Source organism: Sutcliffiella tianshenii, assembly GCF_016908565.1.
Taxonomy (GTDB): domain Bacteria; phylum Bacillota; class Bacilli; order Bacillales; family Bacillaceae_I; genus Sutcliffiella_A; species Sutcliffiella_A tianshenii.
In genome coordinates this window covers 230,687-346,029 of record NZ_JAFBED010000002.1, presented here as the reverse complement: position 1 = coordinate 346,029, position 115,343 = coordinate 230,687, and the positions used below count along the sequence as shown (strand labels likewise).

Annotated in this window: 117 protein-coding genes, 1 tRNA gene, 1 other RNA gene, 2 pseudogenes and 1 other annotated feature (2 of these 122 running past the window's edge); of the genes and pseudogenes, 68 read left to right on the top strand and 53 right to left on the bottom strand. The window is 41.5% G+C overall.

What is annotated here, in order from left to right; all coding sequences use genetic code 11:
- The 7 genes from JOC95_RS05240 to JOC95_RS05210 form a co-directional block, all read left to right on the top strand.
- Positions 1–180 carry the end of a hypothetical protein gene (locus JOC95_RS05240; protein ID WP_204414145.1) on the top strand. Its footprint begins 1,107 nt before the window's first position, so 180 of the gene's 1,287 nt are visible here — the last part of the coding sequence; its start codon lies beyond the left edge, outside the window; it ends in the stop codon at positions 178–180.
- Positions 181–372: 192 nt separating this feature from the next.
- Complete coding sequence (locus JOC95_RS05235; RefSeq protein ID WP_204414143.1) at positions 373–1,605, top strand: aminopeptidase; 1,233 nt, start codon at positions 373–375, stop codon at positions 1,603–1,605.
- A gap of 124 nt (positions 1,606–1,729) precedes the next feature.
- On the top strand, positions 1,730–2,953 hold the full coding sequence (locus JOC95_RS05230) for an NADH:flavin oxidoreductase/NADH oxidase family protein (RefSeq protein WP_204414141.1): 1,224 nt from the start codon (positions 1,730–1,732) through the stop codon (positions 2,951–2,953).
- Between the two features lie 140 nt (positions 2,954–3,093).
- Complete coding sequence (locus JOC95_RS05225) at positions 3,094–4,263, top strand: M20 family metallopeptidase (protein WP_204414139.1); 1,170 nt, start codon at positions 3,094–3,096, stop codon at positions 4,261–4,263.
- Positions 4,264–4,288: 25 nt separating this feature from the next.
- Entirely contained in the window at positions 4,289–5,299 is a 1,011-nt protein-coding gene (locus tag JOC95_RS05220; protein ID WP_204414137.1) for an LLM class flavin-dependent oxidoreductase, read from the top strand.
- 194 nt (positions 5,300–5,493) lie between these two features.
- Positions 5,494–7,188, top strand: coding sequence for a M3 family oligoendopeptidase (locus JOC95_RS05215; RefSeq protein WP_204414135.1), 1,695 nt, complete (start codon positions 5,494–5,496; stop codon positions 7,186–7,188).
- A gap of 188 nt (positions 7,189–7,376) precedes the next feature.
- A complete protein-coding gene (locus JOC95_RS05210) occupies positions 7,377–9,383 on the top strand; it encodes a penicillin-binding transpeptidase domain-containing protein (RefSeq protein ID WP_204414133.1) in 2,007 nt (668 codons plus the stop codon).
- 123 nt (positions 9,384–9,506) lie between these two features.
- Here the strand turns inward: JOC95_RS05210 and JOC95_RS05205 are convergent, their stop codons facing one another.
- A complete protein-coding gene (locus JOC95_RS05205; protein ID WP_204414725.1) occupies positions 9,507–9,695 on the bottom strand; it encodes a hypothetical protein in 189 nt (62 codons plus the stop codon).
- Positions 9,696–10,062: 367 nt separating this feature from the next.
- On the opposite strand from JOC95_RS05205, the gene JOC95_RS05200 reads away from it, so the two are divergent.
- The 4 genes from JOC95_RS05200 (at position 10,063) to JOC95_RS05185 (ending at position 13,010) form a co-directional block, all read left to right on the top strand.
- The gene (locus JOC95_RS05200) at positions 10,063–10,950 is read left to right on the top strand and encodes a carbon-nitrogen hydrolase family protein (RefSeq protein ID WP_204414131.1); all 888 of its coding nucleotides are present in this window, start codon (positions 10,063–10,065) and stop codon (positions 10,948–10,950) included.
- 11 nt (positions 10,951–10,961) lie between these two features.
- The gene (locus tag JOC95_RS05195) at positions 10,962–11,630 is read left to right on the top strand and encodes a GNAT family N-acetyltransferase (RefSeq protein ID WP_204414130.1); all 669 of its coding nucleotides are present in this window, start codon (positions 10,962–10,964) and stop codon (positions 11,628–11,630) included.
- Between the two features lie 20 nt (positions 11,631–11,650).
- Positions 11,651–12,322 carry a GNAT family N-acetyltransferase gene (locus JOC95_RS05190; protein ID WP_204414128.1) on the top strand — a complete coding sequence of 224 codons (672 nt, stop codon included), beginning with the start codon at positions 11,651–11,653 and terminating at the stop codon, positions 12,320–12,322.
- Positions 12,323–12,572: 250 nt separating this feature from the next.
- On the top strand, positions 12,573–13,010 hold the full coding sequence (locus tag JOC95_RS05185) for an SRPBCC family protein (RefSeq protein WP_204414126.1): 438 nt from the start codon (positions 12,573–12,575) through the stop codon (positions 13,008–13,010).
- Positions 13,011–13,072: 62 nt separating this feature from the next.
- Here the strand turns inward: JOC95_RS05185 and JOC95_RS05180 are convergent, their stop codons facing one another.
- On the bottom strand, positions 13,073–13,603 hold the full coding sequence (locus tag JOC95_RS05180; protein ID WP_204414124.1) for a YceI family protein: 531 nt from the start codon (positions 13,601–13,603) through the stop codon (positions 13,073–13,075).
- Between the two features lie 184 nt (positions 13,604–13,787).
- Here JOC95_RS05180 and JOC95_RS05175 point away from each other — a divergent pair, with 184 nt between their 5' ends.
- Positions 13,788–14,585, top strand: coding sequence for a S1C family serine protease (locus JOC95_RS05175; RefSeq protein ID WP_204414122.1), 798 nt, complete (start codon positions 13,788–13,790; stop codon positions 14,583–14,585).
- 42 nt (positions 14,586–14,627) lie between these two features.
- A complete protein-coding gene (locus tag JOC95_RS05170; RefSeq protein WP_204414120.1) occupies positions 14,628–17,216 on the top strand; it encodes a helicase-related protein in 2,589 nt (862 codons plus the stop codon).
- A gap of 59 nt (positions 17,217–17,275) precedes the next feature.
- Here JOC95_RS05170 and lsrB read toward each other — a convergent pair whose 3' ends face one another.
- The 4 genes and pseudogenes from lsrB to JOC95_RS05150 form a co-directional block, all read right to left on the bottom strand.
- The gene (lsrB, locus tag JOC95_RS05165; protein ID WP_204414118.1) at positions 17,276–18,316 is read right to left on the bottom strand and encodes an autoinducer 2 ABC transporter substrate-binding protein LsrB; all 1,041 of its coding nucleotides are present in this window, start codon (positions 18,314–18,316) and stop codon (positions 17,276–17,278) included.
- A gap of 12 nt (positions 18,317–18,328) precedes the next feature.
- Entirely contained in the window at positions 18,329–19,291 is a 963-nt protein-coding gene (locus tag JOC95_RS05160) for an ABC transporter permease (RefSeq protein ID WP_204414116.1), read from the bottom strand.
- A 142-nt stretch (positions 19,292–19,433) separates the two neighbouring features.
- A pseudogene (locus tag JOC95_RS05155) lies at positions 19,434–20,357 on the bottom strand (ABC transporter permease subunit); the annotation flags it as partial.
- On the bottom strand, positions 20,354–21,862 hold the full coding sequence (locus JOC95_RS05150; RefSeq protein ID WP_204414112.1) for a sugar ABC transporter ATP-binding protein: 1,509 nt from the start codon (positions 21,860–21,862) through the stop codon (positions 20,354–20,356). The pseudogene JOC95_RS05155 and the gene JOC95_RS05150, both read right to left, overlap by 4 nt.
- Positions 21,863–22,123: 261 nt before the next feature.
- On the opposite strand from JOC95_RS05150, the gene JOC95_RS05145 reads away from it, so the two are divergent.
- The 4 genes from JOC95_RS05145 to lsrF are packed head-to-tail and all read left to right on the top strand — an operon-like array spanning position 22,124 to position 25,818.
- Positions 22,124–23,068, top strand: a complete 945-nt coding sequence (locus JOC95_RS05145) for a sugar-binding transcriptional regulator (protein ID WP_204414110.1) — start codon at positions 22,124–22,126, stop codon at positions 23,066–23,068.
- Between the two features lies 1 nt (position 23,069).
- Positions 23,070–24,629, top strand: coding sequence for an autoinducer-2 kinase (lsrK, locus tag JOC95_RS05140; protein ID WP_204414108.1), 1,560 nt, complete (start codon positions 23,070–23,072; stop codon positions 24,627–24,629).
- Between the two features lie 24 nt (positions 24,630–24,653).
- Positions 24,654–25,007: a cupin domain-containing protein gene (locus JOC95_RS05135; protein WP_204414106.1), complete on the top strand. Its 354-nt coding sequence runs from the start codon at positions 24,654–24,656 to the stop codon at positions 25,005–25,007.
- A 22-nt stretch (positions 25,008–25,029) separates the two neighbouring features.
- Positions 25,030–25,818, top strand: a complete 789-nt coding sequence (lsrF, locus tag JOC95_RS05130; RefSeq protein ID WP_204414104.1) for a 3-hydroxy-5-phosphonooxypentane-2,4-dione thiolase — start codon at positions 25,030–25,032, stop codon at positions 25,816–25,818.
- Between the two features lie 83 nt (positions 25,819–25,901).
- Here lsrF and JOC95_RS05125 read toward each other — a convergent pair whose 3' ends face one another.
- Entirely contained in the window at positions 25,902–27,248 is a 1,347-nt protein-coding gene (locus tag JOC95_RS05125) for an SGNH/GDSL hydrolase family protein (protein ID WP_204414102.1), read from the bottom strand.
- A 347-nt stretch (positions 27,249–27,595) separates the two neighbouring features.
- On the opposite strand from JOC95_RS05125, the gene JOC95_RS05120 reads away from it, so the two are divergent.
- The 16 genes from JOC95_RS05120 to JOC95_RS05045 all read left to right on the top strand — a co-directional run bounded on the left by JOC95_RS05120 (position 27,596) and on the right by JOC95_RS05045 (position 44,803).
- The gene (locus tag JOC95_RS05120; protein WP_204414100.1) at positions 27,596–28,078 is read left to right on the top strand and encodes a hypothetical protein; all 483 of its coding nucleotides are present in this window, start codon (positions 27,596–27,598) and stop codon (positions 28,076–28,078) included.
- Entirely contained in the window at positions 28,075–28,596 is a 522-nt protein-coding gene (locus JOC95_RS05115; protein WP_204414098.1) for a hypothetical protein, read from the top strand. Before JOC95_RS05120 ends, JOC95_RS05115 begins: the two co-directional genes overlap by 4 nt.
- 76 nt (positions 28,597–28,672) lie before the next feature.
- Positions 28,673–29,587 (top strand): CBASS cGAMP-activated phospholipase, encoded by a 915-nt coding sequence (locus JOC95_RS05110; protein ID WP_204414096.1) that lies wholly within the window; start codon positions 28,673–28,675, stop codon positions 29,585–29,587.
- A gap of 88 nt (positions 29,588–29,675) precedes the next feature.
- A complete protein-coding gene (speD, locus tag JOC95_RS05105; protein WP_204414095.1) occupies positions 29,676–30,506 on the top strand; it encodes an adenosylmethionine decarboxylase in 831 nt (276 codons plus the stop codon).
- Between the two features lie 827 nt (positions 30,507–31,333).
- Positions 31,334–31,636, top strand: coding sequence for an EthD family reductase (locus JOC95_RS05100; protein ID WP_204414094.1), 303 nt, complete (start codon positions 31,334–31,336; stop codon positions 31,634–31,636).
- A 159-nt stretch (positions 31,637–31,795) separates the two neighbouring features.
- Entirely contained in the window at positions 31,796–32,932 is a 1,137-nt protein-coding gene (locus tag JOC95_RS05095) for an NAD(P)/FAD-dependent oxidoreductase (protein ID WP_204414093.1), read from the top strand.
- 59 nt (positions 32,933–32,991) lie between these two features.
- Positions 32,992–33,366 (top strand): nucleotide excision repair endonuclease, encoded by a 375-nt coding sequence (locus tag JOC95_RS05090; protein WP_204414092.1) that lies wholly within the window; start codon positions 32,992–32,994, stop codon positions 33,364–33,366.
- A gap of 107 nt (positions 33,367–33,473) precedes the next feature.
- Positions 33,474–35,561, top strand: coding sequence for a hypothetical protein (locus tag JOC95_RS05085; RefSeq protein ID WP_204414091.1), 2,088 nt, complete (start codon positions 33,474–33,476; stop codon positions 35,559–35,561).
- A 368-nt stretch (positions 35,562–35,929) separates the two neighbouring features.
- Positions 35,930–37,474, top strand: coding sequence for a spore germination protein (locus tag JOC95_RS05080; protein ID WP_419096225.1), 1,545 nt, complete (start codon positions 35,930–35,932; stop codon positions 37,472–37,474).
- 14 nt (positions 37,475–37,488) lie between these two features.
- Positions 37,489–38,583, top strand: a complete 1,095-nt coding sequence (locus JOC95_RS05075; protein WP_204414090.1) for a GerAB/ArcD/ProY family transporter — start codon at positions 37,489–37,491, stop codon at positions 38,581–38,583.
- Positions 38,580–39,659, top strand: a complete 1,080-nt coding sequence (locus JOC95_RS05070; protein WP_204414088.1) for a Ger(x)C family spore germination protein — start codon at positions 38,580–38,582, stop codon at positions 39,657–39,659. Before JOC95_RS05075 ends, JOC95_RS05070 begins: the two co-directional genes overlap by 4 nt.
- A gap of 173 nt (positions 39,660–39,832) precedes the next feature.
- Complete coding sequence (locus JOC95_RS05065) at positions 39,833–40,744, top strand: hypothetical protein (protein WP_204414086.1); 912 nt, start codon at positions 39,833–39,835, stop codon at positions 40,742–40,744.
- Between the two features lie 36 nt (positions 40,745–40,780).
- Positions 40,781–41,407, top strand: coding sequence for a DUF4129 domain-containing protein (locus JOC95_RS05060; protein WP_204414084.1), 627 nt, complete (start codon positions 40,781–40,783; stop codon positions 41,405–41,407).
- 24 nt (positions 41,408–41,431) lie between these two features.
- Positions 41,432–42,568 carry a DUF4350 domain-containing protein gene (locus JOC95_RS05055; RefSeq protein ID WP_204414082.1) on the top strand — a complete coding sequence of 379 codons (1,137 nt, stop codon included), beginning with the start codon at positions 41,432–41,434 and terminating at the stop codon, positions 42,566–42,568.
- Positions 42,565–43,494, top strand: a complete 930-nt coding sequence (locus JOC95_RS05050; protein ID WP_204414080.1) for an AAA family ATPase — start codon at positions 42,565–42,567, stop codon at positions 43,492–43,494. Before JOC95_RS05055 ends, JOC95_RS05050 begins: the two co-directional genes overlap by 4 nt.
- Positions 43,445–44,803 carry a DUF58 domain-containing protein gene (locus tag JOC95_RS05045; RefSeq protein WP_239582710.1) on the top strand — a complete coding sequence of 453 codons (1,359 nt, stop codon included), beginning with the start codon at positions 43,445–43,447 and terminating at the stop codon, positions 44,801–44,803. Before JOC95_RS05050 ends, JOC95_RS05045 begins: the two co-directional genes overlap by 50 nt.
- Here JOC95_RS05045 and JOC95_RS05040 read toward each other — a convergent pair.
- On the bottom strand, positions 44,795–45,763 hold the full coding sequence (locus JOC95_RS05040) for a stage II sporulation protein M (RefSeq protein WP_204414078.1): 969 nt from the start codon (positions 45,761–45,763) through the stop codon (positions 44,795–44,797). The two genes, JOC95_RS05045 and JOC95_RS05040, sit on opposite strands and share 9 nt — an antisense overlap.
- Positions 45,764–45,872: 109 nt before the next feature.
- Between JOC95_RS05040 and JOC95_RS05035 the strand changes: the two genes are divergently transcribed.
- Together JOC95_RS05035 and JOC95_RS05030 are read left to right on the top strand one after the other, a co-directional pair.
- On the top strand, positions 45,873–46,673 hold the full coding sequence (locus JOC95_RS05035; protein ID WP_204414076.1) for an RDD family protein: 801 nt from the start codon (positions 45,873–45,875) through the stop codon (positions 46,671–46,673).
- A gap of 160 nt (positions 46,674–46,833) precedes the next feature.
- Entirely contained in the window at positions 46,834–47,811 is a 978-nt protein-coding gene (locus tag JOC95_RS05030) for a ring-cleaving dioxygenase (RefSeq protein ID WP_204414067.1), read from the top strand.
- 104 nt (positions 47,812–47,915) lie between these two features.
- Here the strand turns inward: JOC95_RS05030 and JOC95_RS05025 are convergent, their stop codons facing one another.
- Both JOC95_RS05025 and JOC95_RS05020 read right to left on the bottom strand, forming a co-directional pair.
- Positions 47,916–48,782: a DUF3307 domain-containing protein gene (locus JOC95_RS05025; RefSeq protein ID WP_204414065.1), complete on the bottom strand. Its 867-nt coding sequence runs from the start codon at positions 48,780–48,782 to the stop codon at positions 47,916–47,918.
- Positions 48,783–48,796: 14 nt separating this feature from the next.
- On the bottom strand, positions 48,797–49,540 hold the full coding sequence (locus tag JOC95_RS05020; protein WP_204414063.1) for a hypothetical protein: 744 nt from the start codon (positions 49,538–49,540) through the stop codon (positions 48,797–48,799).
- A 191-nt stretch (positions 49,541–49,731) separates the two neighbouring features.
- Positions 49,732–49,941 (top strand) — a binding site (T-box leader).
- Positions 49,942–49,987: 46 nt separating this feature from the next.
- Here JOC95_RS05020 and tyrS point away from each other — a divergent pair.
- Positions 49,988–51,244 carry a tyrosine--tRNA ligase gene (tyrS, locus tag JOC95_RS05015; protein ID WP_204414061.1) on the top strand — a complete coding sequence of 419 codons (1,257 nt, stop codon included), beginning with the start codon at positions 49,988–49,990 and terminating at the stop codon, positions 51,242–51,244.
- A 48-nt stretch (positions 51,245–51,292) separates the two neighbouring features.
- Entirely contained in the window at positions 51,293–51,928 is a 636-nt protein-coding gene (locus JOC95_RS05010; RefSeq protein WP_204414058.1) for an NUDIX hydrolase, read from the top strand.
- Positions 51,929–52,035: 107 nt separating this feature from the next.
- Here JOC95_RS05010 and cydS read toward each other — a convergent pair whose 3' ends face one another.
- Genes cydS through JOC95_RS05000 form a run of 3 tightly spaced genes read right to left on the bottom strand, consistent with a single transcriptional unit; the run spans position 52,036 to position 54,514 of the window.
- Complete coding sequence (gene cydS / locus JOC95_RS21680; protein WP_419096224.1) at positions 52,036–52,137, bottom strand: cytochrome bd oxidase small subunit CydS family protein; 102 nt, start codon at positions 52,135–52,137, stop codon at positions 52,036–52,038.
- A 12-nt stretch (positions 52,138–52,149) separates the two neighbouring features.
- The gene (locus JOC95_RS05005) at positions 52,150–53,163 is read right to left on the bottom strand and encodes a cytochrome d ubiquinol oxidase subunit II (RefSeq protein WP_204414056.1); all 1,014 of its coding nucleotides are present in this window, start codon (positions 53,161–53,163) and stop codon (positions 52,150–52,152) included.
- 13 nt (positions 53,164–53,176) lie between these two features.
- A complete protein-coding gene (locus tag JOC95_RS05000; protein WP_204414048.1) occupies positions 53,177–54,514 on the bottom strand; it encodes a cytochrome ubiquinol oxidase subunit I in 1,338 nt (445 codons plus the stop codon).
- 337 nt (positions 54,515–54,851) lie between these two features.
- On the opposite strand from JOC95_RS05000, the gene JOC95_RS04995 reads away from it, so the two are divergent.
- The 8 genes from JOC95_RS04995 (at position 54,852) to ssrS (ending at position 61,106) form a co-directional block, all read left to right on the top strand.
- Positions 54,852–56,018 carry a tetratricopeptide repeat protein gene (locus tag JOC95_RS04995; RefSeq protein WP_204414046.1) on the top strand — a complete coding sequence of 389 codons (1,167 nt, stop codon included), beginning with the start codon at positions 54,852–54,854 and terminating at the stop codon, positions 56,016–56,018.
- 109 nt (positions 56,019–56,127) lie between these two features.
- Positions 56,128–56,613, top strand: coding sequence for a zinc metalloprotease (locus JOC95_RS04990; RefSeq protein WP_204414043.1), 486 nt, complete (start codon positions 56,128–56,130; stop codon positions 56,611–56,613).
- 79 nt (positions 56,614–56,692) lie between these two features.
- Positions 56,693–57,301, top strand: coding sequence for a hypothetical protein (locus JOC95_RS04985; RefSeq protein WP_204414041.1), 609 nt, complete (start codon positions 56,693–56,695; stop codon positions 57,299–57,301).
- Positions 57,302–57,442: 141 nt separating this feature from the next.
- Positions 57,443–58,579 carry a sensor histidine kinase gene (locus JOC95_RS04980; protein ID WP_204414688.1) on the top strand — a complete coding sequence of 379 codons (1,137 nt, stop codon included), beginning with the start codon at positions 57,443–57,445 and terminating at the stop codon, positions 58,577–58,579.
- Entirely contained in the window at positions 58,576–59,175 is a 600-nt protein-coding gene (locus JOC95_RS04975; RefSeq protein WP_204414039.1) for a response regulator transcription factor, read from the top strand. Before JOC95_RS04980 ends, JOC95_RS04975 begins: the two co-directional genes overlap by 4 nt.
- Before the next feature lie 114 nt (positions 59,176–59,289).
- On the top strand, positions 59,290–60,534 hold the full coding sequence (locus JOC95_RS04970) for a DEAD/DEAH box helicase (protein WP_204414037.1): 1,245 nt from the start codon (positions 59,290–59,292) through the stop codon (positions 60,532–60,534).
- Positions 60,535–60,553: 19 nt separating this feature from the next.
- Complete coding sequence (locus JOC95_RS04965; protein ID WP_204414035.1) at positions 60,554–60,847, top strand: DUF6509 family protein; 294 nt, start codon at positions 60,554–60,556, stop codon at positions 60,845–60,847.
- Positions 60,848–60,917: 70 nt separating this feature from the next.
- A non-coding RNA gene (gene ssrS / locus JOC95_RS04960) (6S RNA) lies at positions 60,918–61,106 on the top strand.
- Between the two features lie 59 nt (positions 61,107–61,165).
- Here the strand turns inward: ssrS and JOC95_RS04955 are convergent.
- Positions 61,166–62,578 (bottom strand): amidase, encoded by a 1,413-nt coding sequence (locus JOC95_RS04955; RefSeq protein WP_204414034.1) that lies wholly within the window; start codon positions 62,576–62,578, stop codon positions 61,166–61,168.
- Between the two features lie 160 nt (positions 62,579–62,738).
- Between JOC95_RS04955 and JOC95_RS04950 the strand changes: the two genes are divergently transcribed.
- Positions 62,739–63,008: a DUF1292 domain-containing protein gene (locus tag JOC95_RS04950; RefSeq protein ID WP_204414033.1), complete on the top strand. Its 270-nt coding sequence runs from the start codon at positions 62,739–62,741 to the stop codon at positions 63,006–63,008.
- Positions 63,009–63,153: 145 nt separating this feature from the next.
- On the top strand, positions 63,154–64,548 hold the full coding sequence (locus JOC95_RS04945) for an L-cystine transporter (protein WP_204414032.1): 1,395 nt from the start codon (positions 63,154–63,156) through the stop codon (positions 64,546–64,548).
- A 234-nt stretch (positions 64,549–64,782) separates the two neighbouring features.
- On the opposite strand, the gene JOC95_RS04940 is transcribed toward JOC95_RS04945, so the two are convergent.
- Positions 64,783–66,129, bottom strand: a complete 1,347-nt coding sequence (locus JOC95_RS04940; RefSeq protein ID WP_239582709.1) for a glucoamylase family protein — start codon at positions 66,127–66,129, stop codon at positions 64,783–64,785.
- Between the two features lie 263 nt (positions 66,130–66,392).
- On the opposite strand from JOC95_RS04940, the gene JOC95_RS04935 reads away from it, so the two are divergent.
- The 3 genes from JOC95_RS04935 (at position 66,393) to trhO (ending at position 69,556) form a co-directional block, all read left to right on the top strand.
- Positions 66,393–67,439: an ATP synthase beta subunit C-terminal domain-containing protein gene (locus JOC95_RS04935; RefSeq protein ID WP_204414030.1), complete on the top strand. Its 1,047-nt coding sequence runs from the start codon at positions 66,393–66,395 to the stop codon at positions 67,437–67,439.
- A gap of 248 nt (positions 67,440–67,687) precedes the next feature.
- Positions 67,688–68,434 carry an alpha/beta hydrolase gene (locus tag JOC95_RS04930; RefSeq protein ID WP_204414029.1) on the top strand — a complete coding sequence of 249 codons (747 nt, stop codon included), beginning with the start codon at positions 67,688–67,690 and terminating at the stop codon, positions 68,432–68,434.
- A 159-nt stretch (positions 68,435–68,593) separates the two neighbouring features.
- On the top strand, positions 68,594–69,556 hold the full coding sequence (gene trhO / locus JOC95_RS04925) for an oxygen-dependent tRNA uridine(34) hydroxylase TrhO (protein ID WP_204414019.1): 963 nt from the start codon (positions 68,594–68,596) through the stop codon (positions 69,554–69,556).
- Positions 69,557–69,593: 37 nt separating this feature from the next.
- Here trhO and JOC95_RS04920 read toward each other — a convergent pair whose 3' ends face one another.
- Complete coding sequence (locus JOC95_RS04920) at positions 69,594–69,788, bottom strand: hypothetical protein (RefSeq protein WP_204414017.1); 195 nt, start codon at positions 69,786–69,788, stop codon at positions 69,594–69,596.
- 172 nt (positions 69,789–69,960) lie between these two features.
- Here JOC95_RS04920 and fumC point away from each other — a divergent pair, with 172 nt between their 5' ends.
- Positions 69,961–71,361: a class II fumarate hydratase gene (gene fumC / locus JOC95_RS04915; RefSeq protein ID WP_204414015.1), complete on the top strand. Its 1,401-nt coding sequence runs from the start codon at positions 69,961–69,963 to the stop codon at positions 71,359–71,361.
- A gap of 66 nt (positions 71,362–71,427) precedes the next feature.
- On the opposite strand, the gene JOC95_RS04910 is transcribed toward fumC, so the two are convergent.
- Entirely contained in the window at positions 71,428–71,754 is a 327-nt protein-coding gene (locus tag JOC95_RS04910) for a hypothetical protein (RefSeq protein WP_204414013.1), read from the bottom strand.
- A gap of 175 nt (positions 71,755–71,929) precedes the next feature.
- Between JOC95_RS04910 and JOC95_RS04905 the strand changes: the two genes are divergently transcribed.
- From JOC95_RS04905 to JOC95_RS04890, 4 genes are all read left to right on the top strand, one after another.
- A complete protein-coding gene (locus tag JOC95_RS04905) occupies positions 71,930–72,592 on the top strand; it encodes a sigma-70 family RNA polymerase sigma factor (RefSeq protein WP_204414011.1) in 663 nt (220 codons plus the stop codon).
- Between the two features lie 20 nt (positions 72,593–72,612).
- Complete coding sequence (gene clpP / locus JOC95_RS04900) at positions 72,613–73,188, top strand: ATP-dependent Clp endopeptidase proteolytic subunit ClpP (protein WP_204414009.1); 576 nt, start codon at positions 72,613–72,615, stop codon at positions 73,186–73,188.
- A 124-nt stretch (positions 73,189–73,312) separates the two neighbouring features.
- A complete protein-coding gene (locus tag JOC95_RS04895) occupies positions 73,313–73,789 on the top strand; it encodes a GyrI-like domain-containing protein (RefSeq protein WP_204414007.1) in 477 nt (158 codons plus the stop codon).
- A 27-nt stretch (positions 73,790–73,816) separates the two neighbouring features.
- The gene (locus JOC95_RS04890; protein ID WP_204414005.1) at positions 73,817–74,338 is read left to right on the top strand and encodes a cupin domain-containing protein; all 522 of its coding nucleotides are present in this window, start codon (positions 73,817–73,819) and stop codon (positions 74,336–74,338) included.
- 66 nt (positions 74,339–74,404) lie between these two features.
- Here the strand turns inward: JOC95_RS04890 and JOC95_RS04885 are convergent, their stop codons facing one another.
- Both JOC95_RS04885 and JOC95_RS04880 read right to left on the bottom strand, forming a co-directional pair.
- Positions 74,405–75,040: a cupin domain-containing protein gene (locus tag JOC95_RS04885; protein ID WP_204414003.1), complete on the bottom strand. Its 636-nt coding sequence runs from the start codon at positions 75,038–75,040 to the stop codon at positions 74,405–74,407.
- Between the two features lie 92 nt (positions 75,041–75,132).
- The gene (locus JOC95_RS04880; RefSeq protein ID WP_204414001.1) at positions 75,133–75,603 is read right to left on the bottom strand and encodes a nucleoside deaminase; all 471 of its coding nucleotides are present in this window, start codon (positions 75,601–75,603) and stop codon (positions 75,133–75,135) included.
- A gap of 243 nt (positions 75,604–75,846) precedes the next feature.
- On the opposite strand from JOC95_RS04880, the gene JOC95_RS04875 reads away from it, so the two are divergent.
- Positions 75,847–76,824 carry an LAGLIDADG family homing endonuclease gene (locus JOC95_RS04875; protein ID WP_204414000.1) on the top strand — a complete coding sequence of 326 codons (978 nt, stop codon included), beginning with the start codon at positions 75,847–75,849 and terminating at the stop codon, positions 76,822–76,824.
- A 484-nt stretch (positions 76,825–77,308) separates the two neighbouring features.
- Positions 77,309–77,509 (top strand): hypothetical protein, encoded by a 201-nt coding sequence (locus JOC95_RS04870; protein WP_204413998.1) that lies wholly within the window; start codon positions 77,309–77,311, stop codon positions 77,507–77,509.
- A 118-nt stretch (positions 77,510–77,627) separates the two neighbouring features.
- On the opposite strand, the gene parC is transcribed toward JOC95_RS04870, so the two are convergent.
- The 3 genes from parC to JOC95_RS04855 form a co-directional block, all read right to left on the bottom strand.
- Positions 77,628–80,060 carry a DNA topoisomerase IV subunit A gene (gene parC, locus JOC95_RS04865; protein ID WP_204413996.1) on the bottom strand — a complete coding sequence of 811 codons (2,433 nt, stop codon included), beginning with the start codon at positions 80,058–80,060 and terminating at the stop codon, positions 77,628–77,630.
- A gap of 3 nt (positions 80,061–80,063) precedes the next feature.
- On the bottom strand, positions 80,064–82,028 hold the full coding sequence (gene parE, locus JOC95_RS04860; RefSeq protein ID WP_419096223.1) for a DNA topoisomerase IV subunit B: 1,965 nt from the start codon (positions 82,026–82,028) through the stop codon (positions 80,064–80,066).
- A 249-nt stretch (positions 82,029–82,277) separates the two neighbouring features.
- Positions 82,278–82,691 (bottom strand): CoA-binding protein, encoded by a 414-nt coding sequence (locus JOC95_RS04855; protein WP_204413994.1) that lies wholly within the window; start codon positions 82,689–82,691, stop codon positions 82,278–82,280.
- A 182-nt stretch (positions 82,692–82,873) separates the two neighbouring features.
- On the opposite strand from JOC95_RS04855, the gene plsY reads away from it, so the two are divergent.
- Positions 82,874–83,482: a glycerol-3-phosphate 1-O-acyltransferase PlsY gene (gene plsY, locus JOC95_RS04850; RefSeq protein WP_204413992.1), complete on the top strand. Its 609-nt coding sequence runs from the start codon at positions 82,874–82,876 to the stop codon at positions 83,480–83,482.
- A 42-nt stretch (positions 83,483–83,524) separates the two neighbouring features.
- On the opposite strand, the gene JOC95_RS04845 is transcribed toward plsY, so the two are convergent.
- The 5 genes from JOC95_RS04845 to JOC95_RS04825 form a co-directional block, all read right to left on the bottom strand.
- Positions 83,525–84,001 (bottom strand): 8-oxo-dGTP diphosphatase, encoded by a 477-nt coding sequence (locus tag JOC95_RS04845; RefSeq protein WP_204413984.1) that lies wholly within the window; start codon positions 83,999–84,001, stop codon positions 83,525–83,527.
- Positions 84,002–84,018: 17 nt separating this feature from the next.
- Positions 84,019–84,423: a VOC family protein gene (locus JOC95_RS04840; RefSeq protein WP_204413982.1), complete on the bottom strand. Its 405-nt coding sequence runs from the start codon at positions 84,421–84,423 to the stop codon at positions 84,019–84,021.
- A gap of 14 nt (positions 84,424–84,437) precedes the next feature.
- Complete coding sequence (locus JOC95_RS04835; protein ID WP_204413975.1) at positions 84,438–85,010, bottom strand: nucleotidyltransferase family protein; 573 nt, start codon at positions 85,008–85,010, stop codon at positions 84,438–84,440.
- A 122-nt stretch (positions 85,011–85,132) separates the two neighbouring features.
- Positions 85,133–85,726, bottom strand: a complete 594-nt coding sequence (locus tag JOC95_RS04830) for a histidine phosphatase family protein (protein ID WP_204413973.1) — start codon at positions 85,724–85,726, stop codon at positions 85,133–85,135.
- A 105-nt stretch (positions 85,727–85,831) separates the two neighbouring features.
- Positions 85,832–87,613: a S9 family peptidase gene (locus JOC95_RS04825; RefSeq protein WP_204413971.1), complete on the bottom strand. Its 1,782-nt coding sequence runs from the start codon at positions 87,611–87,613 to the stop codon at positions 85,832–85,834.
- Positions 87,614–87,781: 168 nt separating this feature from the next.
- Between JOC95_RS04825 and JOC95_RS04820 the strand changes: the two genes are divergently transcribed.
- Entirely contained in the window at positions 87,782–88,963 is a 1,182-nt protein-coding gene (locus JOC95_RS04820) for a CapA family protein (protein WP_204413970.1), read from the top strand.
- A gap of 81 nt (positions 88,964–89,044) precedes the next feature.
- On the opposite strand, the gene JOC95_RS04815 is transcribed toward JOC95_RS04820, so the two are convergent.
- The 6 genes from JOC95_RS04815 to JOC95_RS04790 are packed head-to-tail and all read right to left on the bottom strand — an operon-like array spanning position 89,045 to position 91,871.
- Entirely contained in the window at positions 89,045–89,491 is a 447-nt protein-coding gene (locus JOC95_RS04815) for a GNAT family N-acetyltransferase (RefSeq protein WP_204413968.1), read from the bottom strand.
- Positions 89,492–89,520: 29 nt separating this feature from the next.
- Positions 89,521–90,021 (bottom strand): GNAT family N-acetyltransferase, encoded by a 501-nt coding sequence (locus JOC95_RS04810; protein ID WP_204413967.1) that lies wholly within the window; start codon positions 90,019–90,021, stop codon positions 89,521–89,523.
- 3 nt (positions 90,022–90,024) lie between these two features.
- Positions 90,025–90,399 (bottom strand): DUF4440 domain-containing protein, encoded by a 375-nt coding sequence (locus JOC95_RS04805; protein WP_239582740.1) that lies wholly within the window; start codon positions 90,397–90,399, stop codon positions 90,025–90,027.
- Positions 90,400–90,435: 36 nt separating this feature from the next.
- The gene (locus JOC95_RS04800) at positions 90,436–90,873 is read right to left on the bottom strand and encodes a GNAT family N-acetyltransferase (RefSeq protein WP_204413963.1); all 438 of its coding nucleotides are present in this window, start codon (positions 90,871–90,873) and stop codon (positions 90,436–90,438) included.
- Positions 90,874–90,899: 26 nt separating this feature from the next.
- Complete coding sequence (locus tag JOC95_RS04795; RefSeq protein WP_338083057.1) at positions 90,900–91,307, bottom strand: NUDIX hydrolase; 408 nt, start codon at positions 91,305–91,307, stop codon at positions 90,900–90,902.
- Positions 91,308–91,361: 54 nt separating this feature from the next.
- Complete coding sequence (locus JOC95_RS04790) at positions 91,362–91,871, bottom strand: NUDIX hydrolase (protein WP_204413959.1); 510 nt, start codon at positions 91,869–91,871, stop codon at positions 91,362–91,364.
- 147 nt (positions 91,872–92,018) lie between these two features.
- Between JOC95_RS04790 and JOC95_RS04785 the strand changes: the two genes are divergently transcribed.
- Entirely contained in the window at positions 92,019–92,306 is a 288-nt protein-coding gene (locus tag JOC95_RS04785; RefSeq protein ID WP_204413957.1) for a HesB/YadR/YfhF family protein, read from the top strand.
- A gap of 27 nt (positions 92,307–92,333) precedes the next feature.
- Here JOC95_RS04785 and JOC95_RS04780 read toward each other — a convergent pair whose 3' ends face one another.
- From JOC95_RS04780 to JOC95_RS04760, 5 genes are all read right to left on the bottom strand, one after another.
- Positions 92,334–92,645 (bottom strand): hypothetical protein, encoded by a 312-nt coding sequence (locus JOC95_RS04780; protein ID WP_204413955.1) that lies wholly within the window; start codon positions 92,643–92,645, stop codon positions 92,334–92,336.
- 5 nt (positions 92,646–92,650) lie between these two features.
- On the bottom strand, positions 92,651–93,076 hold the full coding sequence (locus JOC95_RS04775) for an acyl-CoA thioesterase (RefSeq protein ID WP_204413953.1): 426 nt from the start codon (positions 93,074–93,076) through the stop codon (positions 92,651–92,653).
- A gap of 110 nt (positions 93,077–93,186) precedes the next feature.
- On the bottom strand, positions 93,187–93,429 hold the full coding sequence (tlp, locus tag JOC95_RS04770; protein WP_204413951.1) for a small acid-soluble spore protein Tlp: 243 nt from the start codon (positions 93,427–93,429) through the stop codon (positions 93,187–93,189).
- Positions 93,430–93,518: 89 nt separating this feature from the next.
- Positions 93,519–93,662 (bottom strand): acid-soluble spore protein N, encoded by a 144-nt coding sequence (locus tag JOC95_RS04765; protein WP_010193544.1) that lies wholly within the window; start codon positions 93,660–93,662, stop codon positions 93,519–93,521.
- A 67-nt stretch (positions 93,663–93,729) separates the two neighbouring features.
- A complete protein-coding gene (locus JOC95_RS04760; RefSeq protein ID WP_204414686.1) occupies positions 93,730–93,861 on the bottom strand; it encodes an FbpB family small basic protein in 132 nt (43 codons plus the stop codon).
- A 287-nt stretch (positions 93,862–94,148) separates the two neighbouring features.
- Between JOC95_RS04760 and JOC95_RS04755 the strand changes: the two genes are divergently transcribed.
- Complete coding sequence (locus JOC95_RS04755) at positions 94,149–94,622, top strand: DinB family protein (protein ID WP_239582708.1); 474 nt, start codon at positions 94,149–94,151, stop codon at positions 94,620–94,622.
- Positions 94,623–94,656: 34 nt separating this feature from the next.
- The gene (locus JOC95_RS04750; protein ID WP_204413949.1) at positions 94,657–95,352 is read left to right on the top strand and encodes a DUF1287 domain-containing protein; all 696 of its coding nucleotides are present in this window, start codon (positions 94,657–94,659) and stop codon (positions 95,350–95,352) included.
- A 39-nt stretch (positions 95,353–95,391) separates the two neighbouring features.
- Here the strand turns inward: JOC95_RS04750 and JOC95_RS04745 are convergent, their stop codons facing one another.
- From JOC95_RS04745 to acnA, 3 genes are all read right to left on the bottom strand, one after another.
- Entirely contained in the window at positions 95,392–95,898 is a 507-nt protein-coding gene (locus tag JOC95_RS04745; RefSeq protein ID WP_419096222.1) for a TlpA disulfide reductase family protein, read from the bottom strand.
- A gap of 14 nt (positions 95,899–95,912) precedes the next feature.
- The gene (locus tag JOC95_RS04740) at positions 95,913–96,317 is read right to left on the bottom strand and encodes a hypothetical protein (protein WP_204413947.1); all 405 of its coding nucleotides are present in this window, start codon (positions 96,315–96,317) and stop codon (positions 95,913–95,915) included.
- Between the two features lie 139 nt (positions 96,318–96,456).
- A complete protein-coding gene (acnA, locus tag JOC95_RS04735; RefSeq protein WP_204413945.1) occupies positions 96,457–99,162 on the bottom strand; it encodes an aconitate hydratase AcnA in 2,706 nt (901 codons plus the stop codon).
- A gap of 296 nt (positions 99,163–99,458) precedes the next feature.
- On the opposite strand from acnA, the gene sspO reads away from it, so the two are divergent.
- Positions 99,459–99,608, top strand: coding sequence for a small acid-soluble spore protein O (sspO, locus tag JOC95_RS04730; RefSeq protein WP_204413943.1), 150 nt, complete (start codon positions 99,459–99,461; stop codon positions 99,606–99,608).
- Between the two features lie 494 nt (positions 99,609–100,102).
- Here the strand turns inward: sspO and JOC95_RS04725 are convergent, their stop codons facing one another.
- Positions 100,103–100,363, bottom strand: a complete 261-nt coding sequence (locus tag JOC95_RS04725) for a hypothetical protein (protein ID WP_204413941.1) — start codon at positions 100,361–100,363, stop codon at positions 100,103–100,105.
- 131 nt (positions 100,364–100,494) lie between these two features.
- Between JOC95_RS04725 and JOC95_RS04720 the strand changes: the two genes are divergently transcribed.
- Positions 100,495–100,641, top strand: a complete 147-nt coding sequence (locus JOC95_RS04720; protein WP_204413939.1) for a small acid-soluble spore protein P — start codon at positions 100,495–100,497, stop codon at positions 100,639–100,641.
- On the opposite strand, the gene selA is transcribed toward JOC95_RS04720, so the two are convergent.
- Together selA and JOC95_RS04710 are read right to left on the bottom strand one after the other, a co-directional pair.
- On the bottom strand, positions 100,625–102,019 hold the full coding sequence (selA, locus tag JOC95_RS04715) for an L-seryl-tRNA(Sec) selenium transferase (RefSeq protein WP_338083056.1): 1,395 nt from the start codon (positions 102,017–102,019) through the stop codon (positions 100,625–100,627). The two genes, JOC95_RS04720 and selA, sit on opposite strands and share 17 nt — an antisense overlap.
- 97 nt (positions 102,020–102,116) lie before the next feature.
- Positions 102,117–102,302: pseudogene (locus tag JOC95_RS04710) on the bottom strand (Rdx family protein); the annotation flags it as partial.
- Positions 102,303–102,518: 216 nt separating this feature from the next.
- On the opposite strand from JOC95_RS04710, the gene selD reads away from it, so the two are divergent.
- Positions 102,519–103,568, top strand: a complete 1,050-nt coding sequence (gene selD, locus JOC95_RS04705) for a selenide, water dikinase SelD (RefSeq protein ID WP_204413936.1) — start codon at positions 102,519–102,521, stop codon at positions 103,566–103,568.
- Between the two features lie 46 nt (positions 103,569–103,614).
- On the opposite strand, the gene selB is transcribed toward selD, so the two are convergent.
- The 6 genes from selB to pepF all read right to left on the bottom strand — a co-directional run bounded on the left by selB (position 103,615) and on the right by pepF (position 110,043).
- On the bottom strand, positions 103,615–105,504 hold the full coding sequence (selB, locus tag JOC95_RS04700) for a selenocysteine-specific translation elongation factor (RefSeq protein WP_338083053.1): 1,890 nt from the start codon (positions 105,502–105,504) through the stop codon (positions 103,615–103,617).
- Entirely contained in the window at positions 105,488–105,715 is a 228-nt protein-coding gene (locus tag JOC95_RS04695) for a spore germination protein (protein WP_204413934.1), read from the bottom strand. Before JOC95_RS04695 ends, selB begins: the two co-directional genes overlap by 17 nt.
- Before the next feature lie 70 nt (positions 105,716–105,785).
- The gene (locus tag JOC95_RS04690) at positions 105,786–106,274 is read right to left on the bottom strand and encodes a hypothetical protein (protein ID WP_204413933.1); all 489 of its coding nucleotides are present in this window, start codon (positions 106,272–106,274) and stop codon (positions 105,786–105,788) included.
- A 101-nt stretch (positions 106,275–106,375) separates the two neighbouring features.
- Complete coding sequence (locus JOC95_RS04685; RefSeq protein WP_204413932.1) at positions 106,376–107,146, bottom strand: sporulation protein; 771 nt, start codon at positions 107,144–107,146, stop codon at positions 106,376–106,378.
- A gap of 163 nt (positions 107,147–107,309) precedes the next feature.
- Positions 107,310–108,041: a UMP kinase gene (gene pyrH, locus JOC95_RS04680; RefSeq protein ID WP_204413931.1), complete on the bottom strand. Its 732-nt coding sequence runs from the start codon at positions 108,039–108,041 to the stop codon at positions 107,310–107,312.
- A 193-nt stretch (positions 108,042–108,234) separates the two neighbouring features.
- On the bottom strand, positions 108,235–110,043 hold the full coding sequence (gene pepF, locus JOC95_RS04675) for an oligoendopeptidase F (protein WP_204413930.1): 1,809 nt from the start codon (positions 110,041–110,043) through the stop codon (positions 108,235–108,237).
- A gap of 299 nt (positions 110,044–110,342) precedes the next feature.
- Here pepF and JOC95_RS04670 point away from each other — a divergent pair, with 299 nt between their 5' ends.
- Positions 110,343–112,181 (top strand): GmrSD restriction endonuclease domain-containing protein, encoded by a 1,839-nt coding sequence (locus tag JOC95_RS04670; protein ID WP_204413928.1) that lies wholly within the window; start codon positions 110,343–110,345, stop codon positions 112,179–112,181.
- Between the two features lie 193 nt (positions 112,182–112,374).
- Positions 112,375–112,471 (top strand) — tRNA-Sec (locus tag JOC95_RS04665).
- A gap of 93 nt (positions 112,472–112,564) precedes the next feature.
- Here the strand turns inward: JOC95_RS04665 and JOC95_RS04660 are convergent.
- Positions 112,565–112,936 (bottom strand): hypothetical protein, encoded by a 372-nt coding sequence (locus JOC95_RS04660; protein ID WP_204413927.1) that lies wholly within the window; start codon positions 112,934–112,936, stop codon positions 112,565–112,567.
- Between the two features lie 214 nt (positions 112,937–113,150).
- Between JOC95_RS04660 and JOC95_RS04655 the strand changes: the two genes are divergently transcribed.
- Positions 113,151–114,041: a DUF4349 domain-containing protein gene (locus tag JOC95_RS04655; RefSeq protein WP_204413926.1), complete on the top strand. Its 891-nt coding sequence runs from the start codon at positions 113,151–113,153 to the stop codon at positions 114,039–114,041.
- 60 nt (positions 114,042–114,101) lie between these two features.
- On the opposite strand, the gene JOC95_RS04650 is transcribed toward JOC95_RS04655, so the two are convergent.
- Positions 114,102–114,593: a hypothetical protein gene (locus JOC95_RS04650; protein WP_204413924.1), complete on the bottom strand. Its 492-nt coding sequence runs from the start codon at positions 114,591–114,593 to the stop codon at positions 114,102–114,104.
- Positions 114,594–115,188: 595 nt separating this feature from the next.
- Positions 115,189–115,343 carry the 3' portion of a glutamate-5-semialdehyde dehydrogenase gene (locus tag JOC95_RS04645; RefSeq protein WP_204413922.1) on the bottom strand. It continues 1,105 nt past the right edge of the window, so the window shows 155 of its 1,260 coding nt (coding positions 1,106–1,260); its start codon lies off the right edge, out of view — the gene reads right to left on this strand; it ends in the stop codon at positions 115,189–115,191.

Sequence of the window (115,343 nt, the reverse complement as noted above, 5' to 3'; positions counted from 1 at the left end):
AAATATGGGTTACACCGCATTTCTTGGTGGCATCTTGAGCAGCCCGACCGCTGGTACCCGACAAAGGTTACATTGATTGATTGGAGCTCAATGTTGTACGGACTTGCAGGCTTCAAACATGGAATGTCATTCTTCAGTGAGCGCTTGCCAAAAGTGAACAGCATGTCAAAAGTAAAATAACTAATTGAAACCGATGAGCAGATCATCGGTTTTTTTTATAAAAATTTATCTGAAATATTGGACAAAACACTTTCGAAATGATACTTTTTGGTCATGGCAACAAAATAGTACACAACCTAAACGCAGGATAATTGCTAATTTATTTTGAATTTACAACACTAATAGATAGAGAACATGTAGGAGGAATACATAATGAACAATTTCGAACAGACTATGGAAAAATATGCAGAATTGGCAGTAAAGGTAGGAGTAAATGTACAGCCGGGCCAGACACTTATTGTAAACGCTGACATCGCTGCAGCCCCATATGTAAGACTAGTGGCGAAGAAAGCCTATGAAGCGGGAGCAAAGCTTGTTCAAGTGGAGTGGAACGATGAAGCAGTGACTAGGATCCGCTATGACTACGCATCCGATGAGTCTTTTGAATATTTCCCGACCTGGAAAGCGGAAATGATGGAAAAAGCTTATGAGGAAGGAGCAGCACTTCTGGCAATCACCTCTCTTAATCCAGACCTTTTGAAAGGTGTCGATTCCCAAAAGATCGCCAACCTTCAAAAGGCTGCCGGGGCTGCAACCAAAAAGTCCCGTAAATACACGATGTCCGATAAAGTTAGCTGGTCGATCGTAGCCGTTCCGTCCAAGGGCTGGGCTGCAAAAGTATTTCCAGGGCTTGATGAAAAAGAACAGGAAGAAAAGTTATGGGAAGCTATTTTCCATGCGACCAGAGCCAATCTCGAGGATCCAGTAAAAGCTTGGAACGATCATAAAACAAAGTTAAGCCAAAAAGTGGATTTCCTTAATGGCCACAAGTTCAAGGCCCTGCACTATCAGGCAGAGGGAACAGACCTTACTATCGAACTGCCGGAAAAACATGAGTGGATCGGGCCTGAAAGCATCAATGAAAAAGGACATACATTTATTGCAAACATGCCAACAGAAGAAGTATTCACTACCCCACTCAAAACAGGTGTGAATGGAACAGTAAGGAGCTCCAAGCCACTAAACTTTGGTGGAAATCTTATTGAAAACTTTACGCTCACATTCGAAAATGGTCGCATTGTGGGAATCGAGGCCGAGGAAGGGTATGAAACACTCCAGAAACTTGTGGAAACGGATGAGGGGTCTCACTATTTGGGTGAGGTTGCACTTGTTCCGCATGATTCACCTATCTCCAATACAAATCTGATTTTCTACAATACGCTTTTCGATGAAAATGCTTCCCATCACCTGGCTATCGGAAATGCCTACGCATTTGCACTTGAGGGTGGTAAGGAAATGTCCGAGGAGGAATTGGAGGCTTGCGGGGCAAATTCAAGTATTACACATGTTGACTTTATGATCGGTACAAAAGAAATGGATATTGACGGGATTACAAAAGACGGCGAACGTATACCGTTATTCAGAAATGGGAATTGGGCGGAATAGTGTCACTGCTTCATCCTAAGATAATAGGTACTACTCTCAGGGTAGTGCCTTTTTTCGTCCAGCCATTTTCTCAGGTTTAATGATGGACATGCTATCTTAAAGAGGAAAAGGGGGACAATTATGTATGACCAATTTCGAAGAAAAACTAGTATTGCCGAATGGCATAATGATAAAAAATAGATTTTTCAAAGCGGCCATGAGTGAAGGATTGGCGGATGAACGTAACAGGCCGACTGAAAAATTGGTTCGGTTGTATGAAACTTGGGCAAAAGGCGGCGCGGGAATTGTGGTTACGGGTAATGTCATGGTCGATCGCCGGGCACTTGGTGAGCCTAGGAATGTTGTAATTGAGGATGAACAGGACCTTGAACTCTTAAAAAAATGGGCCAATTCAGGTACACAAAACAATACACAGCTTTGGATGCAAATCAACCATCCAGGAAAGCAAGTATTCAAAGGGATTGTAAAAGAGGCGGTTGCACCATCAAAAATTGAATTCGAACCTTCTCTCCAAAAGTATTTTCCAATTGCAAGAGAACTGACCGAACGGGAAATTCAGGATATCATCAAACGTTTTGGAACTACTGCAGGCATAGCAAAAAAAGCAGGATTCACTGGTGTGCAGATACATGCAGCGCACGGGTATCTAATCAGTCAATTCCTTTCAAACCGCCATAACGAGAGGGCGGACCAATGGGGTGGCTCCATTGAAAACCGCATGAGATTCCTTATAGAAATTTACAAGAGCATCAGACGTGAAGTGGGGGAGGAGTATCCCATCTCGGTAAAATTGAATTCAGCTGATTTTATGAAAGCTGGCTTCACTGAAGAAGATTCGATGAAAGTCATCAGTCGATTGAATGACCTGGGAATAGATTTGATCGAGGTATCAGGTGGATCGTATGAAAATCCTAGAATGACAGGTAGCGCTATGAAGCAAAGCGCCCAAAAACGTGAAGCTTATTTTTTGGAATTTGCAGCTGAAGCCAACAAGGTTTCGAAGGCACCTATCGTTGTAACCGGTGGATTCCGCACAAGAAAAGGTATGCTTGATGCCTTGCAGTCCGGGGATGCCGACATGATTGGGCTTGCACGTCCGATGGCTGTTTATCCAAGCCTACCTGATGAACTGATGGAAGGATCGAGAGAGCAGGTTCAATTGGCATCAAGAAAGACAGGAATCAAATGGATAGACAGGACCGCCATGCTGGAATTGACATGGTATAGTTTGCAGCTCGAAAGAATTGCAGTTGGGAAAGCACCTAAGGAAACCCTGTCCCCTAAACTCGCATTGCTCCGGTCAATCTTTAAAAATGGGATGGATGTCTTTCAGATGAGGAGAGTTTAATAGGTTATATTTACAAACGGCACTTTAATGATTGAAGTGCTGTTTTTCATTTTCAGGCAGATTATTATCCGAAAAAATAAGTTCATGATAAGATGTTTTTTAATCATTATCTTACATATCACTGGCAAAGGGGACTACATATGAAACAGATTTTAATAGATACTTTAAATGAATTACGGGAACAATTCTATGATATAAGCACAAGTATAGGAGAAAATCCGGAGCTTGGACATGAAGAATTCAAGTCTTCCAAACTGCTTGCAGATACACTGTCTGAACATGGATTTTCGGTGAAAATGGGTATATGTGACCTGCCTACAGCATTTGAGGCAGTATTTGATAGCGGAGAACAAGGCCCAACAATCGGAATTATGAGTGAATATGATGCCCTGCCTGAGATTGGTCATGCATGCGGCCATAATCTGATTGGAACCATGGGTATAGCAGCAGGCATTGCTATCAGCAAAATAATACCGGAAACAGGCGGGAAAGTCGTGGTTTACGGTACACCTGCGGAGGAAACAAAAGGCGGGAAAGTCACGATGGCGGAACAAGGGGTATTCGATCATCTTGATATGGCGATGATGGTCCACCCTTTGCATTCCTATGTGAAGAGCGGATCCTCACTGGCAATGGATGCCGTTCAGTTTGAGTTCTTTGGTAAACCTGCACATGCAGCTGCAAGCCCTGAAAAAGGGATAAATGCCCTGGATGCAGTCATCCACACCTTCAATGGGATCAATGCCTTAAGACAGCATGTCACGTCCGACACGAGAATTCACGGTATTATACCAGAAGGCGGGAAAGCGGCAAATGTTGTCCCTGATTATGCGGTCGCCCAGTTTTATGTGCGTGCCCAAACAAGGAGCTACGTCAACGAATTGGTGCAAAAAGTAAAAGCAATAGCAGAAGGTGCCTCCCTTATGACAGGGGCGACGATGAAAATGTCCAACTATGAACTCTCCTATGACAACATGGTGACAAATGATGCACTCTCCGATGCTTTTACTTCCTCACTCATTGAGTTAGGGGTACCCGCAAGTGACATAACTGAATCCAGGGATGGATCAGGTTCACTGGATATGGGCAATGTCAGTCTTGTTGCGCCTTCCATCCATCCATATATTAAGATCTGTGACGAGCTTTTCAGTTGCCACACAGTAGAATTCCGGGATGCCGCATTAAGTGAGCAAGGTAAAGAGGCGATGATGCTCGGGGCAAAAGCGATGGCTCTGACAGCATTGAAAATATTGACTGACCCGGAACTACTGAACAGAATCAAAGAGGAATTTTCTACGATAAAGAAGTAAAGCAGGAAGGGAGTTTGTTACGACTATGAATGAAAATCTACCACAATCAAATCCGATCCCGTTGTCCGTACTAGACCTGGCACCCATAGTGGAAGGAAGCAATGCAGGTCAATCTTTCCAGAATAGTGTGGAGCTTGCCCGACATGTAGAAAAGCTAGGATATAAAAGATTCTGGCTGGCCGAGCACCACAATATGACCGGTATTGCCAGCTCAGCCACATCGGTCGTCATTGGCCATATTGCCGGGGCAACAACAACGATTCGCGTTGGTTCAGGAGGGATCATGCTGCCTAACCACGCACCTCTCGTTATCGCTGAGCAATTCGGAACTCTGGAGACCCTCTATCCCGGCCGCATTGATCTAGGATTAGGGAGAGCACCAGGAAGCGACCAGCTGACAGCGGCTGCCCTTCGAAGGGACAGAAGCAGCGGTGGAGAGCATTTTCCCCAGCAACTAGCAGAGCTTCGTTCATATTTCCATCCCGACGGCACAACTAAAGTCCGGGCTGTGCCTGGTGAAGGGTTGAATATTCCCATATGGCTGTTAGGCTCGAGTGGATTCAGTGCGAAACTGTCAGCTGAACTCGGCTTGCCATTTGCATTTGCAAGCCATTTTTCACCTGATTATACGTTACCGGCTTTGGAATTGTACCGCAGACAATTCAAGCCAAGTGATGCGCTACACCAACCATACGCCATGATTGGTGTGAATGTGATAGCGGCCGATAGCGATGAGGAAGCAGAATTTCTTGCAACCTCACTCCAGCAGCAATTTTTAAATCTGATCCGTGGAAATCCAGGTAAGATGAAACCTCCAGTGGAAGATATCGATTCATTATGGAGTCCGTATGAAAAGCAAATTGTCCAGCAACAGTTGCGATATACAGTTACAGGCAGCGGGGAGACGGTTAAGGCGAAACTGCAGCAAATCCTTGAAGAAACAAATGCGGATGAGCTGATTGTCAATACAAGTGTCTATAATCATCAGGCTCGTTTAAGATCCTTTGAGATTCTTGCAGAGGTATGGAATAAGTAAAGAGTGAAGAGAAGAGTGGCTGTTCGTGAGCCACTCTTTTTAGATGTTCTCGATTTTTGGCGCCGCGATTTGGTGGGGGCGAGGTTACTTACAATCTATATTTCGTATTTCGAAATTAATTCGGAAAATCTAAAGGGTTACACGCATCTTTTGTCGAAATAAAATGGGACAATGTTAAAAGGGGGAGAGATTACATGCAATTTCATGAATATCAGTATCATAGACCGGACATGGCAATCATCGAGAAAGATTTCAATGAACTTTTGGAGAAGTTCGAGTCGGCTGAATCCTTCGAGGTGCAGGATCGGGCGATGGCGGAAATCAATGAGTTGCGCTCAGAATTCGAATCCATGAGGCAGCTTGTACAAATCCGTCATACGGTTGATACGACTGATGGATTTTATCAAGAGGAGAAATCATTTTTTGATATGGCGGGTCCTTCCTATAAAGGACTGATTACAAAATATTATCATGCACTTACTTCATCCAAGTATCGAAACCAGCTCGAGGAAAAATGGGGAAGTCAGCTATTTGCCCTTGCTGACAGTGAGTTGAAAACTTTCTCACCGGACGTCCTTGAGGATCTTCAGGAAGAAAATAAGCTGGTGAGTGAATACGTAAAATTACTTGCGTCCGCAAAAATTCAAGTCGAAGGCGAAGAGAAAAATCTTTCCCAGCTTGCTCCATATCTTCAATCGAAGGACAGAAATGTCCGCAAAAGGTCAAATGAAGCTAAATACAGTTTTTTTAGCGAGCAAGCCAATTCATTGGATACTTTATATGATAGCCTTGTGAAAGTCAGAACTAGAATAGCAAAAAAACTTGGCTTTGATTCTTTCACCGACCTGGCATACGCTCGACTTAAAAGAACGGACTATAACGCGGAGATGGTACAAAAATTCCGTGACCAGGTAAAGGAATATATCGTACCATTGGCATCAAAACTCATGAAGAGACAACAGGAACGCATCGGTGTGGACTCGCTGAAGTACTATGATAATAATTTCAGTTTCAAATCAGGAAACCCTGATCCAAAAGGTGACGCAGAGTGGATAGTCAAACAGGGCATCCAAATGTACAAGGAGATGTCCCCTGAAACGGATGAGTTCTATAAATATATGCTAGACAACGGACTGATGGACCTGCTCAGTAAAAAAGGGAAGGCAGGAGGTGGATATTGTACTTACATAAGCAAGTTCAAGTCCCCTTATATTTTCGCGAATTTCAATGGGACAAAGGGAGATGTACGCGTCTTGAAGCATGAAGTGGGACATGCCTTCCAAGTGTTTGAAAGCCGTGGATTTGAGGTGCCTGAGTATGGATTCCCGACTTTGGAAGCTTGTGAAATCCACTCCATGAGCATGGAATTTTTCGCATGGCCTTGGATGAATCTTTTCTTCAAAGAGGATACTGATAAGTATAAGTTTTCTCATCTAAGTGAAGCTGTTCTTTTTATCCCATACGGTGTGGCCGTTGATGAGTTCCAGCATTATGTATATGCCAACCCGGAAGCAACGCCTAAGGAACGAAACAAAGCTTGGCGGGAGATCGAGAAAAAATATCTGCCGCATATCGACTATGATGGGAACGAATTCCTTGAAGAAGGTGGATTCTGGCACCAGCAGGGTCATATCTATCGCTCTCCTTTCTACTATATCGACTATACGTTGGCTCAAATTTGCGCATTACAGTTCTGGAAAAAAGCTCAGGAGGACCATGCGGGTGCATGGGAAGATTATTTGCATCTTTGCAAGCAAGGTGGTAGCAAATCCTTTACAGAACTTGTAAAAGAAGCAAAATTAATTTCACCATTTGAAGAGGGTTGCGTCAATTCAGTCATCCAGGAAATTGAGGTTTACTTGGAAGGAATAAAAGATAAAGAATTATAATTTTCTAAAGGGATACCCTACTGCTAAAAATAAACAGGCAGTTGGGTATCCCTTATCAGTAGAAACGAAGTATATTAATCTAGCTTATTCTTATGGCTTTTATTAAAGTGGAAATTCCTGTATCCTTAGAACATAACATATTTTCCTAGATTAGATAATTTTGGGATACAGCTGAGGAGGAAAAGGATTTGAAAAAAGTAATTTTTACCTTGTTCTTTTTGTTAATGCTAAGCGGCTGCCAGGAAGAGAAAAAGGTCAGTCCGTATGAAATACTCGATGAGTATATCGGTAGTTGGAATGACGCAGATTATCAAAAAATGTATGATACATATTTAACTGATTCCACGAAGGAAACCTATGGTTTTGACGTGTTTTCCGAGCGTTATGAAAAGCTGTATGGCGATCTTGAAGTATCGAATTTGAAAGTTGAAGTGCTCGATAAAGACGTTATATGGGAAGAGAAGTCTTCTGTCACCATACCTGGTAGGATATCCTTTGATACCTATGCAGGAAATGTCCAGTATAAAAAGGATTTTGTCATGGAAAGAGTGATAAAGGAAGAAGAACCAGATTCCTGGAACGTCCAATGGGATCCAAGCTATATTTTACCGGAGCTTGAATTGACCGACAAAGTCAGAATTACCACTACCAGTGCTAACCGGGGAGAAATTCTTGATAGTGAAGGCAATCCTATGGCACAAAATGCCGAAGTTTCTGAAATCGGGGTGGTTCCTGGAGAGTTTGATGAGGCAGCATCCCTATCTGTTTTAGCAGGGATCATCAATATGGATGAGGAATACATCAAATCCCGGTATACATTAAGCTGGGCCAAGCCGGATTATGTCATGCCGGTCAAGAAGTTCCTCCTGGATGATGAAGAAACGGTAAATAAAGCTGAAGCAATCCCTGGTGTGAGAGTATCAAGAGTAAAAGATAGAATCTACCCATATGGAGAGGCAGCGGCCCATTTGATCGGGTATATCGGGGAAGTAAGTGCAGAAGACCTTGAAAAGCTTGAAGGGTATGCACCTGGAGATAAAGTAGGGAAGAGGGGGCTCGAACAACTACTCGAAGAGCGATTAAGGGCTCAGAACGGCGAAAAAATCTATTTGGAAAAAGAAGATGGCAGCACCATTGATATCGTCGAGACCCCTGCACAGGACGGCGAGAATGTACAGGTTACGATCAATGCAGCTATGCAGCAAAAGCTCTATGAAACTTTGAAAGAAGAATCAGGCATCGCAGCTGTAGTTGAACCGAATAGCGGCAAGGTGCGAAGTCTTGTAAGCTTACCTTCATTCAATCCGAATGATTATGTATTGGGAATCACTTCACAACAGAGAGAGGCCTTGGAAAACAATCCGGAAAAACCTACAGTAAATCGTTTTTCCTATACGTATTCACCAGGATCCACCATGAAGCTGATAACATCCGTAATCGGGTTGGAGAATGAGTCATTGGATCCAAACAAGACATACGATATCAATACGAAGGAATGGAAAAAGGATGAATCGTGGGGAAATTATACAATTAATAGAGTTTATGGGAACGATACAAAAGTCGATTTGGAAAGTGGCTTAAAATTCTCTGATAACATTTATTTTGCACAAGTTGGGCTTGCAATCGGTGAAGAGAAATTTATAGAAGGCTTGGAGAAATTGGGAGTTGGAGAAGCACTTCCATTCACCTATCCTACAGTAAAATCCCAGATTTCTAACTCTGGAACATTAGATGGTGAAATTCTACTGGCGGATACTGCCTATGGTCAAGGAGAATTTCTATTGAACATTGTCCATCTTGCAAGCATATATGGTGGTGTTATCAATAATGGAAACATGATGCAGCCGCTGTTATTGGAGGAAGAATCCGAAAAGGTCTGGAAAGAGAACATAGTTTCAGAAGAACAAGCGAAAATGCTCCAAATTAGTCTCCGTAAGATCGTTACAGAAGGTAGCTCACAAAAAGCGAATATTCCTGGTAGGGAAATGGCCGGAAAAACCGGTACCGCCGAAATAAAAATGGAACAGGGAACAACCGGCACGGAAAATGGATGGTTTGTCTCCTATGACCAGCAGGATCCTACCATGCTTACAGCCATGATGATAGAAGGTGTCGAAGCGAAGGAACCGAGGGGAAGCACCTATACAGTCGAAATGACAAAACGGTTCTATGAAGCACTTAGAGTTTCACAATAATAATTATTAGTTTCATCAGAAAGCTCTCCCCAAAGTCAAAGCTTGACAATAAGGAGGGCTTTTTTACTTGAAAATATTGAAAAAGAAGAAGCAGCTAGTACATCTCCTTGTTCATCATAATACCTATATATTTAAATATAATGCAATTCCTCCTAAAAGCACCACTGCAAGTCCTACATATATCCATGTTAAGCGGAATATGTTTCCTTTGGTTGATCCACTGTAGTTTTCATCATTCTTCCCTGCCAAAGCAAGTGTGACAAACAGGGATGCAACCCCAATGATTATTACAAGTATTATTGCAATCTTCATTTTTCCACCTCTTTTGATTATCTTTCAAGTTCTTTAAGGATTAGTAACAATCCTTTGGACAAAGTAGATAAGTACAATTTTGTACTTTTACCCAATATATTATATCCTCGCATCAGATTCCTGTCACCGTAAGAGTTTCATAATGAATCGTTTTAGTAACCATAGCAAAAGAAACCATAGTTTTTTTGTCCAGATTCCATTTTTGATATGGCCGACTACCCAATCAGTATACTTTTATACACTATGTATATTTAATGTGCGTACTTGTTAATTTATAAATAATAATTAATAATATCATTTGAAACATCATAACTTACTACAAAAAATGAATTTTATCATATAAATGATGCTAGAGAGGGGATACGATATGAAATTAAGAGTATCAGCGGTTCAATATCAATTGAAGACAATCAGATCTTTTCAGGAATTTGAAGATCAGGTGCGTCATTATGTTAAGACAGCTCAGGAATATAATGCTGATTTTGTCTTATTTCCTGAATTTTTCACCACACAATTAATGTCGATAGGTGATGAAAGCGGAAATGCGTTAACCATTGGGGATCTGCCAGGTTTTACAGAATCCTATCGAAATTTGTTTATTGACTTGGCTACAGAATATGAGCTTCATATCATTGGTGGTACCCATGTGGTCAGAAAAAATGGTAAACTTTACAATGTAGCCCATCTATTTTATCCGGATGGAAGAGTAGTAGAACAAGCAAAGCTCCATATGACACCAACTGAAGTAAAAGAATGGAATATGTCACCTGGCGAAGGGTTGGAGGTGTTCGATACAGACAAAGGGACCATTGCGATGTTAACCTGCTATGATATAGAGTTTCCTGAGATAGTCCGAATGGCTAAGGCTAAAGGTGCAGATATTATATTCTGTCCATCCTGTACGGATGATCAGCATGGATTCCATCGAGTTCGCTATTCCAGCCATGCACGCACCATCGAAAATCAGGTATATGTCGTCACAACTGGTACAGTAGGTTCACTCCCGTCAGTAGATTTCATGAGAGCAAATTATGGCCAAGCTGCAGTCATCACACCGAATGATATTCCATTTCCCCCTAAAGGATTACTAGTCGAAGGAGAAATCAATCAGGATATGATTGTCACTGCAGACCTGGATTTGGAACTACTCTACCAGGTTCGTGAAGAGGGCTCCGTCACCACTTGGAGAGACCGCCGTACCGACCTTTATCCTGATTGGGAAAATAATAAGAAAAATTTAGCCTTATCTTTATAGGAGGGATATTGTTGTATCGAAAAGAGTTTTTTGTCTTTGATCAAGATAAACCAGTAAAGGCCATTATTCGAAACTACGAAGAGAAGGACTTTTCCAATCTGATTCGCGTCCAGCAGGAAAGTTTTCCACCACCCTTCCCATCCGATTTGTGGTGGAACAGGGAACAGCTTCGAAATCATATCACTTTGTTTCCAGAAGGAGCATTATGTGTGGAAATAGATGGTAACATTGCAGGATCAATGACAGGACTACTTGTAGATTATGACCCTGACAGCCCTGATCATACGTGGGAAGAGATAACAGACAATGGCTATATCCGCACTCATAATCCGGATGGAAACACCGTATATGTTGTAGATATCAGTGTCAGTCCAGCCTATCGAAAACTGGGTCTTGGAAAATGGCTCATGCTTTCCATGTATGAAGTCGTGATTCAACTAGGTGTGGATCGCTTACTAGGTGGCGGTAGAATGCCTGGTTATCATAAACACGCTGATGAAATGTCAGCACAACAATATCTAGATGCAGTAATAAAGGGAGAAGTAAAAGATCCTGTCATTACTTTCCTATTGCGTTGTGGCCGCTCACCAGTGAGGGTTGTAGAAAACTACCTTGAAGATGAAGATTCCCACAATTATGGAGCATTAATGGAATGGAAAAACCCTTTTAAAAAATTTTGAGTGTTGGGAGTAGAGAGAACATGGAGTACATTAGAATAACCAGTATTGAAGATCCTTTATTTAAACAGATGCATCAGTTAATGCAGCAGGTGTTTCCTGGTGAAGAGGTATTGGATTTTGATCTATGGAAGGAACCGCTGGAGGACCCTGGAATCCGGGTATTTGTCGCAGTGGAAAATAACCAAGTAATTGGAGCTACAGAATACCGTTATTATGAGGATTTCAACGTAGCTATGACCGATTTTACAATTATCGGAAAAGACGGACTTGGGATCGGGGCATTTTTAGCCCACAATCGTGCGCAGGATTTACATGCATTAGCAAAAAACAATGGAAAGGACCTCCGTGGCATGTTTGCGGAAATATACGACCCATACAAGGTGGACTCCTATGAATTTGGAGGGGTTAAATCCATGAACCCTTATGTACGGAGAGAGGTATTATCTCACCTTGGCTATAGGCGGTTGGACTTCACTTACGTTCATCCTTCATGGAACAATGATGGAGAGGCTGTCGAAGGACTAGATCTGTGTTTCTTGCCTATGGCTGCAAACAAGGAAACATTGGAAGCGGATTTAATTATGGCATTTCTAAAACGTTACTATACTGTATTACCAAATAAGCCAGAGGCATGGTTACAAATGATCGAGAAATTGGAGAATGCAGAAACCATTAAGTTGAAGGCAATCTGATATGAATAATCGAGTAGGAGGGGGGACTTCTCCCCGACCTCTCACACCACCATACGTCCCGTTTGGTAAAAGGCGGTCCAATTAAATATGACATAGAATTGGATATCTTGCATATAGACTTATGAGCCCTTGGGAACTTCAATAGGAGGTCCCAAGGGTTTTGTGTTTCGCCGAACTGAATCATTCGATTAATGACAAGCATTCTATATTATGTCATCATATAGTAAAGAGATATTAGGAGGGTTCATTAATGGTCGATGTAATAACTAATATTGATATTCATGCTCCATTGAATAAAGTTGCAGACTATGCATCCAACCCAGACAATGCTCCAACATGGTATGACAATATTAAGTCTGTGGAGTGGAAATCTCCAAAGCCCTTGACAATAGGATCTTTGGTAGCATTTAGAGCGAAATTTCTAGGTAGGGAGCTTTCATACATATATGAAATAGTAGAGTTTACTAGAGGAGAAAAGCTGGTTATGAGAACATCAGAGGGTCCATTCCCGATGGAGACAACCTATACATGGGAAACAATAGGTGCAGATTTAACCTCAATGACTTTGCGTAATAGAGGAGTACCTTCAGGTTTTTCCAAACTCCTGGCACCTTTTATGGCTACTATGATGAGAAAAGCCAATAATAAAGATTTAAAAAAAATCAAAACACTTTTAGAAAAAGAGTAAAAATATAAAAAAGGGATAGAATAAGCAGCATTTTGCAGCATATACTATCCCTTGTCTTTTAATTAGCCTTTGGCAGCTTGAAGTTGAAGCTCCACTTTAATCTGGTCACCGACAAGCACGCCGCCTGCTTCCAAAGGAGCGTTCCATGTCAGGCCATAATCACTACGTTTGATTTTGCCTGAAACAGCAAATCCTGCTTTTTCATTTCCCCAAGGATCTAATCCAGTTCCTTCAAAAGTAACAGCAAAGGTTTCTGCCTTTGTTGTACCGCGAAGCGTCAAATCACCTGTAATGTTGTATTCATTGTCATCTGTTTTTTCAATGACTGTTGATTTAAAAGTCATCTTCGGGTGATTTTCCACATCAAAGAAGTCTGCTGAACGCAAGTGGGCGTCACGGTCTCCGTTGCGAGTATCAATGCTTGATACGTCAATCGTGAATTCGATATCAGCTGTAGTCAAATCTGTTGGGTCGGCAACAATGGTCGCATCAAAATCCTGAAACCCACCTTTAACTGTCGCGAACATCATATGTTTTACTGAAAAATCCACTGTGCTGTGTGCTTTGTCTACATTCCAATTAGTTTTTGCCATTATTAATTCCTCCTAATTTCCCTCGGTTTAAATTATCTTTAATTCAAGATTTATAACTTCAAGATAAATTATATGCGCTGCTAGAGATATTGTCAACAATGTTTTTCCTTAATTTAACTTCATAAAAAGTGTATAGTTAATATATTGTCCTTGATATAGATTTTAAGTGATAGCAGGTGATCAGATGAAAAGAGAGGAAGAGGAAGGCATAGAGAGAAATCAGGATTCCGAGGAACCGCCCCTGGAAGATTTTTTTGTGAATGAAGATGATAGCCTTAGAAAAGAAGAGGCGGTCAAGAAAAGGAAAAAACGGGTTAAACTTTTAAGCATGGTCATAATCCTTGCTTTGTCCGTGAATGTCTGGGGAATTTTCCCGGAGCTATTCAACCTCCCATCCATACAATTTTTATTAAAATCTAAGGAATTATCAAATGATAAAAAGATAGAAGAATGGAAAAAGGCTGTCGTTACGATAAATGGGAATGGAAGAAAAGGCACAGGTTTCAATATTGATCCATCCGGAAAGATCGTTACAAATTCTCATGTTGTCGATGAGATGGCTTCCATTAGGGTGAGTTTCCCTGATGGTCAAATCTTTTCCGCAAATGTTATCTCGGATAATCCAGATTTTGATTTCGCACTACTGGAAATAGACGGTGAAGCTTTGCCTAGTTTAGATTTAAATCGTGCAACAGATCAGGAAGAGGCCGGAAAACAGATTTATATCATCGGTAACCCACTTTCCCATTCTAATATTGTCATGGAAGGGGAGACTGCAGGGATATACGAAGGCAACCTTCAAATACCGGTCCTGCTCCTGGACGCTCCCATACATTCCGGCAATAGCGGGAGTCCGGTCATAAATGAGAATGGTAAAGTGATCGGAGTCGTATATGCAACCATAGACCAAATAAAGGATAATCAAAGATTCGGACTGGCAATTCCGATTAAGAACATCATCCAAGAACTTGACTTAGACTAACATACAGTCTCTGAATTACTTGGGCAAGAAAGGAGACTTACATTGAATCAATTAAATATTTTGTATCCGATTGCGGTAGATCAGACAAAGTTTAAAATTCAGGAAGACATTCTTCATTTTTTGGAGACGAAAGAAGAAATGCCGACATTCCAGGAGTATCTTGAAGAAAGAGGCAATTATATTCAGCAGATATGGATCAATGTCTGGTTGAATAAAGTGACAAACGATGTAGCGAGAAAAGAAAAGAAAGCATATTTAAGCGAGCGCGGCTATGAGGTGGAAGGGGTAGACAGAAAGCTCATTAATCAGTTGTTTCGCAATGAAATGCGGGAGTATCAGCCATTTGCAGCTCTGGATTGGTTGAAAAATATGGAAAAAGAAAACCCCCTTGCTTGGGAAGAGCAATATAGAAAGGCAAGGATCCTTTTTGAAAAGAGGATAAAAGAAAAGCGCGAACAGGCTGAACGTGAAGAAGTTGTCACCGCTTTGGAACTTCAAGCCCATAAAATAGTGGAAAATAGCCAGCAGGAATACTACCTGATTGTAAGGAATTTTGTAGCCGATAAGCTTGATACAGATTTACATGAAGCGGTTAAGTTTGAAGAGGTTGATACTTTTAGGCTTGAAGAGCTGTTATTGGAGGCAGGATCCTTCAACCCCGAGGATTATTCCACAGTCGCTTCCTTTTTAACGGAACTGACCGGAGCTGTACACAAGACCTACCATTATGGGGAACGCCATTTCGAATATGAAACATATTATTTTAAATATGAAAAGAGAATTACGGATTTCCTGTTCGGGGTAATACCTGAAAAGATCTTGAAAGAAATGGATCCAGCTCTGTTATATAGATACGAAGATGTAGTAGGCGAAAGGGTAAATCCTTCAAAGATCAGAAAATTATTGGCCAATGCCCTTCACTTAATCATTCATAGCTATATGGAAGAGATTCAAGAGGAGTATGTAAGCGACTTGTTGGAACTAGTGCCGATTCCTTACGAAAAGTCAGTTCATCAGAGAATATATGAAGAGGACGTCAAAGAACGCGTGAAAAGAAAGGCCGCGGAACTTGCGGAGATCGAACGGAAGAAGCAAGAGGAAGAAAGGATGCTCGACGATATTTTCGGCAGGGAGTATATCCCATCAGCAGGCAGGGATATACGTTATATCCTACACGTCGGTGAAACAAATACAGGGAAAACATACCAGGCACTACAAAGGATGCAGGAAGCTGAAAGTGGCTTATACCTAGCACCGCTCCGTCTCTTGGCACTTGAAGTTTATGATGTGTTAAATGCAGGTGGTATACCATGTACACTGAAAACAGGCGAAGAGGAAAAAATTGAACCCGGCGCCAAACACATATCCTCGACAGTGGAAATGTTTTATGAAAAGGATTTCTATGAAGTAGTAGTCATTGATGAGGCACAGATGATTGCCGATAAGGACAGAGGCTTCTCCTGGTATAAGGCCATTACCAAAGCAAATGCCAAAGAGGTTCATATCATTGGCAGCTATAACATGCAGGCAATGATTCTTCAGCTTTTAGGAGATGCAGACGTGGAAGTGCATCGTTATAAGCGGGATACACCGCTTCAGGTGGAGTCTAGAATGTTCACGCTATCTGATGCTAAAAAAGGTGATGCACTAGTTTGCTTCTCAAGGAAAAAAGTGCTCGAAACCGCGTCCTCCCTTCAACAAAGAGGCTATTCAGTCAGTATGATTTACGGAAGCATGCCTCCTGAAACAAGGAAAAAGCAGATGCAAGATTTTATAAACGGGAAAACGAGCATCATCATTGCTACCGATGCAATCGGAATGGGACTGAACCTGCCCATCAGAAGAATTGTATTTCTTCAAAACGAAAAATTCGATGGTACAAGAAGAAGGCGCCTTACTTCCCAGGAAGTGAAACAGATAGCAGGAAGGGCAGGACGAAAGGGCATATACAACATCGGGAAAGTGGCCTTTACAGGTGATATTCCCGCAATGGCTCAGCTTCTTGAGAAAAAAGATCAGGAAGTTCATACCTTTGCCATCGCTCCCACCAGTTCCGTTTTAGAAAGATTCCAGAAATATTCAAGAAGGCTTGGGACATTCTTTGAATTATGGGAGAAATTCGAAAGCCCGGAAGGAACGGAAAAAGCATCGCTATCCGAAGAACAATATTTATATGAGACAATTAAAGATACGGTAATTGAAGCACGTCTTTCAGCAGGCGACCTGTATGGGTTTTTGCATCTTCCATTTTCTACGAAAGAACAGGTGCTTGTGGGCCAGTGGCAGGACACCATGTTCGCAATCGTAAATGGAACAGAACTTCCGGAACCTTATATGAGAAAAGGCAGCCTTGAGGACGGGGAACTCTCCTACAAAGCTGTCGGCCTTCATCTTTTGTTTTTGTATCGACTTGACAGAAGGACAGAAGCCACCTACTGGGAGCGCATTCGTGAAAGCTTCAGCGACGAAGTTCATGAAAGGTTAAAAACGGACGTTAAAACAATTACCAAGCAATGCAGGAATTGCGGCGAGAGGCTGGCCCATGACTTTAAATACGGTGTATGTGATCGTTGCCATTTCTCTAAAATGCGCCGAAAACATAAAAACCTCAATAACAATCGCCATAAATAATCAAATTAATAAAGGACGGCTGCGATTACCAATCGCTCACCGTCCTTTTTAGTTATAATTTAGAAATCATAATCATCGATATTTTCCTTCGTGAATACAACACGCTCAGGAAGTAGAATGATTCCGCTATCTTCCGCTTCATAATCATATCCCTGGATGGAGTTCGGTTCAATTTTCACTTTTCCGATATCCGGAACTTCAAACTCGTCTCCAACCTTCAACTCTTTTCCTTCCACTGTCATGAGGTAGGCAACATATGCCGCTAATGCACCTTGCTTTTTCACATCCCATAGACCGAATTGCTTGACCGTGTCACGCTTCACATAATCTCTCATTACATTTGGTGTAGAGAACCCTGTAATCACTACCTCGCCGTCCTTGCCCAAATTCTCTGCCGCCTGAGCCATCGCCGGCAAGGCAGTTGCGTCTGGACAGATGATTGCATCTATATCCTGGTAGGTTTGAAGGATGCTTTCACCAACTGACAATGATTTTTGGGCATCATTTTCTCCAAACTGGGTTGTCACGATTTCCCAACCAGGATAGTCTGCAGCAATGATTTCCTTCGCTTTCGTCACCCATTGATTTTGGTCGGTTACCGTTGGGCTGGAATAGAAGAATGCCACTTTACCCGTATCACCGATCTGGTCAGATGTCATTTTTATCAATAATTCTGCCAGCTGTTCCGGTGTTCCCTGGTTGATGTAGAAGGAGCGATCCTCTGGATTCACATCGGAATCCCATGTCAAGATTTTTACGCCTTTATCCTTTGCACGCTTTAATGCCTGGCTAAGACCGTCAACAGATACGGAGGAAATCATGAGGGCATCATAGCCTTGATTTACGAAGTTGTTGATATATTGAACCTGGCCGGCAACCGTCGCTTCACTTGGACCATCATATTTCAATTCCACTTCCAAGGAATCTGCCATTTCTTTTGCCCCTTGACCACCGGATGTGAAGAATCCCACTCCTGTAAGTTTAGGTATGAACGCAAGCTTGACATCATCTTTGCTTTTTTCCCCACTATTACATGCCATCAGAAAGCTGCCTAAAACTAGGATAAGAATAAATATACCGACTAATTTAACTCTCGACATGTGATATCCCCCTTATTTCTTATCTGGAAGTTGTTTATCTTTACTGAAGTGATCCAAAAGTTGAGACAGAGAATGCCAATTGGAGTACTTTAAAATTACTGCAAGAATCAGGATAGTCCCTATCACGACACTGATGTAAGAACTGGAAAGTCCCAGCATCTGAAGGCCATATTGCATGATCCCGATGAAAATACAGGCAATCGCTGTCCCAAGAATACTCCCTTTCCCACCAAAAATGCTTGTTCCCCCTAAAACTACCGCCGTAATGACCGGAAGCACCGCTTCGGATCCAAGATCGGATCTGGCGGAACTGAAATAGGACGTTAAAATGATTCCCCCGATACCACCTCCAAGGCCGGATAGCATATAAGTACTCATGACCGTCCATTTGATAGGAATGCCACTATATCGTGAAGCTTTTATATTGATCCCCACCAGGAACACGTTTCTTCCATAACGTGTGTAATGGAGTAGAATCCCGAAGAATATAACACTTCCAATAATCAGCAGGATCGGATTCGGCAAGCCGAGGAACTGACCGTTTGCGATTTCCACAAAGTAGGATGGGAAACCGCTGATGCCTTCGTAACCTGAAGCACTCGAGCCGCCAGAGATAACTAGGCCTATACCTGAAAACAGGAACATACCCCCTAATGTTACTACCAAGGGCTGGACATTGGAAAAGGCTACTAAACTTCCATTAATCCCTCCTGCGAATACCGCAATTAGAAGAGCCAGCAAGAGGGCAATCCAGATGGAGACCCCATTCATCCAGAGAACACCAAGGACAATGGAGGTAAGACCCATGATGGAACCGATCGAAACATCGATGCCACCAGTTATGATGACAAATGTCAATGGAATGGCTGCAAGTGCAATATAAGCAAAATCATTCATGCTATAAAGAAGGTTATTAAATTGCAGGAATCCTGGAGAGAGCAATCCGAATACGAAACACTCAAAAAGTATAAGCATAAGAAGGATGCCCTCCCACTTAAGGAAGGTCTTTAAGCTCTTTTTCAGAATCACCACCTCCTTTAAATAGGGGTTTGTCTGTGAATCTCCTATTTAGCTCCCGCTTTTTCAAGCTTTGAGTCTTTATGATAGATTGAAATTTCGAGTCGCCAACAACAATCAATAATAGCAACAAGCCAAAGATAGCATTGTTCCAGTATGCTGGGATTTTTAAATAGATCAATGAATTTGTAATGGTAGTCATAAACAGTGCACCAAGCCCCGCACCAATAACGGTCCCAGATCCACCGGTTAAACTGACGCCTCCTAGAACGGCAGCTGCTATAACCTGCAGCTCAATACCAGTCCCTGTTTGATTGGGGACGAATCCGATATTCATGACAAATATCAGACCTGCTATAGCAGCAGACACTCCGGAAAGGATGAATGATAATACGGTTACCCGCTTCACTGGTATACCTACCAGACTTGCACCATCCCTGTTATCACCGACGGCAAAAAAGTAACGCCCAAATCGAGACTTGGTAAGCCAGAAATGCGCCAGCACTAACAAAAGGAGGACAACCCAGACGGAAAGGTTTATTCCAATCAGCTTTATATTCGCGAGCTTTTTATAATAATTCGGGATATTTTCTATCCACATGCCTTTAGTGTAAATCAGCATGATCCCCCTGATTACACCCAGCATTCCCAGTGTCATGATGATCGATGGAACCTTTAGGTAGGAAACCCCGATGCCGTTGAACAATCCAACAAGACCACCAACCAAAAGGACAACAGGGATAGCAATCCAAATCTCAACACCAGAAGTCAGTAGCACCCCGCAGACCGCAGCCGACAATCCCATGATGGATCCTACCGATACATCAATATTTGAAGTGAATAGCACAAAAGACTGACCAATTGCCAAAACCAGCAGGATGACACTTGCTTTTATCAGCAGCGAGAAAGAGTTCCCGGAGAAGAAATCGGCATTGATGCTGCTTATAAAGAGAATGTAAGCAAACAATAGCAATACTATCGAAAGTTCGCGGGCCTTGAGCAATCGGAAGAATAGGTGGTTCATCTGACGATCACCTCATTATCTACCCCAAACGCATAAGCAGCAATTGTATCAGGGGAAATCTCGTCTTTTTGAAGGGTTTTCACAAGCTTACCTTCATATAGGATGATGACTCTATCGCTAAGACTGACAATTTCTTCGATATCAGAAGAAATGAGAAGAACCGCCAGTCCCCGCTGACGCAATTGATGAATGATCTGATAGATATCTTCCCTTGCATTGGCATCAATGCCACGGGTTGGTTCATCTAATATGATTACTTTTGGATCGGCAGCAAGACACCTGGAAAGCACCACCTTTTGTTGATTTCCACCCGAAAGATCCTCCAAATTCTGAAGGGGGGAGGTGGCTTTTATTTTGAATTTTGATACATATTCCGACGCAAGGGAGCTTTCTGAAGCAAATGGCAATAATACTTTACTGAGGCGATGAAGGATGGTGGAGGATATATTGCTTTGAATGGAAGTAAGTGAGAAAATACCATGTTTATGTCTATCCTCTGGTACATAGATCAAACCTTTATCAATCCTATTCCTGATATTGATAGCACTGATTTCCTCCCCGCTGAAATGGATTGTTCCATCTATCGGTTTTGATATCCCGGCAATTGATTCAGCAAGCTCTGTCCTTCCTGCGCCAACCACCCCGGCAATTCCCAATATTTCTCCGGAGGAAAGAGAAAGTGATACATCCTCGAAGCCTCGCCCTGTCAGGTTTGCAATCTGTAAGATAGTGGATTTCTCTTTCTCATGTGAATTCTGATGGAATTGGTCCGTGCATGAAGAGACTTCCGCATTTTCTGGCAATAGGCTGACTAAAAGCTTTTCATAGTTAAATTCTTTGACATGGCCTTGAGCTGAAATGACACCATCCCGCAAGACTGAAATTTTATCTGCCATCCTGAAGATTTCTCCAAAACGATGGGTGATGTAAAACAAACCCATTCCTTCGCATTTCAACTGATTAATAGTACTGAATAGGGAGTCTATTTCACCAAAGGTAAGAGTGGAGGTAGGTTCATCTAAAATCAATATGTCCGCCTCCCGGACAAGCCCCCGGATGATCTCCACCAACTGTTTTTCCGCAATGGATAAAGACAGTCCTGTTTCATGCAGACTCAACTTCCATCCAAGTCTTGATATTAGATTTTTGACTTTATTCTGCAAGGTGGTCTTTTTACCCGGAATACCTATGAGTATATTTTCTTCCACTGTCATATTAGGGAAAATAAGCGGTTCTTGCGGCACAAGGTAGATTCCGTGTTGATGTGCTTCGTGAGTGGAAGAGAATTGTACCTTTTTCCCCTTGATCTTCATCACACCACTATCAGCTTTATATAAACCGGTAATAATCTTCATCAAAGTGGACTTGCCTGCTCCATTTCCACCGACTATGGCATGGATCTCCCCACTGTCCAGTGATAGAGAAACATCCTTTAGTACCGGATTTCCCGAAAAGCGCTTGGATATTTCTTCTACTTGCAGTAGGGGAATGGAATTTGCCGTCATTTTTTCCTTCACCACCTTCATGGGGTTCAAATGATTTAAGCGCTTTCAATTGAACATATAAATTTGCTGCAATAATATGTTCACCTGTCTTTGGATGCTTGTTAATTATTTACACAGCAGGGATATCAATTATTCCACCATCTGCATTATTTTTTCCTAAAGATCAATTTCAGTTCTTTTATAAAATCAGGCTGGATATATTGTTCATGAAGCAAGAACATAAATTTACATGTCGCACATTTGTTGAGGAGTGTACAGCAGATGATACAGGATAAGTTTACAGAAAACCTTCTAATAAAAGTTGCTTGGTACTACTATAAGGACAATATGACCCAGAATGAAATTGCTGAACTTCTTGAAGTCTCACGTACCAAGGTGGTAAGGCTCCTTGAACGGGCGAGGATGGAGGGAGTGGTCCAATTCAATATTAGAGGGATGGGGACGAATTGCTTAGGCATGGAAAAAGAATTCAAAGAAGCTTTTTCACTACCTAACGCTTTTATCATCCCGACCCCGCCTGATATAAGGGACTTGAGTGATAGTCTTTCAAGGGCAGCGGCACAATATATACAACACAAACTCCAGCCGGATGATTTGATAGGGCTTGGATGGGGCAAAGCGGTTTCTCGCACCATAGATTATCTGGCCTTGGACCCGAACTTGAATGTATGTGTCGTCACATTGACAGGAGGGGTCAACTATTATCTCCATAATCGGAGCTCCTCGGATAGAGGGATGGAGAAGTTTCATCATATTTCCATCATTCCGGCACCTTTCCTTGCTTCCTCTGAAGAGATGGCTGAAAGCTTTTTATCTGAGCCTTCCATCAAAGATATTCTGGAGCTTGGCACGCTATCCAAGTACATTCTTGTCGGGATAGGGGGGGTATCCCCTGATGCCACCATCATCCAGGAAGAAAAAATGACACTGAATGAACTTACCTTCATCAAGCAGCGGCATGCAGTCGGTGACATACTGGGGCAATTCTTTGATCGGGATGGAAATGTGATTCCACTGCCACATCATAAAAGGTTGATAGGCTTGGATATTAACAGATTAAAAGAAATGAACAATGTTCTTGCCGTCGCTGGAGGCGACAAAAAGCTTGATGCGATTTATGGCGCTTTGAAAGGCGGCTATATTCATACATTAGTGACAGATGAAACGACTGCAAGGGCTTTGATGAAAATGGAGGTGAATGTGTAGCATGGATTACGTTTTGGCCTTTGATGCCGGTACAGGAAGTATTCGGGCAGTCTTGTTTGATCGCAAAGGACAACAAATAGGTGTGTCGCAAAAAGAGTGGACACACTTGCCTGATGAGGGAGTACCGGGATCGATGAACTTTGATACGGCATCCAATTGGGAACTCGTCATTCATTGCGTCAAGGAAGTATTGCAGGATACAGGAATCCTTCCATCAGACATAAAAGCGGTAAGCGCAACAAGTATGAGGGAAGGTTTTGTCCTATATAACCAGAACGGACAGGAAATCTGGGCATGTGCCAATGTGGATGCCAGAGCAGGCGTTGAGGTATCAGATTTAAAGATGTCGGATGAAAAGATAGAAATGGATTTATATGCCGAGTCCGGACAGACGTTTGCACTTGGAGCGATCCCGCGCCTGTTGTGGTTGAAGAAACATAAACCGGAAATATATGAAGCAACTTCATGTATCACGATGATCAACGATTGGATTCTCTATAAATTGTCAGGCATCCTCCAAGTAGATCCATCCAACGGTTGTACGAGCGGAATCTTTAACCTTGAAAAAAGAGAGTGGCAAAAACAAATAGCGTCGAGGTGTGAAATCAAGGATTCGATCTTCCCGAAGGTTCATGAAGCAGGAACCGTCCTTGGAAAAGTTTCAATAGAAACAGCAGCACTGACTGGACTATGCCCGGAAACCTTGGTTGTTTCAGGTGGAGGCGATGCCCAGATGGCTTCTGTCGGTGTTGGTGCCATTTCGACAAATCAAACGGTCGTCTCCGGCGGATCATTTTGGCAACAGGAGGTGAACGTGGAGAAGCCCTACATGGATCCCAAAGGGCGTCTTCGAGTAAATTGCCACGCGGTCGAAGGACAATGGCAATTAGAGGCCATTGCTTTCTTTCCCGGTCTTGTCATGCGTTGGTTCAGAGATGCCTTTTGCGAGAAGGAAGTCGAAGAGGCCAAAATCACCGGCAGGGATGCTTATGAAATACTGGAAGAGAAAGCTCAGCATGTTCCGGCAGGATCCAATGGAATCATTCCTGTATTCTCCGATGTCATGAATTATGTATCTTGGCGCCATGCAGCACCATCCTTCATTAACCTCAGTATAGATCCCCAAAAGACCGGAAAAATGGAAATGTTCAGATCACTCCAGGAAAACGCAGCACTCATCACTCTAGGAAACTTAAAGCTAATAGAAGAAGTGACAGGTCATTACCCGGAAGAAGTGATATTTGCAGGTGGCGCTTCAAAGGGGAGATTGTGGAGCCAGACCCTTGCGGATGTTCTTGGTGTCCCGGTAAAAGTGCCGGTCATTAAAGAAGCTGCTGCATTGGGCACAGCTTTATATGCGGCGATCGGTGCCGGAATCTATTCATCTATCAAGGAAGCTGCAGATTCAGTTGTCGTTTGGGAGAGGACCTTCCAGCCAAGGATGGGCAATCATCATGAATATCTAAAAATCTATGAGAAATGGCGAAAAGTGTATGAATCACAGCTGAACCTGGCTGATAGGGGTGTAACAACGCATATGTGGAAGGCACCAGGATTATAGAACGAGCGAAAGGAGGGGCAGAAAATGAAAAAGGTGAATGAAAATGATTTTGAGTACCGTTTTGGTGATAACGGCCCCAAATATTTGACAAAAGGTCCAAACGTGGATGTCGGGGTTGTCGTACTGAAGCCGGGTCAGGATTTTCCGAACCATTATCATACAGAATGCGAGGAGATCTTCTACATTTTGGAGGGGGAGATTGATTTTTATATTAATAGTGAAAGGGTGGAAGCGAAACCGGGAGATATGATTCAATGCAGTCCCGGAGACTCCCATTATCTTATCAATCAATCAAGCAGTCTTTTTAAAGCTGTCTTTATCAAGTCACCACATATAGGAAAGAATGACTCGATTGTCATCGATAGACCACAAATATAAAAGATAGAAGGAGTGAAGTGAAATGACATGGGGATTTAAAAACCGGCTAAATAAAATACTTCCAAACGGAAGGGCGGTTATGCTTGCGATCGATCATGGTTACTTTCTCGGACCGATAACAGGTCTGGAAAAACCCGGGGAAACAGTTAAGGATCTACTTCCATATACGGATTCGCTATACTTAACCAGAGGAACGCTTGCCGCCTGCATACCGGAGGATACGGAAAAACCGATGGTGCTCAGAGTTTCCGGGGGACCTACCGTGTTAAATGACCTTTCCAACGAAACGATAGTCACCTCCATGAAAGAGGCCGTCCGCCACAATGTAGTGGGAGTGGGAGTGTCTGTTTTTGTAGGGTCGAAATACGAAACCCAGACGATCACCAATCTTGCTCATGTAGTAAGTGAAGCGCATGATTTTGGTCTCCCAGTGCTAGGGATAACGGCAGTAGGGAAGGAGCTAGAGAAAAGGGATACAAGATTTCTCGCACTTGCCTCCAGGGTTACGGCTGAAATGGGAGCGGATATCGTAAAAACCTATTACTGCGAAAATTTCGAGCAGGTTACCAGTAAATGTCCTGTGCCCATTGTCATAGCAGGAGGGCCAAAGTTCGATACAATAAAGGAAGCGCTGGAAATCACTTACAATGCCATGAGGCAGGGAGCTGCGGGAGTGGATATGGGACGGAACATCTGGCAATCCGAGCAGCCCGAAGCGATGATTAAGGCCATCCATGCAATCGTCAAAAAGAATTATAATGTCAAGGAAGCGTTGGAGCTTTATGAAACAACTGCAAAGGTGAAGGCATAATCCTGAGGATGTGACTTAGTATTATAAGCTTCTTCCAAAATAATAAGGCCCCCCATTTAATGGTCAAATGGGGGGCCTTTGTATTATCGGTTCACTTTACGATTTCTTACTCTTGAAGTTACCATTACTGAGAACCCTACCACAAGCATTCCCGACCCCATAACCAGATAGTTATAAGAGTTCGTTGCTGTATTAGGCAGTTTATTCCCACTAGATGGCTTTTTTGTTTCCTCTTTTACAGGAGGCTTTTCTTCTTTAGGTTCTTCTTTAACTGGGGGCTTTTCCTCTTCAACTGGAGGCTTTTCTTCCTCTACAGGTGGTTCTTCTTCAACTGGCGGCTCTTCCTCTTCGACTGGTGGTGCTTTGATATTATCAATGGTGAACTTCAATAGGACAATTTTTTCATTGGATTCAACGTACACAGTATAGGTTCCGTTTTCAGCAACTTCAAAGGAGAAGGTTTCCAAACTGATTTCATTGCCCTCACTGATGAAATTTTCCTCAGTCAAATCAGATCCCTTTAGCCACTTGAGAGCTGTAATCGAATCATCTTTGTTGGTTTGGATCAATACTTCGATCGGTCCTTCAGTTTCTTCCTCTTCAGAAACCAGTACATTCACTTCTAAAGGAGGTTCTTCAGGGTCTTCAGGGAAGATGATAGCCAACTGGTGGTCTGCTAATGCCGCAAGAGCTACATGACCAGCCTGAGTCGGATGGATAAATTCATTTATTTCAGGTTTTAGCATTACAAACACGTGTTGGTTCCCATCAAAAGCTTGATATGCATCAAGTACATAAATCCCTGGAAACAATCCAGCTTTAGAAATTACATCTCCATTCACTTTATTTACAATCATTTCTCCAAGAGTATGTACAGAGCCTGCGAATGGATCTTGACTTTGTCCGAATGGATTGTAGATATTATAAAGAAAGATCGGGGCCGTTGATTTTTCTCTTATTTTCCCGATAATTACTTGTAGATTCCCAGCTAATTTCATGGCTGCAGCTGTAACTTTTGGTTCAAGTTCTGCTTTCTTCGCATCATCAATAGGTATACCAGAGCCCAACAGAACTTTATAATCAATAGCCTGAAGTAAATCATTGCTTCCAATATTGATTGTAATTAGATCTGCCTCTGCAAGGGTCATCAACACCTGCTCGTTCATACCAGCTAGAAGCATATCAGAGGTTATTCCAGGCTTGCTTAAATTGATTACATCAGGAAATCCACCTGCAATCAAATTTGGGAAAGCATTTGGAGATGCTGTTGAATTATCACCTAAATTGTATCCGTAGGAAATCGAATCACCGAGCGAAACAATCGTCGGCGGGACATCCTCAGGATTATCCTCCGCAAACACAGCAGTGGAAGCGAAAACATTAAAAACAAGCAAAAAAGCAAACAGTAACGAATAGCGTTTAATCTTCAACCATAGTCCCCCTTTATAGTAAAATTTTTCTATGAATCTATCATATTATAAGTTCTTTATATAGAATAAACAATATGAAAAATGGGACTTTTTCATCATTTAGAATGAAGAGTTTTCTTAGAATAGTTTTAATGCAGTTTTAACCTATTGCCGTTATATAAAGATTTTTCAAATAAATTTTGGTGAAATAAAGAAAATTTCTTCGTTCTTAATTAAGTTATATTTACTCCGGATTAGTACTTGAAACTCATTATGAATTAATTATCCAACATATAGCTGAATAAAGTATGATTTGTTCCTCTATTGCAATACTAAGATTGAAATGACAAAACTTAGGAGTTACACACATGATTCTAGCTTTTTGCATCACTCTTACAGTTTCCATCCTCAGTTTGTTCCTTTTCCATATCTATAAAAGGAAATTCTCAACCTTTTATCTCATGCTATTATTTCTCCTGACATCATACCTTTGTCAAAATACTTACTATAAGCTGTTTTCTCCATATGAACGAATCAGCATTGCAGATAGTATGTGGGCAAAAATATCGATAAAGCTGCATTTTGGTATCATTTTGCCGGTTCTATTGATAGGGATCATTTTTCTCTTTCTTTCAAATAACACCTTCATTAAAATCTCCAGTATCATTGCATGGGCTGCATTTGTGGCAGCAAGTGAAATGTTCTATCTTTCACTCGGTGTCCTCGAACAAAAAGGAGAGCATTGGTATCCGTTCATTGATATAGCATTTGCCTTTATTGTCGTTTTCGTCACATTTGTGATTAAAAAGTATTTGAAACGATTGATGATGAAAGAAAGGTTGCAGCCATGAATAATGTTTACTCCAATATATTCAAACCGATTATACCAAAGCAATTTGATGAAAATGAAATTTATACAATCGCGATTACCATACTCGTTCTTGGTGTTCTTTACTTTTTGTTGAAAAGAGAGAGTCAACTGTCTGCAGTGGAGGTGTCCTCCATATATTTGTTCAATCTATTCATTACAACCACACTTGAATCGCTATTTGCAGAGCATCCTTTGGACTTCTACGACACGCTGGATTACGCACATGCCGAAATCTTTGATGTTGTATTGCAGACATTGGTTTATCCACCACCCATTATCATTGCCCTGTACTTTTATTCCAAATATAAACCAAATTGGCTCATCTACACGCTGTTTTGGGCGTTACTTTTAACTTGTCTGGAACTTGTATCCCTACAATTCAATCTGTTTCAATTCAAGAGCTGGTCATCGATCTATTCATTCATTTTTTATGTATTTACAATGGTGGTCAATATTATATTTTTCAGGAGGGTCAGGAGAATTATCCGGCTGGCATAACACTAAACAATTATCCGCACATAAGTAAATGCAATGAGGAAATGATAGGGGTAAAACAAAAACAAGGTGAATACTAATGAAAATACTTTGTATCGATGGAGGCGGCATCCGGGGCGTTTTCGCAATTGCGATATTACAGGCTATCGAAGAGGAATATAAGAAGCCGATTGCCGAACTTTTCGATTGTTTTGCAGGAACAAGTACGGGCTCTGTCATTGCCTCCTCAGTTTGCTTAAAAGTTGAAATGAAGAAAGTATTGGAAAGCTATAAGAACTACGGAGAGAAGATATTCATCAGGCAAGCAAAGGTAGGCCTTTTCAAAAGCATCTATAGCGATAAATATTTAAGGAAATTTCTATTTCAGGCATTTGGTGAACTGTCACTTGCTGACATTTCCACCCCCTTATTGATTCCGGCAGTGGATGTCACTCATGGAAGGCCTTTTGTACATCGATCCAATTATGGGAATAAAGCAACGAAGGATCTGACCATCAAGCTTTGGGACGCAGTTTTGTCCTCATGTTCCGCACCTGTCTATTTTCCGCCAAACAATATCGGAAATGATTATTTATCTATCGACGGTGGGTTATGGGCTAATAATCCTTCCATGGTTTGCATCATCGAATCATTGGAATATTTTAAACTTGCCTTGAATGAGATCAATATCCTATCCATTGGGACAGGCCTCCAAAAAATTGATTTTACCATACGGGACAATAAGTATTGGGGGGTAAAACAGTGGCTTCCCTTCCAACTCCCAGCAATGAAGGTGACACCAAAACTATTGGACCTGGCACTGCAGCTATCTTCGGAATCTGTTACTTATCAGTGCAAACAACTGCTAGGAGGGAATTATCTTCGCATTAATAAGGATCTTGGCGAAGAGGTACCATTCGACGATGTCACCTATATGGACGCACTAATTGAATTCGGCAGAATGGCCTTCCAGGAACGAAAGAGAGAGATAGAGGAATTTCTTGAAAAGGTGTAATTGTTTTTTTAAGAGACGATAAGGGTACTATAAAAATAATTAAGAGCATCGAGGAATGGATGCTTTAATAGAATAGGGGGAAGTAACGTTGAAAATCACACCTGAACAGCGAATCACTTTACATGAATTCAATAACCTGACAAAATCGCTGAGCTTTAATATGTATGATATCTGCTATACAAAAACTAAAGAAGAGCGTGAAGCCTATATTGATTATATAGACGAGCAGTATAATGCAGACCGTTTGACAAAAATATTGACTACCGTTGCCGACCTGATCGGTGCCCATGTACTCAATGTAGCCAAACAGGACTATGTGCCCCAGGGTGCCAGTGTGACTGTCCTTGTATCAGAAGGGCCGGTCGTGGAAGTGCCGACCGAATCTTACGAAGAATCTCCGGGACCGCTTCCTGATAATGTTGTACTACAATTGGATAAGAGCCATATAACTGTCCATACCTATCCAGAATACCATCCTGTCGAGGGAATAAGTACATTCCGTGCCGATATTGATGTATCAACGTGTGGAGAGATTTCTCCCTTGAAAGCGTTGAATTACCTCATCCATTCCTTTGAAACGGATATCATGACAATGGATTACCGTGTCCGTGGGTTTACACGTGATATCAACGGGAATAAGCTATTCATCGATCATGATATTAATTCGATACAAAATTACATACCCGAAGATGTAAAAAGTCTCTATGATATGATCGATGTGAATATCTATCAGGAAAACATCTTTCATACCAAGTGCCGACTAAAGGATTTTGACCTGAATAATTATCTTTTCGGATTCTCCAAAGAATCGCTGAATGATGATGAGAGGTATGAGATTACTGAAAAGCTTACAAATGAAATGGACGAAATATTCTATGGAAAGAACATAAATTTTGGACATACGGACAAAAGTGAATAATGGATCATTTAAAGCCTTTGCCGATTTTTTAACCGTTCCGTTTTGAGGAGCTTTATTAAAAATATGTGCCGAAATGAAAATCGTTTGATCATCATCATTGGTACACAAAAAAGGGAAACTCGCCGTAGGAATTGGCGAGTTTCTTTATTAGGAATATAAATACTGATTCGATTAGTCCTAATCTATTATTTAATATGTCTTGTTCTTAATCACAGAACCAGCAGAAGCAAAATAAGAGGAGATTTTCCGGTTAAATGCTAGATGTAGCTTGTTAAGGGGGATATAAGGGGAGTTTTTCCGCTTAAGTACAACAAAATCACTCATTTTTGAATTTTTCCTATCAATAGGCGGAATTTCTCCCTCTATTTCAGCCGTTTTTAATGGTAATTACAAATTAAGCGGAAATTCTCCGTCTATTTATCTGCTCTAGCACTTAACCTAATCTCCCAGCCGATAAGTGCGAGCTCTCTTGATCCTAGATGAAGGAAATCAGCAGCCAAAGATCAATAAAATTCACAACCGTACTGTAAATGACAAAAGACTTGATCATCTTTATTAATTGCATAGTTCTAATTGTCCACCATAATAATGATGTCAATTCCTATGTCAAAGTTGATGAAATTTAATAGAAACGTTGACAAATAAGGAGAAAGACCTTTGACAATTCATACGTCAATTCTTGTTCATTTAATTAGAATGCACCTTAAAACGGAAGCCTTTGCCGATTTTGGCAAGGCTTTTTTTAAAACCCCAAAAAAGATATAGGAGGAATTTCCTATAATATTACAGAATATAAATAAACAGTAAAAAAAAGGGGGGGTCAAACGATGGCAAAATTGATTGTAATCTATGAAAAGCCGCATGATGAGGAAGGATTTAATACCTATTATCAATCTGAACATATTCCATTGGTACAAAAAATGCAGGGACTTAAGGGTGCATCCATCCATAAAGTCGTCCAGTCCATGAATACAGATCTTCATTTATATCTCATAGCTGAGCTAGAATTCGATAGTGTTGAATCCATTGCACAAGCACTTGGTTCTCCTGAGGGGCAAGCAGTACAAAGCGACGTTCAAAATCTCATGAAATACTTAAATAAACCGCCGATTATCTCTATTACGGAATGATAGTAAAGAGGCAACCAACATGGTTGTCTCTTTTTTTGCACGACAATAAGTATAGGATAGCTTTGACAATTTGAGGCATAGGAAGGCTTCACTAGGAATTTTGCAATGTTTGAGGCATAATAGCTTTTATATACATATGTAAAGGAAAAGGTGTGGATTATGCAAAAGTTCGTTGTTATTGGCGGAGGTGTACTTGGCGCTTCTGCAGCCTATCATCTTGTGAAAAAAGGAGCCGCTGTCACCCTCATAGACCGTTTTGATAATGGACAGGCAACCGACGCTGCAGCAGGAATCATCTGTCCATGGATTTCACAGAGGAGAAATAAGGCTTGGTATGAACTGGTAAAGAACGGAGCCAGATATTATCCAACTCTTATTGATATGCTTAAACAAGATGGAGAAACCGAGACTGGTTATAGGCAGGTTGGGGCGATCAGTTTACATAAGGATATGGAAAAGCTTGAAAAAATGGCGGAGAGGGCAAGGAAGAGAAGAGAGGACGCGCCTGAGATTGGGGATGTTTCCATTCTTTCGCCATCTGAAGCAAAAAAACTATTCCCACCATTAGGGGAAGGTTATGGGGCAGTATTTGTAAGTGGTGGGGCAAGAGTGAACGGGCGTGCTATACGGGATGCCCTGCTGAACGCGTCAAGGAAACAGGGAGCAACAATCATCAATGGCAATGCAGAAATTACATACAGCGGAAACACAGTCACAGGGGTAAAGGCCAATGAAAAACAAATCATTCATGCAGACATGGTAATTGATACAGGTGGTGCCTGGTCCAGCAGGACGATGCAGCCGCTTGGAATACAATTTGCCGTTATTCCCCAAAAAGCCCAGATCATCCATTTGGAATTGCCAAAAACAGATACTGGTGATTGGCCTGTGGTAATGCCTCCTACCAACCAATACATTCTTGCCTTTGAAAATGGTCGGGTAGTGATAGGAGCTACACATGAAGATAATGTGGGCTTTGACACTCGGGTGACGGCCGGCGGCATTCATGAAATACTCGAAAAAGCGCTAGAGGTTGCACCTGGATTGGAGAATGGTTCCCATATTGAAACAAGGGTAGGATTTCGTCCTTTCACTCCAGGTTTTCTGCCAGTGATAGGGGCTCTCCCGCCTTACAAGGGGATTCTTGTGGCGAATGGTATGGGTGCTTCAGGATTGACGAGCGGACCTTTTATGGGCGCAGAGTTGGCTAGGCTCGCATTAGGTGAGCAAACCATTCTTGATCAGTCGCTTTATGATGTTGCAGGAGCATTATTGCAGGAATCAAACAACTCATAGCTTTTCCCCATGAGATGTGTTAACATTTAGCTCTACAAGAAAAGAGGACGTGACTAAACGTGATAAACATCAGCATACCTAAACCGAGCGTGTCCATTACGGAGCGCCAACAAATAAGAAGAAATGACGAACCTATCATCACACCTGTATCAGGCTTTATTGATCTTCATCAGATTCCTAGAGATAAAGCAGGTATTTTCATGTTCTTTAACATAAATGATGAACTCCTTTTTGTCGGCAAGGCAAGAAAGCTTCGTCAGCGTGTAAAGAAGCATTTGGAAGATAACGTATCTCCAATTAAAAATCACCGTGATGAAGTTTATCGTATCGACGTCTGCATCGTGGAAGATGCGATGGAGCGCGAGATCTATGAAACCTACATCATCAATGAGCTTGAAGCGAAATATAATGTAGAAAAAGTATTCTATAAATAATGGGAAATCCTCTTCATTTCGAAGGGGGTTTTTTATTTTTCAAAAAAATAGTGACCTTCTTCCTTGAGTTGTTATAATTATCCTATATCATCTAAAGGGGGATGTCCTTGAAGCATTTAGGCACTTATATAATAGAAGTTTTAAAAGGGGATTTAGATTCATATGTTCCTGTTATCCATAAGTATGAGGAGAAGATTTCACAGACCTTCCACCTATACATATCAGATAAGGAACGTGTGGAAGAGCTTGTAATGGATGTCTTTGTTCATGTTCATTCGAAGTTGCCAGAGTATATGGACCAGGCTGACAATTCTTTTGACGATTGGTTCATACATAAAGCATTCCATTACATGATGAGCCAGATAGAAAGAGAAAACTCCAGACGGCCTGAAAGTAAGACTATGGAAGTTTTCTTTCGAAGTTTATCAAGCAAGGAACAAGAAGTACTGATATTGGAGCAAATATTCAAGTTGCCATTTTCCAAAGTTGGTATATTTTTAGGTTTGGAACAAAAAGAAGTGAGGAAGATATCCCTTGATGTAAAAAGAGATTTCATTCACCTTGGAATATCTGAACCATCCGCACATACTTGTATAAACAACAATGATATATTTTATTATGTTGTAGAAGGTAAGAATAATGAATTTATTGATGACCATCTGGAATTCTGCCCTGCTTGCAGGGAGAGATTATCCCAAATAGAAAAACAATTGAAATCAATGGAGAGTTACCTGCATCCAGTAATCAATGGAACATCCTATCAGGAAAAAATCCTCCAAAATATAAAGCCGTATAATAAGGATGGCAGCAAGAAAAAATCATGGAAGTATCAGCTAGTTTCAGTACTTGCCATTTTTATCACTTGTTTTGGATTCATCTATTTTCTTCCGCAATTGAATGAGTGGAAAACCCTTGCAAGCAATTACATGAGCCATGGTGAATTCTACAATGTCTGGGAGAGGGGTACCTATGTTGCAAAGGACAAAGAGATTTCTCTTGAAATCACCAATATGGAAGTCACTCCACTGTTATCAAGGATTGACTATGTCATTGAGACAGAGAGAGAATTGACAGAATCCTACGCGTATACAGGAAATCATTTTCTGGTAGTTAAACCCGGAATGATCAGTATTAAGATTGAGGAAGATTTAATTCCACTGGAGAATATCAGCATAATATCAACCAGTGATGATTTGAAAAAAGGCTCCTTATACTTTGACCTTGCCGAGAAAACAGATATTGTTGGTCATGAGAGATTCGAGCTGGTTTTGAATACTAGCAGGGTGGGCGGAGTTTTCGGCAGTTGGGAGCTCGCGATACCAGTAGAATACAAGAAAGGTATCAAAGAAACGGAAACAATTGAACTTAATTCTTCAAATACTGTGATGGATACTTTCGACATCCTTATCCAAAAAAAAGAATCCAGTACTACTTCCAATAGGTTGGAAGTGGAAATTGACTTTACAGAACAGGAGAAAGAGCGGATCCTCCATGATTTTGAAGTTTATAAAGAAAAGAATCACCTTCATTATTTTGAGCCTCCGCAGTTTAATTACAGCTATAGCCTTGTGAATGAGAAAGGTGATGCTGCCTTGCAATTTTCATCCAATCATGATATCGATCATTACGATACGGATGAAATAACAGTGGAAGGGATGCCTACAAAAATAATGGAAGAGCGAATCTTCCATAATCACTATCATGATCCGGACAGCATGTTGGCTACCTCTCCAATGAAGGAAGGGGAGAAGTTATATTTTCAATTGGATGATATTTCATATACAGAGCAGATTTTTCTGAATGCAGAGTTTAAACTGGAAGAGGTTGAGCGGTTGCCGCTGAATCTGGAATTCTATGGAACAACCTTGGACTATGCAACCATCAAGACTTTACCGGAGGATGAATCCCGACCAGAGCGTTATCAGCTGAAAATCATGGGAAAACAGCCGGAAAATGAACTCCTAAAGAAATTTCACTGGAGCACCGATCCCGTGGAAGAGAATCTCTCGGATAAGTTTTATTTTGATTCCTATTGGGAAGATTTCTCCTTGATGGATGTTAACGAGGACCCTAACATGATTTTCTATCTGGAGATCCCGGTAGACCAAGCGTTGCCCGAAACGCTCAAACTGCAAAGCTATTGGGTTACCTACCATCTACCTAAAGAATATAAATTAAAAGTTCCATTAAATTAATACAACTATAGATGCCAACACAGAATAATATAAAGGTACAAATTTCAATAACATTAAAAGATTTGGTGGTTGAAAATATGAGAAACAGAAGAAAGCAACAAAGTTTTTTGAGAAGGCTTTTCGAGGAAATCAGAGATTCGATTATTTTCTCCATCCTTTGGAACATCATTATTTTCATACCACGATTTTTAATACGACTATTCAAACATCTTTTATAATTTATGGAAAAGTCCAGCATTTATGTGATGCTGGACTTTTCAATTTAGACAATTGACATTTTTTGTATTGTATTAGTGCATTTTTATCCTATTTACTGGAATAATAACAAAAATATCCTATGCATCCTAAAGAATAAATAGGAGACAGAAATGAAAAAAAGACCTATAAAAAAACTGATCAATAAAGATAAAACAGAATCTGAACCAAAATTAAATGAGACGTTTGAGAAAACCAATACTTTTGAACAAATGTTAGAGCTCTTTAAGAAATCCGACGATTTTGTAGATTCCTTCTATGAGAAATGTAAAACACCATTTCATCTCTATTATTACAGCTCTTTGGTTGATAAAGATATCATACAAAAGGAGATTCTTCCATATTTCCATAAATACGAAATAGAAAAGATGGAAGACTTAGCTTTGACAATACCCATAGATGACATCAAAATGACGGAAGATTGGAATGTAGTTCAAGAAATGCTCCTATACGGCTATGTTGGCATACATTTATCAGATGAAACAACCACTGTAGCATTGTTGCCGGCAATAACTAATAAGGGACGGCAAGTTTCCCTACCGGAAGTAGAATTCAGTGTTGTAGGGCCCAAAGAATCCTTTGTGGAATCATTGGATATTAATTTAAACCTGGTTCGAAAAAGGTTGCCTGTACCAACGCTTGAAGTGAAGGAATTTATTGTCGGCAAGTTATCCAAAACCAGAGTTGCTTTATTGTACTTGGAGGATGTTGCAAATAGTGAAAATATACATACGGTAATTCAAAGAATAGAGGATATCTCATTTGATCAGATTAACGACAGCTCCTATATTACTCAATTAATCCAGGATAATAATAACTCTCCATTTCCACAATTTATTGACACAGAACGACCGGATAGAGTTGCATCTGTACTGGCTGAAGGGAAAATTGTCATTCTTGTCGACGGAGCCCCACATGGATTGATTGGGCCAACGACGCTTTTTGAGTTCTTCTCTGCTTTTGAAGACTATTTTCTTAACTGGATCATCGCTTCCTTTTTCCGTGTCGTTCGTCTGTTTGCTGTCATTTTTTCCATATTAGTTACACCTATCTACGTAGCGGTTTTGACCTATCACTATGAATTGATTCCAAAAGACCTCGTAAGTACCTTGGTCACGTCTAGAAATGCGATACCTCTGCCCCCCATTATTGAAGCAATCATTCTGGAACTAGCAATAGAATTGCTGAGAGAGGCAGGGGCAAGACTGCCGACAAAAGTCGGACAAACAATCGGTATCGTAGGAGGGATTGTAATTGGGACCGCATCAGTGGAGGCAGGCCTCACAAGTAATGTTCTGCTTATTATCGTGGCACTCTCTGCTTTGGCCTCCTTTACAACACCCGTCTATCAAATGGGTAATACGATTAGATTAATCCGGTTTCCATTTCTCATTTCAGCTCACTTTTTAGGCTTATTAGGAGTTACCTTATGCTTTTGTTTTTTGCTTATTCATTTACTTCGATTGACTTCTTTAGGCAGGCCATTCTTGGAACCAATAAATCCTTTGCGTCTTGCGGATATGCGAGATGCAATCATCCGATTACCTTTTTCTATGCAATCCAAGCGACCTATTGAAGTTCAATCGGAAGATACAGTGAGATTTGAAAACAAGAAAAACAAGAAAAAAAAGCTGAAAGATATTGATGAGTATTACTGATAGGAAGGTAGCAAATGAAAAAGGGCATTCCTGAGGTTTTTCAAGTATCTCCATATTTTGTGTTTTTTCTCGTACACTCCGTTCAGATTGGTGTCGGGATTTTAGGATTTCAGCAAAGCCTGGTTTCAGCAGCAGGAAATGATTCCTGGATAGCTGTGATCATTGCAGGAATCGCTGTTCATATTGTCATTTGGATCATCTTCCAATTGTTAAACCGGGCTGAAATGGATCTTATCGACATAAATAAATTCGTATTTGGAAAATGGCTTGGTAGTTTTTTTAGTCTTATATGGATGTTTTATTTCCTGAGTGTTGGATTTACAGTTCTCTTTTCCTATTTTGAAGTCATACATGTATGGATGTTTCCAGAAGCTAATAACGTGCTATTGTCCATTCTTTTAGGGGTTCTTATCGTATACACGATATTAGGCGGTTTTAGAACAGTAGCGGGGATTTGTTTTCTTGGGGTGGTGATACCGGCATACTTGATTTTCACTTTCCTTTTTCCCATTCCATATACCGAAATCATTTCGCTTTTCCCTATTTGGAACCACGACCTAAAGGATATGTTTCTGGCTTCCAAGGAGATGACACTTAGTTATCTTGGTTTTTCTACCCTATTGATGTACTATCCCTTCATAAAAGAGGCAAAAACGTCACATAGATGGGCTCAGATGGGGGCATTATTAACCCTTTTAACCTATCTGCTTATCACAATTATTTCATTAAGCTATTTTAGTGAGGAGCAATTGGTAAAACAGATCTGGGCGACTTTAACCTTATGGAAAATAGTCGAAATGCCTGTGGTGGAGCGTTTTGAGTATATTGGTATCGCTTCCTGGGCGTTAATTATATTACCCAATGTTTGTTTATTATTCTGGGCGTCAACAAGGGGAGTGAAAAAGGTACTGGGTATTAATCAAAAGTATACATTATTCGCTTTTGTATTGTTGATGATCATCCTTAGTACTTTTATTCAGAAAAGGGAACAAGTTGCCATGCTAAGTAGCTGGACCACCAAAGTCGGCTATTATTCTGAATTTGGCTTTGTGCCTTTATTGTTTCTACTATACCTTGTTGTGTCCAAGGTAAGGAGGAAGAAAAATTGAAGAAGCATTTGTGCTATTGGCTGTTTACTTCCACTTTAATATTATCAGGCTGCCTAAATCAAAAAATATTGGATGATGTCCAATTGGCGAGTGCAGCGGGATTTGAATTGGGTGAGGATGAGGATATGATAATCGCTACCGCTGTATTCCCCGTATATAAGCCTGATTTAACAGTGGAAAACAGAACGTACACCTCTTCCTCGAAGCTTAGTAAGATCATTAGAGACAAATTGAATAGGAAATCTCCAAAACCGTTTGTAAGCGGGAAGCTTGAAGTTGCATTATACAGCAAAGAGCTTGCTGAAAAAGGAATTTTTGATATCATCGATACGTTTAGAAGGGATCCTGCCACTGGAGCAAAAATGTTCCTTGCTGTAGTTGAAGGAGACCTTGGGAATTCCCTAAAGATTCAATACGGGGAAACAGATAATGGCATGTTTCTTTCAAAATTGATCCAGCATAATATAGAAAGTGGGATTCTCCCGAAAACCAATTTGCATCTTTTTACGAAGGCCTATAGGGAAGAGGGAAGGGACCCTTTTCTTCCTTACTTGAAATTAACTGACAAAGAAGCCGAAATAAAGGGGGTTGCTCTTTTTAAGGAAGATCAATTCGTTGGATCGATAGAAGGCGAAGAAGGATATATATTTATGTTTTTGAATGAAAAGTTCACTTCAGATGCTTCAATGAGCGTCAAATTAGGCGAAGATGGGGTATTTGCATCTGTTTATCATATTGATTCTAAGAGAAAATATAAAATAAAAAATATCGAAACTGATCCAAGTATTACAATACGAATTAAGACGAATGCAATCATCCAAGAATATTCAGGGGAAGACATTACTTCGAAAGTAAAAAAACAAATTGAGCAGAACATGGAAGAGGAAATTGAATCGAAAGGAGAGGAAATGATAAAAAAGTTTCAAGATTTGAAAATTGATCCACTTGGTATTGGATTTCAGGTAAAGCATCGCTCAAGAAATTGGTCGAAAGAAAAATGGGACGAGCTCTATCCTTCCATTACGGTTAACGTAGAAGCTGAAGTGGAAATATCGGAAGCTGGAGTAATAAACTAAAAATCATATCTCATTATATCTCTGTCAATGGCAGAGATTTTTTGTTATAAAAGCATTTTGCATTTCTTAAATTATCTATTGAAAAAACAAATTATTTCTCGAAATTTGCTAGATTAATGGTAAAATAGTCGATATGACAACATATGGAATATTATTATAGGGGGCAATAAGGAATGAATGAATTAAACAGACCAAAAGGGTTCGGACAAATATTGGATGTCACGTTTCGACTTAGCAGAACCCGCTTCAAGGATTTTTTCCTCATACTACTCATACTATTGGGTCCTGTCTATCTGATTCAGGCTCTGGTTCAATTAGCTACTGGAACCAGCTTTTTCAGGGAAGTGGGGGAAGGCAATGGTTGGTTTGAACAGATGGTTGCAGGTTTAGAGGAAAGTGATCCTGCATTCAGCTCAAATATAGCTGCTGATATCGGTGTCATGCTCGTAGGACTGATCAGTTTATTTCTTTATCCTGTGGCACAGGCTGCCATTCTTTATGGTGTAGATCATGTCCGGAAAAACGAGGAATTTACTTTTGGCACATTGATTAAAAAAGGATTCTCCCGTTTCTGGGCAATTATCGGGAGCAGTATTCTGTACGGTATCATCGTTACTGGGTTGTTTTTCGGTACAATTATGTCCATCGTATTGATGAGCTTCGTATTATTTGCAATCGATCCGGTAATCGGTGTGATTGTCACAATTATATTATCTATCGGTGCCATTTTATTTGTCGGGTATTTTTCCACCCGCTGGAGCTTTTATTTCGGTTCAGTTGTCATCGATCGAAACTCACCGGGACTTGGGCGCAGCTGGAAGTTGAGCCAGGGACGTACATGGGCTTCCATGGGTTTGTATATCATATTCTTTTTAATCATCAGCTCGATTACATTTGCCATAGAACTTTCATTCGCCTTATTGCTTGGTGGAAGTGTCCTGTTAGGACTGATTGTCAGTCTTGCTACCATATTTACCACCCTCATCATGTCAGTCGGCTATGCAGTGATGTATTTGGATTTAAAAAGTCGACACGATGCTGACGACCTTAAGGATCTCATAGACGACTACCATGTAGGACAATAACATTTGTCCTAGTGAAAGACAGGTGATGATGTATTGATGAAGGAAGAGAAGGCACGAGAAGATTTAAAAGAGATACTGAGCAGGGAAGAATATCAGATATATTACAAGGATAATAGAAATACTCTGCAAGTTTTTTGGGATGACCTAAAGGCTTGGCTGGCGGAAATGCTTGCCAAGTTCTTTCCTTCCATGGAGGCAACGAGTTCCGTTGCCGGTAATATTCTAATCGTCGTAATTTCTGTTGCGATTGCCATCTTACTGATCATATTCATCTTTTTTGCAGTAAGATATCGTCAGAGAAGGATCGTTGGTAAACAACAACCATTTCGATCTTCCAATGAATTGCAGTGGAGTTACCAGGAACATCTAAAACAGGCAAAAATCCAAGAGGAGCTAAATGATTACAGCTTATCGACACGTCATCTGTTTCTCGCACTTTTGCTTTATTTCCATGAGAAAAATTGGCTGGAAGCAAGAATCTGGAAGACAAATTGGGAGTATTACGAAGAGCTCAGGACAGCAAAAGAAGAAAGCGCAGAACTTTTTTTCAACTTTGCACTCCTTTTTGATCGAGCAACCTATGGAAAACAACAGATCCTAAAAGATGAATATAGCCTTTATCGGGATAAAGCCTTGAAATGGCTGGAAGAAGAGGATGTCTAATTTGGAAGGGGGAGGAATGTAGAATTGCTACACGGACTATCAAAAAAAAGCGGATGGATATGGCTTGCCGCAATACTGATTCTATTTTTGCTTTGCAGTTACCTTATCCTTTCAAAAGGAACCAAAACCTATTTGCCCTACGACTCTCATTCCCCTTCACCTACAGGTATCAAAGCTTTTTATACATATGCAGAAAGGGAAATCGAAGGAATTCAGAGATGGGCGGAACCGCCAAGCAAGCTTTCACGCTCTGAAAATCAGGTGCTTTTGATGGTGGAGCCATATGCCGTTCCAAACCAGAAAGTCATGGATCAGTATATAGAATATATGGAGCAGGGCAATACGATTCTGTTACTTATGAACAACCCGGACTCCATGTTCGCCCTTGACACCACCTATACTGAATTTCCTTCCTCAAATGGGGAGGTTTTCGGGGAAAACTCCCAGTCCTTCCGGGCACAAAACTTATCACCCGTTCGATTAGAAGCGGAAGGATCAGATGAAGTCCTGCTGAAAGATGCCCTGGGTACGATTGCATTGAAACGACAATTCGGACAGGGTTCACTCATTGTTTCCAATACACCTGAATGGATCACGAATGAAGGGATTTTGAAAGAAGATCATTTGATATTACTCCTGGATTTAATACAGGAAAGTGATCAAGAATTAAATGTACTATTGATAGACGAGTATATCCATGGAGAACACAGCGGTTCCACTTTAACGACGACATATCCCCAATGGTTTCTTCTCATCCTCATTCAAGGAGTCCTTTTGACTGTTCTCCTTTTATGGATACGCGGGAAAAGATTCGGTCCCGTACTTGTGGCAAGAGAAGAGTCCGTTCGTTTCAGTGATGAGAATTTGCAGGCTCTCGCAGCTTGGCATATAAAAGGGAACAGGTATCAGGATTCACTTTCCATCCAGGCGCACTACCTGAAATCTGCATTTCAGGAAAAATGGGGCATCCCATTGAGTAAAGAATGGAAAGACCGTGCCGACCATATTGAAAGAAATTCTAAAACGATGGAACCAAAAAGTGTGAGACCTTTCTTACATGATTTAACAAACATCTTAGCAAAAGAGAAAATAACTAAACAGGAATATTTGTTCTGGTCAAAAAAATTGGATCAACTAAGAAAAGAGGTGGAGGAAGGATGAAACCTGAATTAGCATCCTTACTTGAAAAATATGAACAACGAATCTTGGGACAATCTTTAAATCTTAAACTCTTGCTTTCTTCTGTCCTGGCAGGCGGACACGTATTGTTGGAAGGTGTACCTGGGACCGGGAAGACTCAAATGGTACGGACACTGGCCACCCTGCTTGGCGGTACATTCACTAGGATACAGTTTACACCTGACCTCCTTCCAAGTGATATTACAGGAAGTACCATCTACAATATGAAAGAAGGATCTTTTCAAACGCTGAAGGGTCCAATTTTCACCAATATATTGTTGGCAGATGAGATAAATCGTACCCCCGCCAAGACACAGGCTGCTTTACTCGAAGCAATGGAAGAGGGTCAGGTAACCATCCAGGGGGACACCTATCCTCTTTCTGATGTGTTTTTCGTTGTTGCAACACAGAATCCGATAGAATTTGAAGGTACATACCCTCTACCGGAAGCACAACAGGACCGTTTCCTATTTAAATTGCATGTTAATTTCCCATCCTTAGAAGAGGAGACGAATGTATTAAAGCAAGTGATTGAAAAGAGCTATGATGCAAGCCTTGTTCAGCCAGTATTAGATATGGAGACATTTTTATCAATCAGGAGAGAAATCGAAAGGATAACGGTCAGCGAGAGCGTTCTACATTATATAATGCAGATAGTTCGCAAGACAAGGGAAGAAGATTCCATCCGTTTTGGCGCAAGTACCCGTGCCGGTATCTCCATCGGAAAAGCTGCACAGGCCTGGGCTTATTTAAGTGGTAGGGATTATGTTACTCCAGATGACGTGAAAATCGTGACCAAGCCTGCCCTGCGACACCGTATCCAACTATCTCCACACACGGAATTGGAGGGATCTACTGTTGACCAGATCATCGAAGAACTTGTGGGGGCGATTCCTGTTCCGAGATAAGGGAATTGTTCCAACAAGTCGATTACTGTTAGTATTCGTCATTCTTTCAGGAATTCTTGTAACAGCGACGTTTTGGGACATGCCATGGTCGTTTGTACTACTCTCAAATATCCTGGTACTATTATTCAGCTTGGTGGATTTGATTTATTCCCCCCATAAGAAACAGCTTAAGGTGAAACGATCATGTCCAGCTGAAATGGAGAGAGGCATCAACTATGAGGTAGCCTTGACTATCGAGAACAGATCGCCGTATGATGTTCAATTCAGTATCATGGATGGCCTGCCTCAATCCTTCAATAGACCGTTTCCTTTATCAGGGAGTGCCAATAAGGAGACTTCGGAAACATTGGTTTACCAGACAAAAGCACCAGTCCGTGGCGATTATCAGGTTAATAGCCTATACATGCGTTACCGAAGTACTTTGGGATTATGGGAAAAACAAATGGCCATACCTTTAAACGAAAAGATCAAGGTGATTCCGGACATGACCCAAACCAAAAATTTCTTGGAGGATGCCCAAAGGTTCTTAAACTATGAAGGCATCAAAATAAGAAAATATAAAAGTGGGGTAGGGGAATTTTCCAAGATCCGATCTTATGTGGTCGGGGATGATCCGCGGAAAATAAACTGGCGGCAGACCGCTAAACTACAAGAAGTAATGACTAATGAATACGAACCCGAGCATGGCAAACATATCACCATATTGATTGATTGTGGGAGAATGATGGGGGCTGAACTGAAAAGTGGCAACCGATTGGAGAAATCAATCGAAGCTGCCCTGACCGTTACAGCTGCCGCATTACAAAAGGGAGATTATGTAGCTGTACTTGCTTTCTCCAAAAAAGTGAAAGTCTATATTCCACCTGCTAAAGGGATGGCTCATCTTCAGACCATTCTCCAAGCTATTTACAACATTGAAGTCGACGCTGCTGAATCCAATTATGGCGAAATCTTAAATTATCTTCAGCTAGTACAGAAAAAGCGCAGCCTCATTCTGTTATTCAGTGATATCCAAACTTTTCTTCATGAAGAAAGTGCATTAGTCTATCTGAAAAGATTGAGGCAAAGGCATTTGTTCCTGATGATTGGGATAGAGGACGAGATGCTGGTGAAAAGAGGAAGAGAGACACCTGTGAATGCACAGCAAACAATGGTGAAAAGTATCGCACAGCAGCAGATACTCATCAAAAAAGAAGGAAAAGCAAAATGGGAAAAACAGGGCCTCCTGATGGTGGAGGCCCGTGAAGAAAAGCTTGCAACAACTGCTGTATCCTATTACATCGATATGATCAATAGGGGATTATTGTAGCAACTGCTCCTGCTTTTGCAGTTTCATCTTAGCAATCCCGATATAGAGGATGAGCCCGACAACTGTCAGGACAGCTACAAAATATTTTGCTTCAAACGAAATGGCGGCAGGTGTGATGAATCCTTCAATTACACCTGCTATGATGAATAGGGGAATCGTTCCAAGTAATAGCTGAACCGAACGTTTTGCGTTTTCTTTTAGTTGGTATGCCCTAGAATAAGCGCCTGGTACAAACAGTCTGTAGCCCATGAGCAGGCCCGCTCCTCCTGCTATGAAAATGGCAGTAAGCTCTATCATTCCATGAGGTACGATGTATGCCCAGAATTCATAGGTTTTATCATAGTGCCAGAACAAGGCAGCAATGGCACCGACAATAATTCCGTTATAGATCAATACATATACGGTCAGAAGGCCAAATGTAATACCCCCGGCAAAGGCAAGGAAAGCTACTTGAATATTATTTGTCATGATGGATGCTGACATGAGGGGGGCATCCACCATGCCTTCATTCGCTCCAAGCTGCTCTGGATCGAAGCTATTGGCCATTTCAGCTGGCAGTACCGAGTATAATAGTAACTCATCATTTGCCACAGCGGCATAACTCCCAAGAAAGCCAAGAGTGAAGAGCGCCATCGCAAGCAGGACAAATTTCCACTGCTCCAAGAGAAGGCCAACGAACTTCACCCCAAAGAAATGACGTGTCTGTTTCCAGCTCGACATCTGGTCTTTATAGAGCAGATTATGTGACTTGGACACGAGTCCGTTCAGATAAGACGTGACTTCTTCATGTGGAAAATAGGTTTGACTATACGAGAGATGCTGGGCTGCCTTACGGTAAAGCCGATGAAATTTACTTATGTGCGATCCCGTGATATTTTTTTTCTTATGTAGATAGGTCAAGGCTTCTTCAAGTTGTTTCCATTCATCTCTATGCTGTTTCACGAATTGTTTTACATTCATACAGGTGGACACCTTCTTGTCATTTTATGTTATTAACCTTTATTATAGTAATATTATAGATAAATAGAAACACCATTGGTAAAATTTATCCATGAAATGAGGTTATTCTTTGAACGCTGAGCAACTTGACATAAAAACACCGGAATATGTTTCCTTACAATTTCAATCTGCAGGTTTAGGAAGCCGTGCAGCCGCATTCATCATTGATCAGATCATCCTTTTGATCGTCAATATCCTTATCATCATAGGTCTTTTATTCATGATCAATGGTACTTTCATGGATTTCTTTTCTGCTGATATGCCATCCTATCTTATTGCAGGTGCAATCATTCTGATTTTCATCATCAGATGGGCTTATTTTTTCGCTTTTGAGTATTTTTCTGGAGGAAGCACGCTAGGCAAGAAGATGGTGGGAATCAGGGTAATCCAAGAAAATGGCCATAGCATCACGCTTCTATCGAGCTTGTTAAGGAATCTTTTGCGTATTATCGATAGCCTCCCGATGAACTATCTGGTGGGGATGTTGATGATTTTTTTCCATTCCAAGCATAAACGTCTCGGAGATCTTGTGGCAGGTACCATTGTAGTTCATGAAAGACGGAAGAAGAAAATGAAATTGACCCCAATAGAAAAAGAAATTCAAAAGCGTGGACTTTCACGTGAGAATCTTGTGTTGAATGATTATGACCTAAGGAGATTCAACGAGAAAGATTGGAAGCTGATGAAGACCTATTCCAACCGATTCCTTCAGCTTTCTGTTGATGATAGGATACTCTTGACCCGTCAGGTTGCAGAAATTGTATCCCCTAAGCTCGGTATGCCAGTTGAGGACAAAGGCTATGAGGAGCTCGAGAACTTGTTGCTTGTCCTTTATCTATTGCTGAAGGATGAATGGGAATTTGAGCTGTAATTGTTGATGATGTCAAGCAAAGACTCTGTCCAATTTCACAAAGTGTGAGATTGGACATTTTTATTAGGGAATAGATGTTTGACATATTGAAATAGGAATGATATATTTATCTCGAATTCAAGATATTTTAAACGAACTCTTAAATCAGGAGGTATTATACATGAATGGTCTAAAAGGCATTCACCATGTCACTGCCATCACGAGCAGTGCTGAAAAGAACTATGAGTTTTTCACTTATGTATTAGGGATGAGACTTGTTAAAAAAACTGTCAATCAGGATGACATCCAGACATATCATCTATTTTTCGCTGATGATAAAGGGAGCCCTGGAACAGATATGACTTTTTTTGACTTTCCGGGAATTCAAAAAGGATCTCATGGAACGAATGAGATTTACCGTACCGCATTTAGGGTGCCAACAGATTATTCCCTCGACTATTGGCTAAAAAGATTTGGACGTTTAAAGGTGAATCATACTGGAATTGAGGAGCAGTTCGGAAAAAGGGTAATTAATTTTACTGACTTCGATGATCAGCAATATCAATTGATTTCAGATGAAAATAATAAAGGTGTCTCTTCAGGGACCCCTTGGCAAAAAGGGCCCATCCCCCTAGAGCATGCCATTACAGGCTTGGGACCTATAACAATCAGGGTGGCGAATTTCGATTTCTTTAAAGAAGTGTTAGAAAAGGCGTTGCTGTTCAATGAAGTTGCCCACAAAGGCTCCACTTACCTCTTTGAAGTTGGCGAGGGCGGGAATGGGGCCCAGATAATCGTCGAGCATAACAGGGATCTTCCACAGGGGATCCAAGGTTTTGGAACAGTGCACCACGCAGCTTTCCGGGTAGAGGACCGTTCTGTAATCGAGGAATGGGATCAAAGGCTGAAGAGTTTCGGTTTTCATACTTCCGGCTATGTGAACCGTTATTTCTTTGAATCCCTATATACTCGAGTCGCACCTCAAATATTGTTTGAATTTGCGACAGACGGTCCAGGGTTCATGGGTGATGAGCCATACGAAACCTTGGGTGAAAAATTATCACTTCCTCCGTTCCTTGAGCCAAAGAGGGAGCAGATTGAAAAATACGTCCGTCCTATTAATACCGTAAGAAGCACATTAGATATAAAAAAGGATTAAATAGCAAGAAGTCCATCACCCATTAAAAAGGGGAATGGACTTCTTTGTTTTGCTTCATTAAACCCCAAATACTACCAGTTGTTTAAAAAAGAAAATATGCAACTCTACGAAAATACCACCTTTAGTATAATCCCAAATACTATGGCAAAAAGAAAGGAAGACAACGTTCCGAGTAGGAAGTACTCCGCCCAGTCCCGATCATCCAACTGCTTGAAACGGGTCAAGGATTTGGCGGCAACAATAAACCCGACAGCCGGGAACGAGCCCATGAGGATGAGTGCCACTACAAGAAGGCGCTCGAGATAGCCTATCACTTTCCCACGGGATAGGTCCTGATGCTTCATCACCATGTATGTATACTCTTCAGACAGGCTCTTTTGACTGGTTGCTGTAATTTCTACATCACGAAGTGTATATTTTCCCTCGAATAGAGAGAGGTGCCTGGTCAAGGAACCGAGTAGAATCTTTATGAAGTGACCCGTCACCGACGTTGTCAAAATAAACATGATCATGATAAAAATGGTGCTTCCAATCAATGATTTTTCAGCAATCACCCCATCTTTCATATGCAGGGAAACGAGTACCGTTTCTAACAGATCAGAAAGGTTGACGTCTAGAAAAAAATAGCAAACTGCTAATATAGTAAAAAGATGAAACACTTGGTCTGCTACAAAAAGGGCAAGATTCCAACCATTTTTATGCTTTAGGTGAAACACTTTCTTCTGCGCATAAATTTTGGCCAGGTCAATCACTGCATGGAAAATGACGATGATGACGGTCGGTAAGAGTACAGTGATGCTGAAATATGAAAAACCCAGCAAATAATACAGCATGCACAGTGTCATGGCGGTGACCAGTGTGTGATGGAATAGATGAAGCTTCAGGAATTTCATTTTTTCGTTGACCATCTTTTCCGTCTGAAGGTAGAAATCTGCGATGAGGTGTGCAAGTATAAGGCTAAGAACAATCATGGTCCCGCTCCTAACTAATTCGTAATGATTTTCAGGTTCTGCTTCAAATGGTTCTTTATTGTGTTTTCCAGCTCATTCATGATATTACTCGGATAGGTCCCGGATTGGGTCTCTTCCTGATGGTTTAAGGTACGTTGTAAGGTGTTGAATGTTTTAAGTATTATCTCACAATTTCCTTTCTTGTAGTGACTTGAGATGGTAGAAGGGGACTTTCCTAATAGGTTAGCGATCATTTTCTGCTCATCCAATACGGAAAATAGTCCTGAAATGAGTCGCTGCAGTTTCGTTTGCTCATTGATCAGTTTCCCTTGATATTCAAGCAGCAAGTTGCTCATCTCAACTGAGGGAATGGACATCGCATCGGAATCAGGGAAAAAAATGATAGGTGTCCGATTGGACGACTGCTTGATTCTTTCATTCGCCAGTCTGGCATGTTTCATCAAAGGGTGATTCCACTTATCAATGTCAATATCGGAAATATCTTCTTCCACATTACCAAATGACATGCCAAAATAGGGTGGCTGATCTGAAAACCTCCATATTTGATTAATATAGAACGCAATGGTATATGCTGTGGCATAATGGTCGAAAATACAGACAATCTCATCACCGAGACGGTGTTTGATGTGGACATTCGGCAATCCCTTTGTCCAATGTTTAATATATGCTTCCACGGTTTCCAAATAGGAGGAAACCTCTTTCCAATTCCTGCTCGAATCTGTCACATCCATCATAAATACCGATACGGGTTTTTTCATAGGCTTTTCTCCTTCATCTAAATGTGCTCGTGGAAATAGTTTATGCACTTTCATGCTTTTAATTCGACTATTTAATCAAATTATACACTAATTCGATAGATTAATCGAATTAAAGATAAATAGATGATATAATCATAATTTTCTTGTTGTATTAATTTGGAATATCCTTTAAAATAAATAAAAATTATACAATATAAGTCTAGATGGGAATCCAGTAGCCTATTATCTCCCTGTTTAAGAGAACTGATGGTTGGTGAAAATCAGTACAAAGATAAAGGTGAATTACCTCCCTGAACTTCTTTTGTGAACAAAAAGTAGCAAAAGACGGCCGAACCGTTATTCGTTTGAGTGGAAGAGAGATCTTCAACAAAGGGTGGTACCGCGTAAACCACGTCCCTTTCTTAGGGGCGTGGTTTTTTTATTTTATTCAATTGGAGGTATAGGAAAATGGGGAATATGTCAGATAGCCTTTCAAAAGATCAACGAGCAGAAATGGAAAGACAATACAACATATATCAAGATGGGGTTTCAGAGATCATTCCAGCCTTTGAAATGAAGGAGAAAATCGCAAAGTCATTACTGACAGGGCGTCCGCTGAAGGTCAAACTGGGTCTGGATCCTTCCGCTCCTGATGTACATTTGGGGCACACAGTGGTATTGAACAAGCTGAAGCAGTTTCAGGAGAATGGACATATCATCCAGTTGATCATAGGCGATTTCACAGGGAAAATTGGCGATCCGACAGGCAAATCTACAGCAAGGAAGCAGCTGACCAACGAGGAAGTGAAACACAATGCACAAACGTACTATGAACAATTCAGCAAGGTCCTGGATATGGAAAAGGTAGAGCTCTTCTATAATTCAGCATGGCTCTCAAAACTGCGGTTGGAAGACACCATTAATCTTTCAGCAAGCATAACTGTTGCACGACTATTGGAGAGAAATGACTTCTCGGAAAGATTGGCATCAGGCAAGCCGATTTCCCTTCATGAGTTTTTCTACCCTCTTATGCAAGGCTATGATTCCGTTGAACTTGAAAGTGATGTGGAGCTTGGCGGGACAGATCAGCATTTCAATGTGCTGATGGGCAGACACCTACAGGAGCATTACAATAAAGAGAAGCAGGTGGTGATCATGCTGCCTTTATTGGAGGGTCTGGATGGCGTGGAGAAAATGTCCAAATCCAAAAACAATTACATCGGTGTTGATGAAGACCCGAGGGAGATGTTCGGGAAAATCATGAGCATTCCCGACGAACTAACCTTGAAGTACTTCAACCTGATAACAGATTTATCCCATATTGAAAAAAATGATATTGCAATGAGATTGGAAAGTGGCGACTTACATCCGAGGGATGCAAAGATGCTCCTAGGAAAAGTAATTGTCCGCATGTACCATGATGAAGCTGCCGCACAGCTTGCTGAAGAGCACTTTAAGACTGTTTTTCAACGCGGCGCCATACCGCAAGATATTCCCGAGGTCATATGGGAAGGAAGTCACTCCATCCACGTAATCGACCTGCTGGTCCAATTAGGACTGCAAAGCTCTAAAAGTGAGGCTCGCCGCATGATTCAAAATGGCGGAATAAGAATCAACAGCGAAAAGGTGATGGACGTAGATCTCCTCGTTCATTTGCCGAAGGAACTTATCTTACAGGTAGGGAAGCGGAAATTCTTGAAATTATTGAATCCGAAAGCCAATTAGGAAAAGCTTGTACGCATATTGAAAAATACAACAATGGAGGCAAGGTAGATGGAGTCGGAAAAGCTGAGGATATTTGATGAGAAGGGTAAGTTTGTAGGTGTGGAGACCAGAAGAGAGGTACACAAAAAAGGCTATTGGCATGAGACGTTCCATTTTTGGCTTGTCGAAAGGGTAGAGGGAGTGGAATACATCTACTTTCAGCTTAGGAGCGAACATAAAAAGGACTATCCAGATTTACTTGATATTACAGCTGCTGGGCATATTTTGGCTACGGAGACAGTTGAGGATGGAATAAGGGAAGTAAAAGAAGAGATAGGGATTGATGTGAGTATGGAGGAGCTTCACTCACTAGGAGTGATTCCTTACACCAACGTTCATCACGATCTGATAGACCGTGAATTGGCACATGTATTTTTACTCGTCAGAAAGTATGATATGGAAGATTTCCTTCTCCAGCCTGAAGAAGTATCCGGAATGGCAAGAATCAAACTCGATGATATGATCCTCATGTGGGAAGGTAAGTTGGAACAGGTAGAGGCAACTGGCTTTAAAATGGATTCTGACGGGGAAAGGGCTGAATGGAATGAGCCTTTGAAAAAAGAACATTTCGTACAACATGAGGACCACTTCTACTTAAAGACATTTGCAAGGATAAAGAAGGCATTAGAGGAGAGTTCAGATTAATAAAAATGACGACAAAATAGGCATCCATAATGTCTTTTTGCGAGAGAATCCAATAGAAGTTTTTACTCCAAAGAAAAAAGCGCAGATAACCTGCGCTTTTTTCAATACTATTTATATTTTTCCTTGCCCACCGCTCCCCAAACAAACAACACACCAATCGCCACGACCAGGATAAGAGGGGGGGCGACCATGATTAAGAAATTCTCCATATTAGGACCTCCTTACTTTTTACCTTGCACATATTGATTATCAAACAGAAACAGTCGCAATAACAGATAAAGCGAAGGAATCAATAAGCATAAACCGCCGATGAATGCAGTGATCAACGCAATAGCCATCGACTCATTTGTAAATCCGTCATAGATTGTCAGATATGGATACAGAAGATATGGCATATGGGATGCCCCGTACCCGAAGAAAGCTGTTGCAAACTGAAGCATGACGAAAATAAAGGCAAGCCCGAGACGCTGTTTCTTCCACATCAAGTACACCGCTCCAAGGAAGAAGAGGAAGGAGAGGCTGAACATCCAGGAAAGATTCAGCATCCTCTCAAAATGAGCCGGGTTGTGATCGCTGAGTGCGAAAAATACGAGTACACTGGCCAGTATGGTGGGAAGGCTCCAGTTAAGCGCATATTTGCGCAGCACTTCAAATGCCTTTACGTCTTTGGCTGTCCTAGCATAGAACGCCAAGAAATAAGCTGAAATATATAGCACACTGACAAGCGCCAAAATGACAACCGTCCAGGAATAGAAGCTAGAGAACAAAGCTCCATAATCTAGACTCACCACATCACCAGCAAGGCTGATGAATCCACCCTCTGAGATGGTCAGTACAACAGAAAGCGATGCTGGTATCAACAGACCGGTCGCTCCATAAAGGAGCTGATAGAACTTGCTGCCCTTAGCACCATAGTGATGAAAGGCATAATAGCTCCCACGGATTGCCAACAGGATGATCGCTATACTACCCGGGATCAACAAGGTTGTTCCGTAATAATAGGCTGTTGAAGGGAAGAACCCTACAATTCCGATGAAGAAGAAAACAAGAAACACATTGGTTACCTCCCAAACAGGAGAGAGATAACGGACAATCACTTTATCTATGAGATGGTCCTTCTTTGTGATTGTAGAATAGTAGCTGAAAAACCCGGCACCAAAATCAATCGAAGCAACAATTAAATATCCATATAGGAATGTCCATAAAACGGTGATACCTACAACCTCATAACTCATAGTTTCCCCTCCATCACTCCATGCCTTTGTCTTGCAATTCTTTTTCGACTGGATTGTTTTTAAACATTCTTCTTAATACCGTTAAACACGTGGTACATAGTACAGCATAAAGGATGATGAACAGCACCAGCATGAGATCGACATGCTCGGATGTTGTAGCGCCTTCTGACACTGTCATATATCCGACAAGCAGCCACGGCTGCCTTCCAAGCTCCGCGAAGAACCAACCCATCTCAATGGCAAGTAATGCTAATGGTGAACCTGCTACAATTGCCCAAAGAAGCGGTCTATTCCACTCATTCCACTTTTTCACACGGGCAATGACCACATAAAGGATGGAGACAAGGGCCAGGAACATCCCGATTCCTACCATCAGGTCAAAGAAATAATGTACCACCAAAGGAGGTAGCTCTTCTTCAGGGAATTCCTCGAGCCCGATAACCTCGGAACCAGGATCACCATGCGCAAGAATACTTAATGCATAAGGGATTTCAAGTGCATATTTTACTTTGTTATCCTCTGTCAGATATCCGCCTAGAATAAGAGGTGCCTCAGTCGATGTTTCAAAATGCCATTCGGCCGCAGCCAGTTTTTCAGGCTGATATTCTGCCAGATATTTACCCGACAGATCTCCGATGACAGCAGTCGAGATGGCGAATACAGCTGCAGCTGTCATTGTAAGATTCAACGCTTTTTTATGGTAAACATGGTTTCTTCCACGGAGAATCGCAATGGCGGCAATACCAGCAAGGACAAAAGCAGTCGTCAAATAAGCAGAAGATAGCACGTGTGCCACTTTGGTAGGCGTGGCCGGGTTGAACATTGCGCCGAGTGGACTGATATTCGTGAGTACTCCATTCTCGATTTCGAATCCACTTGGTGAGTTCATAAAGCTGTTCACAGTGGAGATAAAGAAGCCGGAAGCCATTGCACCAATAGCAACAGGTATCAACAGGATAAAATGATAGATTTTCTTTTTAAATCGATCCCAGGTATATAGATAGATACCTAGAAAAATAGCTTCAAAGAAGAACGCAAATGTCTCCATGAACAAAGGGAGGCTAATAACATGTCCTGCAAGCTGCATCAAATTCGGCCATAGAAGGCTTAATTGCAAACCGATGGCAGTACCTGTCACAACACCGACAGCAACGGTGATGACAAAGCCGCGGGCCCATCTGCGTGCAAGAAGACGATAATGTTCATCATTACGTTTGATGCCCATCCATTCTGCAAGAGCAATCATAAGCGGGACGCCCACCCCGACAGTCGCGAAAATAACGTGGACCGCAAGCGTCAGGCCAGTTAATATTCTACTGTATAGAACCGGATCATAATCTACACCAAACATAATTTCACTCCTCTGATCACTGATAGAACCATCAATAATTGATTTCTTGACACTAGTATACAATACTTTGCTCAATACTTCACAATATAATGTTTATGTTCTTGTATGCTTTTTAGTATATTCCCTTTTCAGGATGAACAAAACCGGGTAGAGCGTACTCTTTATGACAACTTTATGGCAGGCCAGCGACGAATTTGTGACTATGGCATACTGGAAATAAAAGATGGTACTAATGTCCTTGAAATTTCATCTCAAAGGAAATTTTTATAGAAAAATGTATATAATTGTAGAATTTGATGGTAAAATATTCTTATAATTCAAACAAAGGGTGTTGGCATTGAGAAACGGAGAAATGATTAAATATTACCGGAACAAAAATGGCATCTCACAGGAAAATTTATCTCAAGAGATCTTTTCCGCTTCGCACCTATCGGATATAGTGGACAAGCTTTTAAGCTGCTACGAAAGTACTGTCAGGCAGGACCCGAAAGAGTCATGGAAAAAACTTAGTTATATTAATGAAGAGTACAATATCGGATGTCAAAGCATGCACCCCGAAACATTGTTGCTTTATTTATGTGTTAAACTGAAATACTCCCTATTAATCTGTGACAAGAAGGTTTTTGACGGCCTTTATAATCAAATAGTGATCCTTCCCAAAAGCCAAAATACCATCATTGAATATATCAGAAAGAAAACTGTCGGCATCTACTATTACAGAATAAATGATAATCTACAATCCATATACACTTTAAGACAGGCGTTGGAATTGCATAAACAACTTGCACTCCCCGAAGAAGATAAAGCAGAGTTATTTTATCAGATCGCGTTGACAAGCCAAAAAACATCTGATTATTTTGAAGCGATTACCTATGCGGAAAAAGCGCTTACCATTTATCGATCCCTCTACTTTAACAGAAGATCTGCAGAGTGCCACGTCATTTTGGGTTTGAGCTATCATAAAGTGCATCAACTTGAAAAGGCTGAAGAAAACTACCACTTTGCAAAAAAGATCGGAGTAGATTTGAAGGATGTCTATCTCGAATCCATGGCCCTGCATAATCTCGGTTGCATGCAATCATTCCTGGGGAACTCAGAAGATGCCATCTATTATTTTTTGGAATCCCTTAAACTTAAAAAAGAGGAAGACAGAAGCTTGTATTCCATCAATACTTTGGTTAAGGAATACTACAAGCTAAAACAGAATGAATTTGCGCTAGGTTGGGCGGAGGAAGGCCTGATTTTGGCACAAAGAAATAATATAGAGGAATATATTATACATTTCAACGTTCACATCCAAATGATCAATAAAAATCCGGAAATCGAAAAATATATATCAGATTATGTAATCCATTATTTCACAAAAGCAGGGGATAAAGATAATGTAGCAAAATATGCCGAGATTTTGGCAGAGTATTATACAGCGTCAGAAAGATACGAATCAGCCTGTAAATATTATGAGATAAGCTTAAAAGTCCGGAAGAATAAGACGACCCTCATATAAGTTCTTTACCCAAAACACACCTTGCAGGAAGAGGTGTGTTTCTTTATTTCCTTTTAAGGGAAAGAGACTTCTATTTACTTCAAAAGAAGCAGGTTTAGGAGTGGTGCTGATGTTCGGATTTAATGATCTATGGAAGTTCTTTGTCTCTTTCTTCCTTGTGCTGCCTATGGTTACCATCTTGCATGAATTAGGACACTTTTTCTTTGCAAAATTATTTGGCGGAAAAGTGATTGTACATATTGGTACGGGAAACGTACTGTTTAAAATTGGTTCACTCAGAATTAGAAAGCTTTACTTTTATGATGGTTGGTGTGAATATATCACTGTCAGTAAAAGAGCGGGGAAAATCGAAAAAGCCTTGGTATATTTAGGGGGATCCCTGTTTAACTTGGTATCCATCCTGATTTTGAATGGATTGATCATGGAAGGGATGCTCGAGCCCAATATCCTGATCTATCAGTTTACCTATTTTTCTTTTTACTTTGTCTTTTTCTCGTTGTTTCCCATCGATCACCTGAATGGATGTCCAAGCGATGGGATGGCTGCATTGAAAGTCCTCACTAACAAGAAGTTCGATAAAAACCCGTCAAACTAAAAAAGATGTGGCACCACTGTTCTTGTGCTTCCTTTTTGGCCATACTCTAGAATAAATGAATGGTGGAGGAGAAGGAAATATGAGGATGATTGCACTATTGATCATAGTGGCTGCGGGCATAAGTTCTATCGGCTGCTCCATAAAAGATATGAAAGGAGTGGAAGCCCCTGAACCTGTCGCGGAAAAGGAAATGACTGCAGAGGATACTGCTTTTGCTGCTGTAAAGCTGATAAAAGAAAAAGACTTTTCCGCCTTGAAAGGCCTGATACATCCAACCAAAGGGGTCCGTTTCACCCCGTATGGCTATGTCGATGTCAATAGAAACCTCGTATTTACAGCAAGTGAGATAGGGGATCTTAAAGAGAATCAGAAAGTCTATCTATGGGGGGAATATGACGGAACAGGCGATCCGATTCAGTTGTCCTTCCATGACTATTATAAAAAGTTTATCTATGACGCTGACTTTTTACTTGCAGAGGAAATATCCATAAATAAAAGGATAGGTCAGGGAAATAGCATAGATAATAGCAAAGAAGTATATCCAGACTCCACTGTAGTTGAATTTCATTTTCCAGGATTCGAGGAAAAGTATGAGGGAATGGACTGGAAGAGCCTCAGGGTGGTATTGGAGAAATTGGATAATAACTGGTATGTCGTGGGTATCATTCATGACCAATGGACAATTTGATAGGCAATGTTTTAGAATGTACTTCAAATAAGTACATTCTTTTTATTGCGGCAAAACACTGTTTTTACATTACTTTCCTTTTAAGTATGGTAAAATAGCAGAAAGACAAAACTTTCACTCGGGAAAAAAGAGGTTTTAATGATGCAAAAAAGGTATTTGATTTTTCAAAAAGGATCGGGAATCAATCCGTATATCTGGAGTGTTTTCAGTATCCTGCCATTTTATTTCATTTTTCAATCCTCCTCTACAATGGAGGTTATCATCGGGATCGTCCTGACTATCTTATTTTTTATTTCTTACCGTTTTGCATTTTTATCAAAAAAATGGCCGGTCTACCTATGGACTTGCATATTGATTGCCATTTCCATTACCATGACCATTGTTTTTCATTTCATTTATTTCGCCTTTTATATCGCTTACTATAATGGGAAAATTAAAAATCGAATAGCCTTCATCACGCTCTATATCATTCATCTTGTTGCAACAACGGTAGCTATCAATATCAATTTGGCTTTAAGGGATGATCTATTCCTGACACAATTGCCGTTTATCGTCATCATCTGGATCAGCGTCATCCTATTACCCTTCAACCTCTTCAACAAAGGTAAACAAGACATACTGGAAGCACAATTGGACGTTGCAAACAAACGAATTTCCGAATTGGTCAAGCAGGAGGAGAGACAGAGGATTGCAAGGGACCTGCACGATACACTGGGACAAAAGCTTTCCCTTATAGGACTTAAAAGTGATTTGGCACGGAAGCTTATTAATAAAAATCCCGAGCAGGCAAAAAATGAACTGAAGGATGTCCAACAGACTGCAAGGACAGCTTTGAATGAGGTCAGGAAAATGGTCTCCCAGATGCGGGGAATCAGACTGAAGGAAGAAATGGTTAGGGTGAGACAGATTTTGGATGCTGCGGAGATTTCGTGCACCATCGATCATGACCTCCCATTGAAAAACAGCTCGCTGTTTCTTGAAAATATTTTAAGCATGTGTCTAAAAGAATCTGTTACAAATGTAGTAAAACACAGTAAGGCAACTGAATGTCTGATTAAGATAGAGCAAAAAGGGAAGGAATTGCGATTAACAATCACCGATAATGGGATCGGCATGATAGAGGAGCAGGATCTTTTGAAAGGCAGCGGCATAGCTGGCATGAAGGAAAGACTTGAATTCGTGAACGGTACGCTAGAGATTGAAGCAGGAGAAGGGACTACCGTCATTATCAAAGTTCCGAATGTCGTGATGCAAAGAGATAAGGGGGAGTATGTATGATTCGTATTGTAATAGCCGAGGATCAAAGGATGATGCTTGGAGCTTTAGGTTCATTACTTGATTTGGAGGATGATATGGAAGTGGTCGGCATGGCTGGAAACGGCGAGGAGGCCATTGCCCTTTACAATCAATACAAACCCGATATTTGCATGATGGATATTGAAATGCCCTTAAAGACGGGGTTGGATGCAGCAGAAGAATTGAAGGGGACGGATTGCAAGGTCATTATATTAACTACATTTGCCCGCACCGGCTATTTTCAGCGTGCATTAAAGGCTGGTGTGAAAGGTTATCTGTTGAAGGATAGTCCTAGCGAAGAGCTTGCAAGCTCAATCCGGAGCATCATGGAAGGGAAACGAGTCTATGCCCCGGAATTGATGGACGATGTATACAGCGAGGAAAACCCTTTGACTGAAAGGGAAAAGGCTGTTCTGGAGCTTGTGGCAGACGGTAAAAACACTCAGGAAATAGCGGAAGAGCTCAGCCTGAAAAGCGGCACTGTCAGGAATTATATTTCTACCATTCTCGATAAACTCGAAGTAAAAAACAGAATCGAAGCCATCACCCAATCAAAGGAAAAGGGATGGTTCAAATAATATCATTATCAAGAAACGGACTCCACCGGGACCGTTTTTTATTTTTTGTTAAACTTGGTTATGTTATAGTTAGAAAGCAAAATAGCAACTTAATAGAAGAGAGACGTGATCTACATGCCTGACTTTTTACAATTGGGAATAAAAAAAGAAGTGAACCATACATTGAAATCCCTGGGACTTGTCACACCAACACCGATACAGGAAAAAACGATACCAGCCGTGTTGGACGGAAATGATATCATTGCACAAGCGCAGACCGGTACTGGTAAGACGTTGGCATTTGTCCTGCCGATCCTGGAGAAGATTGATGTTAATAACCCTGACACACAGGCTTTAATTTTAACTCCTACCCGAGAGCTTGCCCAACAGATAACAAAAGAAATAAAGAAGATGATGGAAAACATAGATGGCATAAGCGTGCTTGCGATATTTGGGGGGCAGGACGTCGAGCATCAGCTTAAGAAGCTGAAAGGTGCACAGCATATCATCGTCGCAACGCCCGGCAGACTCTTGGATCATGTCAGACGCGGGACGATCGATCTTTCCACATTGACCATGCTTGTAATAGATGAAGCGGATCAGATGCTGTTGATGGGCTTTCTGCCTGATGTGGATACCATTATTCATGAAACATTCCCATCCCGACAGACCCTATTATTTTCAGCAACCATTCCTAAGGAGATTCATGCACTTGCCGGCAAGTATATGAAGTCACCTGAACATATTGAAATCAAAGAAAAACAGGTCACCGTCCATAAAATAAAGCAGTATGCCGTTGAAACCACCGACCGACGCAAGGAAGGTACGTTGCTGCATTTGATAGAGGAACACCAGCCTTATTTGGCAATCATTTTCTGCCGTACAAAAGCAAGGGTGGAAAAATTAAATGCCACACTGAAGGAAAAAGGTTTTCTCTCGGATGAACTGCATGGGGATATCCCTCAGTCCAAACGCCAGCGTGCAATGAAAAACTTCCGTGATGCCAAGCTTCAATATCTTGTTGCAACAGATGTAGCTGCAAGGGGGCTTGATGTGGAAGGTGTAACGCATGTATATAACTACGATGTCCCAGAAGATGTAGAGACGTATATACATAGAACCGGGAGAACAGGCAGGGCAAGCGGGGATGGCGCAGCATATACATTGTTCGCTCCAAGGGATGTTGATCATCTCCTAAGTATCGAAAAGGGTATAAAGCAAACCTTGGAACGGGTCGTCATCAAAGGAATAAGCATTCCCGATCGTGAAGATTACGAGAAAGAACGGGAAATGAACATCAAAAAAGCCAGAAGGACCGCAGAGAAGAAAAAGGAATTTTCGGCAAGCCAAAAACAAGACTTCAATAGAAGAAAAAGATAGTATTGAAAGGATGTCAAAAATGAATATTACAGGACATGAAGCAGAAAAACTGAAGGACCCAACAGGTATTTTGACTGGTGAACGATATGAATTCCTTATCGATATCGACATTCCCGAAGATGATGAGATGCATATGGAGAATGGTGTCTTTATTAAAGCAATTGTCGCAGTGGATGATAAAGGTACAAGGATTGTCCAATATCACCTTTACGAAGACACTACCAATAAGTTACTTGATTTTGAATTGGAAGAGGAAGAATTGGAAATGGTGAAGGCGTATTGTATCAAGCTGTTGGAGCAGGAAGTCATTTAAGGTCATTTTAGAATGATTCTGACAAATAGTAGATGGTTGCATTTCGAACTATTCTCCTGTACTATAGTAAAACAAGCTGCGATGCACGTAACCATAACAAAGTTTTAACCTTTATACTTAACTAGGGAGTTTTATATAGAAGCAGGAATGTCATGCCTCCTTGGATAGAGGACGACAGGAATGTTTTTGCGAACACCCACTTTCAGGAGTGGTGGTTTAAAACTTTCTTATACTAAGTTACGGCAGTTGTGGCTTGTACTTACATAATCAATTAAAACAACCCAGCTTCCTATCAGGAGGCTGGGTTTTCTCATGTCTTCACGGCGTTTTTGTAAAGGGAGGGAGTTTACCGGCCCATGGGCGTGCCTCTTCAAGCTGACCAGCCAGGCGGAATAGGGTGGCTTCGTCGCCATAGGGGGCAAAAAATTGAACACCGATTGGCAGATTCTCCTCATTCCAATAGAGCGGTACGTTCATGGCCGGGATTCCGGTCGCATTAGCCAGAGGTGTATAAGGCACCCATCCATTCGCAAGTCTTGAATATTCCTCAAGATCTCCCTTGTATACCAGTTCGCCTATTTTTACAGGCGGTTTGGATAGGGTAGGGGTAAGAAGGAGATCATAGTCGATGAAGAATCGCGCCATCGTCCCTGCCAATTGCTGCATATAAGACATGGCAGTCAGGGTTTCCACCCCGGTATACCTTGCTCCAGCCTGACCTATTTCCCATGTAAGTCGTTCAAAGTGCTCCTCGCTAGCCACTTTTCCGACAAGTGCAGGGAGAGAAGTAATCCCGAGCGTGACCATCTGATACCATAATACTGTGAAGGCATCAGTAAACTTTTCCACGTTGATTGCAAGACTCACCTCTTCCAGATGATGTCCTAAATCCTCACACAATTTTGCGGCATCCACTACTGCATCCCTGCAATCCGGATGAATCGGTTTGCCATCGAAAGTGGTGGATAGGAACCCTATTTTCAACTTGCCTGGCGGTGTCGCTACTTCGTTGATAAAGGACCTGTTTGGTGAAGGTGCAATATATGGATCCCCAAGGCCCGGACCATGTGTAGCATCCAATAATGCGGCACTATCACGGACACTCCTTGAAACACAATGACTGACACCCAAACCGAGGGTATCTGGGTTTCTTGGGTTTCTCCCCCTGCTTATTTTCATTCCGAATATCCCACAGCAGGAGGCAGGTATCCTGATGGAGCCACCGCCATCCGAAGCATGGGCCATGGGAACAATCCCGGATGCCACCGCAGCAGCAGCTCCACCGCTCGATCCACCAGCTGTATAGGAAAGATTCCATGGATTTCGTGTTGGCCCATAAAGCTCCGGTTCGGTAATTGGCTGGATCCCAAGCTCACATGTATTCGTCTTTCCAATGGTAATCAAACCGGACCTGCGTATCCGCGATGACAATACTGAATCTGTCGGACATAAGAAGTCTTGCAAAAATCTCGACCCACCTGTATATGGTGCCCCGGCAAAAAACTCCAAATCTTTCATCAGAAACGGAACACCGGCAAAGGGATAGGACAAGTCCACCTGTTCCACCAAACTTCTTGCTTCATCAAACATCTCGGCTATGACGGCATTGATATGGGGATTCACCTTCCGACTCCTGTCAATGGCCGATTCAACCAACTCAATTGGTGATAGCTGTTTCTTTTTTACCAGTTCACTAAGGCCGACTGCATCCATTCCCGTATATTCTTTCATATGTACACCTCATTTCAATTGAAAGCCTATTAATAGATTAGCACAATATGGTAAGATAGGAAGGTCCTTTTTCGACAGCGAGAAGGTATATTAATTTTCGTAAAAGGGAAGATAGGATAATAGTGAATTCAATCGATAGAGTTGGAAGGGAGATATAAAAATGGATAAAGTGGAAGTAGGAGATATTTTCATCGTTCAGGATGAAAATGACCAAGATCAGGAACTTGAAGTATTAGGTACAATGGATGTGGAGGGATCCACATACGTAGCGGTCGGATTTGTGGAAGAAATCGAAAAACAAACCACTGGTGACGTAGACATCTTTTTCTTAAAGGTTGAAGAGGATGGCGAACTATCCGAAATTGAATCCGACGAAGAATTTGAGAAAGTTTCCTCAGCATTCGAGGGAGTAGTAGAAGAAGACAAATAATAAAAAAGAAAGCAGGACTAGCACCTGACAAGGCGCCTGTCCTGCTTTCTTTTTTTATGGAGTAAGGCATGTTCATTGAATAAGCCCATATGATGTAGAGAAGCGTCAACGCTTCAGTCTTGCAGAAAAAGGGAGGAAAGACAGCATGGATATTTTTTTACTCGTCCTTAATATTTTCCTTTTACTCTTACTGTGTTTTGGGCTGTACAAGATGCAAAAGAATGGAGTCTCCTTTGCCAAGCGCGTGTTTGCAGGCTTAGGCATAGGGATTGTATTCGGTCTGGGATTGCAATACGCATATGGAGCTGATTCGGAGGTGCTCGCCGGTTCCATCGATTGGTTCAATATCGTCGGTTCAGGCTATGTGAAGTTTCTTCAGGTGATTGTCATGCCGCTTGTATTCATCAGCATCATCGCGGCGTTTACACGCCTGACGCTAAAAAGCAATATCGGAAAAGTGAGTGCTCTTATCATAGGTATATTACTTGGTACGACTGCGATTGCTGCAGCAGTAGGAATCGGGACGACTGTCCTCTTTGATCTAGAGGCAATTAAAATAGAAAAAGGGGATGCAGAAACAGCCAGGGGGGAACAGCTGGAATCACGTGCTGGTGACCTTGCTTCCAAAACATTCCCGCAACAGATGCTGGAGTTATTGCCTGCAAATGTATTCCTTGACTTTACTGGAGCGCGTTCCACCTCGACCATTGCTGTCGTCATATTTGCAGCATTTATAGGCATCGCCTACCTGGGGGTTCGCAGGAAGAACGCCGAACAGGCTGAATCTTTTGCCAAGCTGGTCGATACGTTCTATACGATTATCATGCGTGTGGTGACATTGATCCTTCGTCTGACACCTTATGGAATTCTGGCCATCATGACCCGTGTGACCGCTACCAGCGACTACGGTGCGATCGCCAAGCTCGGGGAGTTTGTCGCCGCTTCATATGTTGCACTGCTTATCGTCTTTGGAATCCACCTGCTGCTTTTGATGTTTGCAGGATTGAATCCATTAACCTATGTGAAAAAAGCATTTCCAGTCCTTTCCTTCGCATTCACATCAAGAACGAGTGCAGGTACCTTGCCTCTGAATATTAAAGCGCAAACGAAGGAACTGGGAGTTTCGGATGGCGTGGCCAACTTTGCAGGCTCTTTTGGATTATCGATCGGTCAGAATGGATGTGCGGGCGTTTATCCTGCAATGTTGGCTGTGATGATCGCACCGACTGTCGGTATCAACCCTCTTGATCCATCGTTCTTATTCATGCTGATATTAGTCGTGGCCATCAGCTCCTTCGGTGTTGCTGGAGTAGGAGGAGGGGCGACATTCGCAGCCATCCTTGTACTATCTGCCATGGATTTGCCGATAGCTCTGGCAGGCTTGCTGATTTCCGTTGAACCGTTGATTGATATGGGACGTACTGCACTGAACGTTAGTGGAAGTATGACAGCAGGATTGTTGACCGGGAAAGCAACAGGAAACCTCGATACCAGTGTATACAATCGTCCACCATCCACTGATTTTGAAGCGGATGCTTGATTGAGATGAAGGGAAGCGGCAGATTTCTCTGCCGCTTTTTATTTTTGTGTATTATGTACAAAAAATCAACAATTATAAACTTATGTTCATGGCACTGGAACAAAAGTGCATCAACAACTGAAAGTAATTTCATTTTAGTTGAAAATAATTTCACCATTGTTGATCCGAGTTTCTAGCCAAAAAGAAAAAGCCCTGGAAGGTCCAAGGCATTTAGTATGAATTAATTATGTTGCATTACTGTATATTGAAATTCTCCTTCTCCAATAAATGCTCAGGTTTTTTCCCGATCGGATCCTTGTGGAAGTTTTCACGAATGACCCCATCACGTAGGTAGTTGGCAATGGAGACTAATATCATTCCTTGATCCAAGGAAAGATAAGAGTGTGCCACTTCTTTTGATTTAAGATTGACTGAATCATAGAACCCATAATCCTCGCCAAAAGCCTCAAGTTCCTTCAACGCTTGGATATTGGCAAGAGCCTCTTCCGGTGCATGTTCGAGCGCCAGGAAGGTCGCGTGTGGGGTGACAGTCGCTTTATCCGCATAACCTTCCGTACCGAGTACCGGAACTCCAAACTCCCCATAATTATTCCGTATGCCAGCGGGTGAAAATCCCCATGCGCTGTACTCATTTTTTTCTGCAAAACGGATCTGCCCCTCAACATGATGCTTATTGTTTAATCCAAGAGCATTTTTACCCAATTCATTTTCCTTTAAGACAAGGCTCGGCATCAGCGCTTCAAACATGCTGCCTCCCCAGCTTGGAACATATTTGATTCCTTCATATTCATAATAACCTTGATATAGTTCTATTCCATCATACGTTTCCATCTTTCCATTTGGCCGTTGCTGTTGCCAGTCAAACTCTGGAGGGAATGCACGAAATAGCTTCCACCAATGTTCTTCTGGAACATCACCTTTTCCGATTGCCAAATAGCTGGCGACTCGGGGCTCCGTATAGAGCAGTCCGTAATGATGGGAGGTGACACTATTCTTCTCGACATCATAGCCTCCATATAGATGTCCCACTTCTGGGTCGTAGAGGTAGGAATAATCCATAGCCGAAACTAACGGATCTGTCATTCCTTTCAAGTTTTCGAAATATTGGCCGGTTACGATAAGTCCGGCAGTAAGCCAGCCATTATCGACACTTGAGATGAACTGACCCCAATCCTTCTTCAGGGAGCCGTCCTTCGTGTAATACCAGTTATAATAGAGCCCATTCCATTTTTCCATTTCCTCCAAGGTATGAAGGGTGGTTTCTACTTTCTTCTCTGCATCCTTTTTTGAAATCAAGTCAAGCTCGACAGCTGACGCCATTCCCATCAAATACATGGCAATATTGGTAGGGGAGGTGTGCTCAGCCTTCACCTCATTTGGCTCGAAATCTACCCGGTCCATCGTCAGGCCCGTGGATGGGTCAGTATAATCCTCGAAAAATTGAAACGTTTTCCCTGCAGTGACCAATAACTCTTGATCAATTTCTCCATCTGCTTTCAAACCCGCCTTGTTATTTAATAGAGATAGAACTATAGCTACAAGGACAATTAAAGATATTGCTGAAATTGCGTATTTTTTCAACCGACATTCTCCTTTCCAATATATATCGAAGACCCCATTCCGAGTGAAACGTTTCGATTTTTTCATGTGTAAGGGCATTCATTTCTGTAAATATAACCTTTTTATAAAATCCTTACAATACTTTCGAACCAGAAATTCAGGATTTATCATACAAAACTCGCTATATACAATTAGAGTAAAAAAAATTTCGCTTTAGCGTAATTTTATAGTTGCGCTATGAAGAAAGATATATTACTGTTAAAAGTAAGGAAGGGGTGTAAAATTTGGAAAATATAAGATTAAATGTTTCCTTACTAAGAAGGCGTGTCCCTAATTTAACGAGTGTTGCCAAATCCGTCGGTTTACGTCCGGCAACAGTATCAAATCTTTGCACAGGAAAAATTCCGGTAGGAAGAGCGGAGGTCCGCACTTTGGTTGCTCTTGCTGATTTGGCAGGCTGCAGTTTGGATGATTTGATTATCAGAGGGGAGAAGGTAGAAATGATCGAAACAAAAATTAAAGTTGTGGATTTATTTGCTCCGTTAACAAAAGGCGGCACCAATGGATTGGTGGCTCGTCCCGGGATGGGGCAACTCGTATTACTTGCTGAATTATTCCATCGCTTAAAGAAAGATGGCTTCACGACCATGCTATTGAATTCGGAAGGAAATCATCCAGAAGTTAACGACATCAGCAATGAGATAGATATTATTACAAACTCCATTGAAGAAAGCTATGAAAAATCGCTGGCACTTGGAAATTCTAAAGATATTGCCTTTGCAGCAGACAGAAGTCACGTCCTCTCCGGCAAGATTCAGGAACTACAGGAGAAGCTTGACAACGTAGGCATCCATTCTGTTACCACGTTTTTGGTGGACTTAAGTGGAGAGGTTGTGGATGAAGACCTTCCATTCGGTCCACTTGAAACACTCTGGCAGTTTGATGCGGACCTGGCAGCAAGACATAAATTCCCGGCAATCAATCCCGTCTATTCCACATCCTCTGTCCTTGAAGGAGCTCATTTGGACCAGCAGCATCTAAGCATCCAACAGCGTGCACAAAAGTTATTGCGCCGCTACAGGGAATTACGGTCCTTGGTAAATGTGAGGGGTACTGACCGACTACCAGAATCCGAGCTTTTAACTTTCCAAAGGGGAGTAAGACTGGAAGCGTATTTGACTCAGCCATTTTATGTCGCGGAGCAGTTCTCCGGTAAAAAAGGAGAGTCTGTTAGCCTTTCTGACACCCTTGAGGATGTCAGAAAGATTCTGGACGGATCCTTTGATACAGTACAGGTTGATTCTCTAAGTTATATTGGTTCATTAAGATAACATTGTATGGGAAGACTTCGGTATTTGCACCGGGGTCTTTTTTCTTTTTTGAATCTAGCAGACAAATTCTGCATCCACTTTGCCCTGATGATGGTTGCGAAGGTTGACCATTTTAAGTTGGGTGCTATTCAATCTTTTTAATTTTGCCAAACAAGCGATTGTCTTAGAAGTCCGTAAATGTTAGCTAGGCACCAAACCTCATGTAGGTTACAATATGGATAATATTCAGAAATAAAAGGGTGACTATTTTGCAAAAATCAATTGAAATTGATCATAAGGGACAGATATTGAGGGGAATGCAGCACATTCCTATTGGGAACAAACTCCCTGCCGTCATTCTCTTCCATGGTTTTACGGGTACAAAGCTTGAGCCACACAGATTTTTCTTGAAAATATCCCGCGCACTAGAGACGATGGGAATCGCTTCTTTTCGCTTTGACTTTTTGGGAAGCGGGGAAAGTGACGGGAATTTTGAAGAGATGACTGTACTCAGCGAGGTCAGTGAAGCAAAGGCGATCTTGGAGAGTGTTCAATCCCATCCATCAGTCGATAAGAACAATATCATTGTTCTAGGTTTCAGTATGGGCGGATTGGTTGCAAGCCTATTGGCCGGGGACCATTCAGCAGAAATAAAAAAGCTTATATTACTAGCCCCCGCCGGGACATTACCAGAGATCATCGAAAAGCAGATGGGCTTTGCCACTTTTATAGAAGAGCTCAACGCCTATGACCTCGGAGGCAATTTATTAGGAAAGGAATTCGTGACGGAACTTAAAAGCTTGGAGGTATGGGAAAAGGCAGCACGATATACAAATGACGTGTTGTTGATCCACGGAACGAACGATCAGGCTGTACATGTAAAGGTTTCATCACTTTATCAGCAAAACTGCTATCCCAATGCAACCCTTAAACATATAGAAGGAGCTGATCATACGTTCAACTCCTACAAGTGGGAGAAGGAAGTAATTGAAGCAATCTGTAACTTCTGCGGTTGAAAAATGAAAAAAAGACTCCGGCACGCGCAGGAGTCTTTTTTTGTATAAAATAGAAAGGTTGCATCTATGGAACTAAATTTGCTATAGTAATATGTTGTATGTTCTTTACAGAAACATACAAAGGATAAATATACTCATAAAAGGTATTGGTGATAAAAAATGAATCAAGATTATAGAGTGCTTTTATATTACAAATATGTAGATATCGAAAACGCGGAAGAATTTACCCAGGAGCATCTGGCTTTTTGCAAGGAGCTTGGATTGAAAGGGCGGATATTGATCGCAACAGAAGGGATCAACGGAACCGTTTCAGGAACTGTTGAACAAACGGATGCCTATATTGCCCATATGAATGCGAATCCTCTTTTTGCAGACATGATCTACAAGATAGATGAGGCAGAAGGGCATGCTTTCAAAAAAATGAAAGTCCGCTTCCGCCCAGAGCTTGTTACATTGCGTCTTGAAAATGACGTGGATCCGAACAAGACGACCGGGAAGCATCTTAAGCCGAAAGAATTCTTCGAGGCGATGCAACAGGAGAATACCGTGGTCATCGATGCACGTAATGACTATGAATTCGACCTTGGTCATTTCAGGGGATCAGTAAGACCTGATATCAACACATTCAAGGAATTGCCTCAATGGATCAAGGAAAACAAAGAGAAGTTTGAAGGCAAGAAGATTTTAACCTATTGTACAGGTGGAGTCCGTTGCGAAAAATTCTCAGGCTGGTTATTGGATGAAGGCTTTGAGGATGTATCCCAGCTTGATGGCGGGATTGTCACTTACGGAAAAGACCCGGAGGTACAAGGGGAATTATGGGACGGTCAATGCTATGTGTTCGACGATCGCATCAGTGTTACAGTCAACCAAAAAGAGCATGTGATAGTCGGAAGAGACCATTTTTCAGGAGAGCCATGTGAGCGTTATGTGAACTGCGCCAACCCTGAATGCAATAAAAAGATCCTAAGCTCCGAAGTAAATGAACATCGTTATCTACGAAGCTGCTCAAGCGAATGCAGAGAACATCCAAGGAACCGCTATATAGCAGAACATGGTCTCTCTGAGGAAGAAGTATCTGAAAGACTTGAAGCTATACGTGAAGAAGCGCAAGTGAACTAAGCCAAAAACACCCCGTTACAAGCCGTAACGGGGTGTTTCAGTTTGCTGAGGAAGATGTCTGATGCAATCTCCTCCATATGATTGCAGCGGCCAATAAAAACAGCCCAACGCTCACTCCAATCAGTTGATCTAATAATAACTCTCCATTTTTAATATAACGGAATAAAAACACGCCCCCAAAAATCCCTATAATCATGTAAGAAAGACGAATCAAATAGCTGTTCAATTCCATTGCCAAGCCTCCTGAGCCCAATATTTAGGTAATTTCATTATATCACAAATATTATAGTTTATTCTTAATTTTCCTTTAATTGCATGTACCCCTAAAGTTTAAGTTTTGGATAGTTACATTGTAGGAATAGAATAATAAATAATAGAAAAAATCATGGGAAGGAAAGGTGAATATGGACTTCAGGATAGAAAAGGATACCATGGGAGAAATAAAGGTCCCAAAAGACAAGCTATGGAGTGCCCAGACACAGAGAAGCCTGGAGAACTTCAAAATAGGAACTGAACGGATGCCTATAGAAGTCATTCAAGCTTTTTCCCTATTAAAAAAAGGGGCCGCCGTGTCCAATTATAAGCTTGGAAAACTACCGCTCGAAAAAGCAGAAGCAATAACTGTCGCCTGTGAAGAGATTTACAACGGCAAGTGGGATGACCATTTCCCGCTGGTTGTATGGCAAACAGGGAGCGGTACCCAATCGAACATGAATGTGAACGAGGTCATCGCAACACGGGGGAATCAGATCCTTAAAGAAAGAGGGGTGGATTTCACGCTTCATCCGAATGATGATGTGAATATGTCGCAAAGCTCCAACGACACATTTCCTACTGCATTGCATATTGCAGGGGTCCTTGCAATAGAAGACAAGCTGATGCCTGCTTTATTGAAATTGGAGCGCACACTGCATCAAAAAGCGGAAGAATTTCAGGATGTTATTAAAATTGGCCGCACACATCTCCAGGATGCCACTCCATTGACATTGGGACAAGAGATCAGCGGTTGGCATCATATGCTAGAAAAATGTGAAAACATGGTGAAGGAAAGCAGCGAATATATGAAGGAGCTCGCAATCGGCGGCACGGCAGTAGGGACGGGATTGAATGCCCATCCTGATTTTGGGGATATGGCAGCTAAAGAGATAAGCCTATATACAGGCAGGGATTTCAGATCAGCATCAAATAAATTCCATGCTTTGACAAGTCATGATCAGATCGTCCATGTTCATGGTGCTTTGAAGGCATTGGCAGCGGATTTGATGAAGATCGCCAATGATGTCAGGTGGCTCGCAAGTGGTCCAAGGAGCGGAATTGCAGAAATATTCATTCCTGAAAATGAACCTGGAAGCTCCATCATGCCTGGGAAGGTCAACCCAACCCAAAGTGAGGCACTTACAATGGTTGCAGCCCAGGTGATGGGCAATGATGTGACAATCGGTATCGCAGCAAGCCAAGGCAACTTTGAACTGAATGTCTATAAACCCGTCATCATCTATAACTTACTTCAATCCATCAGGCTATTGGCAGATTCCATGATTAGTTTTCATGATAAATGTGTCGTGGGGATAGAACCTAATCATATTAAAATCAAAGAGAACCTTGAAAATTCCCTTATGCTCGTAACGGCGCTGAATCCACTCATCGGATACGAGAATGCAGCTAAAATTGCAAAGCTTGCATATCATGAAGGTATCACCCTCAAGGAAGCCGCTGTGAAGACTGGACTGTTGACTGAGGAGGAGTTTGATATGAAAGTAGATCCTGCCAACATGATCGGTAACAAAAAGGAGATAGAGGGCTAATAACAGGAGAGGTGGGAGGGGAGGTAAAAAAATAAAGTCCCTGGCTGTCAGGGACTTTATTCACCTTCATTTTGCTACAAGGTCATCTTCACTTACTTTTTCAATTTTCTCTACAAACATCTGGAACACTTTTCTTTTCTCATCGAGTTCCCTCATGTATTGTTTCAGTTCGTTGAATTTCTCCTCGTATGGCCTATGATAGGTATTTTTTATATTGTTGATGATTTCGTCATTGATGGTAGATTGAATGACCTGTTTGGTGATACTGAATTTGATGGAATAAAGCCTAAGATCGCACTTTACCTTTTCATATTCATCGTCGATCTCTTTCTTTTGCAAAAGTATTTCTTCTTTCCATTCCATTAAGGATTCCTTCACATATGATGCCTCCATTTAAAGTACCTCCTTTAGCTTCAATCGTAGTATGTAATGAAAATGTATGTATCAATAGAATATTAACATTCAGGTTCGATTTTATGGGGGTAGATCAAATTATTTTCATCACCCGTATCTTTGCAGGCCCCCTATACGTTTAAAAGATGAGTGGTGTAAAAGGAGTGAGTAATGGATGGATAAAGTCGAAACAAAGCTAATAGAACAATACAATTCCCTTCAAAGGTACTGTCACTATTTGACGCGGAACCGTTGGGATGCCGATGATCTTGCACAGGAGACATTTGCGAAGGTAATGGCAAACTATAAAGAATCTCCGGCAATCAGTAGAAGGCTGATCGAGAAAATAGCCTTCAATCATTGGATGGATATCAGGAGGAAAAGGAATAGGGAGGACTTGTCTGAAACGATGCCAGATCTATCAGATGCAAAGGCTTCAACAAACGAAAACTCCTTCATCATCCATGACTTCCTGCTGAAACAGCTGACTCCAAAACAAGCGGTCATCTTCTTTCTAAAAGAAGTATTCCATTATCAGAACCAAGAAATCGGGGATTACCTCCATTTGACCGAGGGAGCGGTCAAGGCAATTATCCACCGCTATAGAAATCGATTAAATAAGGAAAAAAACGGTGTAGAAAAGCCATTGATTGACTGCATCTGGTTAGAAGATGAGGCAAAAGAAATGGCTAGGCTTATGGAAGAAAGCATCCAAACTGCCGATCCATCCATTTTGATAAGACTATTGCCTTCTTTTAAGACCTTGAAGACCGCCGTTACTACTTCCCGCTCCGGTTTTACACACACTCCTTCGTGCACATTAACATGTGCAGCATAATAAACAAGGAGGAATCAATAATGAATATGATACCGTATGTCATCGAACACTCGAATAGAGGGGAAAGGTCCTATGATATATATTCCAGGCTGTTGAAAGATCGCATTATCATGATTGGGGATGAAATAACTGATCAGTTGGCAAACAGTGTAGTGGCCCAGTTGCTTTTTCTTGCAGCAGACGATCCGGAAAAAGATATCTCGATCTATATCAATACCCCGGGTGGCTCCACCACTGCAGGCTTTGCCATCCTGGACACCATGAACTATATCAAACCCGATGTACGGACGATCTGCATTGGAATGGCTGCATCATTTGGGGCACTTTTACTGATGGCCGGAAAGAAGGGGAAGCGGCTGGCACTGCCTAATAGTGAAATCATGATTCATCAGCCATTGGGTGGAGCAAGGGGGCAGGCTACGGAAATCGAAATCTCGGCCAGAAGGATTCTTAAGCTAAGAGAAGATATCAATCAGATGATTTCAGATTTGACCGGGCAGCCTGTAGAGAAAGTGGCAAAAGATACAGATCGTGATAATTTCATGACAGCATCAGAAGCAAAAATGTATGGAATAGTGGATGAAGTCATAAATTGATGAACAATAATTAAAATCCGGGGTGAATGTAGCTGCCCCGGATTATTTATATTCTGAAAAATAGCAGGTTATTGCTGGTTTTTGGCGAATATTGTATTTTAACAGTAATAAAGGGGGAGATATAGTGAACGAAGTTGTCTATAATGAAAATGGCATCAAAGACTTGGGTGAATTGAAGTTGGTTGGCTTTAGAGTCCTGTGTCCAGCCGACAAATACATATATGAAATACCTCGGGCTACAAAAAAGCTTTCTGACAGACTGGGAGAAATCAAACATGTACTATATCCCCATTTGTTGAACGGCGCATTTGTGGTGGACGCATCATCTGATGAAGAGGATGGCTACTGGATCGGCGTGGAAGTGGAGGAGTTTGAAGATATCCCCTCAGATATGGTAACCCTGACCATCCCTTCCCAAAGCTATGCCAGCACCACCTATAGAGGACCAAACTATGACATAAAAAAAGCGTACCGGGAATTACATGCGTGGATGGAACAGCAAGGCCTGGAGCGCAACGTAGCGGGTTGGCACCTGGAGGTCTTCCACGAGTGGGAGGATACAGATAATATCGGAGTTGAATTGCTGGACACCCTACATTGATGACCTTATAACGAAAGGAATCCTGACATGCATATCGATACACTTGATTATTGGGTAGAGAACCTTGAACTAGAGCCACATCCGGAGGGGGGCTATTATAAGCAGACCTTCACATCATATGAGAGTATTACTGATCGAGAGCTGAGCACTGATTTTAATGGCAAGCGTTCACTTTATTCCAGTATTTACTTTCTATTGACTGATAAAAATGTTTCCCATTTTCACCGCCTTAAATCTGACGAGCTGTGGTATTTTCATGGCGGGAGCTCACTTTCAGTCCATGTGATCCATGAAACAGGGGAGTACAAGGAATATAAGCTTGGATTGGACTTGGAAAAAGGGGAGACTCCTCAAGTTTTAGTACCAAAAAACGCAATTTTCGGTTCATCTGTTGCCGAAGAGGATTCCTGTTCCTTGGTTGGCTGCATGGTTTCTCCGGGCTTTGTTTTTGAAGACTTCGAAATGTTTACTCAAGCTGAATTGCTTAAGATATATCCCCAACACAAAGAGATAATCAGAAAAATGGCATACGAGGTACTACCTGAATAATTCATATTAAAAAGGACTCCGGTTATTGCTGGAGTCCTTTTTAATATGGGAAAATGATTCCCGTATTTACCATCGAATAGGATAGAAATTATTGTATGGGTATTGGTATTGATATTGATATAAATAGGAATGAGGATAAGCAAAAGCAAGATTCATATTCCGGTCACGACGATTACAGTCATTGCTAGGACCGATAAAGGTGGAAGGTTGAATTGGAGCTATTGCCTTTTTCCATTGGTTCTCATCCAGACAATACGAATTTGCCATAATATTTGGTGGTGTTAAGGCTAAAATATCTGATCCCAGAATTACTTCTGGCGTTGGTGCATTGAATATCGCCAGTAAATGAGTATCGTCTACTGTCGCAATTTCATAGTGCCACCAGCCTTGAGGGATATTGACCACCTGACCAGGGGCAACCTTGTAGTTTAAGATGACCTTTGTAAATGGGTTCAACAACGATATAACGGCTGAACCAGATATACAGTACACGAGCTCCGCAGCATTTTGATGATAGTGAGGCTCGATGATATTATCTTTGCTGAGAAAAATATCAAGCAGGGAGACATTATCCAGTGTATTTAACTGTTCCACGCCAAGAACATTTATATAATTTTTACTGTTTTTCTTAAAAGAGTTGCTTTTATTCACATCGGAAAAAAATTGGACGGAAGGGGAGGTATAATCCATAGTTGTTCCCATAATTGTTCATTCCTTTGAAGTAAATTTGGGTCAACTTTAAATTATGCAATTCCTCCTAACTTGTGCCAGTACTTATATCCAACCACATGATCTCAATATTCTATTTTTATACTTGCATCTCTCCACAAGGTGAATGGATTTTCTTCGGTCTCCAGCTTCACATGATAGAAAGGGATCTTTTTATCCGTTCTATCTACTCGAAGCTCCTCATAAATGAAGGCATCATCAAACCCAGCAGCTTTTGCATCATGCTTAGAACCTGCATAAAAGACCTCCTTGATCCTGGCCCAATAAATCGCACCAAAGCACATCGGACAGGGTTCGCAGCTTGTGTATAGGATACAATCCTTCAATTGGAAATCTTTTAGATTCTGACAGGCATCCCTTATGGCCTGAACCTCGGCATGGGCTGTGGGGTCCAGCTGTCCAGTGACCCGATTGACACCACGTCCGATAACTTTTCCATCCTTTACAATGATTGCACCAAAAGGGCCACCAGTACCCGTTTTCACGTTCTCGTTTGCTAGGTTTACAGCTTCCAACAGGAAGGTTTGATGGTTCATTGCAACACCTCCAATATAGTAGGAGTATATTAGAGGGGTTTCTGGAATAGAAGATGTGTTTGTTTGGAGATAAATCTATCCACATAATTCGATGAGGGACTTTGGCTAAGCTGAGGTTCTTTTTTAATGGGCAAGAAGGAAAATGAACAATTTTAAATGCTGAAAGTGCTATTATTTGCACAAGAGAACAAATGTTCGTATAATTGTATTGTAGTACTAAATACCTAAAAAGGAGAGTGGATTATGAATTCTAAACGTAGCAATCGTTCCAAACTCACTTTAGAAGTATCAGAAATCATCCAATTATATAAGGATGGTCAAAGTACGACGGAAATAGCAGAGAAAGCCAATGTTTCGAGTAGATATATAAGACATTTACTAAATGATAACAGCGTTGAGATGAGATCACGAGGTTCTTGGAAGAGAAAGTACCATTTAAACGAAGATTACTTTAAAACCTGGTCGGATAATATGGCGTATATTCTAGGATTCATCCTTGCAGATGGCAACATTAATGGCAACACTCAGAGTGTTACCATCTCACAAAAGCATAAAGAAATACTTGAAGATATCAAACAGGAATTACAATCTGATCAACCGATTATGGAAACGAAGAGAGGGCTCTTTCTGTTTCATATCAACAGCAGCATTATCAGGCATGATTTGATAAACCTACATGGGTTAACCCCTAATAAATCACTGACGGTGGAATTTCCGGAAGTTCCTGAAAAGTATTTGCATCACTTTGTAAGAGGTTATTTTGATGGAGACGGGAGTATTAATTATCCAAAGTATACAGTTACTTTTGTTGGAGGGTCTGTTGCATTTATGAATTCTTTACAAAAAGAATTATACAAAGTTGAATTAACTTCTAGAATTACGGAGAAAAATAATCATTACAGACTGTTTATTTCTGGTAGAAAATCAATAAAATTATTTGCTAATTGGATTTATAAAGATAGTGATTTATATCTGAAGCGAAAATTTTTAGAATTTGAAAGAGAACATCTTCCACTTGAAAAGCTCAAAGATAGAGAAAAGCGAACTAAAAGTGCAGTGAAAGCAAGAAAATTCAATTTCCTTCAAGAGTATAAAAGGACAAGGAGTATACTGCAATCAAGTGTAATTGCCGGAATTAAAGTAAGTACTTATACAAATTGGCTAAAGAATGATATTGAATTCAAGGAAGAATTTAATAAGATTGAAAATAAGGGTGAATAGTCATCCTTATTATTTTTTCTACGGGTTAACATAATATAAATTATCGGTAATTGAATTAAAAATACAAATCCTGTATCAATAACTAAGTATACTCTGGATAGTGAGACGAAACGGATGATTTTTTTGATTTATGAGTTGCTATTTTTTTTTACGTAGTTTTACGTCTAAAAGTTCTCGAATCATATAAACCATTTCAAAGCCTTAATTTCTGGATCTGCCAAAGAAATTTGCTGCAACTTTCTCACTAGTTATTATCAATTTCCTATGTATTGCACATTCTTGTTTTATAACAATTAAGGTCATTCTACTCACACCTCTTTCAGAATCATCCTATAAGTTTACATAACACAATTATGTTAAATTCCATATGTAGTTCCGTCATTTTTAATGATTTTCACTATCCCTTACACTCATCCAACATAATTTCCGGACAACCGTTAATACTACTTAAATAATGATACTTCCAAAAAAGGAGGTTTTCCGTATGAAGAAGAGACATATTTTCATGATTGTAATCCCGATCCTTGTAGGTAATGTGATCAGCAATTGGTTTTTTCTCTCCCATAAAAAAGAGGCTGATGTAAAAAGCGCGCTTTTCAGCGGGGTTGTGTTAACTATATTAGGTGTGGTGTATTCCACCTTCCAGACATTGTTTATTGTAAGAAGCAGATCTAAGAGCAACTGACGTGATTCTCCTCTGCTCTTCCCTTCTCTTGAACGTATCAACATTGAACAAGTATCAAAAAAAGCAGTGTACAGAATCCCTCTGTTCACTGCTTTTTTAGTTTTATCTTCTTTTCTGCCTATTTTGCTTCTTCAGGTTCGACAATCCACATTTCCGATACATCTCCAGCTTCTTGCTGATCGATGATGAATGAGCCGTTTGAGTAACGGTCATTGTTCCGGTAGTTTGCAGATTCCAATACTTCCAATGTTCCTTTTTCCGTCTGGATATAGACAAGACTGTTCGATTGGACAATATCTACCGCTGCAATCAAGTGTGGGTTGTTTTTCACCTCGCGCAGCATGACCAAGCCACGTTTCGCACGAGATCCTTTATCAAATTCGGTAATCTTCAGCTTTTTCACTGCGCCTCGATGAGTTGCGATGAATAACAGAACCTTTGTTTCTTTTTCAAAAACCAATCCATTAATGACATAGTCGGCATCCTTAAGATTGATTCCTTTAACCCCTGCCGCACGGGCGCCGACAATATTGATTTCTTCCTCGTTAAACCAGAGTCCATAACCATTTCTTGTTGCAAGGAAGATATCCTGAGTGCCATCTGTAATATGAACATTGACGAGTTGGTCATCCCCTTTAAGGTTGACCGCCAACAACGGTTTGGAGTATCTTTGTGCCTTATATTGAGAAAGCTCGGTCTTTTTGACCATCCCATTCCTCGTGACGAACAACAGGAATTTTGCCTCATCAAAGCTGCTGACAGGTATTGCCTTCAATATGAATTCATCCTTGTCAATACTTATGATATTGGCCACATGCTGCCCCATGTCCTTCCAGCGGATATCCGGGAGCTCATGGACAGGCAAGTATAGATAATTCCCTTTATTGGTAAACAACAGCAGTGTATCTGTTGTATTGATGTCGAGTTTAGCAATGACTCTGTCCGTTTCCTTCATGCCGAAATCCTGGCCATTGGAAGCTGAATAGGAGCGAAGACTTGTCCGTTTTACATATCCATCCTTCGTCACCGTTACAATGACGTCCTCGGATGGAATCATGACTTCCAAATTGATCTTGATTTCTTCGATTTCCTGTTCAATCTTGGACTTTCTGTCATTTGTGTAAAGTTTTTTCACACGCTTCAGATCCGTTTTGATAACAGAAAACAGCTTTTTTTCACTGGATAGAATGGCTTCCAGTTCCGCTACCTTCTTTGCCAGCTCGTCTGCTTCCTGTTGAAGTGCTGTGATATCTGTATTCGTTAAACGATATAACTGCAAGGAAACAATCGCTTCAGCTTGCGGTTCTGTAAATGTGAATTTGGCAATCAAATTGTCTTTTGCATCCCGCTTATCCTTGGAAGCACGGATGGTTGCAATAACCTCGTCCAAAATTGAAAGTGCCTTCATGAGACCTTCTACAACATGCTGGCGCTCCTTCGCCTTTTCCAGCTCAAAGCGTGAACGATTGGATATTACCTCTTTCTGATGCGCAATATAGGCATCGAGGAAGTGAGGCAATCCCATCAGGGTCGGCCTTTTATTATAGATTGCAACCATATTGAAGTTGAATGTTATCTGCAGGTCGGTATTCTTATAGAGATAATGAAGAATTCCGTTTGCATCCGCTTCTTTCTTCAACTCAATTACGACCCGGAGCCCTGTTCTGTCCGTTTCATCGCGAACTTCGGAGATACCGTCCACTTTTTTATCATAGCGGAGTTCATCGATCTTTTTCACAAGATTTGCCTTATTCACTTCATAAGGGACTTCAGTGATCACGATTTGCTGCTTTCCACCACGAACATCCTCCACTTCCGCTTTTCCACGGACGATGATCTTCCCTTTTCCCGTTTCATATGCTTTTTTGATCCCTTCCACACCTTGGATGATGCCCCCAGTCGGGAAATCAGGCCCTTTGACTGCAGTCATCAGCTCCTCAACGGTTGTGTTCGGATTATCGATGCGCATGATTGTTGCATCGATTACTTCTCCTAAGTGATGAGGTGGGATATCGGTAGCATAACCTGCTGAGATACCCGTAGATCCGTTCACAAGAAGGTTCGGATACATAGCCGGCAATACAGTTGGTTCTTTGCTTGTATCATCAAAGTTCGGGATAAATTCAACCGTCTGCTTATCCAAGTCCCTTAACAGCTCTGATGCAATCGGGGATAATCTTGCCTCGGTATAACGCATCGCAGCCGGAGGATCTCCGTCGATGCTACCGTTATTACCGTGCATTTCAATCAGCATGTTCCGCACTTTCCAGTCCTGGCTCATACGTACCATCGCATCATAAACGGATGAGTCTCCATGAGGATGGTAGTTACCGATTACATTACCAACTGTCTTGGCAGATTTACGGAAAGGTTTATCTGCCACATTTCCTTCGTGATACATCGCATAAAGAATACGGCGTTGTACCGGCTTTAATCCATCACGTGCATCAGGCAATGCACGCTCTTGGATAATGTATTTACTATAACGTCCAAATCGGTCGCCTAATACTTCCTCTAGGGGTAAGTCATGAAATTTCTCTGTCTGTGTCATCTGTTATACCTCCTCAGCGACCAATAAATTATCATTTTCCAGGATATTCGGGTCTTCCTCAAGCCCGAATGCCACATTGCTTTCAATCCATTTTCGTCGTGGCTCGACTTTATCCCCCATCAGGGTGGTCACACGGCGTTCCGCTCTCGCTGCATCGTCAATGCGCACTCGAATAAGCGTACGCGTCTCAGGGTTCATCGTTGTTTCCCATAACTGGTCTGCATTCATTTCCCCAAGACCTTTATAACGCTGAATCACATATCCTCGGCCAATTTTCTGAATGGCACCCTGCAATTCTTCGTCCGACCATGCATATTCAAGCACCTCTTTTTTTCCGGTACCTTTACTGACCTTATATAGCGGTGGCAATGCGATGAACACTTTACCCGCTTCGATAAGTGGTTTCATATAACGGTAGAAGAACGTCAACAGAAGCACCTGGATATGAGCACCGTCCGTGTCGGCATCGGTCATGATGACGACTTTATCGTAATTGATATCAGCAACCGAGAAATCAGGTCCGACTCCACCGCCAATAGCATGGATGATCGTATTGATCTCTTCATTTTTGAAAATATCGGCAAGCTTCGCCTTTTCTGTATTGATTACTTTTCCTCGTAATGGCAGCACTGCCTGGAATCGACGATCACGGCCCTGTTTTGCCGAACCGCCTGCAGAGTCACCCTCTACCAGGTAGATCTCATTCTTTTGCGGATTGCGAGATTGAGCTGGCGTGAGCTTCCCGCTGAGCATCGCATCGGAGCGTTTGCGTTTCTTTCCGCTCCTTGCATCCTCACGTGCTTTTCTAGCCGCTTCACGTGCCTGATAAGCTTTGATAGATTTCTTTACAAGCATCGAGCTCGTATCAGGATTTTCCTCTAAAAAGTATGCCAGATGCTCAGAAACGATGGAGTCTACCGCTGAACGTGCTTCACTTGTTCCGAGCTTCCCTTTTGTTTGACCTTCGAACTGCAAAAGCTCCTCAGGAATGCGGACTGAAATGATTGCTGATAATCCCTCACGGATATCAGATCCATCAAGGTTTTTATCCTTTTCCTTCAGAAGACTCACTTTTCTCGCATATTCGTTGAAAATTCTTGTCATTGCGGTTTTTGCACCGGATTCATGCGTTCCACCGTCTTTTGTCCGTACATTATTGACAAAAGAAAGGATCGTTTCTGAGTAGCCGTCATTGAATTGAAATGCAAAATCCACTTCGATTCCGTTTTGAGAACCTTCAAAGGACACCACGTTATGTAGCGCATCCTTCTCTTCATTCAAATAAGTCACAAAGGCTTCGATTCCGCTCTCATAATGAAATACTTCCTTGACGCCATTTCGCTCATCATTTATCTCGATCTTTAATCCCTTCAGCAGGAACGCAGATTCTCTCAAGCGTTCACATAAGGTTTCAAAATTATAGGTTGTTGTGCTGAAGATGGTAGTATCAGGCTTGAAGTGAATCGTTGTACCTGTCTGTTTCGTCGTACCGATCTTCTCTAGTGTCGTTACTGGCTTTCCACCATTTTCAAAGCGTTGCTCATAAATAAAACCATCACGTTTGATCGTTACAGTCAGCCATTCGGATAGGGCGTTAACAACAGACGCACCTACTCCATGTAGACCGCCACTTGTTTTGTAGCCGCCTTGGCCGAATTTTCCACCTGCATGTAATACCGTTAAAATGACTTCTGGGGTAGGTTTTCCCATCTTATGCATTCCGGTAGGCATACCACGGCCTTTATCCTTCACGCTAATACTGTTGTCTTTATGTATGTTCACAATGATATGATCCCCGAATCCGCCTAACGCTTCATCGACAGAGTTATCCAGGATCTCATAAACAAGATGATGAAGGCCCCTGGCGTCCGTGCTGCCGATATACATCCCGGGACGTTTACGGACTGCCTCCAGACCTTCTAATACCTGTATCGCATCATCATTGTATTCAATCGTATTCTTTGCCACCAAAAACATACCCCTTTCAACTGCTACTGCCACTATCTCTATATGTATAGATGTTGCGTATATATTAATATTTATCCAATTTGCCGTTTCCCAACAAACAAATATTCGTTTATATATTAACATACATTTTAATGTTGTCTATGTTCTATTGTATAGAGTTCTTCGACTTTCGCCAATAACCTTTGGCGAATATTGTCATAAAAAGAATAAAAATCCTTGCTTCATGGAAGAAAACAAGGATGAAAAGCACTATTTTGTTAAAGCATGCTCCACTTTGATACAACGATCCATGATCACGGTATAACCCTTGTCCTTTAACAGATTGTATGCCTTTTCGTCTTCGAGCCCCAGCTGCGCCCAATAGATATCTGCATCGATTTCCAGAAACTCCTTCGCAACGTCATAGAGATGTTCACTGCGGCGGAAAACATTCACGATATCCACATGGCCCTCAATCTCCTTCAGTGAAGAGACGGCTTTCACCCCTAATACTTCCTCTACTATCGGATTAACAGGAATGATCTCATAACCTGCATCCTGCATAGCTTTGGAAACCATATAGGATGTTCTTTGCGGATTATCCGACAGGCCAACTACGGCAATTCGTTTGCTTTTCTTTAAGATTTTGCCGATTTCCTCGCGACTTGGATAAGCTAGACTCATTATTTTTAACCCCTTTCATATTGGTACATGTGTTTGGTATACCCCTAAATTCTTTGTTTTAACACCCGGTTACAGCCTCTCCCACCTCTACTTTATTCTGCATAACTTGCAAGAAACCCTTTGCTTCTATTGAAATTTGGCATATATTAAAGAGAGGAATACTACATAAAGGAGTTAATAGAATGATTGAAATTATTATCCTTATACTTGCTTATCTATTAGGCTCCATCCCTTTTGCCCTTGTTGTCGGTAAAATAGGCTATGGGATCGATATAAGAGAGCATGGCAGCGGGAATCTGGGTGGAACCAATACATTCCGTACTTTAGGAGTAAAGGCTGGTATGATCGTTACCATCTGTGACATTCTGAAAGGCACACTTGCTGCATCACTGCCATTCCTTTTTGCTGCCGAAATCCATCCACTCATAGCAGGACTTTGTGCCGTAGTCGGCCATGTCTATCCTGTGTTCGCAAAGTTCCGTGGAGGCAAAGCTGTTGCAACATCTGGCGGGGTATTACTATTTGTCAGTCCAATCATGTTTGGCATCATGCTGTTTTGTTTCTTTTTATTCTTGTTTCTTACCAAGTATGTATCGTTATCATCCATACTCACAGCAATCGTCACAACGGCTTACAGCATCATTTTCGGCGACATTCCATTGATTATTGCTGTATCTCTCCTAGCGGCCTTTGTCATATTCAAACACCGGACAAATATCAGCAGGATAATCAATAAAACGGAGCCAAAGATCACTTGGCTGAGCCTGAAAAAGAAAAACCCGACAAACTGATAGGATTAGAGTCAAAAAGCTCAGAGAATATCTGGGCTTTTTTTATAGTTTTTTTATAGTTTCCTTTAAGGTCACTTTTTCTTCCTCATCCCACACAGAGTAGATTTCAAAAGTTCCCTCCTGGAAAAATAGAGGAAATCTCCTTTTGAACCAAGATTGCATCGGAAGCTCCATTGCTTCATGAATGGGGATCCAATGAAGTGTTCCTTCAGGGGGATCCTGTAAAAGGCTCCCTTCAAAGGTACTGGTTAGGTAGTTGAACACCATATACCTGTAGTTCTTTTTCACATCCACAAATTCATCAAGTCCTTTGTAGATCAATTCACTGACATGAAGGCCCGTTTCCTCATATACTTCCCGTGCCGCCCCTTCTGTCAGGCTCTCCGGAAAATCCAATTTGCCTCCTGGTGCGATAAAACCAGGAAACCCTTTTTTACTGGGTCTGTTCAGTAGCAAAACCTTTTCCCCATCTTGAACAAGACACATCGTGTAGATGTCCACTTTAATATTGTCTGTCATAGGTTATCCCTTCTTTTTTAATAGCAATTTTGCGGTGCAACCAATTCAACCTTAATTCGATCCGGATCCTCAAAAAATACGGCATAATAATCCTTGCCTCCAGCAAAAGGGTGCTTATCCTGATAAAGGATTGTCACATTCCGCTCTGTTAATGCAAGCGTCAACTCATCCACTTTAGCTCTTGAAGCAGCATGAAAGGCAAGATGATTCAAGCCCACTCTGCTTCGATGATAAGGGACATCCAGAAATCTTTCTTCTGCCTGTACAAAAACGAGATACGTTTCCCCAAGTTTCCAGCTTTGCCCTTTGTCCCATTTTTGATAGACATCATAGCCCAACTCTTCAAGAAGCCAGCCCCAAAATTCTTTCGACCTCTTTAGATCAGAAACAAAGATCTCCACATGATGAATCAAGCCCTGCATACATATCCCTCCTATCACTTATAGATGTGCTCCACCTCGATGTTTGTCCAGATGGATTGCCAACCCTTTTTTAGGATTCTATCTTCAAATATCTTTTTCCGCTCCTCCGTTTTCGTAAAATACTCCGTTGCCCTCAGCTTCAGCTGCAAAACATCCTCTACCCCACATGGAGCGGCAAGGATGACGGAATCAGATTCATCCAATTTCACTCCAAGGGCCGTTGCCGTTTCCGGAAACTTGGACATGGCATCAATGGAGGATGAATATGGTTCGAGATTATTGACCCGATGCATTCGAACTTGATTTTTTACAGACCATGGAATTGTTGGATGGATCCTTGCAAGTTTCGCTTCCAATTCCTTTTCTGCTTCTTCTGAATCCAGGTGAGGATCGAAGTAGATGACATCAATGTCTGGAAGCTCCGTTCTTTCATTGAAACCATGAAGGGTATCCCAGATTTTCGAACGAACAAAGCCTGCACAAATCCACCAATCCGGTAAATCAAGGGTACGTGCCGTTTTCAGTATCTCCATCATCCAGGAATCCTGTTCTATTATTCTTATAATATCCGATTCATTTTTGAGCATATATGCCCTCCTTTACGGGTTGCGAACATATATTCTCATTATAGATCTTAGGTTTCAATAATGAAAGTATATTTTGGAAATATAAAAGGTGATGAGCAATTTCATCACCTTGCTACCTTCTTTTATCCGTTAATTACAGTCTGATCCAGGTGCTTTACACAATTGTATGCCTCACAATTCCATATATCATTCGAAATTGATAAGGTTGTAATGGACGTGTTTTCAAGATGGCTTGTTAAATCTACTTCGGGAGTCAATTCTTTTAAGAGATGTCTGATGAAAGATCCATGGCTAACAATCAGGACGTTGGAATCGGGATGCTTCAGCTGAATGTCTTTCAAGCATTCGAGTCCACGCTCAAGGACAGAATCAACCTTTTCAATACCAAGATCCATAGAGTGCCAATCCGCTCCCCATTTTTCCAATCTTTCCGCTTCTGTCGTTCCTTCTATCAATCCACCGCTCACCTCTCTTAACCTCGTATCAAGGATGAGGGCAGGTACGTTCAGCTTTTCTGCCACAATCTCAGCTGTCTGTTTGGCCCTTAAAAGGTTGCTTGAATATATATAATCCCAATTCTCTGAAGACAGGCGTGCAGCAAGCTTTTTAGCATCATCGATTCCGTCCTGGTCGAGAGGGATGTCCGAACTCCCTTGTGCCCTTCTCTCCTTGTTCCATGCAGTACTGCCGTGACGTATAAAACCGAATTTTGTCATTTGCTTAACCTCCTATTTAAAATCTCTCTAATTAGAGTAATGAAACCTTGCAATCAATAAAAACCAAGCTGAACCTTGAGTCCAGCTTGGGAAATATTCTTTATCTTATAAATGAGAATCAAGAAACGACAGTATAGCTTGGAACACCTTGATTTCATTCTCTTTTTTAGAGAATCCATGCCCTTCGTCATCAAGGACGAGATATTCCACACTGCGTCCTTTCTCTTTCAAAGCTTCGACAATCTGATCGGATTCCTTTTTTACCACACGTGGATCATTGGCTCCCTGGATGATCAGCATCGGTTTTGTCATCGTGTCCAGGTAGGTTGTCGGGGAATCCACAGTCAATCTTTCCTTATCCTCGACCGGATCACCGACCCATTGCTTCATTGCCGGCTTCCAATGGTCTGGAACGGAATCGATAAAGGAGAACAGATTGCTTACACCAAAGATATCAATAACTGCTTTAAAGTATTCTGGATGTCTTCCATGCAGCAATAGCGCCATATAGCCACCGTAGCTGCCACCCATCAAGAAGATTTTATCCCGGTCTGCATATCCGTTGTCTATCAGCCATTCTAGGCCGGTGATATTGTCGAGTCTCGGGCCGTGCCCCCAGTCTCCCTCTACCATTTTCATATAGCTTAGGCCATAGTTTGAGGACCCACGGAAGTTTGGTGCAAATATGCTATATCCTCGATTCACAAGAAACTGGAAATAGGACCGGAAAGATTTCCTTTCAGAGCTTTGAGGGCCACCATGCGGCCAAAGAATCACGTGTCCATTGGAGATTCCCTCCTTGGCACGGAAGAATAATGCTTCAATTTCAAGGCCATCAAATGAAGGATAGGTTAAAATCTCTGGCTCGGAAAGGTCCTCATCAGACACGGCTGGGACCCTGTTATTGGTAAGGGGTTCCCATGTTTCATCATTTCTTCTAAAAATATTGGCAGGCTTTGTTGCCGTTTTACCAAGAAGGTAGACAGTACCGCTCTTTCCGACGACGACTTTGTCAATAATATCAACAGGAGTTTCTTCCTTTTTCAGTCTTTGGGATTCCAAGCAGAACGAAAAGAAACTGTCCTCTACACCGTTTGAGGAAGCCAAATAAAGTCTATTTCCCTTTTTATCATAGTACATGGCGTTCAGATCAAGGGAATGATCCTCCGTCACTTTTGAAAAGGTTTTAGTATTAACATCATAATGAGCCAGATAGCTCTTATCTTCATCATAATCCGTTATGAGATAGATGGAAGAAGAACCAGTAAAAATGGCATTGGAAACTGTATGTTGTTTATCGGTTTCAGGAGTGAGCAGGATCGTCTCTCCATCCTCTACTAGATAAGCAAGTGAATATGTATTGGCAAAATGCTTCAATATCAGGAAGCTTTTTTCATCCGCTGATACATCTGCCAGATAGGTGGATGCTCCAGATCCTTCAACAAGGAGTGTCTCCTCTTTTGTATCTAGATCATATCGATAAGCATTCAAATAGGTTTTATTGTTTTTGGAGCCTGTGTAGTAGAGCCTCTTACCGTCTTCTGAAAACTTTGGATTCATATGACGATATTCATCGTCCACACGAAGATCCTCCAGATCCCCTCCACGGGTCGGCAATGCATAGAATTGTGTCAGTTCATTTCCATCATGATCAAAGCTTGCCAAGATGTATTCGCCGCTAGGTTCGTATTTCAAGGCATGACAGCTTTGGTTTTTGAATGTCATCGGATATGGATAGTTATTAGGCAGATCCATTCCCCAAAGATTGTAGTGTCCTGTAAGGTTCGTGCTATAGACCAACTGAGTCTCATCAGGGCTTACTGTGAAATCCTGTATATTGAATACACGAAAAAACTGTTCCACTTCAGGCTTTTTAAAAGCTAGCATAATTGATACCCCTTTCAATAATTGATGCTCTCCCCATTTTATTTCGGGATACAAATAAAAATTCCTGCAACCCATCTAAAGTTTCGACGTTTTTTGCCAAGAAAGGATAACAAAAATAGGGGAAATGTATTATAGTGGAAGATAGAATAGAAAAAAGGGGTCAATATCGTGAAAGCAAAATGGAAAATAGTTTTACCAATTCTAATAATCTTACTAATAGGAGGCGCATTCTCAGGACTATTATTAAATCAGTATAATAACTCCTCCTCCAAAACGGAGAATGAAGCACCGAAGGAAGTAAAAGCACACCAGAACAAGCAAGTGGAAACAGCAGAAAAATCTTATCGGACAGAAGCAACCATATCTGCTGTAGGAGACCTTCTTATTCATAGCACGGTCTACGAGGCTGCCCAAACGGGTGAAAACAGCTATAACTTCAATCCAATGCTTGAACGTGTGAAGCAATATTTACAGGAAACCGACATCTCCATCGCCAACCAGGAAACGATCATCGGCGGAACAGAAATCGGTTTATCCAATTATCCAAGCTTCAACAGCCCTTTTGAAGTGGCAGATGCACTCCAGGAAGCTGGCGTTGATATTGTAAGCATTGCCAACAACCACACCCTGGATCGTGGTGAGAAGGCGATCATGAATGCCATCAACCATTATGAAACGATTGACATGCAGTATGTGGGCGGATATAAAAGCGAGGAAGACCGCGCTACGCTTCGCACCATTACAGAAAACGGGATCACCTTCTCTTTCCTTTCCTATACATACGGGACAAATGGTATTCCTGTACCGGAAGGCAAGGAATACTTTGTCAACCTGATCGACCGTGAGAAAATCGAACGGGATGTAAAGGAAGCAAAAGAAAACTCCGATGTAGTGGTGGTAGCCATGCACTGGGGTGTCGAATATATTTTACTTCCCAACAGTGAGCAGGAAGACCTTGCCGATTTCCTGGCAGGATTGAATGTTGACATCGTCATCGGTCATCACCCGCATGTATTGCAGCCGATGAAATTCCTGGACCGCCCGGACGGCAAGAAAATGTTTGTAGTGTACTCCCTAGGGAACTTCCTATCCGGCCAAAAGGATGACTATAAGGATATCGGCGGCATTCTTCAGCTGCGAGTGGAGAAATTCGTGGACGGGGCTGAGACAAACATCGATATCAAGGTTGACGACTTTATCCCGACCTATGTATCCCAGGTCAATCCAACCAAGTACCACGTTGTACCACTGAAGGATGCTTCAAACTTCGGATTTTCGAATGGTGCGGCAAAGCATGATGAAATGATGGAGCATATGTATCAGTGGATTAATGGGGATACTTCAAATTAATGCATATAACCAAAAGGTTCAGAGCGTATCGTTAGCTCTGAACCTTTTTTACTTATGACTTAAGCCAACATACACCCGTATTTAAGGTATTTGCAATAGCATATCTACATGTGGGATATTATCTTCTAAGTAGGTTTCGGTAATTGCTTTGAAGCCAAAGGAGCCATAGAAGTTTCTTAGATAATCCTGTGCCTGAATCTTCACAGTGTCTCTTTTTAATTCGTCATGGATAAAATCCAGCCCTCTTCTTAATAGTTCTTCAGCAATTCCCTGGCCTCTATATTCCTGTTTCACTAAGACCCTGCCAATTGAAGCCTCCTTATAGGAAACACCTGGGGGGAGGACTCGTAAATATGCGATAATCTCCCCATTCTCCTCTTTATAAAGGTGATAAGAGTGTGGATCTTTGCCATCAACCTCAGGATAGGGGCAAGTTTGTTCCACAACAAACACCGCCGTTCTTTCTTTCAAAATATTGTACAGCTCTATATTTGTTAATTCTTCAAATCTCTTTAAAAACCAACCCATCTAATATGCACCTCAAATTTATTGCTTTTTCATCTACAGAAGTTTTCCATGTATAATTCATCCACAAACGTTCCATCAACAAACAAAGAGTGCTTTTTCACACCCTCTATTTCGAATCCCATCTTTTTGTATAAATTTATTGCCGCTTCGTTATGTATCATGACAGTCAGTTCTAGTCTGTGGAGGTTTCTATTCTTCGCCCATTCCACCATCTTGCGGAACAATTCAGTTCCTACCCCTTTACCGCGTGCAGTTTCCGACACCCCGATGACGAGATAAACAGAATGTGCTGTCCGTTGTGTTGTTGATCCAATTGCCATGAGGTATCCAATCAGTTCTTCCCCATCAACAGCAACAAGAAAGTTTGAGGATTGATCTTTTTCCAAAGGTCCAATCCGGTTCTTTCTTAATTGCTCCCCTGTCACTTTCCTTTCGCCTGGACCGAAGAGCATAAAGTTGGATTCTTCTACCTTTTTAATTAGCTCTGCAAGTTTTTCTGCATCTTCTGGAATTGCTTTTCTAACATTCATTCCCTAACGCTCCAATTCTATGTACTCGCGGATCAATTTCCACTCATGATTCTCTTCCCTCCAGATGAACATGCATTTTGCAGGGTATTCCGCTCCGCTTATCACTGCTGTTTCACATCCCATGACGATATATTCTTGTCCATTTTTTCGGGGGGAGATGGATTCAACCTTAAAATTCTTCGTTGCATCCTGGTACTGATTCAATACCGATACAAGATCATAATGATAATCATACTCTTGTGGCCTATCCAAACCTGAGTGCGCCCAGTACCCAACAAACTTCTCTGACATGAAACTTTTTATTTCAGAAGGGTCCTTTGTAATGAATGCCCTATCCCAAGCAGAAAAATATTCTTCCACAACATCCTTGATAAACATCAACCTTCACCATCCTTTATTTATAATCTAGTATTCTTAAATCTTATAAAAATAATAATAATTCTCTTCCTTTTTGAAGCCTATTTTTTCATAGAGTCGCTGTGCGTTCACGTTATCTGGCATCGTTTCAAGAAGCACCCCTGCTGCATCCCTGCTATCTGCAAACTCGATGGCCTGCCTCACCAATTGTTCTCCATAACCATGTCCACGATATTCCTCTTGGACAAACAGATCGTTCAACACCCATGTCCGTTTCATTTGGACAGACGAAAAGGTCGGATACAATTGGGTAAAACCAACTGCCTGCTCCTGTTCATAAGCCAGAAAAATGACAGATTCCTCATTGGAAATCCTTTCGCGCAGAAAGTTGACCGCGCCTTCCATATCTGATTTTTGGTCATAATATACTCGATAAAGATTGAAAAGATGTGCCGCTTCCTTTAGATGATCCAACCTTACTCTTTTAATGGTCATTTGTACTCCCTCTCCTTGTAAACTATCTATTTTACTCCTTGAAAGCTGTATGGTATGCTTCCATCAATACTCGGAATACCTATGTATTCTTTCGCTTGTGCACAATCCATCCATACGACTTCTTCTATTTCATCCGGAAAAGATATCCCGATTTCCCCGCTTTTTTTCTCTGCATGAAAATAGAAGAATACAGCATGATGGCCCCTTTCCTCAAAAAATCCCTCAGAAACCCCTGCAAGCCCTTTCGTCTCTACAATCAGACCCGTTTCTTCCCTTGCTTCCCTACTTGCTGCTTCCTCCAAGGTTTCCCCGGGCTCCACTGCCCCGCCTGGTAAGGTGTAATAGGATCCCTTTGTTCCTTTATTCTTCACCATCAGTATTTTCTCCTTGTTCTCACTAAGGAGGATCACATACGCCACGTCCACTCTTTTCACTTTACAACCCTCCATATTTGGAATTATGAAAAAACTGATTCCAGATTTTCCCCTTTAATTTGCAGAACCAACTGAATCGAAGCTTGTTTCCTTTTGTGCTGATTGAATGATTGAAGATGATAGCTGCTTCAAATTATAATCCATTATTTTACCATCAACCGAATAGGTGAATGCATGCTCTTTTGGTGGTTCCGCTCCTAATACTTCAGGCAAAAAGATAGACATATTGCTTACCACTTGATCGGAAGTTTTGATCCAATCGAGCTTCTTCCATTCCAATCTGCCTTCAGGACCTTCAAGCAGGGTGCCTTCTATCTTTGTTCCGGTAAAAACATACATCCCGCCTCTGTTATTCCATGATACAATTCCCCTGAAAGTCAGATCCTTGATCAGCAAACCTGTCTCTTCCAGCGTTTCACGGTAAACGGCTTGATATGGTGTTTCATCTTTTTCAATTTTACCTCCGACGCCATTCCATTTACCCTTATTCGGTGCTTTGTTTCTAAAAAGCAGGAGAATGGAATCTTCCCTTTTTATAAAGCATATCGTGTATGGCAGCTCCATCGATTTTCCCCCTTGAGTGGTTTCGTTTGGTTCATCTTGTGGAAATTAGTTATAATAAGAAAGTACATAAAGAACATGTATTTTTTCAAATGGAAACTCCAGCGCCATAAAAAAATTCATGCATACGATTAATAAGGAGTTGCTCTTATGAAAATGACAATGTCTCAATCAGCGATAGACTGGTATAAAAATGAACTTGAACTTAAAAGCGGCGATCATATCCGCTTTCATATCCGTTATGGAGGGTGCAGCACCGTTCAAAAAGGATTTTCACTCGGAATAGTCCAGGAAAGTCCAGACCAGCCTGCTGCAAGCGTGGAACAGGATGGCCTCATATTCTTTGTAGAAGAAAAGGACGAATGGTACTTTGATGGCCATGACCTTCACATAACGATGGATGAAGAGCTGAACGAGCCGATATTCGGTTATGAATGAAAATAAAGAATTAGGATGCACATTATCCTAATTCTTTTCTTTTGGAAAAAAACGCTCTATCTGCTGCAACTGGTTTTCACAGATCAAAATCTCGAGCTGTTTGTCGCCAATCAGATCAAAATGAGGGTACTTTTCCCGATTATGTATCCACTCTTTTTTCAGGCCGTATGAATGACCCCATGCTATCAGCTTTTCCACATCACTGCAGCCCGCTTTCGTCACGGTGTTGATGCCCTCAAATCGCGGGTGGATCCAGTAATGGGTAATAAATGCTATCTTCCCCTTGGAGACTTGCTCCTTCCACCTTTTAAGTTCTTCCCGAGCTATCCCGAAGGCCATTGTTTTTACTCTCCTTGCTTTTTCGCATCCTCGTAAGCTTGATGCCACTCTGGATATTTTTTACGGATAATGATCGGCTTGAAGTTTTCCTTTTTCACGCAAACATGTGACGAGCTGCCGATAAGAGCGATCTCTTCATCCGGGGTCAACACTTTATATCCATAGACAACCCTAAATCCATCATAAGTTTCAATCCATGTCTGAATAGTCGCCACTTCCCCATAGCGAAGCGGTTTTTTGTAGGTGACATTTATATCGATGACAGGCGAAATGACCCCGTCCTGCTCCATTTGGGCATAGGAGAATCCAAGATCTTTGATGAGCTGCGTCCTGCCTAGCTCCATCCATACTAGATAGTTGGCATGATAGACCACACCCATCTGATCCGTTTCTGCGTATCTTACTTCTATTTCTTTTGTTGATACTAACATCCTCTTTCCCCCATTTGCTTAGAAAGTATCTTATTATGATACCATAAATGAATATTTTTCCACATTAAAAAAGATGAGCATTGTTAAATGCCCACCTTTTGTCCTATTGTTTACTGAAAGCCGTTTTCACGAGAGCCAGCTTCGTCCTTTATTTCGGAACGGAACGCTGCGATGCTTTCTTCACGACGATGATTTTTTGCCTCGATCTGCTCTCTTTCCTCTGGTCCGGCAAACTGCATGGATTCCTGAGCTTCTTCGATATTTTCAATTGTGTTCTGGACCATGCTTTGTAGCTTCTCTACATTGTCACTGCGATCGTCCGGGTTTGCACGGTGTTGTCTGTTTTCTGCCATAACGTAACGCCTCCCTAATCATGAAGATATACTACAACCATTAGTTTGGGCTGATAAAGCGTTTTACAAACTTGAAAATGTTGGTTAAACTATTCGCCTTTTGTTTGAATGACTTGAGCATGCTTGCCTGAAGTATCCTGCATCTGCTTACCCTTATTTCCTCCCGCTTCCTGCGGTTGTGTACCAATATGGTTTGGCATAAAATGCTTTCTGCTTCCTTTTGGATTACTCATAAAAACATCCCTCCTACTTTTACTATCTCAAAGTGGAGGGATTTTCATAACAAGAAATATTTGAAAGTTATTCGGCCTTATTCAACATCTTCTCTTCCAGACGGTCTTCAATTTTCCGAAGAGCTTCCTCATCTTTTAAAAGCAGCTGCTTATTTTCCAGAACAAGCTCTTCAAAAGAACGTTTACGGATCCTTCTCATCATTTCACCCTCTTACTTATTATTGTAATAGTATTAATGTCCAAAATTCTTTAAAATTATGATAACTTTCCGACAAATTGTGTAATTTTTCAAGCTTCAGAGGTCATTTCAGGAGTAATTTCATCTTTATGGGGATAATTGTGCCAGTTAATCAGGATATAACCTTTTTTATCGATTAAGAAACTGGTAGATAGCACCAATAACGGGATGCGAATATACGTTCTTGTGCGTTCCCATTACATGCGGTATAGTTAAGAAGTGAGAAAATTTCGAAAGGATGTAATACGATGGATAACATGAGCATGAAAAAATACGAGCAGAATAAAAATTACTTTCAATCGCTACTTACTTTACCCGAAGAAAGATTGACCAAAGAAACCGAGCAAAGCAAATGGAGCATCCGGGAAATTATCGGACACATCTATCACTGGGACAAATTCTTATTGGATGTCATGGTTCCACAAATGTCAGAAGGTGCTTCACTACCTGAATTTCCAGATCATGATGCTTATAATGAAAAAGCCATGTTGCATATTGTTGAATTTTCTACCACTAAAGAGCTGATAGCCGAATTTACCCTGACCCGGGAACTACTTTTACAAAATCTAAGCGAAATTCCAGTTGATACGTCATTTACAATTGGAAAAGGAAAAAGAATCTTTACTCCGGAAAAATTCTTGGAGATGTTTGTGGAGCATGATGATCATCACATCAAGCAGATAGAGGCATTTTTAAAGCAGCAAAATATAGAATCGTGTTAAAATATGGAGAAAAAGAGTTATCAGGGGTGAAGCCGTGAAGAAAAAACTGATTACATTTTTTTCGGTATCATTAATAGGGATACTTTCATTTCTTTTCTTTTTCAGGGATGGATTGATACTCGATCATATTGGAATTCATGTGGGGAATCCTTTTAGTCGAACGGTTGAGGTTCCTTCAGATTTTTCAAAAAAGGATAACAACGGAAATGATACTCCAGATCCCCTCGATATAGTTCAAACAGCACGCGGCGAAGTGGAACGTCGCACCTCTTACAAGAGTACTTATTATGATGGTGGATATCCACCCGAGGAAGAAGGCGTCTGTACTGATGTAATATGGCGTGGATTCCATGGAGCAGACATCAATCTGAAGGACTTGATGGATAAGGATATAGCACAGAACGTAAAGCTTTATCCACGTGTCGAAGGAAACCCTGATCCAAATATCGACTTCAGGAGAGTGCCGAATCAGGATGTCTTTTTTAAACGGTTTGCAGAATCCCTGACAACGGAATTGATCCCACACGATGTGGAAAATCTTAAATCTTGGCAGCCAGGGGACATTGTTGTATTCCTAGGAGGGGAATATGATCATGTAGGGATAGTATCTGACAGAAGAGCAAAGGATGGCACTCCGTACATTATCCATAATACCTACCCCTTTGCAGCCGAGGTGAAATTGTCCTCCTATCAATCCCCCATCACAGGACACTATAGGTGGAAATATTAAAAAAGAGGAGACCATAATAAATGGGCTCCTCTATAACTGTCAGTTCATCTTTTTCACTTGCTCTTCCATTAACTCATACGTCATCGGTCCCAGATGGCGATAGGAAATGACGCCTTCTGTATCGATAAAGAATGTTGTAGGCATAGTCAGGACCTCATAGTACCGGAACATTTCTTCCTGATCGAGAAGTATAGGGAATGTGTACCCACCCTCTTCTACGTACTCTTGGACATTATCTATCCCTGGCTCGGAAGTGGTAAGATTCACTGCCAATATTTCCACATCCTTGTTCTCTTCGGAATACTTTTGCATTTCAGGCATTTCCGCACGGCATGGGCCACACCAAGTAGCCCAGAAATTAAGGATTACTTTTTTCCCCTTATAATCCGAAAGCTTGGCAGTTTTGCCATCAAGTGTGGTCAATTCGAAATCTCTCGCCATTTCTCCCTCTTTAACCCCGACTGCAGGCTCTTTTTCTGCAAAGACCTGGAATATCGCATATCCACTCAAAGCCACCAAAAAGGCAATAGCAATTATTTTTTTCACAAGATCTCCATCCTTTATATGAAGTACATCATTCCAAAATAGCTCGCCAGCACAATAGCGGCACTTACGATGACTGTTGCTGTCAATTGTCTCATATGTAATCCTGTACGATAAGCTTTTCTATAAAAAACGAAAAGCGCTACGATGCTTGCCAGATAAATCCCTTTAGTCCCTCCGGTAAAAAATATTATCCCAAAAGGATTGGTCCAGATGATGGAAGGTCTAAAAAGAAGAATACTAAATTTGAACAATAAAATCCACCACAAGGCTGCACTTATCAAGTGCTGTTCTATAATCTTCAATGTCTCCGGCCGTTTTTTATAAATAATGGCCATATATAAATATGCAAGAAGAAGGGAGAAAAGAAGGACAAGGATTGATTTTTTCAGTAGCAGCGGGCCAAACTGGATTGCATCCATCTTGTTTACCTCGTTTACTTTTATTAAATCATATTCAGACTGTACGATTTATACTTGTTGTGTCAATTTTATAACAAATGAAATGATGAAAAAAGCCGGCCTCCTCCATCTAGAGGGACCGGCTTCATTTCGCTAGATATTACGCTTTTAGCTTGTCACGCAATACCATTCTTAGGATACCGCCATGACGGTAGTAATCGATTTCCACTTCGCTGTCGAAGCGAACAAGTGCGTCAAACTCTTTCTTGTTGCCGTCTTCGTCAGTCGCTGTAACTTTTACAAAGTCACGTGGTTTTACTGTTTCATCAACAGCCACTTCAAATGTTTCCTTACCAGTCAACCCAAGGATCTCAGCATTTTCCCCGTCTTTGAACTGTAAAGGCAGAACTCCCATCAGAACCAGGTTGCTGCGGTGGATTCTTTCGAAGCTTTCCGCAATGACAGTCTTGATTCCAAGTAGGTTTGTTCCTTTAGCTGCCCAGTCACGGGAGCTACCCATACCGTAATCTTTACCAGCGATGACCATCAGGCCAGTTCCGTCCTCTTTGTACTTCATGCAAGCATCGTAGATGGACATAACGTCGCCAGTCGGCCAGTAAGTCGTCCAGCCGCCTTCTGTTCCTGGCGCCACTTGGTTACGGATACGGATGTTCGCAAACGTTCCGCGCATCATTACTTCATGGTTACCACGACGTGAACCATAGGAGTTGAACTCACGAGGAGTAACGCCGTTCGCTTGCAGGTATTTGCCTGCAGGCGTATCTTTTCCGATGGAACCTGCTGGTGAGATGTGGTCAGTTGTCACTGAATCCGCAAATTTACCAACTACACGCAGTCCGGAAAGTGGTTCTACAGTTCCAGCTTCCGGAGTCAACCCTTCAAAGAATGGCGGGTTCTGGATGTATGTGGAATCATTATCCCATGAATATAATGCTTCATCGGAAGTCTCGATTTGGTTCCAACGCTCATTGTCATCAAACACTCTGTCATATTCTCTACGGAACAGTTCAGGTGTTACAGTAGCTTTTACTACTTCCTTCACTTCGTCCATGGATGGCCAGATGTCCTTGAAGAATACATCATTACCGTCTTTGTCTTTTCCTAGTACGTCGTTTTGAAGATCTACATCTACATTTCCAGCAAGTGCATACGCCACAACAAGTGGTGGGGATGCAAGGTAGTTACCTTTTACAAGTGGATGGATACGTCCTTCAAAGTTACGGTTACCTGAAAGTACAGAAGTGACAAGAAGATCATTTTCCGCAACTGCTTCTTCGATTTCATCCGCTAATGGACCGGAGTTACCGATACATGTAGCACAACCATAACCAACGATGTTAAAGCCAAGATCGTTCAGGTAAGGTTGAAGTCCGGAATCATGAAGATAGCCTGTTACTACTTTCGAACCAGGTGCCAAGGAAGTTTTTACAAAGCTTGGAACCTTCAATCCTAATTCCACCGCTTTTTTCGCAACAAGACCTGCTGCAATCAATACGTATGGATTAGAAGTATTTGTACAGGAAGTGATGGATGCAATGGCAATCGATCCTGTTTTCATTGTTGTTTTATCACCGTTAGCAAGCGTAATTTCCACTTCTTTGTTGATATCAGTAGGAGTCATGCCATAGCCTTGGTTTCCTTGTGGCGCCACCAATGCATTGCGGAATGTTTCCTGCATCATGGATAGAGGCACAAGGTCTTGTGGACGCTTAGGTCCGGAAAGGTTTGGTTCGATCTCAGCCAGATCAATTTCCACTACATCTGTGTAGATAGGATCAGCATCCGGGCTGAAGAACAATCCGTTAGCTTTGCAATATTCTTCAACAAGCTTGATCTGCTCTTCGTCTCTACCTGTTAAACGCATGTAGTCAAGGGACTCTTCGTCAACTGGGAAGAAACCACATGTTGCACCATATTCAGGCGCCATGTTTGCAATCGTTGCACGGTCTGCAAGCGGAAGCTCCGAAACACCAGGACCGAAGAATTCTACAAACTTACCAACAACACCGTGTTTACGAAGAACTTGCGTAACTTTTAACGCCAAGTCAGTAGCGGTAGTTCCATTTGGTAAAGAACCAGTCAATTTAACCCCTACAACCTCAGGCACTGGGAAGTATGAAGGCTGCCCAAGCATTCCTGCTTCTGCTTCGATACCACCTACACCCCATCCAAGTACACCGATACCGTTGATCATCGTTGTATGGGAGTCTGTGCCAACAAGTGTGTCAGGGAAAGCTAATAACTCACCATTTTCTTCCACACCGTGAACCACGTTTGCCAAGTACTCTAGGTTAACCTGGTGAACGATACCAGTTGCTGGTGGCACTGCACGGTAGTTGTCAAATGATTTCTTTGCCCAGCTTAGGAACTTATAACGCTCAGCATTACGTTCAAATTCAAGCTTCATGTTGAAATCAAGAGAGTCAGCTGTTCCTGCTTTGTCAACCTGTACAGAGTGGTCAATTACAAGATCAACCGGAATCTCAGGGTTGATTTTCTGAGGATCTCCACCAACGTCTGCCATTGCTTTACGTAAAGACGCAAGGTCAACAACCGCCGGTACCCCTGTGAAGTCTTGAAGGATTACACGAGAAGGCTTGAATGGCACATCCACTTCCTTCTGCTCGTCTGTTCCCCATTTTGCTAAGTTTTCAACGTGTTCTTTAGTGATAACACGTCCGTCTACCTGGCGTAGAACGGATTCTAATAATACTTTAATGGAATATGGTAAGCGTGATACGTTACCAACGTTCGCTTTTTCAAGCGCTTGCAAAGAATAGTAATGATACGTTTTGCCGTTCACATCAAAAGATGCGCGTGCATTGAAAACATCTTGCTTCGTCATATGTATTACCCCCTGCTACTCATAGTTTAATAGGACCTCGCTATGAACAATTAATAGGCATTGAAAAACAGGCTTATCGCTTTCGTAAGCGTTTGCGAATGTTTTTCTTTGAGACAATTTTCGAGTTTGTTTCTCCCACCGAATAGTCCTTACGATATTATCTTAATACAACATTTCTCATAAGTAAATATCAATAAAGTTATCAAATCACATAAGTTACACTTATCTTTCACAATATTCCACAAATACATGTGAAGAGGAGGTCTGGTAATGATATTAGTAGGAGGTGATTGACGATGGCAAAAAGAAAAGCAAACCACGTTATCGAAGGTATGAATGCAGCCGGGGCTCAAGGCAAGGGTGCAGGATACAATGAAGAGTTCTCCAATGAACCATTGACAGAAGCGCAGAAACAGAATAATAAAAAGCGTAAGAAGAACCAGTAGGTTAAGGTATATATGGATTGAATCAGGTCTTCATCTGTGGGATGGAGACCTTTTTTAGTGGGTTTTGAAGGTGTGTGGTGTGTGGGTTTTGGTGGTTGGTGGGATATGATGGACTTTTTGCTTGGGATTTGAGGGTAAAAGGGGCTTCATTGGCTTGATGATGGACTTTTTGCTTGGGGTTTTGGGGTAAAAGGGGCTTCATAGGACTTTTTGCTTGGGAGTTTGGGGTAAAAGGGGCTTCATAACCCCGATGACAGACTTTTTGCTTGGGAGTTTGGGGTAAAAGGGTCTTCATAAGCCAGATGACGGACTTTTCGCATGGAGTTTAGAGTCAAAAAGCTCTTCATAGCCTCGATGACGGACTTTTTGCATGGAGTTTAGAGACAAAAAGCCCTTCATCCAAAATGCCCTTCATCCCCCAATCCGCTTCTCCCTCCTAATCAAACCCATCAAAAAAACCGCCCCAGACTCCAAAGTCCGGGACAGCCCCATTCTCAACCTTGATTATTCCCCTGCTGCAAGATCGTCTGCAGATCCTGCTGGAATTGCATCAATTGTGGACGCTGTGTTTCAGACGCCACTTCCAACGCATTATTGATCTGCTCCATCGCTTCATTCACTTCATTTTCCAGGCGCTTGAAATCGTGGCCATAGTTCGGGTCATTTCTTACAATGGCCTCGTATACATCCCTTGCCTGTTCTGTACCTTGCTGTGCTGCTTGAAAAGCCTGCTGCTTATCCTTATGGTATGGCATGCGGATTCACTCCTCCAGATAGAAAATAATAGCTCTACCTAGACTGCCCCTGATGAAAAAAATTATACCTGAATTCCCGCCGCATAATACACGACAATTATCAAAAACTAACGGTAAAGGAGGAGATGAAAATGAACAAAAACGATCACAAAGACATGGTTAGGAATCAACCTAAAGCCAACAACAATTCCGGCCAACCAGAGCCACTAAGCGGATCACACAAGGTAAAGAACCGCAACCATACAAGACAAAAGCATAATTCTAGCCACGATATGTAAGCAACTCCATCGCTTTGATCAGATCAGGAAGCTCTCCATGCGTGATGGTCCGGAAGTCGAGTAGGATAGCATCCCCGCTTGTACGGACGATTACGCTTGGAGTCCCTTTTCTTAACTTTTCGGCTAAAACATGCGCGGCAAGTGAATCATGCCTCATCTTCACTGTATAGGTAGGTATCGTTACATCTGGCATCGTGCCTCCCCCTACCATGGAGTACTCTTTGATGATGTCGGCCTGAAAACTATCCATCCCGGAAATGGCAGTGATGAATTCTAGAGCTTTCTCCCTGATTTCCTTCAAGGACTGCAGCATATCCCTAACGGTCGGAATGTCAGTGGGTCGCTGATTAAGATAAGCTCTGAATGTAGCTTCCAAAGCAGCGAAGCTCATCTTATCAACCCGTAGCACTCTTGCCAGCTGATGCTGTTTTAGATGATTGATATACTTCTTCTTCCCCGCAATGATTCCCGCCTGCGGGCCACCGAGTAGCTTATCTCCGCTAAAAGAAACTAAATCTACCCCAGTTTCAAGCACCTTTTGCACAACTGGCTCGTCTCCTATGCCTTCCTTGGCGAAATCATAAAGGACGCCGCTTCCTAAATCCTCATATACCATGACATCTTCACGATTACCGGCAATCTCGACAAGCTCCTCTGATGTTACCGTCTTGGTGAATCCGATTGTCTTGAAATTGCTTGTATGGACTTTCAAAAGCATTGCTGTCTCACCAGTCAAAGCGTCATAATAGTCTTTGGCATGTGTCTTGTTTGTGGTTCCCACCTCCACAAGCTTAGCGCCGCTCTCTTCCATGATCGAGGAAACCCGAAAAGAACCACCGATTTCCACCAGCTGTCCCCGTGATACTATTACCTCTTTTCCTTTCGCAAAGGCTTTTAATATAAGATAAACGGCAGCCGCGTTATTGTTGACCACCATAGCCGCTTCAGCTCCAGTGACGTCTTTGATCAAATCCTCCACAAGGTCATGCCGGGAACCGCGAGACCCGGATTCGATATCATACTCCAGGTTGGAATAGTTTGCGGCAACTTCAGATACACGATTGACCGCTTCCCTGCTGAGCCTGGCCCGCCCCAGATTCGTATGTAATATGGTACCTGTTCCATTTATAACGCGCTTCAAACGGTTTTGATGGGCTTCCATCAGCTTATTTTCTACGTCATTCCAGATGATTTCCGCAAACTCTCCATCTATGACGATCCCCTTTTTTATATCAGAACGCATTCCTTCTAAAGCTTTACGTATATGAACCGTCAGTACTTCATCCTGAACATCGTATTTTTGCCTTAACTTTATAAACATCGCATCCCGTTGCAGTTCATGAACCGGAGGAATGTTCCTTAAACTTTTATTCATCATATATTTTCACCTGTCTTAGGATTTTTCCCACTATTATAACATGTGCGGTAAAAAGAGCTGAGAATGGAAAAGAGAAGGGCTATCCCCTTCTCTTAGCTTAGCCTTTTTCCAATTTTGCAATGATATCTTCCGCTTTCGGGAAGACTCCCGTTTCTTTTTTGGAATGAACCGTCTCTCCATCCACCTTCACTTCAAAAACTCCCCCTGAACTTGGAATGAGCTCCATGGAAGTGATACCGGTGCGGAAATGCGTAAAAAGTGATTCCGCGAAACTCGCGGCTTTTGGTGCGTAGTTTCACTGCATGCAGAATTCGATGGATACTTTGAAATTTGTCATGAATTTTCCTCCTAATGCATGATGTACTACAAGTGCCGGCAAATTTGTCAGCGCTTACTTTTATTTTAATACAAGCATCCGTTTTTCGCAAAAGTATGAAAATTAATTAGTGGAAATCATTATCACTACTGACTATACTAAAGCTAGCAGGAGGTGGCCATTATGAGTGAACACGAAAAAATCCGTTTAACTTCACTATCAACAAAAGCCGGCTGAGGATGCAAACTTGGTCCAAGTGACCTCACGCAAGTTTTGCGTGATTTGCCCTCCAATCTGGAGGATCCGAATCTGTTGGTTGGCTTTGCCACTTCAGATGATGCAGGCGTTTATAAAGTGACAGAAGATATCGCCATGATTCAAACCGTCGATTATTTTACCCCAGTGGTGGATGATCCATATAAGTTCGGACAGATCGCTGCCGCCAATGCACTTAGTGATGTATACGCAATGGGCGGAGTACCTAAGACGGCACTGAATATTGTAGGTTACCCGATCAAGAAACTGGGCCCTTACATATTGAAACAGATTTTAGCCGGTGCCTTTGACAAGGTGAAAGAGGCAGGTGCGGTCATTGTTGGCGGACACTCCATCGATGATCAGGAGCCGAAATTCGGCATTTCTGTTACAGGATTTGTGCATCCGGAGCGAATCTGGAAAAATGTCGGTGCTAGACCAGGAGACATCCTTGTCCTTACAAAACCGATAGGGGTAGGCATTTTGACCACTGCCATAAAAAGAGGCAAAGCGACAGACGAGCAAATTGAGCTAGTTACCTCAACCATGAGTGAACTAAATAAAGTGGCTGCCGAAGAATTGCAGCATCTCTCCCCACATGCCGTGACAGATGTAACGGGATTTGGCCTTTTGGGACATGCCAGTGAAATGGCAAGGGGCAGCGGAGTGAGCCTGCACATTCACACAAGTAGCATCCCGGTCATTCCAGGAACTTTTGAACTTGCTAATGAAGGTGTGGTCCCAGGTGGATCAAAAGCCAATCATGAATGGCTGAAATCCGATGTCAAGTATGCCTCTCACATTACAAAGGAACAGCAGCTTGTTCTGTGTGATGCCATCACATCGGGCGGTCTGCTGGTGAGCCTGTCAAAGGACGAAGCATCAATCTATCTGGATATGCTTGCAAAAAAGAATCTCACAGCTGCCATTATTGGTGAAGTAGTAGAGTCTAAAGAACACCTTATCCTTGTAGATTAAAAATAGGAGCAATCCCACTGCTTATTGGGGATCGCTCCTATTTTTTCTATATCCACCTGCGTGTAGTGCCTTCCCGCTCCGTTATTCCAAGTGCATCCATCAACTCCACAAAAGGAATCAGATATTTCCTGGACAGCTGCAACAGGTCTTTTATCTCGCCTAGTTCAACCTCATCATCAGTACGGCTTTTCAGAAGGTCAACAGCCGCATGGAATTCCCGACTAGCGATCAGATGGGAATCATCCAGTTGAAAGGCTTTATTTTGTTTTAAAAGGAAATGTTTCAAATCAAGCGCTTCCTTTTCAGGCAGAGCCGCTTTTTCACAGTATAGGCTAAAAGGCATTGGTGTGAGCTTATCCCCTGCAAGCTCCTCTGCCACCTGTTCCATCCTTCTCTGCCACTGTTTAGGGTAGCTTGGCAGGAATCCTTCCAAATACACCAGGTTTTCATTTCTAAGCACAATTTGAGCGGTTTCCATCTTTCCAAGAACAAACTCAATCAGATCAATTGAAGTGCTATTACTAAGTTCAGAAAAGAGCTCAGCCTTTGGAATTCCTATCCTTATGGGGTGCATAACGTGATATTCTTGAATGTGACCAGCCAACTGACGTTCTTTTTCCATTATCATCGGCTCATGGGCGTATAGATTTCCTGTGACATTCACAATAAGCCCTTGCTCTTCAAGCTGTACAAGCACGTTACTCTCCAATCCCGCTTCCCTTTTCAGATTCTCCAATGAAAGGAGGTCGCTTTTAAGAAATGCCTCTTTTACCCTTTCCTCTGGTGTCCCCTGCTTGATTCTCCGTAACGTATCAATGGTTGATTGCCCAAATTTATAGACAGATCCACTCGGTTGAATGATCCATCCTCCTCCAATGGTCTCTGCCGGGGTGGGTCTTCTGAGGATCACTTTGTCCCCCCGGCTGCATGTAATAGGCTCGTCTAGACGCAGCTGGCAAAGCACATCTTCATCCTTGTGCCCGTCATATTCATTACGATCAAAAAAGACGATCTTACCCAGGACTTCGGCTGTACCTATATGAACTTTTATCCGGCTTCTCTGTTTTATTGGATATTGAAGATTTTCCACCATATGGAGGGATACATCGATGGTATCGGTCGTATCATATGTATTTTCACGGGCGAGCACATCGCCGCGTTTTATGCTATCCTTGCTTAATCCTGAAAGGTTGACTGCAACCCGTTGACCGGCAACGGCTTGTTCCACCTTTTTGTTATGTACTTGCAGCTGTCTGACTTTGGCAGCTTGTCCTCCCGGCATCACTTCAAGGAGATCCCCATTGTTGATCTTGCCTTCTATTATCGTCCCCCTGACAACCGTCCCTTGGCCTTTCAAAGAAAACACTTGATCGATGGGTAGCCGGAAATTGCCTGTAGCATGCTTTTCCTGAATGGATTCCAGCTCTTTTTGAAGTATTTGCTTCATCTCTTGAATTCCCGACTTTTTCAGGCTGTCCACAAATACAATCGGAACCCCTTCGAAGATAGTGCCTGAAAGCTCGTCCAATATCTCCTCTTTCGCAAGTTCGAGGAAGTCCTCATCTACTTTGTCAATTTTAGTGAATGCCACCATGCCCTTTTTCACCTGCAGGAACTTCAGGATTTCAAGATGTTCCTTCGTTTGGGGCATGACGCCTTCATCTGCCGCGATGACCAGAATGACAAGATCGATGCCGGAAACCCCTGCAATCATCTGCCTGATAAACCGTTCGTGTCCCGGCACATCTACCACAGAAACGACTGACCCATCAGCTAATTCCAATGGTGCATATCCAGGTTCTATGGAAATCTGCCGCTCCTTTTCCTCTTTTAAACGGTCCGTGTCCACTCCTGTCAGTGCTTTCGTCAAGGAGGTTTTTCCGTGGTCGATATGACCGGCCATCCCGATCGTAAAGTGTTTAGTCAATATCCTCACCTATTTCATCAATAAACTGGACGTTCTTTTTCCCGCATACTTTCACAACACTTACCTTTGTGAATGTTTTAATGTTATTTCCCAAATTCCCACTGCCGGAACCGGTCACACCAGTTTCTTCAGCAATCGGACACGCTTTAAAAATGTTTCCGAAATTCACGACACCGCCATTTACGTTTTCGATGATTACCTTGTTGATAAAACACGCCATTTCCTTCACCCCTTTACAATTAAGGTATGATGGCATGTTTTTGCTTGTATAGGTGGACGTCCCTGCCATACTATTTTTTATAAAATTGCCGCAGATACTGTTGCCACTCTTCCTCTGTCCACTTTTTATTTTTTCGTTCCTGCAAAAAGCCTTTTTTCCATTGCCGTTTCACATTATCCACCTGATTCGCCTGAATGCTGCTCTGATTTAAAGCCTTTGCACGAACATCTTCCCATAAAGGCTTCTGGGCAGCAGGTTCAAATAATAGAGGCTCGATCAGAACTTTAAATATGATAATGCTGCAAATGAAAAGAGAGACTATTTTCAGAGGCACGGGTAACGGAAGTAATAATATCGCTGCAACTCCACCGGCAATAATGATTCCTTTCCTATAGGAAAACTTCCTGATGACCTGTTTGCGCTCTTCTGTGGAAAGTGCCAGCAGTGTTTGATATCTCTCTTCCATTTCACAGTCGACACAGTATATTTCTATGAAAGTACTTTTTGGATCATAGCGCTCAGACAATCTCTTTTTGTGTTTAGTACAGTATAAATCCAAAATAATCCTCCAGCATCATGTCTTAATAGATTTATTATATCAATTTATGGATATAAATGAAAAAACAGATGCGGATTGCCCTGCATCTGTTTTTTTATCTATCAGCTATATCTTTGGATGATGCTCATCAGCTTCTGTTCCAAATTTGGCAGATCATGTTTGGTCACTGTGAAGTTCACATGTGATTCGTCCATTTCCAAAGCTTCTGAAAGGAGACTTCCCAAGCCTCGTGCCTTGCGATCCACCTGCATCCAAACGTCAACTTGCTCGGCTGTCTGGTTCAGGAACATGAATTCTATCTCATCCAATCTCCCACGATAAGCACCGGATGTAGGAACAAGTTCGAATTCCTGTACAAAGGGTTGGCGTGTCTTCAATCTGTAAGGTGCCGCTTCACATTCCACTTTCCTAAGGCGGAATCCGATATCGGTAGCTGCCTTCAGAACTGCTGAAACGATGGTGGAAGGAATCACGTCAATAAAATCCCTGTCAGAAGGATCCACGGCATTTTTGATGTCCAGTCCCGTTTGAATCCAGACCTTCGTGCTTCCCATCGTAACCGGCGTTTCATATGGAAGGACAAAGTTAAAAGGAAACTCCTTCTTTTCATTCGGCCCAATGGTAAACGGGTCCACAAGTTTAATAGATTCGATGGTTGCTTGCTTTTGTATCTTCGTGTCATTGGACTCTTTTATATAGGTCGTGACAAGCGTAAGATAGATAGTATCAATTTGCTGTTCGGTTGAACCGCCTTTGATTTCTACAACACCTTTTACTTCTTCACCTGGAACCAGACGGTCGTTCCCCAATTTGGTATCCACCGTTGCTGCACCTATCCCAATACTCGCCAATGCCTTGTTAAAAAAGGACATGCCAATACCCCCTACACCAATTCAAATTAGATTTTTGATAACAGGTTATTTACGGGCAAGTTTTCAAAAGGTTTCATGTCTTTACAGATTAGTAGATGAAAAATTGCTTAATTCCATATTAATCTCTTCTTTTTAAACTAACAAGGAGAAAGCTATTATATCCTTACAGGTTTTTCACTGTAACCTCATTATTTACGATCGTCCCGATGGATTCACCCATGCATATCCTTCCCATTGCCCCTATTTCATCAAAGTTGAAGATGTGCACTGGCAGACTATAGTCCCTCGCGAGCAGCAGGGCGGATTGGTCCATCACCTTGATATTATTTTTTATCACATCGTTGTAATGCAAAACCCGGTACATTTTTGCATCTTTGCTTGTTTTAGGATCACTTGTAAAGACTCCGTTGACACCTTGTTTGGCCACAAAAATAGCATCACAGTTTATCTCGATCGCCCTCTGCACACTTGGATAGTCGGTCGTTACAAATGGCTGCCCGTTCCCGCCGCCGAAAATGACGATATGTCCTTTTTCAAGATGGTGCATGGCCCTCAACCGGATGTATGGCTCTGCTACAGAAGTCACTGCAATGGAAGTCATGACTCGGACATCTTTTTCTGTTTTGCTTTTTAACACCCCGCGCAGCATCAAACTGTTGATGATTGTGCCAAGCGTACCGATATTATCAGCCTCTACCCGGTCGATGCCCCAAGCATCCGCCATGCTTCCGCGAAAAATATTTCCTCCACCGATGACAATGGATACCTCAACCCCATTTTCTACAATGGATAGTATTTCGTTTGCGATATGTTCCAATCTTTCAGGGCAAAAGCTGTTGCCACTCTTGTCAGCAAGTGCCCCGCCGCTTAATTTGATCATGACTCTCTTGTACATGTCATCCCCACTTTCTCCAAATAAAAAGGACTAAAGGCAAAAACACCTTTAGTCCTGATATTTATAGAGAAGAATAATGCCTGCATCCGCTTGGTTAGAACGTTTCACCATTACTCTTCCCCCCTTTTCATTCTGTTTCCTTAAAACAGTTTATACAAGAAAATCATAAAGGTCAATGAAATTCATTAAAATTTCAGAAGCTTTTTTCTAGTTCGTCAACTAGATGCCCTACATAGGCGACAGCCTTTTGGATCGGTGCCGGCGTGGACATATCTACACCAGCAAGTTTCATCATGTCCAGCGGTTTCAAGGTACCTCCGGCTTTCAATGCCTCCAACCAGCGATCCACTGCAGGCTGGCCTTCCTCCTGGATGCTTTGTGCAGCAGCTGTCGAGGCTGTAAGTCCTGCTGAATACGTATACGGATAAAGACCCATATAATAGTGAGGCTGACGCATCCAGGTCAATCCTGCACCTTCATCGATTTCCACGCTATCTCCCCAGAACTTGGACAGAAGCTCTGTTTTTTGTTCGCAGAGCAGCTTTGCTGTGATCGGCGTCCCTTTATCAGCCAAATCATAGACTCTGCGCTGAAGTTCTCCTTCCAGGATATGCGTGACAAAATTATGATAGTACGTCCCAAGTGATTGCAGGATCACCCAGCGTCTCATGCGCTCATCATTTGGTTTAGCCAAAATATGCTGACTAAGAAGCATTTCATTCATTGTGGAAGGTGCTTCAACAAAATATCTCGAAGGACGGGTATTCGTAAATGTCTGATAGCGCCCGGCCAAACTGAAGTGTCCGGCATGTCCGAGTTCATGTGTCAGCGTAAACGCATTGCGCATGGAATCGTTCCATGTAATCAGGATATAAGGATGCACGCCATAAGGACTTGAACAGAACGCACCTGACGCTTTCCCTTCATTGTCCGCCAAATCAACCCAACGTTCAGAAAGGGCCTTTTTCATGATATCCATGTATTCCTCTCCCATGATCTCCAATGATTCCAAGATAATGCGGGAGGATTCTTCATAGGTGATTTCCGGGTTATACTCGGGATCAAGTGGTGCTTTCAAGTCGCAATAGGTCATCTTGTCCAGCCCAAGAAGGCGTTTTTTCAGCCTTGCAAATCTCTGCATATGTGGAGCCAGTTCAGTTTGGATCGTATCAAGCTGGTTATGATACATCTCTTTTGAGACATCCTGATCATGCAACAGCATATCCGTTACAGATTCATAGTTTCTCAGACGAGATTCAATCACCTGCTTTTTTACTTCCGTAGCGTAAGTGGCTGCATAAGTATTCTTATATTGATTCAATGTTTTCGTATAGGAAGCATACGCCTTCCTGCGGATCTCGGTATCTGCTGATTCCTCATAAAAAGGGAAAGAGTTGAACGTCAATGGATGCTCGGTCCCGTCATCCGTTGTGAACGAAGAAAACTTCATATCGGACGTTTTGCTTCGCAGGTAGATCATATATGGTGCATTGTGCACTTCACTGAATGCTGCAAGCACTTCTTCCGCTTCCGGGGATAGACGATGGGGTTTTGTCCCCATCAAATCATGCAATGTTTTACTGTAATCCTTTAATCCTGATTCTTGCTGTATGTATGCTTCCACTGTCTCTTCATCCAATTCAAGGATTTCCGATGAAAGGAATGCCAAACGTGATTGTACTTTACCAAGCATCGAGGCAACCCTTGCAGAATTTGCCTGGTTCACAGGATTCGTTCCATCCTCGGACTGGCGTAGACTTGCAAACGTCATCACCCTCGTCATACGTTCTGCCAGGGCATCCTTTGCAAGCAGGCTATCAAGAAGTGTCTTTGCGCTGTCTCCCACCCTACCTTTGTATTGGGTAACAGAATCCAGGTCCTGTGGTATGGCAGCCAGTTCCGCCTCCCAATCCTTTTCGGTTTCAAACAGGTCGCGAAGGTCCCAAGTATGTTCAACAGGCACTTCACTTCTCGTTAGTGTCTTATTCATTACTTTCGTCATGATATCTCTCCCCATCTTTGAAAAATATATTTCGCTTTACGAAAAACTTACTACTATTATATAAAAGTTTGGGATGGATTGAAATGGTATAATTTAATTTTTCTAATATTTTCGTCAACTCTTAAAGGATAGTCCTTTTTCCTTTAAAGCCTCTCGAAGGATCCCGACCGCTTTAGGGCCGACCCCATTGTGTGAATTAACACTACATCACTATGACTTTACCAAAATAAACATTAAGAGGAAAAAATTTGTTATAATTGTAAAGATATAACTATTAATATATAAAAGGAGTGTATTCATTGGGGAAAACAAACATTCATGTAAATTTAGATCATCATATTCCCTCAGAGTCTTTGTTTACAAAATGTGAATATGATAAGATTGGAAAATCTGAAGAAGCAAAGTTACATCAAAAGTCAAATCTAGACTATAGAGATTTCTTAGAGGATAATTCCGGACTAACAATCTGGGATAGATTGCGAAAACCAGAGTTTCAGAGACCCACCTTTTGTTGGGAAGATGATAAATATATAAACTTACTTAAGGCACTCCAAAATAACAGAGTTATCCCAGGAGTAATATTTTGGCTAAATACTTCCACTGGTCATATATTTGTTTTAGATGGGGCTCACAGATTATCTGCAATTAGAGCATGGTTTACAAATGATTGGGGAGATTCTTCCTCTGCTCAAGAATATAATTATTTAGAAGAAGATGAAAAATCTGCTTCCCAACGATTAAGAGAATCTATTAGCTCAGAAATTGGTAGTTTTGAAAATTGTGTTAAAGCTGGAAAACTATATAGAAATGCCGTAGATAATCGAAAGGATCCTTTTGATACAATGGATGAAGCTACTGCAATAAGAGGAAAGTTTTTTTACAATCTAAGTACATCCTTAACAATACCTATTCAATGGGTTGTTGGCGACTATAAAGTTGCTGAAGAGTCATTCTTAAATATAAATACTGGTGGTACACCACTTGAATCACAAGAAGTGGATTTCTTAAAATACCGTAGATCACCAGTCGCTCGAGCAATAACTGGGATTATTGCTAACGGTTATAAAGAATCAGTATGGATTGATAATATCGTAGAGTGTAATGAGATTAGCAAACGATGTTACAATCTCTTATTAAGTGATTCAGATAATCACGTTAATGAGAGTATAACATATATGCCATTTGTCAAGCTTCAAAGAAAGAACGGTTTTTATAAGCATGCTTTTTTGTTAAATCTCTTGGCTATTTCCTCACATAAGAAAACGGGTGATAATACCCTATTTACTACTCTTTCAAACCTATCAGACGAAGCAAATGAGATTATAGTTTCTCAGAAAACATTTGATACCTTGAAGAATCTTGAAAGTACCATGAATCATATTAGAGGAAAGTTGTCCCAATCCGTTGGCCTATACCCACCACTTTATTTTTACTCAAGCGATGGTAAATACCGTGAACAGATGCTCTTAATGTTCCTTGCTTGGTTCTCTAGAGGAAGCGATACTGACATAAAAAAGAGAAAGTATACCTTCACATTGTATAGGTCTCAATTTGAAGAATGTTGGTCTATAGCTAGAGATTATATATTTTATGCAATGAATAGGAAAGGAATTGGTCCCCGTCGATTAACCGATAAATCTATTGATTTACTCGACGAGTTCCTAGACACATTAGTAAGTGGTGTAAAATCAAAAAAAGGACTAACAAGTATAATAAAAGATTTCCTTAAAGATTACCATGAGCCAACTTATATTAGCTTTTGTACTTATCTAGAAAACATTGGAGAAAAATCAAAACCATTTTCTTCATTGACCAAAAATAAAATTGAAATTAAAAATTTTATTGAAGCACAAGTTAAGTGTGAAATATGTGGTGGGTATGTAGATTTAGGGAATTCACATCAAGTAGACCATATTCATGAACGATCAATGGGTGGTACAAATGATTTAAATAACGGTCGTATAACACACCCCTACTGTAACAACAACAGAAGAATACTAGAGAGTATTACCAAGATTAATTTAGAGAAAATCAAACAAACAAATCTAAATAAAAAAGTAAATATCAGCGAGAAAAATAATAAGAATGAAGCTAAAAAGAGTACTCCAACAACTACCCAATTATCATTAGATGTCTAACAATAAAACAGTAAAGAGTACTAACTGTTAGTACTCTTTATTGTTTTATTAAATTCAACTAGTTCTTCTAGTTGAAAAAAGTCAATAAATGGTCCATAATATAAACCGTGTCGATTAAGAATAAAACCGCTTGGTAAGATCCAAATAAACTCTAGTGACTTACGATGTAAGCATAGATACAACTACCTTAAGTGGGGCTGATTGCAATGCTGGTGCTTGTCTCGGTCTTCAAAACCGCTTGTGGGGCGCGTGCCGTCCCAGGTGGGTTCGATTCCCACGCAGTCCCGCCAACTTTAAAAACTCATTAACCAAATCTGATCACTCATAAAAATAACTACCAATTTAGGTGGTAGAGAAGGTATTTACGATTTTTTTTGTTATCCTCAGTCTAAAATTCTCCTCTCAGTTTTTTCAATAAATGTAGCCCCATTTTTAAATACATATTCTAGGTAACTTATTGTGTAAGCTTTGCCATCTTGATCTTTCCAATCAAATTGTATTAGATTTACTTGAGCTATTCTATCATCCAATCCATCAGGCATTTTTACATTCTTTTTTACTTTTATACCATCTGGATTTTCTATCTTATCAAAGTCGATATCAGTTTCTCTTGAAAGCTCTAATCTAGCCCTCCCCTGATATTCTTCTCTGTAGTTATTTTTCATTGAATCTTGATAAAAAGAATAAGCAAAAATCAAAATGATTAAAAGGACAACACCTAAAAATATTCTTCTATATTGTTGATTAATCTTCATCGATATCCCCCTCCGTCTATACACATACTTTTTAACCTACATCACTTTAACTCCCGAAAATTAATTGGGGTATTTTACCAACATTTTATCAATCTATTATATTTTAGTCACTAATTCTTTTTTCAGCCTTCGATGAAATATATTTAAACAATCACTAAATCTTATGGAACTTTATTACAAAACTCACGTCTACTTTTTTATAAGGGGTGATCTTATGGGAAAGAGAATTTTTTTAGCTTTGGCATTTATTTTATTTTTACTTGCTGGCTGCAGTGCCTCGAATGACTCTAGCGAATCATCCAAAAACATGGAATACGCCGAGGGAGATGGTTATGGAGGCGGAATCGGGGCTGATACAGATGATAGCAGTGATGATGGAGGGCAGGCAGCACCAGAAGAAACGAGCGGACGCAAAGTGATGTACAATGCATCTGTGTCATTGGAAGTGGATGACATCGGAAATTCGATTGATGAGGTCGAAAAAAACGTCCAGGATCTTAACGGGTACGTGGTTGAAGTGAATTTCACGTCCAATAATGAGCAGGACTATGGCTCCATCACACTCCGGATTCCAAATGATTCCCTGACAGCGTTTTTAGATGGCTTGGACGAATATTCGGGGAAAGTGATCGAGAAGAGAGTCGTCGGGCAGGATGTCACAGAAGAGTATGTGGATCTGACATCGAGATTGAAAGCGAAGAGAGTGGTGGAGGAACGGCTGCTGGATCTTTTAAGTAAAGCAGAGAAAACCGAAGACCTACTTAGAATATCCAATGACCTATCAGTCGTGCAGGAAGAGATCGAACAGGTGATGGGCAGGATGAAGTACTTGGATAATAAAACGGAATTCGCTGAAGTGGAAATGAACTTCACGGATGTTTCCATCCCTATTCCAGATGTAAAAGGCAACGAGGATCTGAAGACGGGCGAAAAGATAAAGAAAACATTTGCCGCTTCCCTCAACGCCATTACGGCATTCTTCTCCGACCTTGCTGTTTTTCTGATCGGATATTCGCCGATTCTGCTATTATTGGCTGCTGCTTTTTTTATCGTCTATATAGTGGTAAGGAGATACTCTAAAAAGCGGGATTCAAAATCGGAATAACTGGTCCAATTAAAATGATACAAAAAAGAAGGTGTCCCTCTTAGCCAGGGACACCTTCTTTTAATTTTTAAAATTCTCTTCATGCCAAGTCTTGATTTCTGCCGGCCAGTTGTTACTCGCATACACTTCGGGACTGAATCCTCCCAGTTCAACAAGAACAGTGATTCCATCGACGTGAACAATATAGAAGTCTTGGAATGGGGTAGGCTTTATCTCCTGGACATTCCTGTTGCGTTTCGCATAAAATTCTCTTATCTCAGCTTCAGCAGAACCTGTAGTTTCACTATAATCTATATTTTGAGGAAGACTTTTCTTCTCTCCAACAACCTGATCATTTCCTGCTGGTTTCATTTTATTAAGGATGGATTGTAAAAGATTGATCACTTCACCAAATCCAATAAACGCCATTCCGTATAAGAACATTTGAAAAAATAACGGGGCACCAAGGCCAAAACTCTCTGTTTCTGAAATAACTACTATTGTCCAGATGAAACCGATAATGATAATTCCAAAACCAATGACCTTCAATAGTGCTCCAACTTTGTTTTTCATCTATCTATCCCCTTTTAGTTTATACTACTAAATTCGACACTTTCCATTAAATTCCTCCATTGTGGATTACATGAAAAAAGACACCTGAAGTTTTCAGGCGTCCTTCGCATAAGCATGAACCAAATTTCATTCAATCCCTTTCCGTCCCGAAGCTGCGGTTCCTTTGTTTCTCCGGGATCGCCTGGACAATCTGGATGACCCCAAATAAAATCACTCCAAAAATCATCCAAAAGAATCGATCAGAATAGGATGTCACGCCAAAAAAGAAAAATAGTGAAAAAACGGTTAAAATGAAGAGGTGAAGAAATTTGTAGAATCTCCCTAAGATTCTCCTCAATATTGTGAGCACACTTAGGGATAGAAAAAATATGGATAATTGTATGATACTTTCAAGAAAAATATTTGTTTTGATTGTACTTCACTATCCTTTGTAACAAATTTACACTAGAAATCTATGTATAGTGGAATGATTGTTATTTTGATACTACCATATTACTACCATCTCAGTGATTCTTCCACAATAAGACATTAATTTCCTTCAAAAACAGAAAAAAACCGCATCCCTTTTAGAGATACGGTTGCATTATATGACATGTTATCTGATTTGTCCATCACCTGTCATCTGATACTTAACTGTAGTCAATGCAGGCAAGCCCATCGGTCCACGTGCATGTAGCTTCTGGGTGGAAATTCCGATCTCTGCACCAAAGCCCAATGCTCCTCCATCTGTAAATCTTGTGGAGGCATTAT

Coding starts and splice junctions, on each gene's coding strand:
- JOC95_RS05235 (WP_204414143.1), top strand. CDS start 373: ATGAACAATTTCGAACAGACTATGGAAAAATATGCAGAATTGGCAGTA.
- JOC95_RS05230 (WP_204414141.1), top strand. CDS start 1,730: ATGACCAATTTCGAAGAAAAACTAGTATTGCCGAATGGCATAATGATA.
- JOC95_RS05225 (WP_204414139.1), top strand. CDS start 3,094: ATGAAACAGATTTTAATAGATACTTTAAATGAATTACGGGAACAATTC.
- JOC95_RS05220 (WP_204414137.1), top strand. CDS start 4,289: ATGAATGAAAATCTACCACAATCAAATCCGATCCCGTTGTCCGTACTA.
- JOC95_RS05215 (WP_204414135.1), top strand. CDS start 5,494: ATGCAATTTCATGAATATCAGTATCATAGACCGGACATGGCAATCATC.
- JOC95_RS05205 (WP_204414725.1), bottom strand. CDS start 9,695: ATGAAGATTGCAATAATACTTGTAATAATCATTGGGGTTGCATCCCTG.
- JOC95_RS05200 (WP_204414131.1), top strand. CDS start 10,063: ATGAAATTAAGAGTATCAGCGGTTCAATATCAATTGAAGACAATCAGA.
- JOC95_RS05190 (WP_204414128.1), top strand. CDS start 11,651: ATGGAGTACATTAGAATAACCAGTATTGAAGATCCTTTATTTAAACAG.
- JOC95_RS05185 (WP_204414126.1), top strand. CDS start 12,573: ATGGTCGATGTAATAACTAATATTGATATTCATGCTCCATTGAATAAA.
- JOC95_RS05180 (WP_204414124.1), bottom strand. CDS start 13,603: ATGGCAAAAACTAATTGGAATGTAGACAAAGCACACAGCACAGTGGAT.
- JOC95_RS05175 (WP_204414122.1), top strand. CDS start 13,788: ATGAAAAGAGAGGAAGAGGAAGGCATAGAGAGAAATCAGGATTCCGAG.
- lsrB (WP_204414118.1), bottom strand. CDS start 18,316: ATGTCGAGAGTTAAATTAGTCGGTATATTTATTCTTATCCTAGTTTTA.
- JOC95_RS05160 (WP_204414116.1), bottom strand. CDS start 19,291: ATGCTTATACTTTTTGAGTGTTTCGTATTCGGATTGCTCTCTCCAGGA.
- JOC95_RS05150 (WP_204414112.1), bottom strand. CDS start 21,862: ATGACGGCAAATTCCATTCCCCTACTGCAAGTAGAAGAAATATCCAAG.
- JOC95_RS05145 (WP_204414110.1), top strand. CDS start 22,124: ATGATACAGGATAAGTTTACAGAAAACCTTCTAATAAAAGTTGCTTGG.
- lsrK (WP_204414108.1), top strand. CDS start 23,070: ATGGATTACGTTTTGGCCTTTGATGCCGGTACAGGAAGTATTCGGGCA.
- JOC95_RS05135 (WP_204414106.1), top strand. CDS start 24,654: ATGAAAAAGGTGAATGAAAATGATTTTGAGTACCGTTTTGGTGATAAC.
- lsrF (WP_204414104.1), top strand. CDS start 25,030: ATGACATGGGGATTTAAAAACCGGCTAAATAAAATACTTCCAAACGGA.
- JOC95_RS05120 (WP_204414100.1), top strand. CDS start 27,596: ATGATTCTAGCTTTTTGCATCACTCTTACAGTTTCCATCCTCAGTTTG.
- JOC95_RS05115 (WP_204414098.1), top strand. CDS start 28,075: ATGAATAATGTTTACTCCAATATATTCAAACCGATTATACCAAAGCAA.
- JOC95_RS05110 (WP_204414096.1), top strand. CDS start 28,673: ATGAAAATACTTTGTATCGATGGAGGCGGCATCCGGGGCGTTTTCGCA.
- JOC95_RS05100 (WP_204414094.1), top strand. CDS start 31,334: ATGGCAAAATTGATTGTAATCTATGAAAAGCCGCATGATGAGGAAGGA.
- JOC95_RS05095 (WP_204414093.1), top strand. CDS start 31,796: ATGCAAAAGTTCGTTGTTATTGGCGGAGGTGTACTTGGCGCTTCTGCA.
- JOC95_RS05080 (WP_419096225.1), top strand. CDS start 35,930: ATGAAAAAAAGACCTATAAAAAAACTGATCAATAAAGATAAAACAGAA.
- JOC95_RS05075 (WP_204414090.1), top strand. CDS start 37,489: ATGAAAAAGGGCATTCCTGAGGTTTTTCAAGTATCTCCATATTTTGTG.
- JOC95_RS05065 (WP_204414086.1), top strand. CDS start 39,833: ATGAATGAATTAAACAGACCAAAAGGGTTCGGACAAATATTGGATGTC.
- JOC95_RS05060 (WP_204414084.1), top strand. CDS start 40,781: ATGAAGGAAGAGAAGGCACGAGAAGATTTAAAAGAGATACTGAGCAGG.
- JOC95_RS05050 (WP_204414080.1), top strand. CDS start 42,565: ATGAAACCTGAATTAGCATCCTTACTTGAAAAATATGAACAACGAATC.
- JOC95_RS05040 (WP_204414078.1), bottom strand. CDS start 45,763: ATGAATGTAAAACAATTCGTGAAACAGCATAGAGATGAATGGAAACAA.
- JOC95_RS05030 (WP_204414067.1), top strand. CDS start 46,834: ATGAATGGTCTAAAAGGCATTCACCATGTCACTGCCATCACGAGCAGT.
- JOC95_RS05025 (WP_204414065.1), bottom strand. CDS start 48,782: ATGATTGTTCTTAGCCTTATACTTGCACACCTCATCGCAGATTTCTAC.
- JOC95_RS05020 (WP_204414063.1), bottom strand. CDS start 49,540: ATGAAAAAACCCGTATCGGTATTTATGATGGATGTGACAGATTCGAGC.
- tyrS (WP_204414061.1), top strand. CDS start 49,988: ATGGGGAATATGTCAGATAGCCTTTCAAAAGATCAACGAGCAGAAATG.
- JOC95_RS05010 (WP_204414058.1), top strand. CDS start 51,293: ATGGAGTCGGAAAAGCTGAGGATATTTGATGAGAAGGGTAAGTTTGTA.
- cydS (WP_419096224.1), bottom strand. CDS start 52,137: ATGGAGAATTTCTTAATCATGGTCGCCCCCCCTCTTATCCTGGTCGTG.
- JOC95_RS05005 (WP_204414056.1), bottom strand. CDS start 53,163: ATGAGTTATGAGGTTGTAGGTATCACCGTTTTATGGACATTCCTATAT.
- JOC95_RS05000 (WP_204414048.1), bottom strand. CDS start 54,514: ATGTTTGGTGTAGATTATGATCCGGTTCTATACAGTAGAATATTAACT.
- JOC95_RS04990 (WP_204414043.1), top strand. CDS start 56,128: ATGTTCGGATTTAATGATCTATGGAAGTTCTTTGTCTCTTTCTTCCTT.
- JOC95_RS04985 (WP_204414041.1), top strand. CDS start 56,693: ATGAGGATGATTGCACTATTGATCATAGTGGCTGCGGGCATAAGTTCT.
- JOC95_RS04980 (WP_204414688.1), top strand. CDS start 57,443: ATGCAAAAAAGGTATTTGATTTTTCAAAAAGGATCGGGAATCAATCCG.
- JOC95_RS04975 (WP_204414039.1), top strand. CDS start 58,576: ATGATTCGTATTGTAATAGCCGAGGATCAAAGGATGATGCTTGGAGCT.
- JOC95_RS04970 (WP_204414037.1), top strand. CDS start 59,290: ATGCCTGACTTTTTACAATTGGGAATAAAAAAAGAAGTGAACCATACA.
- JOC95_RS04965 (WP_204414035.1), top strand. CDS start 60,554: ATGAATATTACAGGACATGAAGCAGAAAAACTGAAGGACCCAACAGGT.
- JOC95_RS04955 (WP_204414034.1), bottom strand. CDS start 62,578: ATGAAAGAATATACGGGAATGGATGCAGTCGGCCTTAGTGAACTGGTA.
- JOC95_RS04950 (WP_204414033.1), top strand. CDS start 62,739: ATGGATAAAGTGGAAGTAGGAGATATTTTCATCGTTCAGGATGAAAAT.
- JOC95_RS04945 (WP_204414032.1), top strand. CDS start 63,154: ATGGATATTTTTTTACTCGTCCTTAATATTTTCCTTTTACTCTTACTG.
- trhO (WP_204414019.1), top strand. CDS start 68,594: ATGAATCAAGATTATAGAGTGCTTTTATATTACAAATATGTAGATATC.
- JOC95_RS04920 (WP_204414017.1), bottom strand. CDS start 69,788: ATGGAATTGAACAGCTATTTGATTCGTCTTTCTTACATGATTATAGGG.
- fumC (WP_204414015.1), top strand. CDS start 69,961: ATGGACTTCAGGATAGAAAAGGATACCATGGGAGAAATAAAGGTCCCA.
- JOC95_RS04910 (WP_204414013.1), bottom strand. CDS start 71,754: ATGGAGGCATCATATGTGAAGGAATCCTTAATGGAATGGAAAGAAGAA.
- JOC95_RS04905 (WP_204414011.1), top strand. CDS start 71,930: ATGGATAAAGTCGAAACAAAGCTAATAGAACAATACAATTCCCTTCAA.
- clpP (WP_204414009.1), top strand. CDS start 72,613: ATGAATATGATACCGTATGTCATCGAACACTCGAATAGAGGGGAAAGG.
- JOC95_RS04890 (WP_204414005.1), top strand. CDS start 73,817: ATGCATATCGATACACTTGATTATTGGGTAGAGAACCTTGAACTAGAG.
- JOC95_RS04885 (WP_204414003.1), bottom strand. CDS start 75,040: ATGGGAACAACTATGGATTATACCTCCCCTTCCGTCCAATTTTTTTCC.
- JOC95_RS04880 (WP_204414001.1), bottom strand. CDS start 75,603: ATGAACCATCAAACCTTCCTGTTGGAAGCTGTAAACCTAGCAAACGAG.
- JOC95_RS04875 (WP_204414000.1), top strand. CDS start 75,847: ATGAATTCTAAACGTAGCAATCGTTCCAAACTCACTTTAGAAGTATCA.
- JOC95_RS04870 (WP_204413998.1), top strand. CDS start 77,309: ATGAAGAAGAGACATATTTTCATGATTGTAATCCCGATCCTTGTAGGT.
- parC (WP_204413996.1), bottom strand. CDS start 80,060: ATGACACAGACAGAGAAATTTCATGACTTACCCCTAGAGGAAGTATTA.
- JOC95_RS04855 (WP_204413994.1), bottom strand. CDS start 82,691: ATGAGTCTAGCTTATCCAAGTCGCGAGGAAATCGGCAAAATCTTAAAG.
- plsY (WP_204413992.1), top strand. CDS start 82,874: ATGATTGAAATTATTATCCTTATACTTGCTTATCTATTAGGCTCCATC.
- JOC95_RS04845 (WP_204413984.1), bottom strand. CDS start 84,001: ATGACAGACAATATTAAAGTGGACATCTACACGATGTGTCTTGTTCAA.
- JOC95_RS04840 (WP_204413982.1), bottom strand. CDS start 84,423: ATGCAGGGCTTGATTCATCATGTGGAGATCTTTGTTTCTGATCTAAAG.
- JOC95_RS04835 (WP_204413975.1), bottom strand. CDS start 85,010: ATGCTCAAAAATGAATCGGATATTATAAGAATAATAGAACAGGATTCC.
- JOC95_RS04830 (WP_204413973.1), bottom strand. CDS start 85,726: ATGACAAAATTCGGTTTTATACGTCACGGCAGTACTGCATGGAACAAG.
- JOC95_RS04825 (WP_204413971.1), bottom strand. CDS start 87,613: ATGCTAGCTTTTAAAAAGCCTGAAGTGGAACAGTTTTTTCGTGTATTC.
- JOC95_RS04815 (WP_204413968.1), bottom strand. CDS start 89,491: ATGGGTTGGTTTTTAAAGAGATTTGAAGAATTAACAAATATAGAGCTG.
- JOC95_RS04810 (WP_204413967.1), bottom strand. CDS start 90,021: ATGAATGTTAGAAAAGCAATTCCAGAAGATGCAGAAAAACTTGCAGAG.
- JOC95_RS04805 (WP_239582740.1), bottom strand. CDS start 90,399: ATGTTTATCAAGGATGTTGTGGAAGAATATTTTTCTGCTTGGGATAGG.
- JOC95_RS04800 (WP_204413963.1), bottom strand. CDS start 90,873: ATGACCATTAAAAGAGTAAGGTTGGATCATCTAAAGGAAGCGGCACAT.
- JOC95_RS04790 (WP_204413959.1), bottom strand. CDS start 91,871: ATGGAGCTGCCATACACGATATGCTTTATAAAAAGGGAAGATTCCATT.
- JOC95_RS04785 (WP_204413957.1), top strand. CDS start 92,019: ATGAAAATGACAATGTCTCAATCAGCGATAGACTGGTATAAAAATGAA.
- JOC95_RS04780 (WP_204413955.1), bottom strand. CDS start 92,645: ATGGCCTTCGGGATAGCTCGGGAAGAACTTAAAAGGTGGAAGGAGCAA.
- JOC95_RS04775 (WP_204413953.1), bottom strand. CDS start 93,076: ATGTTAGTATCAACAAAAGAAATAGAAGTAAGATACGCAGAAACGGAT.
- tlp (WP_204413951.1), bottom strand. CDS start 93,429: ATGGCAGAAAACAGACAACACCGTGCAAACCCGGACGATCGCAGTGAC.
- JOC95_RS04765 (WP_010193544.1), bottom strand. CDS start 93,662: ATGAGTAATCCAAAAGGAAGCAGAAAGCATTTTATGCCAAACCATATT.
- JOC95_RS04760 (WP_204414686.1), bottom strand. CDS start 93,861: ATGAGAAGGATCCGTAAACGTTCTTTTGAAGAGCTTGTTCTGGAAAAT.
- JOC95_RS04755 (WP_239582708.1), top strand. CDS start 94,149: ATGGATAACATGAGCATGAAAAAATACGAGCAGAATAAAAATTACTTT.
- JOC95_RS04740 (WP_204413947.1), bottom strand. CDS start 96,317: ATGGATGCAATCCAGTTTGGCCCGCTGCTACTGAAAAAATCAATCCTT.
- acnA (WP_204413945.1), bottom strand. CDS start 99,162: ATGACGAAGCAAGATGTTTTCAATGCACGCGCATCTTTTGATGTGAAC.
- sspO (WP_204413943.1), top strand. CDS start 99,459: ATGGCAAAAAGAAAAGCAAACCACGTTATCGAAGGTATGAATGCAGCC.
- JOC95_RS04725 (WP_204413941.1), bottom strand. CDS start 100,363: ATGCCATACCATAAGGATAAGCAGCAGGCTTTTCAAGCAGCACAGCAA.
- JOC95_RS04720 (WP_204413939.1), top strand. CDS start 100,495: ATGAACAAAAACGATCACAAAGACATGGTTAGGAATCAACCTAAAGCC.
- selA (WP_338083056.1), bottom strand. CDS start 102,019: ATGATGAATAAAAGTTTAAGGAACATTCCTCCGGTTCATGAACTGCAA.
- JOC95_RS04695 (WP_204413934.1), bottom strand. CDS start 105,715: ATGGCGTGTTTTATCAACAAGGTAATCATCGAAAACGTAAATGGCGGT.
- JOC95_RS04685 (WP_204413932.1), bottom strand. CDS start 107,146: ATGTCCTTTTTTAACAAGGCATTGGCGAGTATTGGGATAGGTGCAGCA.
- pyrH (WP_204413931.1), bottom strand. CDS start 108,041: ATGTACAAGAGAGTCATGATCAAATTAAGCGGCGGGGCACTTGCTGAC.
- pepF (WP_204413930.1), bottom strand. CDS start 110,043: ATGACGAAAGTAATGAATAAGACACTAACGAGAAGTGAAGTGCCTGTT.
- JOC95_RS04660 (WP_204413927.1), bottom strand. CDS start 112,936: ATGAAGATTAATCAACAATATAGAAGAATATTTTTAGGTGTTGTCCTT.
- JOC95_RS04655 (WP_204413926.1), top strand. CDS start 113,151: ATGGGAAAGAGAATTTTTTTAGCTTTGGCATTTATTTTATTTTTACTT.
- JOC95_RS04650 (WP_204413924.1), bottom strand. CDS start 114,593: ATGAAAAACAAAGTTGGAGCACTATTGAAGGTCATTGGTTTTGGAATT.